We start from the raw sequence: 113,042 nt of genomic DNA, 5'->3' as shown, positions 1-113,042 counted from the left end.
TATAATGCAGCTACCTTGGGGCACTGATCTGCTGCGTGAGATCGCAAGCTACCGCAGCGAGGGCCTGACCCAGATCTTCCAGCTCTTTAGCGAGCTGGGCGAGGCTGAGGGTTACATTCTCGTTGTGACATTCATTTATGTAGCGATGAACAGGCAACTTGGTTTCAGGCTCGCGGTGCTCGTGCTTCTGACCTTCTGTCTCAACCATCTCCTGAAAACTGCGATCATGAACCCAAGGCCCTTTGTTGCGGAAGGGGAGTGGATGACCATGTGGGCCGCGTCCGCTGAACGGGCCCGACATCTGGTGAGCGAATATTCCACACCTTCGGGGCATGCGATGTGTGCCGCAGCCTTCTATGGTTTCCTGTTCACTCAAGTGCGAACTCTTTGGGCCAAAGTGGCATCGCTTTTTGTGGTGCTGTTGATTGGCCTCTCCCGACCTTATCTGGGCGTTCACTATGTGGAGGACATTCTGCTCGGCTGGCTGTTTGGCGGCATGCTCGCCTTTATATGCGCGTGCTACGCAGTGCAGATCGGGCAGGTATGGGGGCGGCAGAGGTCCAAAGCACAGGTCGGTTTGCTTGTTTTCGCCAGCTTGCTGGTGTGGATAGTAGGTGGTGACAGTTTAAACCAGCCGCCAACGCCTGTGATTGGTATTTTGGGGTTCCTGACTGCTATTGTGCTGGTTGAACCCATAGAACGCCGTTATGTGGGTTTTGAGGCCCATAGCGGTGTGGCGTTTCAGCGGGTGCTACGCCATCTGATGACCTTGGCCTGCGTTGTGCTGACACTCGCACTCCTTGGCTGGTTGTCCGACCTCCTGTTTGACCGTGCTTCGCTTCTTGGGCATCTGGCCAAGTTTGGCCGATATGCAGCTGCGGGGGCTGCAGGTCTCCTGCTCGCGCCCCTCATTTTTGTGAAGCTTGGCCTTGCACAGGGTAAAGCGATATCGGTGGATCACAGCTAAGCCATGAATTTTCCACAATGTGCGCTCGGGCGGCCTTCTGGTCGCCCTTTTTCTTTTCTAGCGTCCGAACATGACAGGTGGGCACACACGCGCGCCGTGGGGACAATCGGAGGTTTGAGGTGAGACTAGAGAAATGGCAGCAACAAATACCGGGAAATGCGATGAAAACCTTGGGGCAAACGCTCTCGGCGCTTGCGGTTGAAACCAAGGCACTCGGGTTTGATATGGCGTCAGACCCGTCGGTTGGCTCCCTTCTGCGGGCGCTCACAGGAAGCAAACCCGGCGGTACATGCCTCGAGCTTGGCACCGGCACGGGGCTGTCCACCGCGTGGATGCTGGCTGGCCTTTCACCCGAGGGGCGGCTCGTGAGTGTAGACAAGGAGCGCAAGTTCCAGGAAGTTGCCAAGCGGCATCTGGGCGGTGATCCAAGGCTCACCCTGTGCTGTGAGGATGCAGAGGACTTCATCAAGGCGCTTGGCCCCAAACAGTTTGACCTGATATTCGCGGATACATGGGCAGGCAAGTTTAAGCTGCTTGATGAAACGCTGGCGCTTCTAACCCCCGGTGGTATGTATGTGGTTGACGACCTGTTGCCACAGCCAAATTGGCCGTCGGGGCATCAGTCAACGGTGGATGCTTTTGTGGCTGACATGGCGCGGCGGGAGGCTATCCGCGTTGTCAGCCTCGATTGGGCAACGGGTGTGATGATTGCAACGCGAATGAGTTGAGGTGTTTTGGGCATGGACGTGAAGCGGTTGGATGAGCGTGAGATATATGCAAACCCGTTCATGAAAGTGGTTGAGCGGCGCTATGAACACTGCGGCAAAGACTACCGCTACTATGTCAAAGAGGAACCAGATTTCGCCATCTGTGGCGCCATCACTGAAGACGGCGATATTCTTATGGTACGGCAGTTCAGGCCGGGGCCGGACCGATACGTCTATGACATGCCCGGTGGCATGATAGACGAGGGCCACACCCCGCTTGAAACAGTTCGCAAAGAGTTGATGGAGGAAACTGGCTATGCAGGGGACTTCACTGAACTCACCACCACCTATGTAACCGCCTACTCAACCGCAAGAAAACATATCTATCTGGCGAAAAACTGCCGCAAGGTTCAGCCCCCGGAAGAAGACCCAAATATGGTGGCCGAGCCGGTTCTACTCTCGGGTGCCGAGTTCGCGAAGCTCCTTGCTTCGGGTGAGCTTGTTGACCTTGATTGCGCGCTCCTTCTTGGTGAGTATCTGAGAGCACAGTCTGGCTGATCACTATTTTTTTTCCCGCATATCTCTAGCAAGGCCATCTTTCGTACGGCATTATCCTTGTCGGGGAATGCGTACAGATATCAATTGCCGGGCCGCACACGACGGTGCCCGGCCTGAACGTACGAGGATATGCCATGATGAAATTATATGTTTTTGGTTGGGTGCCGGACTTCGCTGTGGGGTTGGTGCGTGACCTGAGGGTGCGCTGGGCGCTTGAAGAGGCTGGCCAGCCGTATGAGGAACAGGTGATCAGCCACGAAGAAAAGCTCACAGACACCTATAAGGCCATTCAGCCCTTCGGGCAGGTACCCGCGATTGAGGACGGTGATCTCACGCTTTTCGAATCCGGCGCGATCCTCCTGCATATTGCGGGCAAATCGGACGCACTTCTTCCGGGTGATGCGAACCGCAAAGCCCGCGCCACCGCCTGGATGATATCAGCGCTCAACTCCATGGAAGGGGTTATTCAAGGGCTGGTCGAGATCGATATTTTCAACGCCGGGGCCGATTGGGCAAAAGAACGCCGCCCCGCAGTGATTGAAAGACTTGAAGGTCGCTTGAGCGATCTCTCAAAAGCGCTGGGTGATAAATCCTATCTGGACGGGGAGACTTTCACGGTCGGTGACCTGATGATGGTAACCGTACTCCGCATTCTGCGGCACACGGATCTCTTGGCGAAATACCCCAACCTCAACGCCTACAAGGAACGCTGCGAAGCCCGGCCCGCATTCCAGAAAGCGCTTGCGGCTCAATTGGCGACATTTGAGCGTGAAGGTGAGCTGAAGGCTTCCGCATAACCAGCGGAAAAACGGGATAGAGGAGGGGAGCGATCATGCTCCCCTTTTTGTTTTGGGTAGGGTCCAAACTCGCATTAGAAGACTTGGAAGAGGTACGGTCATTTTTACGCCATGATCGCGCTCAAGGGTGCGCGCTTGAAAGTGCCAGCGGCCCGCACCAAGTAGAACCTTGCGCGAGACCGCTCTGTCCGCCATAACGGGCAGATGAGAACTGGCAACTGAGTATTCAGAACACAAGGAATGCAGTACCCATGCTACGGACCGTGAAACACCTATCAGTCGCGATAACTTTTGCTATTGGAGCGCTTCTGCCCACCAGGGCCCTGATGGCGCAGGACTATGAGGTTGAGCGCGCGGTGCCACAGTCGAATGCGCAGGTACAGCTTTCCTATGCGCCTCTTGTCTCTCGTGCGGCTCCGGCAGTGGTGAACATCTATACCAAAAAAGTGGTACGTTCGCGCCGGTCTGCTCTTTTTGATGATCCGCTGTTTCAGCGCTTTTTTGGTGACCAGTTCAGCTTTGGTATGCCGGAAGAACGGGTGCGGGGGTCACTTGGGTCCGGCGTGATTGTGCGTCCGAACGGTGTGATCGTAACTAACCACCACGTGATTGAAGGTGCTGATGAAATTCAGGTCGTGTTGGCGGACCGCCGTGAATTTGAAGCCACCATCGTGCTTGACGACCCGCGTACTGACCTCGCTATCCTCCGCATCGATGTAGGGGATGAGCAGCTTGCGAGCCTAGCTATCGCTGACTCCGACAATGTGCTGGTGGGTGATATTGTGCTTGCCATCGGTAACCCGTTTGGTATCGGGCAAACCGTTACCGGGGGCATTGTGTCGGCAACAGCGCGCACCCAGCAGGGTATCTCCGACTTTGGTTTTTTTATCCAGACAGATGCTGCGGTAAATCCGGGCAACTCAGGTGGTGCGCTTGTGGGCATGGGCGGCGATCTTCTTGGTATCAATACGGCGATCTACAGCCGCACGGGTGCCTCCAACGGCATTGGTTTTGCGGTGCCCGCGAATATGGTCAAGTCCGTGTTGCGGGCTGCCCTTAATGAAGGCCAGCTTGTGCGACCGTGGCTTGGTGTGAACGGCCAGTCGGTGACAGGTGACCTTGCCTCAAGCCTTGGGCTTGACCGTGCAGGCGGTGTGCTGATTGACAGCGTCTTTGCCGGTAGCCCGGCTTCGCTCGCGGAAATACGCCCAGGCGATGTGATTATGGCGGTTGGTGGCAGAGAGGTGATCGACGAGCCGGGCCTGAACTTCCGCATAGCAACGATGGAGCCGGGTGAAGAAGTAACACTCGCGGTTCTAAGTGACGGTTTCATTCAGGAGCGCACGGTCACGCTTGCCCTGCCACCGGAAGAGCCCAAGCGCAATATCACCGTGCTTGATGGTCGCCATCCGTTCCAGGGTGTGAAGGTCGCAAACCTGTCACCGCGCTTCAATGACGAGTTGCAGGTCGATCCATTCCTCAAGGGCGTTATCGTGCTTGAGGTTGACCGCCGGACACCTGCGGGCCGGTATCAGTTCCTGAGCCCCGGCGATATCCTTCTGGGCATTAATGGTAACCGTATCGACTATGTGGCGGATATTGATGCAGCACTTGAAGAAGATGCAGAGCGCTACATCTACCAGATCCGCCGCCGGGGTCAGCAGCAGGAATGCATGATCATCCCGAACCGGTCGTTCCGGTGCCGCCAGTAAGCGGCTCAGGAGAAAGGCGCGGCTCGTGAGCAATCTGTTTGAAACAGCGGGGCTTGAGGAAGAGGCCCCGCGCCCTCTCGCTGATCGCCTGCGCCCCAAATCTCTCGATGAAGTGGTGGGGCAGGACCATTTGCTTGGTCCCGGTGGTGCCCTTGGGCGCATGGCTCAGCTTGGGCGTATCACGTCATTGATCCTCTGGGGGCCACCGGGCACCGGCAAAACCACTATCGCCCGCTTGCTTGCGGGGCATGGTGAGCTGGCGTTTGAACAGATATCAGCCATTTTTTCAGGTGTCGCAGACCTCAAGAAGGTTTTTGAGGCCGCAAAAGCCCGCCGCATGAGCGGGCGAGGCACGCTCCTGTTTGTTGATGAAATCCACCGGTTCAACCGTTCCCAGCAGGATGGTTTTCTGCCTTATGTGGAAAATGGCACGATCATTTTGATCGGTGCCACGACAGAAAACCCGTCGTTTGAGATCAACAGCGCGCTTCTGTCGCGAATGCAGGTGCTGGTGTTGAACCGGCATGACGATGCCGCGCTTGAGGAGCTGATGGCGCGCGCGGAGGCTGAAATTGGTAAAGCCTTACCGCTCGCGGATGATGCCCGCACAGCCCTCAAAGCGATGGCCGACGGTGATGGGCGGTTCCTTCTCAACTGTGTTGAAACCCTTTATGACCTTGCAGGTGATGAAACGCTGGATGCCGCAGCGCTTGCGCAACTTCTGCAGAAGAGGTCACCTTCTTATGACAAAGACAGGGATGGCCACTATAACCTGATTTCAGCGCTTCATAAGTCGCTGAGAGGGTCGGACGCCGATGCCGCCTTATACTGGACCGCGCGCATGCTGACAGCGGGCGAAGACCCCATGTATGTGATCCGCCGCCTTGTAAGGTTCGCGAGCGAAGATATCGGTATGGCGGACCCTGAGGCCATTCATCAGGCTTTGGCGGCGAAAGACACATACGAGTTTCTCGGCAGCCCGGAAGGGGAGTTGCAAATCGCGCAGGCGGTTATCTATCTCGCTACAGCGCCCAAGTCGAACGCCGCCTATGTGGCCGAGAAGGCCGCAAAACGCAGCGCCAAGGCCACCGGTAGCCTGATGCCGCCCGCCCATATCCTCAACGCTCCCACCAAGATGATGAAAGAATTCGGGTACGGGGACGGCTATGCCTATGACCACGATGTGGAAGGTGGTGTTTCAGGGCAGAATTATTTTCCGGACGAGCTCGACCGGCAAGGTTTCTATAAGCCAGTCGCGCGCGGGTTCGAGCGCGATATACAAAAGCGGCTCGACTATTTCGCCCGTATACGGCGCGAGTATGCTGAGAAATCCGCAGCCCGGAAGGCTGAATAGCTATTCCTGCGGATAGAGGGGCTTCACGGGGAATGCTTTCTCAGAAAAAGCGATCATCCATGGCTGGACATCGGCTTCAAAGATGCCACTTTTGATCGCCGGGTCGGACGCAATTATCTCCCGAGCCTCTTCAATCGAAGAAACACGAAACACAGCCAAGCCGCCGTTTGTTTCAACCAGGCGGCCACCAGCGATCAGCTTCCCCGCATCTCTCAGGTCGCGGATGTAAAGCCCGTGAGGGCGCAAGCCTTGTTCATCCATTGGCTTACCTTCTTGCCATGCGGGGCCGGGGCGATATATGGCCGCATATACGGTGTTCGCATTTTCTTGGGTGGTTGATGTCGTTGGTGTCATGGCTGCTGTCCCATCACTAGATGAAGCACTTACGCCAACCATGGTGACCGAGAGAAGAAATGCCGCTGCCATCAGTGTCTTCATTGGAATTACCTCATTGTTTTATCGCGCGCTGTCTCCGCGCTTGATTTCGAATTGTACATACCATACGGTATGGTATGTTTCAATAAATAAGCGGATGGATGGTTTGACGGCACGGGGTTCGAGATGGGCGAAAGAGGATTGGCTTCAGTTTGGGGCTGATATGCTCAGGAAATATGGCCCGCCCGCGATGACGGTGGAGGGCCTATGTGCGTCAGCAAAGCGCACCAAGGGCTCATTCTATCATCATTTTGGTACCATTGACGGTTTTTTGCTGGCGCTTGCGGAGGCCTGGCGGAAAACACAAACCGATGACATCGCCGAAAGCGTTGCGGCCGACACCACACCGGAAGCGCGCCTCGCAACACTTGTGCGCTTGACCAACGTTATCGACCATGACCTTGAGGCCGGGGTTCGTGCCCTTGGTGTGAGCCACGCCGCTATTCTCGACGTGGTACGCGCGGCTGACGAGAGGCGTGAAACGTTTCTCGCATCCCTTCTAGATGATGCTTATGAGCTTGGACCAGAAGATGCCGTGAGCCTTGCACGCCTCTATCACGCGCTGCATGTTGTGGCGCAGGCCAGGGCACCCGGCGCAATCGGTGATTTTTCTGCGGGGCCTGCCGCATTGTTGCGCCGTTTGGCAGCAGACCTTAAAGCCGCACGAACCTAAGCCACATACCCTTTGCTTGACCTGCACCGCCGAACCGCGAGAATGAGGGCTGATCTACGCGGGGCGCTTCATGCAGGGGTTTACACAATTCATTGGGATAGATTGGACCGGGGCCAAAGGTGCGAGCCACAACGGCTTGGCTGTGGCGAGTTGCATGCTTGGGGACGGTGCACCCGTGCGGGTTAAGCCACTTTCGGGGAAACGACGCTGGAGCCGCCTTGAGCTCGCGTCATGGCTCGCGGGCGGCATTGGGCGGCGTGCTGGCGAACGGGTGCTGGTGGGTATCGATTCGTCCTTTGGGATGCCATTTATGGATGAGGGTGCTTATCTGCCGGTGCATGGCGGCAGCACAGCGTGCGGCGATGATGTGGCGGACCTGTGGCGCGCTGTAGCAAACTACGCGCCGCAGGTGGCAGACTTTTATGCCGGTGCCTTTGTTGAACAGTATGCAGATCACTACTTGCGCGGTGCTGTTCGTGGGCCTCTCTACAGGCGGCGTATGCGGGTGGCGGAAAATCTTGCGGCGGCAACAGGGGCAGGCCCTTGCGAAAGCGTGTTTCACCTTGTTGGCCCTAGTCAGGTTGGGCTGTCGGGCCTTTCCACCATGGCGATGTTGCACCATATCAAGGACCATTCCCATATTGCGATCTGGCCATTTGACGACTGTACCACAGCGCCGATTGTGATCGTTGAAATATATGCAGCGCTTTTTGCGGCGATGGGTGGCCATCGCGGCAAAATTCGTGATGCTGCCGCGCTGAAATCCATACTTCTCAACTTGCAGACGTCGCGCATGCCGCGCCTTGGGCTCGACTTTGATGATCATATCGCGGATGCCTGTGTTACCGCCGCTGCACTTCGCCTAATCGGGCTTGAGCGCAAATACTGGAATCCGCTGTCGCTCTCGGCTAAGGTGCGCCGCACTGAAGGCTGGATCTTTGGCGTTGAGCAATAAAGGACTATTGAAGCGATGCAGATGGTGCTGGCAATTGCAATAGGCGGAGCGGTGGGAGCACTGAGCCGTCATTTTGTGGCGGGCTATATTTTCCGCGCGCTGGGTTCGGGTTTTCCCTATGGCACTTTTGTGGTCAATGTGGCAGGAAGCCTGTTCATGGGGTTCCTGATCACGGCATTTGCCCTCAAGTTCGAGACCAGTCAGGAGCTTCGCGGGTTTTTAACCGTTGGTCTGCTCGGCAGCTTCACCACTTTCTCCACCTATTCGCTTGAAACGGCTTTGCTGATTGAGCGGGGAGATTGGACGGGAGCTGCCACATATGCCTTCGGCTCCATGCTGCTTGGATTGGCAGCGCTTTTTATAGGCATTTGGCTTGGACGGGTGATGATATGAGTGGTGTAAAAACAGTTCCTGTTCACAACGATGATGCCGGTATTCGCATCGACCGCTGGTTCAAGCGGCATTATCCGGGCCTGAGCTTTGGCCGTGTTCAAAAGATGATGCGCAAGGGCGAGGTGCGCCTTGATGGCAAGCGGGTGAAGGGCGACGAACGGCTCGAGCCGGGGCAGATGATCCGTGTGCCGCCGGTTGATGATGATGCCACCCAGGATGCTGCGCCTAAAAAAGAAGCCAAGCGCCACATGAGCGATGCGGAGGTTCGGGAAGTACAGTCCTGGGTGCTGTACCGTGACGACGACGTGATCGCGATCAATAAACCGGCGGGCCTGCCAACACAGGGCGGCACCGGCCAAAGCCGGCACCTTGATGGCATGCTTGATGCGCTGCGGTTTGGCAGCCACCACAGGCCCAGGCTTGTGCACCGACTTGACAAGGATACCTCGGGTGTATTGCTGCTGGGCCGCACGCCAAACGCAGCGGCTGCACTCGCCAACGCCTTCAAAACCAAAGAAACCGATAAACGCTACTGGGCGCTGGTCATTGGCTGCCCGAAACAGCGTGATGGCCGCATCATCCTCAAAATGAGCAAAGCGCCCATCAAGGGGAATGAGCGCATGGTTGTGGCGTCAGACGGCCAGCACTCACTCACAGATTATGCGGTGGTTGATAACGCTGGCGCTGAGGCCGCGTGGTTTGCGCTTAAGCCACACACGGGGCGGACGCACCAACTGCGCCTGCACTGTGCGGAGATGGGCCACCCGATCGTCGGGGACGGTAAATATGGCGGTGCTGATGCTTTTCTCTCGGGCTCAATCTCAAAGAAGCTGCATCTGCATAGCCAATCGGTAAGCTTTCCGCATCCGTCCGGTGGGCGTATGACCGTATCGGCACCGATGGCACCGCATATGGCGGCGAGTTTCGAGATGCTCGGTTTCGATATATCTGATTACGAAGACCCGCTGGCTCATGACGAGTAGGGTTGGAAACAATTTCGTTGGCGAACAGATCGCTTCAACCCTACAAAAGGTTTTGGACTCTATATGTTGATCTCAGGCTCGCTCCCCGACGGGGTTATGGTTGATACAAGAAAAACCTTCACGGATGAGCGTGGTTGGCTTTTTGAATACTTCCGGCAGGAACAGCTTCCCAGCGTCATAAATCAGGTCACGGTTTTCCATTGTGATTCCAATACGCTCCGCGGAATGCGTGTGCATATTGTGCGGCATGAATATGTGGTGGTGGTTCAGGGTAGTTTAAGGCTTGGATTATACGACCTTCGCGAGGGCTCGCCAAGTTTTCGGGCGTGCGGCACAGTTGAGCTAGAGGCTAAAGTTCCCAAGGTGGTCTGCTTGCCAGCGGGGGTTGCGCACGGCATGTGTTTCAACTCGGACGGTGTTTATCTGAATGCCTTCTCTCCATATTGGTCAGGCGAAGACGAAATGGAGATCCGATATAATGATCCTTCTCTGACGGTTGATTGGGGTATGTCTAACCCTGTCGTCTGCGCCAAAGACCTTGCCGGCTACTCGGTTGAGGAGGCAATCGCCGAATATAATAAACGGGTGAAGGCGCTCTCATAGGCCCATCCTGACTTTCAAGGAGCTATTGATGCCTTTGTTTTCTGTGGTTATCCCCACCTATAACCACTGTGATACCATTGTCTGGGCGCTCAAGAGTGTACAGCAGCAGACTGTGCAAGACTTCGAGGTGATTGTCTCAGGCGACGGCGTACCCGACCGCACACGGGACATTATGGCGGAATTTTGCGCAAAGGATAGCCGGATCAGGTTTCTTGATAATCCAAAGGGGGAGCATAAGGGAGAGCTTAATCGCCACAAGGCGGTTATGGCCGCTACGGGGCGCTATATTGCATACCTTGGGGACGATGACCTCTGGCATGAAAGTCACCTTGAGGTGTTGGCAGAGGGACTTAAACAGAGCGATTTTTGCCACACGCTACACGGATGTGTGTATCCGGATGGTGAACTGGAGATATTCCCAGGGGATATAGCCGACCCTTTTTGCCGTGAAGTTTTGTTAGAGAAGCGTTTTAATTTCTTTGGCCCAAGCTGTACTGGGCACTCCAGAAGCGCCTATGGCAGGCTGCCTCAAGGATGGTCGGTTGCTCCAGCAGACAGCTGGGCGGATCTGCATATGTGGAGACAGTGGCTGAAAACGTCGGACCTCTGTCTCATGACTATCCCGAAATTGACAACTATTCACCTGGATTCGCCCGGACGGGGGAAAATGTCGATAGAGCAGAGAGCTGCTGAATCTGGGGTTTGGCTGGAACGAATTCGCGGGGCGAATGGTATGAATGAGATTGAAGACAAAGCCTTGCGTAGGGTTGTGCTCAAACAGGGGTGTTATGAGTTCATGGCTCATAGTCTTGCCCGAGAGAAGCGGGAACTGTTGGAGGAAGCCACTAGGCTAAGAAAAAAGCTCACAGACAATGCGGGCGTAATCGTTCAATGAATAGTCACACAAAGCTCATCATATTTGACTGCGACGGTACGCTGGTGGATAGCCAGCATATGATCGTTGGTGCCATGCATGAAACCTTCAAAGTTGCGGGGCTTGCGCCGGTTGATGACCTTGCCGTCCGCCGGATTGTGGGGCTGAGCCTTGTTGAAGCGATAGCTGTTTTGCTGCCTGATATGCCTGAGCATGAACATGCGCGGTTGGCGGAAGTGTATAAAAAAGCCTTCTACCGCTTGCGGGTGGAGGAAGCCGCAGGGCCAGACCCCTTATACCCTGGCACAAAGGCGGTGCTTGAGCAATTGAATGCGGAAGGCTACTTGCTTGGCGTAGCGACAGGTAACAGTGTACGCGGCCTCAACCGTGTGCTTGAAGAGCATAGCCTTGGGCACCTCTTCGTGACCCTGCAAACCGCAGACAGCCATCCGTCAAAACCGCATCCTTCCATGATCCACACGGCGCTAGCTGAGGCCGGAAGCAGCCCACAAGCTGCCATGATGATCGGCGATACAACATTTGATATGATGATGGCGAAGAATGCTGGTGCGCATGGTTTGGGTGTGGACTGGGGGTATCACCAGTCTCATGAACTGAAATCCTCTGGCGCGACCGAGGTTGTTTCAAGTTTTCTGGACATACCAGCTTATGTGAAATCAGTACTTGGGGCGGCAGCCTGAAGCTTGAGAGGCAGTAGGGATCACTTATGGTGAAGAAGAATAACGAGAACGAGCTTGATGCGGAAGCACGCCGCCCGCGTGTCGGCTTTTTATGGGCCGCTGGCGTACTCTGCGTTATGGCGGTGCTGACGTACCTGAGCGAAAATGTGATCGTGGGCCCTCGGGGCGAGGGCGCACTTGGCTACGCCATTGTGCTTGGCATAGAAATCCTGATCGCCATGTGCTTGCTGCTCTGTTACCGGGTGCCAAGGCTTGGTAACCGTTTGCTGGGTTTTGACATGATGCTCAAGAAGCCCTCGAAGGGTGAAAAATCCAGCATGAGCTACACGGGAAGTTTCCATGTTGAAACGGGCGCAGCAGAAAAACGCATGAACACCCGGCGCAAAGAAGCGCGCTATTCCCGGCGCAAGCTCGCTGAAGTCACCCGCCAGATGCAGGCAGAGAAAACCGCACAAAAAAAATCAGAAGAAGACAAAAGCTAGGTTATGAGAAAATTCTATCAGTCTGTCGGGGTTGAGGCCGCTGACACAGGCCATGTTGTTACCCTTGATGGCCGTATGGTGAAAACACCAGCGAAGGCATCGCTTGTGTTGCCAACGCGCGCGCTCGCGGATGCAGTGGCGGCAGAATGGGACGCGCAGGAAGACAAAATCCTGCCCGATACCATGCCGCAAACAAGGCTGGCGAGCACTGCACTGGACCGTGTGGCGCCGCGCCACAGCGATGTTGTGGCCGAGGTTGCCGCTTTCGGTGGTACCGACCTTCTTTGCTATCGTGCGGATGAGCCGGAGGAGCTTATCCGGCGGCAAAACCGGGTGTGGAACCCTTATCTTGAATGGGTGAGAGTTGAACTTGGCGCACCCTTGCGCGTTACAAACGGTATCCTCCCCGTGGCGCAAGAGGACATAGCGCTTGAGCACTTGAAAGCGAGGGTCGCTGGCCATGATGCTTTTGAGCTCACGGCCCTGCATGGGCTGACGAATGCTCTTGGCTCTCTTGTGCTTGCGCTTGCCTACATGGAAGGCTTCAGCCTGCTTGAGGCCGTGTGGCAGGCCAGCATCCTTGATGCGACCCACCAGGAAGAACAATGGGGCCTCGATGACGAAGTGGCAGAAAAGCGCGCCTTTCAGCATGCAGACCTGACTGCGACGGCTGAGTTTATTTCGCACCTGCGAAATAAATAGCTGGAAAGCGGCGCATCAAGAAGATAAGAACGATTTGGCTATGGGTGAGGGCCAAGGTCTATACTACCAAACGGCCCGCAGTCAGAGGGAAGGGAAACGATGAAAGAAATCCTGGAACGCCTTGAAGTTAAGCGTCAAGAGGCGCGTATGGGCGGAGGGCAGGCCCGCATCGATGCACAGCACGCACGCGGCAAGCTAACGGCTCGTGAGCGGATCGATCTTCTGCTCGATGAAGACAGCTTCGAAGAATATGATACCTTTGTTGAGCACCGCTGTACCGATTTTGGTATGGGCGACAATAAATTCGCGGGCGACGGTGTTGTTACCGGCTCGGGCACCATAAATGGTCGCCTTGTCTATGTGTTTAGTCAGGATTTTACCGTTTTTGGCGGCTCCTTGTCTGAAACCCATGCACAGAAAATCATCAAGGTCATGGATATGGCCATGAAGGTTGGCGCGCCTGTTATTGGCCTCAATGACAGTGGCGGTGCCCGTATTCAGGAAGGCGTGGCGGCCCTTGGTGGTTATGCTGATGTGTTCCAGAAGAATGTGCTGGCCTCTGGCGTTGTGCCGCAAATCTCCATGATCATGGGGCCGTGTGCGGGCGGTGCCGTATATAGCCCGGCCATGACCGATTTTATCTTCATGGTGCAAGACAGCTCCTACATGTTTGTGACCGGCCCTGACGTTGTGAAAACCGTGACAAACGAAGTGGTGACGCAGGAAGAGCTTGGCGGTGCATCTACGCACACCACCAAGTCAGGCGTGGCAGACAAGGCGTTTGATAATGACGTTGAAGCTCTTGCCCAGCTCCGTCGTTTTTATGATTTTCTGCCGCTCAATAACCGGGAAAAACCACCGGTTCGCCCGAGTTATGACAAGCCAGAGCGCATCGAAATGTCGCTCGACAACGTCATTCCTTCAAACGCCAACAAACCTTATGACATGCATGAGGTGATTGAGAAGATGGTGGACGAGGGCGACTTTTTTGAGCTTCAGCCTCGTCACGCGGGCAATATCATCATCGGCATGGCCCGCATGGACGGCCAGACGGTGGGCATTGTCGCCAACCAGCCTATGGTTTTGGCGGGGTGTCTTGATATCGACAGTTCCAAGAAAGCGGCGCGGTTCGTGCGTTTCTGTGACTGTTTTAATATCCCGATCATCACACTCGTGGATGTGCCCGGCTTCCTGCCCGGTACCGCGCAGGAATATGGTGGTATCATCAAACACGGTGCAAAGCTTCTGTTCGCTTATGGCGAGGCGACCGTGCCCAAAATCACCATCATTACCCGGAAGGCTTACGGCGGTGCATATGACGTGATGGCATCCAAGCACTTGCGCGGTGACCTCAACTACGCATGGCCAACGGCTGAGATCGCCGTGATGGGGGCTAAAGGAGCCGTGGAAATCCTGTACCGCAAGGAAAAGGATGACCCGGAGAAGATTGCCGCCCGCACCAAAGACTATGAAGACCTGTTCGCAAACCCGTTTGTGGCGGCGCAGCGCGGCTTCATTGACGAGGTGATCATGCCGCATTCAACGCGTAAACGTGTGATCCGTGGCCTCAGGAAGCTTGCCAACAAGCACCTTGAGAACCCGTGGAAGAAACACGACAACATCCCGCTTTAAGGGGAAGCTTGATGGCCAGACCACTACCAAAAGACCTGGAAAACATGGCGGGTACAGCCAAAAAGGCTGAAGTTCGCTCTGTAGGCATTGCAGGGTTCCTGCTCGGTACCGCGTTTGGTTTTGGCATGGGAGCTGCGTTTTTCAGCTCCGCGGGCAGCACATTTTATTTTGCAATCGGCGCAGCGGTTGTGGGCATAGCCTGGTGGCTTGCCGCCCGCGCGCGCAAAAAGAAATCATAAGGTAAGGGAAGCGCTTCATGTTCAAGAAGATCCTGATTGCCAACAGGGGTGAGATCGCGTGCCGGGTCATCAAAACCGCACGCAAATTCGGCATCAAAACCGTGGCTGTGTACTCTGATGCAGACGCAGACGCCCTGCATGTGGAAATGGCGGATGAAGCTGTGCATATCGGCCCACCAGCGGCGGCGGAGAGCTATCTGCTTGCGGATAAAATTCTGAAAGCCGCCAAGGACACAGGCGCCGAGGCTATTCACCCAGGGTATGGGTTCCTCTCAGAACGGGCGAGCTTTGTGGAAGCTGTGCAGAAGGCGGGTCTCGCTTTCATCGGGCCAGATCCCAAGGCTATCGACGCCATGGGCGACAAGATTACCTCCAAAAAACTGGCGGCTGAAGCGGGTGTGTCCACCGTGCCGGGCTATATGGGCATTATCAAGGATGCGGACGAGGCGGTCAAAATCTCTGCCGAGATCGGCTATCCCGTTATGCTCAAGGCGTCTGCAGGCGGTGGAGGTAAGGGCATGCGCATTGCCTATAATGACAAGGAAGCCCATGAAGGGTTCCTATCCGCCCAGAATGAAGCGCGCTCAAGCTTTGCGGACGACCGTGTTTTTATTGAGAAATTTGTTGAAGAACCGCGCCATATTGAAATTCAGGTGCTGGGTGACAAGCACGGCAACGTGATTTACCTGGGTGAGCGGGAATGCTCTATCCAGCGTCGTCACCAGAAAGTGGTGGAAGAGGCACCAAGCCCCTTCCTTGACGAAGCCACCCGTAAGGCGATGGGTGAGCAGGCCGTCGCACTCTCCAAGGCGGTGGATTACTGCTCCGCCGGGACGGTTGAGTTTATCGTCGACAAGCACAAGAACTTCTATTTCCTTGAGATGAACACCCGGCTGCAGGTGGAACACCCTGTTACCGAGCAGATCACCGGCATTGACCTTGTGGAGCAGATGCTGCGTGTGGCGGCGGGCGAGAAGCTCAGCATTACGCAAGACGATGTGACGCTCACCGGCTGGTCGATGGAAACACGCGTTTATGCGGAAGACCCGCTCCGTGGTTTCTTGCCGTCTATCGGGCGTCTCACAAAGTATTTGCCACCGGAAGAAGGCGAACACGTGCGGGTGGACACCGGCGTTTATGAAGGCGCCGAGATTTCCATGTTCTATGATCCGATGATCGCCAAGCTCGTGACCACAGGCAAAACGCGGGATGAGGCCATCGCGGCGCAGCGCCGGGCGTTGGATGAATATTATATCCGTGGCATTGCACACAATATACCGTTCCTCGCGGCTCTGATGGCGCATCCGCGCTTTCAGAAAGGCGACATGACCACGGGCTTTATTGCTGAAGAATACCCCGACGGCTTTGAAGGGGGAGCGCTGAGCGATGAGGTGCGTGAGGCGATGATTGTGGCGGCAAGCTTCATCAACGCGGTGGAAGTGTCCCGCGCGACACAGATCGATGGCCAGATATCCGAGCCACGCGGCCCACAAGAGCGGCCGTGGGTGGTCACAATCGGCGGGGAAGACGTGGTAACGGGCGTGATGCTTGTTGAAGACCACGCTGAAATTGTCATCGGTAAAAAACATATCCCCGTGATGACGGATTGGCACCCGGGGCAGCCTGTGTTCCATGCCCGCATTGGCGAAAAAGACTTCGCCATGGAGATTGACCGCAGACCGCTTGGGCTGATGCTCACCTGCGACGGTGTTACGATGGATATCCGGGTGCAGACGGAACGTGCAGCCAAGCTGCATGCCCTGATGCCAGAGAAAGAAGCCCCGGATACGTCCAAACTGCTCCTGTGTCCAATGCCGGGGCTTGTTGTCTCCATCGCTGTTGAAGCGGGGGATGAGGTGAAAGCAGGGCAGGCGCTTGCGGTTGTGGAAGCCATGAAGATGGAAAACATTCTCCGGGCCGAGAAAGACGGGGTGGTGAAATCTGTTGAGGCCGCAGCGGGTGATAGCCTGGCTGTTGATGCCATCATCCTTGAGTTCGAATGAGCTTAGCGGACGAATGCGGCCAAGCGGTTGAACCGCTCCTTCGCGCGCTGGTGGGGTATGATACCACCAGCCGCAATTCAAATATGGCGCTTATACGCCATATAGAGACCTACCTTGCATCACACGGTATCGCCTCGCATCTTGTCGCGAACGACGATGGCTCAAAAGCCAATCTTTTTGCCACCATCGGCCCCAATGTAGAAGGCGGCGTTGTGCTGTCTGGTCACACGGATGTGGTGCCGGTGGATGATCAGGACTGGTCAAGCGACCCCTTCACCCTAACCGAGGAGGAGGGCCGCCTTGTTGGGCGTGGCACGGCAGACATGAAAGGCTTCATTGCCGTATGCCTCGCTTATGTACCGCTGTTCCTTGAAGCCAAGCTCACGCGGCCTATCCATTTTGCCTTCACCTATGACGAGGAGGTCGGCTGTCTTGGCATCCAGCACATGCTGCCGTATCTGGCTGAGCACTGCGCGGCACCAAGGCTCGTGGTGGTGGGGGAGCCTACCTCAATGCAGGTGGCGGCTGCCCACAAGGGCCAGCATGTGTGCCGTACCCGTATCACGGGGCGAGAGGCCCATTCCAGCCGGCCCGAGGACGGCGTGAACGCCGTGATGGCGGCGGCAGATCTGATCACGCTGATCAGCAGTTTTGCTGCTCGAGAGCGGGAAAAGGGCGTGCAGGATGAAGCGTTCGATCCACCCTACACATCTTTCAATGTGGGGCCGATCCGTGGTGGTAGTATGTTCAATATTATCCCCAAAGCATGCGAGTTTGATTGGGAGTTTCGACCCGTTCCTGGCACGGACGCGCAAGAAATTCTGAATGAATATCAACGCTTTATTGATGATGTTGTTACGCCGCGCATGAAAGCGGCTGGCGGTGCGGAATGTGGTGTTGTCAACGAGGTCTGGGCCTATCTGCCGCCCTTGAAGGCTGACCCTGGCTCTGACGCGGAGACGCTTGCCATGCTGCTGGCTGGTAAAAATGAGACCACTGTTGTGGCATTCGGCACGGAAGGTGGGCATTTCCAGAGCATTGATTTTCCCGCTGTTGTCTGCGGGCCGGGGGATATCGCGCAGGCCCATAAGCCGGACGAGTTTATCACGATGGCAGAGCTGGCGGCGTGCGGCAAGTTTATGGAACGCCTCGCCCGTGCGCTCAGCGCGTGAGGATTTAGAACAAAAGTTCTTCCCTTTTAGACAGACCGTGCTGCCCTTGCGCTGAGACGGCTTGCCCATAAGCGTCATACCCGCGTAAAAATATGGGTATCTAAAGGACATGCGCATGGTGAAGCGCCGCAAAGGAACCGGGATATGACGCGCTTTTTATGGAGCCTGATGGCCTTTTTTGCTGTCGCGATTGCGCTATACGCCTTTTATATCCTTTATGATCCGTCCTTCCTGCGTGAAAACGACGTGATGGCACATCATCTGGATGCAAGGCCATGGGCTGTGTATGGCCATATTGGCCTTGGTGCGCTGGCGCTTGCCATTGGGCCTTTTCAGTTCTTAACCCAGGTCAGAACACGAGCGCCGGAACTACACCGCACGATGGGACGCACCTACGTGGTCGCCTGCCTGCTTGCCGGGCTGTGCGGAATTGTGCTTGCCCTACGCACGGCCATGGGGCCGGTGGCGCTTATGGGGTTCGCGTCCCTTGGCATTCTCTGGCTCGTGACCACATCCTTCGCATTCACGAAAGCAAGGGCGCGCGATTTCACAGCCCACCGTGTATGGATGGTGCGCAGTTATGCGCTAACCTACGCGGCTGTGGCCCTGCGCATCTATATCCCTGTGGGGTTGATCGCGGGCTTCGACTTTTCGGTGGTTTACCCGCTTGTGGCGTGGGCATGCTGGGTGCCCAACCTGATATTTGCGGAAATTTTCCTCCGCAACGTGCGCACACCCGTGGTAGCCCAAGCGGCTTAAAGTGGGCTGCTCTAGCCTTTGTCATATCCTTGCAAAACAGATAGCCTAAGCCTTTCGTAAGCTTGCGGGGGCGAGTGGCGCTTTGGAGTATCATCTATGAACGAGGATAAGGCCGAGAGAATAGCTGTGCGGGCCCGTATCCATGGGCGGGTGCAGGGTGTCTGGTATCGTGGCTGGACCGAGAAGGAAGCCGTGCGGCTTGGCCTTCATGGCTGGGTGCGTAATCGGTCTGACGGCACGGTTGAGGCTTTGTTCGCGGGCGAGAGTGAAGCTGTGGACACCATGCTTGGCTTATGCCTCGCGGGGCCGATCGCGGCGCAGGTCATCAAGGTCGAATCAGAAGCGGCGAAAGGCATAACCCCTCGCCGCTTTGAAGTAAAACCTACAGTTTAGAGGCCGCGGCTAGATCTGGAAAACCGGGTGGCTTTCTTCAATCGGGTTTGATGTATCCTGCATACCGCTCTCGGTCGGCAACGCTTCGTACGGCATTTTGGCGCTTGAGCCTTCAGGCGCTTCTTTTACCTCGAGATGCATGGGGCGCGGTGCGATGCCAAAAATCTCTTCGAACGCTTCACGGATGGCAATATCAAGGTCATCCATCGTGACCGGTAGCCCAAGGTCTTCTAGGCTGGTGACACCATGCTCGGATATACCGCAAGGTACGATACCGTCAAAATGCGTGAGATCAGGCGCGAGGTTGATGGCGATGCCGTGATAGGTAACCCACTGGCGCACCCGCACGCCAATGGCGGCAACCTTGTCCTCACGGCCACCACCACGTTCAACCCACACACCAACGCGGCCCTTGCGGCGCTCTGCCGTGACGCCAAATGAAGCCATCGCGCGTACGATCACTTCTTCAAGGCTGTAGACAAACTGGCGCACGTCCTTGCCGCGCTTTTTGAGGTCCAGAAGGAAGTAGACCACACGCTGGCCGGGCCCGTGATAGGTATATTGGCCGCCACGGCCCGCGTCATAGACCGGAAAGCGGTCCGGGTCCACCAGGTCTTTTTCGTCGGCGCTGGTGCCCGCAGTATAAAGGGGAGGGTGTTCAAGCAACCAAACCATCTCTGCCGCTTCGCCAGCGCGAATGGCGCGCACGCGGTTTTCCATTTCTTCAATGGCGTCAGGATATTCGATCAGGGTGTCGCTGATTCGCCACTCAAGGGGCATTTGGTCGCTCATAACTTACCTCACCAATTCGAGACTTCGCGCTTACATACCCCTTTGCGGGCCTCAGTCCAAGCCTTTCTAAGCTGAACGCCTTGATGTGACCGCGCCTTTTGGTTAAGGAAATAATAAGGATGAAGTGCCAAAGTGCCCTTACGTCAAATAGTTGGCTGGGGCGTAGATGCTTAGGCACAGGCCATTGGCCCATATGAGGACACCATGAATTTTCAGGCTGTTAACCGTGTAACTGTTGAGATCACCGTGGTTCTTGGCCGCACGCATATGCCTGTGCGCCAGCTTCTCAAGATGGGCCGTGGTGCGGTGATTGACCTGGACGCCAAGCACGAAGACGAATGTTGGGTCTATGCCAACAATGAACTTATCGCCCGGGGCGAGATCATGATCGTTGGCGAGAAAATTGGTGTTTCCATCACCCGCATGATGAGCCAGTTGCAAGTTTAAGCTTGGCCAGCCGCCCGGATTTCCTGTCTTTTTCAGATAGTTTCAAAAACATGTCATTTTCCGCTTGCGGGGGGTGATCTTCCTTGATAGTAAAGCGCCCGACCTCGCGGCCGTGGCGGAATTGGTAGACGCGCAGCGTTGAGGTCGCTGTGGGGTAACACCCGTGGAAGTTCGAGTCTTCTCGGCCGCACCATAAAAACCCGTAGGGAAAATCCCTGCGGGTTTTTTCTTTGGCTGATCTTGGAAAGCTTTACCGGTTTTCCCCCGCTTTTCATGCAAGTTCGTCTAAAAAATTGATTTTTTGATCAGGATACTGGAAACAGACAGTGCTTTCTTTTATCAAATGAAAGCAGGCTATTTGTATGTTGCGATGCAAATGCCAACGCTGTGATGGGCCAATAAAGGGGATGCGAGATGACAGAAACCGGGCAAGACCCGCGTCAGACCGAAGACGATCTCGCACCCGAATCTCAGGATGTTATTGAACGCCCTGAGGTCGAGGAAGAAGAGACCGAGGTCCACCACGACCGCGAATTTATCCAGCAAGTGCATACCGCTGTGCGCGAGGAAGATGCCGAGCGCGCCTATGACCTTGTGGCGGATTTGCACGCGGCTGACGTTGCTGACCTCTTGCAGGTACTGCCCTCCGCCCAACGTGTGGGTTTTATCGGCCTTCTCGGTGAGCGGCTTGACCCCGACGTCCTGATCGAGGTTGAGGGTGCCGCGCAGGACGATCTTTATGAGCATATGCCCAATGAGCTGATCGCCGATGCGGTGACCGAGCTTGAGGCAGATGACGCGGTTTACGTTCTTGAGGAGCTGGACGAAGAAGACCGGGAAGAGGTTCTTCGCGCCCTTGCGGCTGACGACCGGGTGGCGATTGAGGAAAGCCTGAGCTTCCCTGAAGAATCGGCTGGGCGATTGATGAGCCGGGACTTTGTGTCCCTGCCGGAGTTCTGGACCGTGGGCCAGACCATCGATTTCCTCCGCTCGGAGGACGAAGATATCCCGGCGGACTTCTACGACATTTTTGTGGTGGACCCGAGCCACCATGCTGTGGGCACCGTGCCCTTGTCACGGGTCATGCGCAGCCAGCGCCATGTCACTATTGGCTCGATTATGGATTCCGACCCCCATGTGGTGAAGGTCACGGCCGACCAGGAAGAGGTGGCCTACCAGTTCTCCAAATACCACCTGATTTCGGCGGCGGTAGTGGACGACAGCCAGCGCCTCGTGGGTGTGGTTACCGTTGACGATATCGTTGAAGTTATCGGCGACGAGGCACAAGAGGATATTCTCGCACTCGCCGGTGTGGGTGAAGAATCAGGCGTGAACGAAAACTTCATGGAAGTAACCAAAAGCCGGTTCTTCTGGTTGTTCGTAAACCTTGGCACCGCCGTGCTGGCCTCTGTTGTTATTGGGCTCTTTGATGCAACGATTGAGCAGATGGTGGCGCTCGCTATTTTGATGCCGATTGTGGCATCAATGGGTGGTAATGCGGGCACACAAACCATGACAGTGGCGGTGCGCGCGATCGCGACCAAAGAATTGAGCCGCACTAATGCGCTACGCGTTGTTAACCGAGAGATGATGGCGGCCCTCGTGAACGGCATTCTGCTGGCTATTGTGTCCGGTGCGCTGGCGTGGGCGTGGTTCGGTGATCTGATGCTGGGCGGTATTTTTGCCTTCGCCATGGTGTTTAACATGTTTGTTGCTGGCCTTAGTGGTGTGCTTGTTCCCATGACCCTCAATAAAGCGGGGGTTGACCCGGCCATTGCTTCCAGTGTTTTTGTAACGACTATTACTGATGTTGTTGGATTTTTTGCCTTCCTAGGGATCGCGGCCATAGTATTGCTGTAACTGGTGAAATTTATGGATAACGGCCTGATACTCTTGGTGGATGACGAGCCGGTGGTCTTGCAGATGCAAGCGGCAGCCGTCCGCCAATTTGGCTTTGAAACATTGATCGCAGAAACGGCGGAAGAGGGGCTTTCGCTGACACGGAAGTATCGTCCCTCCCTTGTGATCAGTGATGTTCAGATGCCCGGCGAGGGCGGCTTTGATTTTATTGACGGGCTAGAGCGGCAAGGCCTCAAAAACATGCCGACCATCTTCCTCACGGGGTATGACGACATTGAAATCATCCGGGGCGGGTTGCGCGCGGGCGGTGACGACTTTGTCATCAAGGGCGGCTCGGTTGAGAAGCTTCGGAAGCGCATCGCTTTCTGGATGGCGAGTGGCTTTCAGGAACTGCCGAGCGACCTGCGCCGTCGTGCGCTGATTGCAGCCAACGCGCTAAAGGGCGATAATTTTAGTGAGGTGGAAAACCATCTGGTATTCAACCAGGCCCTGGTTGACCGTGTGGCGGCAACCGTTACGCACGAGATGGCCGGTGTGCCAACAGACTATGGTGTCCGGCTTGTTGAGCGGGTCTGTGTGATGGGGCGTATCTCCAAGCTTATCATCGACGCCGCTGAGGGATTTGGCGACTTTGTGCGCTTCCCGGACTATTTTATTGCGGTCACGCAGCTTGTTCGGCCCGGCTGGGCGCGTGATTTCTGGCCGCTCCTCAAACGCTTTGAGGATTGGTCCTGCGATACCCGGTTTGTGCTGGCGGGTGTGGAGCCGCTTCAACCCATCAAGGACTATGAATGGTTTGTTGAAGGCCTTCAGTAGGCCATCTAGTCAATATCAATGGCCATATTATCCAAAAGCCTGACGCTGCCGATACGTGCAACCGCGATCACCCGGGCGGGGCGATCCAGCCGCTCCAGAACGTCAAGGCTGTCCGGGTCCACCACCGAAACATAGTCAACGGCTTTAAACCCGGCTGCGAGAAGCCGGTTGGATGCATCTTCTTCCGCCTGCCTGAGCGCAGTGCCTGAGCTGACTGCCGCGATCAGGCCTTTCAGTATCACATTGAACAGGCCCGCGACCTGACGCTCCTCAGCATTCAGATAAGCATTGCGGGACGAAGCGGCCAGGCCATCTTCCTCGCGGATCAGCGTGCCGCCCATAATCTCCACCGGGATATTGAGGTCAGCCACAAACCGGCGGATCACTGCGAGCTGCTGGAAATCCTTCTCGCCAAAAATCGCTACGTCTGGCAGGCATTGCAGTAGAAGCTTGCTAACTACTGTGGCAACACCGTCGAAATGACCGGGCCTGAGAGCGCCTTCAAACCGGTCGGAAATGCCGCCAACGCTTACCTTGGTGGCAAAGCCGGTTGGGTACATCTCGGAAGCGTTTGGCGCATACACAAGGCTTGCTGGTGTTGTTGCGAGTTTCTTGCGGTCTTCTTCCTCCGTCCGGGGGTAGGTGTCGAAATCTTCTCCTTCGCCAAACTGGGTCGGGTTCACGAAGATGGAGACCACCACACGGTCTACCTTCGTGGCGATCGCATCAACAAGGGACAGGTGCCCATGGTGAAGAGCTCCCATCGTGGGCACAAGCCCAACCCGCAAGCCTTCTGCTTTCCATGCAAAAACCTGTTCGCGCAGGGCATCAACGCTGCGAACCACCGGCACTGTGCCGCTCATGGTTATCCCCCGTAGTTTGAGTGTGCTGCCAGTTGGGCGCTATCGAGCCCGTCAAGGTCGTTGTAATTTATGATGGACAGGATGTCGCTCACATAATCGGCGCCACGCTCGGAATAGTCGACAAGCGCTGGCGCGAGTGCAGCCCCCGTGACCACGAGATTATGCTCCCTAAGCTCTGCACGCCGAAGCCGTAATTCCCGATAGCTGGGGTGACGATTGAGGTTGGTCATATAGCTGAGAACGCTATCAAGAAGATATTCGAAGCTTTTGATTTTATGGGTTTTTCCCTCGTCACGCTCAAGCGGTGTCAGGCCTTCAGCGTCGCCCCAGACCCACTCACCAAAAAGGGCGTTACCAGCCTGCGCGAAGCGGCTCGTGCCCCAGCCTGATTCCATCGCGGCCTGCGCAAGCGCGAGCGACGGCGGGATGATATCAACCCGGAAGATCAGGAGGTCCATATCCTGCAGCGAGAAATTGCGGTGGCGCCGCACCCGGTATTGTCTTGCTTTGCCTTGCAGCCATTTGCGCTCACTGGCCCTGAGCGGCACACCGTTCAGCATCTTTTCCTTGAGCTTGAGGAGCACACCGCGGTCCGCAACAATCAACTCATTGGCGCGCAGGATGATGGGCAACATGGCTGAGGTGAACAAGCGCTTCTTCTCGCGTGCGTTCATCACCTCAGGCAAATTGTCCGGCAGCCGGGTCAGGAAGATGCGGGGCACAGCTTCAACTGCGTGCATTTCCTTTTGCAGAAGCCGGGCGAGGCGTGGCGTCATGGGGGCTTTTTTACGGGGCGGCAACTGGTGCGCCAGATAGTTCGCCTCATCCCCCACAAGGGCATGCGGGCGGGAGAGCTCAAGCAAATGACGAGCTAACATGATTGGCCCCGCAAAGAGCACAAACATCAAAGCCAGCATCACCAAGGTTTTTCGTACACGCAAGCGCACGACGAGCATTTCTCCCGTTGTTTATATTCTATATACCTAGCTAATAAATCTAGTTGCAAACGGCAAGATCGTCTAATGCTATGACGTTGGGGTGGCAAGTCTTGCTACTAGGTAATGTGTTTTGGAGGATACTCTGTGCCGGATAGTGTGGCAAATCCTGATAAAGTGCCGGTTGGGCGGCCTTATCTTATTGTGCTTGGGAACGAAAAAGGCGGCTCTGGCAAGTCGACCACGGCAATGCATATTGTTGTGTCGCTGTTGCGGGAAGGTCGCACTGTGGGGACCATTGATCTCGATGCCAGGCAGAAAAGCCTGACTCGGTATATCGAGAACCGGCGGGCCCATTCATTGAACAAAAAGCTCGATCTGCCGATGCCGATAGAGCTTGTAGTCCCCAAATCTACACTCCGGACCTCAGATGAAGCCGAAGCAGATGAGAAACAGCGCTTTGAAGAAGCCTATCTGCAGCTTATGGACAAGGTGGATGTTGTGGTGGTGGACTGCCCCGGTAGTGACACATTCCTCTCCCGCCTCGCCCATACGGCGGCGGATACGCTCGTAACACCTGTGAACGATAGTTTTGTGGACCTTGACCTGCTCGCGCGGGTCAATCCCTCAAGCCACAAGGTGGAAGGCCCAAGCCTTTATGCCGAGATGGTCTGGAAAGCGCGCCAGCGCCGCGCCATGGCTGATGGTGGCTCGATCGACTGGGTAGTGCTCAGAAACCGGGTCGGTGCTTTGCACGCCAAAAATAAGGAACGGGTTGAGCGCGTGCTTAATGAGCTTACCAAGCGTATTGGCATCCGCCATATTTCTGGCCTTGGCGAGCGGGTGATTTACCGCGAACTGTTCCTGCGTGGCCTCACGCTCATGGACCTCAAGGAAGCAGGGGGAATTGACGGCAAAGGCATGTCCCTCAGCCATGTGGCGGCACGGCAGGAAGTGCGTAAGATGATGGATGCCCTCAACCTGCCGTTCCGGCAAGCAGAGAAGGTTGCCTGATATGTTGGGGTGGCTGATCCTTGGGGTGATCATGGCGGGCATTCTGCTCATGCTGCTGAACTGGTGGGCGCGGGCAGATGTCAAGTCGGCCAAAAGCCTGCTTTTCTGGTCAATCGTGGCGCTGTGCGGTGTTTTTGGCCTGCTCCTATTCGCAACCGGCAAGGGTTTTGCGGCTATCGTGCCCGCAGGCTTCGCGGCCTGGCGCATGTTTGGTGCCCCGCGTATGGGGCGTGGCAGCGGTAGTGGCAGCACTGGTGCATCCTCTGCACGCCAACCCAGCATGAGCCGATCAGAAGCGCTTGATGTGCTGGGGCTTGAGGACGGTGCGACCGATGATGAGGTGAACGCGGCCTATCGGGCCATGATGGCGAAATACCACCCGGACAAGGGCGGTAATGACTGGATGGCCAGCAAGCTGAATGAAGCCCGCAAGACCCTTCTGGGCAAATAGGTGTTTTAGGCATTGATTTCCGCCAATCACGCATTGACGACCCGCGCATGGCCTGACACTCTAAGCTTATAAGATTTTATCTATTTTTTTCAGAGAGTTTGAGATGACTGCTCACGTTTTTCATTCAACGGTACTTCGGGAATATGATGTTCGCGGCATTGTGGGGGAAACCTTGCATGCGGCGGATGCTTTTGCGCTTGGTAAAGCTTTTGGAACCCACGTGCGCCGTGCGGGTGGCACCCGTGTGTGTGTTGGATATGACGGGCGCGTGTCCTCGCCGGAGCTGTCCTCTCGGTTGATGGAAGGCCTCAAAAGCACCGGGCTTGAGGTGCTGAACGTGGGCCTTGGCGCCACGCCGATGTTGTACTACGGCGTTTTTGAGCTGGATACGGATGGCGGCATCATGGTCACCGGCTCCCATAACCCGCCAAACTATAATGGTTTCAAGATGATGCTGGGCAAAAAGCCCTGTTTTGGTGCAGCCATTCAGGCGCTCGGTGAAACCGCAAACGCGGGTGATTTTGAAGTGGGCGAGGGCAGCATCACAGATGTTGATATCTTTGACCGCTATGTGAAGCGCCTGCTGCGTGATTATGAAGGCGCGTCCTTCAAAGTGGCGTGGGACCCAGCGAATGGTGCAGCCGGCCCCGCGATTGAAGAACTGGTGAAACACCTGCCCGGCGAGCATATCGTGATCAACGCGGAGGTGGACGGCACCTTCCCGAACCACCACGCAGACCCAACGGTTGAAGAAAATCTTGAGCAGCTCAAGGAAGTGGTGGCCCAGCACGGCTGTGATATCGGCCTTTCGTTCGACGGCGACGGTGACCGCATCGGCGCGATTGACGGGCAGGGCCGCGTGGTGTGGGGTGACCAGATGCTGGCCATCATGGCGGGTGACCTGCTGAAAGAGCTGCCTGGCGCCCCCATCATTGCGGACGTGAAAGCAAGCCAGGCGCTGTTTGACCGGGTGACCGAGCTTGGCGGCAAGGCCATTATGTGGAAGACCGGCCACTCGCTCATCAAGGATAAAATGGTGGAGCTCGAAGCACCGCTTGCGGGTGAGATGTCTGGCCACATTTTCTACAAACATAAGTTTTATGGTCATGACGATGCCATCTATGCGGGCCTTCGTTTCATGAATGCCATCGCGAAGCAGGGTGGTGATCTGGCCGCCCTCAAGGACGGTTTGCCTCAAGCGATCAATACGCCTGAGTTGCGGTTTGATTGTGATGAAGTGCGCAAGTTTGAGGTGGTGCGCGAGGTGAAAGCCCGGCTTGAAGCGGCGGGTGCTGAAATGTCCACCGTTGATGGTGTGCGGGTGCAAACCGCAGACGGCTGGTGGCTCCTCAGGGCATCAAACACACAGGCGGTGCTGGTGGCGCGCTGTGAGGCCTCTACGGACGAAGGGCTTGAGCGCCTGAAGGCTGAACTTGTTGGCGCCCTTGCGCTTTCCGGTGTTGAAGCGCCTGATAGTCTTTAGTTTAAACGCCTGAGATAAGAAAATCTCATACCTTCACTGCATGTTTACTCTTTTAGAAGAGGCTATATGTACTACATTATGGAGGTATGGATTTTTCCGGAGGATCGATGCCTGACAAACGACAAGATGGCGATGAGAGCGGTACAGGCACTGGCCTGCTGACCCGGTCTGAAACCAAGACTAAAAAGCCGTCCATGTATAAAGTCTTGCTCCTCAATGACGACTACACGCCGATGGAATTTGTGGTGCATATCTTGCAGCGCTTTTTCCGGATGAATATGGAGCAGGCGACAGAAGTGATGCTGCATGTGCACCAGCGCGGTGTGGGCATATGCGGGGTGTTTACCTATGAAGTGGCCGAAACAAAGGTCAATCAGGTGATGTCCTTCGCGCGCCAACATGAACATCCCTTGCAGTGCACGCTTGAAAAAGAGTGATTGAGACAGGCCCCTGCCGCCGAACGCGGCAAAAGCGCCTGATAAAGGATAGAACAGAGTGCCTAGATTTTCTCCCCATCTTGAAGAGACCCTGCACAGGGCGCTGAAGGAAGCAAACGAGCGTAGCCATGAGTATGCCACGCTTGAGCATTTGCTGCTTTCGCTCCTTGATGATCCTGACGCTATCGCGGTGCTGAAAGCCTGCGATGTGGACGTGGATCTTTTGCACTCTCAGGTGGTTGAATATCTCGACGACGATATGGAAAACCTGAAGGTTGAGACAGACGGCCTTGAGGCTACGCCAACTGCGGGTTTCCAGCGTGTGGTTCAGCGTGCGCTTCTCCATGTGCAGTCGTCCGGTCGCGAAGAAATGACCGGTGCAAACCTGCTTGTGGCCTTGTTCTCGGAGCGGGAAAGCCACGCTGTGTTCTTCCTCCAGAGCCAGGATATGACCCGGCTTGATGCGGTGAGCTATATCTCACACGGCATCGCCAAGGTACCTGAGTTGAAGGATGACCGCCGGGTGCGGGGTGCTGACGATGAAGAAGAAGCCGTGCGGGCCGACCAGCCAGCGGGTGGCGGCGAAAGCAAAAAAGCCGACACCGCCCTTGCAGCTTACTGTGTGGACCTTAACGAGAAAGCCAAGGCAGGCAAGATCGACCCCTTGATTGGCCGAGCCGCTGAGCTTGAACGTACCGTGCAAATCCTTTGCCGCCGGTCCAAAAACAACCCGCTTCTGGTGGGTGACCCGGGTGTTGGTAAAACCGCCATTGCAGAAGGCCTTGCGCGCCGCATTATCGAGCGGGACGTGCCGGAGGTGCTGAATAACGCTGTGATCTATGCGCTTGATATGGGCGCATTGCTCGCGGGCACGCGCTACCGGGGTGACTTTGAAGAGCGGCTTAAAGCCGTGGTGAAAGAACTGGAAGGCCGCGAAGGTGCCATCCTTTTCATCGATGAAATCCATACCGTGATTGGCGCGGGCGCTACGTCTGGCGGGGCGATGGATGCCTCGAACCTCCTCAAGCCAGCGCTAGCGAGCGGGTCGATCCGTTGCATGGGCTCCACCACCTATAAAGAGTTCCGCAGCCATTTCGAGAAAGACCGTGCGCTACTTCGCCGCTTCCAGAAGATCGACGTGAACGAACCGTCTGTGGATGATGCAATCAAGATTTTGCGCGGGCTCAAGCCTTATTTTGAAGAGCACCACAGCGTGCGCTACACCGCAGAAGCAATCAAAACGGCTGTTGAGCTGTCTGACCGCTATATCTCGGACCGCAAGCTGCCAGACAAGGCGATTGACGTGATTGACGAAACCGGCGCCGCGCAAATGCTGTTGCCGCCGTCAAAACGCAAAAAAACAATCGGTGTGAAGGACGTGGAAGCCGTGGTGGCGAAAATCGCACGCATCCCGCCCAAAACCGTTACCCGGGATGAAAGCCGCGTGATGTTCACGCTTGAGGATGACCTCAAACGTGTCGTCTTTGGCCAGAACGCGGCCATCGATGCGCTCACGGCGTCTATCAAACTGTCTCGCGCGGGCCTGCGTGAGCCTAATAAACCCATTGGCTCTTACCTCTTCAGCGGCCCCACGGGCGTGGGTAAAACCGAAGTGGCACGCCAGCTCGCGCACCTTTTGGGTGTTGAGTTGCACCGCTTTGACATGTCTGAATATATGGAACGGCATTCCGTCTCCCGCCTTATTGGGGCGCCTCCCGGCTATGTGGGCTTTGACCAAGGCGGGCTGCTGACCGACGCGGTTGACCAGCATCCGCACTGTGTATTGCTGCTTGATGAGGTTGAGAAGGCGCACCCTGACCTCTTTAACGTGCTGTTGCAGGTTATGGATAACGGTACGCTCACGGACCACAACGGCAAGAAGGTGGACTTCCGCAACGTGATCCTGATCATGACCACAAACGCGGGCGCGGCAGAGCTTAGTAAAACTGCCATCGGTTTCGGGCGTGAAACAAATGACGGCGCGTCGGAAGAAGCGGTGAAACGCATGTTCAGCCCTGAATTCCGCAATCGGCTGGATGCTATCATCGCGTTTGACTTCCTGCCGCCTGAGGTGGTTTCCCGCGTGGTTGAGAAGTTCGTGCTACAGCTTGAACTCCAGCTTGCGGACCGCAACGTTGAAATTGCGCTCACGGAAGAGGCAAAAGCCTGGCTCGCAGAAAAAGGCTATGACCAGCACTATGGCGCACGGCCGCTTGCGCGCGTTATTCAGGAAAACATCAAAACCCCGCTGGCGGACGAATTGCTGTTTGGCAAGCTCAACAAAGGTGGCGAGGTTGTGGTGAAGCTGAAAGACGGCAAGCTTGATTTTGAAGTCACGCCGCACGCACCCAAAGCCAAGCCGGAAAAAAAGGTGAAAGCCAAGAAGAAGGCTGAACCGAACGCAAGTGTGCCTGCCACCCGCAAGGAAAACAAACCGCCGGTGCCGGTTAAATAAACCGGCAGGCCAATAGGGCAGGCAGTGACCAGAGTTTTTATTGAAACCGAGAGACTTAAGCTGCGCGATTGGTGTGAGGCCGACCGCGCAGTTTTCGCGACGATGAACGCAGACCCTGAGGTGATGCGCTATTTCCCGGCCACACAAAGTTTGGCGGAAAGCAACGCATCGATCGACCGCTGTATGGCGCGTATCACAAACGACGGGTTTGGTTTTTTCGCGACTGAACTCAAGGCTACCTCTGAGTTTATCGGTTTTATCGGCATCCAGAAGGCGCCGGACTATCTGCCTGTAGCTCCCGCGATTGAGATTGGCTGGCGCTTGAGCCCGAAGGTTTGGGGGCAGGGGTTGGCGCCAGAGGGGGCGAAAGCATGCCTTACATTCGCGTTTGAGATGCTGGGTGCTGATGAAGTGATTTCCATCACTACCCACACCAACACGCCTTCCCGCCGGGTGATGGAAAAGATTGGTATGAGCCGTGATGAAGCCGGTGACTTTGACCACCCCATGATCGCTGAAGGCAGCCCGGTTCGCGCCCATGTGCTTTACCGCATATCGCGTTAAGCATCCTTCTTGAACGGGGTGTGATCGCCTAGGATATCCACATGGGCGTCTACTTCCCGGCGTTCATGCTCCAGATAGCGGGCGACCGCATCGCGGAAGCCTTCATTCTCGATCCAGTGTGCGCTGTAGGTTTTTTGTGGCTCATAGCCGCGGGCGAGCTTGTGTTCGCCTTGCGCGCCTGCTTCAACATGCGCCATGTTGTGCGCAATGGCATAGTCGATCGCCTGATAGTAACAGGCTTCAAAATGCAGGCTGTCAAAACTTTCAAGGCAGCCCCAATAGCGGCCATATAGTGTGTCGGCTCCGATGAAATTGAGGGTCCCGGCCACCGCCTCGCCTTGATGCTCGCACATCAGAAGCAGGATACGGTCTGCCATCAACTCCCCAACGCGGGTGAAAAACGTGCGGTTCAGGTAGGGGCTGCCCCATTTCCGGCGGCCGGTATCCATATAAAACTCAAAAAAGCTGTCCCAGTCCTGTTCCCTAATCTCTGCACCGGTCAGCAGGCGGAAATTGATGCCTTGCTCCTCCACCCGGCGGCGTTCCTTGCGGATTTGCTTGCGTTTGCGGGACGACAGGGCACTGAGGAAATCCTCAAACGAGCTATAACCCCGGTTATGCCAGTGGAACTGCTGGTCGGTACGAATGAGATAGCCCGCGTCGCGCGCCGCACCCGTCTGCGCTTCCGGCAGGAAGGTGAGATGCAGGCTTGAGGTGCCAAGCTCGCTGGTTATCTTTTTCGCGGTGCTCAGAAGGGCGCGTTCAAGCGCTGACCTATCTTCCCCGGCTCGTACCAGCAGGCGCGACCCCGTAACCGGCGTGAAAGGTACGGCAGATTGCAGTTTGGGATAATAGCGCCCACCCGCTCGCTCATAGGCATCGGCCCAGCCATGGTCGAACACATATTCGCCGTATGAATGGCCTTTGAGGAACAGCGGCATAATGGCCGCGAGCGTGCCGCAGTCTTTCCTGATGATCAGGTGATAAGGTCGCCAGCCGGTATCGGCTGTGGTGCAGCCGGTTTCCTCAAGAGCAAGGAAAAACGCGTGGCTCAGGAAAGGGTTATCGCTGCCCGCGCAGGCATCCCAGTCAGACGCCGGGATTTGGCTGATGGAACCCGCGATTTCTGCCTTCAGGTTTGCCCCGTCCGGCATCATGCTCCCCTTCAGCTCTTTTTACCCACAATGGCGGGTTTTTCAAAGATAACCGCATCGGCGTGCTGGCGGGCGATCTCTTCCATCATGTCGTCACGCACGGTCCAGGTCAGCAGCGGGTTACCCTTTTTGCGCCATGCGGTGCAGAAGCTGTTGGGCAGCAGGTTCACGTCACAGGCAATGAAGTCCGGCTTGCATTTATGCACCCAGTATTGGAGCGCGAGCCGCGCTTTCATGCTGAGGAGAAATTCACGCCCGATCACAAGCCCGCGCGGGTATTTGGGCATATAGGTTTTGAACCATGTCACAATGCGGGGGTCAAACGACATGACCGCCACGTTTTTGCCGTAGCCTTCAAACGCGTGGCGCACGCCCGCGCATACCTTCTGCAGGTCTTTGCGCTTGTCGTATTTGATCTCAACAAACAGGGGGGTTTTTTGCTGCACAACGTCCAGCACATCCGGCAGGCTGGGCATGGGCAACCCGGTTTTGCCCACGGTAAACTCATCCCTCAACTGGCGGAAACCCCATGTGGAAACATGACCTTTGCCGTTTGTCATGCGCTCAAGCGTATCGTCATGAAACACCACGATGATATCATCCACCGTGGCGCGCACATCGATCTCGACCGCGTATCCGGCGTCAACGGCAAGTTCCACCGCCTTGAGCGTGTTTTCTTCCGCCTCGGTCCCGGCCTCAAAAAGGCCGCGGTGGGCGACATCAAACTCAGTAAGCCAAGGAAAGTTTCTTTTGCCGTTTGCCATAGTGTTTAGCCAATCTCTACAAGAGCATCGATTTCAACAGGAACATTGAGGGGCAGTGCGTTGGTGCCAACGGCGGAGCGGCTATGCTTGCCTGCGTCGCCAAAGACATCAACCATCAGATCGCTTGCGGCGTTGATCACCTGCGGTTGGCCCGCAAAACCGTCAACACAGTTCACGAAACCGCCAAGCTTGACGATACGCTTCACCTTGTTGAGGTCACCGCCACAGGCAGCTTTCACTTGCGCGATGATATTGAGCGCACAGAGGCGGGCGGCCTTGCAGGCATCTTCCACCGACACATCCGCGCCCACCTTGCCTTCAAAGGCGACCTTGCCGTCTTTCACAGGCACCTGGCCAGATATGCTCACAAGATTGCCGCTGATAACAAAAGGCACATAATTCGCCACGGGCACCGCAGGGGTGGGGATTTCGATACCAAGATCCGCAAGGCGTTGATCGACACTCATGAGCACGCTCCAAGACTGCAAAAAATATAAGAAAACTAAGCCCTTATAGCAAAGCGTTTGGCATAAAAAAAGGGCCTTGAAAGGCCCTTTGATTTTGATGTGGCCCAGTTAGGCGGAGCGCAGATGCCCGCCCTTGCGGCGATCCTTGTCCTGATACATGGCCTGGTCTGCGGCTTCGATCAGCTCGCCCGGGTCGGTTGCTGCGTTGAAGGGATGGACCCCGATAGAGCAGCGCACCGGAATGCGGGTGCCGCCATAGTGCACACGACCCTGGTTGATGTGATGCTGTAGCGCGCGGATGCGTTCATCGCCACCTTCCGCGTCACAGCGGGTGAGGATCACGGCAAACTCGTCACCTGCAATACGGGCAACCACATCGCTTGGGCGGATATGGCGTTTGAGCGTTTTGGCAACATAGCGGAGGACCGCGTCGCCCGCCATATGGCCGTGCACGTCGTTGATATCCTTGAAACCGTCGAGGTCAAGAAACCCGAGCACGCCGGTTTCATTGTGCCGAGCGGCAGACGCGAGTGTTTGCCCAAGCGCCAGGCGAAGGCCACGCCGGTTGGGGATGCCTGTCAGTTCATCGGTGACAGAAAGCTGCTCCAGATACGCGATGCGCTCTTGCTGCTCAGACATGCGCTGTTCGGCTGCTGCCGCAAAGCTCAACACCTCGGTAATCAGTTGCCAGCCTGTGCTGTCAAACTTCATTTCCGCATTGGCGGCGGTGCGCATCAGCTTGCTGGCAAGCTTGCTCACATAGGGGTTGATCTCAGCCTTGTCTTTCAGCTTGCTCTTTTGCTCAATCATACTCATCTCCAACACGAGGTTGTTGTTTGATGAAGACGTAGCAAATGCCGTGCCATGGCGTGATTATTTCAAGCTATTGAAAATAAATGATTTATTTTGGTTTGGTTGTATCTTTTGGGGCAGTTTTTGCCGCGTCAATCGACCGCCCCTTCATAATTGCCGAGCTGCCGAAGCGGCCCTTGAGCGCATCCATGGCTTTTTCCGCAACGCGTTTTTTTGTGCGGGCAGGCTCGATCAGGTCCGGTTGGTCCGCTTCCGAAAGCGGACGGAAATGGCTGACCCCGATACCAATCAAGCGGTAAGGCGTGCCGTCCGCCAGCGGCTTCAGGAGCTGTTGTCCCACCTCAAAGATATTGGTGGCGAGCTGGGTGGGTGCATCCAGCGTGCGGGAGCGGGTGATGATGCGGTGCATGCTGGTCTTGAGCTTGAGCGTGATGGTAAGCCCTGCCAAACCCTTACGCTTGAGGTCGGTGGAGACATTGTCCGAGAGCCGCCAGAGCTTCTCCTCAAGGCTCTCAAAGGTCACGAGGTCACGGTCCAGCGTGCGTTCGCTTGAAACGCTTTTTACCGCCTGGCTCACATTCACCTTGCGGCTGTCAATGCCGCGCGCGAGCCTATAGAGCCTGAGGCCGGTCTCGCCGTATCGCCGCACCAAGGTGCCTTCTTCCATCTCCTGCAGTTGCGAGATTTCCGAAAGGCCGTCTTTCGCGAGATTTTTGGCGGTTTTGGCACCAATACCGTAGATGCGGGTGATCGGAAGGCCCGCAAGGATGCGCATCTTGTCAGCCTCCCCAATCACCGTGAAACCACGTGGTTTATCCATGTCTGACGCAAGTTTTGCGAGGAATTTATTGGGCGCGAGGCCGATGGAAACGGTGATGCCAACCTCGCGTTCAATCGTGCTCGCGAGCCGCGCGAGCTGCGCCGCTGGCGGCGCGTGATGCAGCCGCTCAGTGCCGGAAAGGTCCATGAACGCCTCGTCGATCGACAGCGGCTCAACAAGCGGTGTGAGGTCAAACATCATCGCGCGCACCTGCTGGCCCACCTCGCGGTAAAGCGCCATGTTGGGCGGACGGATCACCGCATCCGGGCACAGCTTTCTGGCCTTATACATAGGCATGGCAGAGCGCACGCCGCTCATGCGGGCAATATAACAGCAGGTGGAAACCACGCTGCGGCCGCTCGCACCGCCAATGATCAGCGGTTTGGCGGCAAGCGTGGGGTCGTCGCGTTTCTCAATGCTGGCGTAAAAGGCGTCACAGTCCAGATGCGCGATATTGAGGGAAAGCAGCTCTGCATGAGAGATGATGCGCGGTTTGTTGCACTGCGGGCAGGGGCCTTTGGCGCGGTAGATATGAAAGCAGGACCGGCACAGAACGGGTGCGTGCTCTTCATCTCCGCCACGCTCAGGCTGCGCGTTCATGGCTCTAGCCCTCCAGGCGCGTGATGAGATGGCGCTCAAGCGTGGGCCAGTCATCAATGCGTACATGGGCGTCGTCTGCTTTCTCCAGCATGGGCGCGAGGCGTGGGTCGGCGATGAAATGCACACGGTAAACTTCGGGCGCGTGCGCGGCGACAGAGGCATGCTGCGGCGGCAGGTCATCTACAAACACCGTCGGCCCATCGGTGGCACCCGCCAGCATGGCGGCTACAGGGCCTTTTTCACCCCGGTTGGCAATCACCGGCACATCAAGGCCGTGGGCACGCAGGTTTGCCATGCGTGCGTCACGGCAGCGCTCCGGCACATTGGTGAGCACGGCGATGTCATAATGCGCTTTCAAACTTTCAATCGCTTCCCGTGCGCCATCAACAAGCGGCACATCATGGGTGCAGTCATCAAAAAAGCTGGCGAGAAGGTCTTTCACCACGGTGCCTTCCGCACGGGCATCTGTGCTCAGGTCATAGATATTGCCGCCAAGCTGGAAGCTGGTGAGCCTGAGCTCAAAGCCGCGCGTGGGCAGGTAAGCTTCCAGATGCTCAACAAAGCGCAGCAACACCTCATCCGCATCCAGGAGGAGGAGCGGCCGTGCCGGGTTTATCTGTGCGCTAAAGGTTGCCGGGTCCACGGTGCTACCATTCCTGTCCTTCACCACCGCCAAGCGCACGCCATGCCTTCACGATGGTTTCGGGTTTTTCTTCTGCGTAGGTTGAGAATGCCATCAGGTCTGGCTCATGGCCCATCAAAAATTCGAGAAGTGAGGCGAGAAAGTCCTGTTCCCCGATCCGGGCACGGATATCATCCACGCCCGTGCCAGAGAGCGCGATAAACCTGTCCCTCAGGTCATCTTCAGAAAAGATAAAAGCCGCCGCCCGAAGCGCAACAGCCTGTGCATGATCTGTGGTCATAGAAATTCTCTCGCTGATGATTTTGTATTTAGTTAACTTTCCCATGCCATGGTTGGGCTGAGCAAGACATGAAATGGCTTTTTTGTCACAATGATCGCAGCGCCACCGAAAATTCTATTTAAATACCTTGTCGGGCTTGTCTTTTGATTGAAAGCACGCCTATTATTTGGCGCTAAGGGTAGAACAATTGCTCCGGGAATAAGGAGCTAGGGGAACCGTATGGGTAAGAAGATCCTGATCGTCGAAGACAACGAGTTGAATATGAAGTTGTTTTGCGACCTTTTGGAAGCTCATGATTATGAGACGATCCAAACGCGTGATGGCATGGCAGCGCTTGACCTTGCACGCGAACATAATCCGGATCTCATTCTGATGGATATTCAGCTTCCGGAGGTCTCCGGGCTTGAAGTCACCAAATGGCTGAAGGAAGACGAAGACCTGCGCAAAATTCCTGTTGTTGCGGTCACCGCCTTTGCCATGAAAGGCGACGAAGAGAAAATCAGGGAAGGCGGCTGCGAGGCCTATATCGCAAAACCGATTTCTGTTGGTCATTTCCTTGAGACAGTAAAACAGTTCGTAGGATAGCGCGATGACAGCACGAGTGCTGGTGGTCGATGACGTTCCGCCGAACGTCAAACTGCTCGAAGCCAAGCTCACGAGTGAGTATTTCGACGTTTTGACCGCCTTCAGCGGGCCGGAAGCGCTGGATGTTATCAGCCGCGAACACCCTGATATTATCCTCTTGGACGTGATGATGCCTGGCATGGACGGCTTTGAGGTCTGTCGCCGCATCAAGGCAGACAGCGCCACCGCCCACATCCCTGTGGTGATGGTCACGGCGCTTGACCAGCCGTCTGACCGTGTGGCCGGGCTTGAGGCCGGGGCCGATGATTTCCTGACCAAACCGGTGCAAGACCTCGCGCTTTTCGCGCGCGTGCGCTCGCTCGTCCGCCTCAAGGTGATGATGGATGAGCTGAGGAACCGCGAAACCACGGGCGCGACCCTCGGCTGGGAAAGCGACGATGAAGTCGGTTTCGACACCGAAGTGCCGACAGACGGCGCCATTTTGATTGTGGACGAGCAGGAACGGGTGATGGAACGTATCGCCCGCGCGCTTGACGGTGTGGGTGACTTGACCTTCATGAACGGCGGGGAGGATGCCGCCGACCGCGCGCGTGAGAAAAACTTTGATCTTATCATCGTCTCGCTCACCATGCGCAACACCGATGGCCTTCGGGTCTGTTCCAAGCTCAGGTCGTTTGAGGAAACCCGCCATGTGCCTATCCTTGTGATGGTGGATGACGGCAACACCAAACTGCTGGTACGCGCGCTTGAGATGGGCGTAAACGACTATGTGGTGCGCCCGGTGGACCGGATGGAGTTCCTCGCGCGGGTGAAAACCCAACTCAAACGCAAGCGCTATGCAGACAAGCTGTGGGAAAACTTCCACCTTTCCATGCAGCTTGCCACCACAGACGCCGTAACCGGGCTTTATAACAGGCACTATCTCACCAGCCACCTTGAGACCCGCCTGCAGGTGGCGCAAAGCTCCGGCAAGCCGCTTTCCGTGCTGATGATGGATATCGACCACTTCAAGAAGGTGAACGACACCTACGGCCACGCGGTGGGTGATCTGGTTCTGAAAGAATTTGCCAACCGTATCGCCAAAAACATCCGCGGGGTGGATTTGGCCGCGCGGTACGGCGGTGAAGAATTTGTGGTGATGATGCCCGAAACCCCAACCGACTGGGCCTTCATGATCGGGGACCGGTTGCGCCAAGAAGTGGCGGAAAACCCTTTTGATGTAGGCGCGCCGGACGGCCCGATCCAGATATCGGTGTCTATCGGGGTGGCCACAAGCGGCCAGATGCACAACCCGGCTGCGCTTCTTGATGCGGCAGACAAGGCGCTTTATGCCGCCAAGTCCGGTGGCCGCAACCGTGTGATTATCGCGGGGCAGGAGAGCGCCTAGGCGCTCGCCCTATGCCCTGCCGTCTGTGTTCCGAGTATTTCCAGCAATCAATTCATGTGGGGGAACACAATGAGCGACTATGACATGGACGGGCACCCGCGCGGCAACCCGGCGGACGATAAAGACCGCACCATCGCGATCGTTATTTATATCCTGTATCTGCTGGGCTTTGGCGGCGCGCTGACGGCTGTTGTGGGCGTGGCGCTCGCGCACTCCAAAACCACGCACGATCCGCTCTGGCGCAGCCATTTTGACTATCAGATCCGCACCTTCTGGCTCGGCTTTGCCACTTTGGTTGTGGGCGGCATTCTCGCGCTTGTGCTTATCGGCTATATCATCCTTGCGTGGTGGGCGCTCTGGACCGTGATCCGCGTGGTGAAGGGCCTGATGCTCGCCATCAACAGCGAACCGGTCGATGACCCGCAGACCCTGTGGTGGTGAGCTTGGGTTAGCGCGAAGGTAAGAGTTTCAAGCGATGTCGTCGTCCCGTGCCCTGCCGCAGGCAGGTAACGACACGGGACCCAGAAAACAAAAGTGTCTTCGCCTTTGGCGAAGGCTTTACGTCATCTCTGGACTCCGGATCGTTTCCGGCGCGTTTGCGCCGGGTCCGGGGTGACACTCAAGTGGATTTACCATTCCAAAATAAAAAACGCCGCAGCCCGTGAAGGCGCGGCGTTTTTCTGTACTCGTCGGGAACCTAGATTATTTAATCTTGGCTTCCTTGAATTCTACGTGCTTACGAACAACCGGGTCGTACTTGCGCAGGACCATTTTCTCGGTCATCGTGCGCGGATTCTTCTTGGTCACGTAGAAGTAGCCGGTATCCGCGGTGCTAACCAGCTTGATTTTGATGCTGGACGGCTTAGCCATCTTATTCACTCCAAGAAAACAGTGTTGCCGGCTGCCTCATGCAACCGCTCAGTGGGCGCAAAATACTGATCACCCCCCATAAGTCAAGCGCTCTTTGGTGATTCAGATAATATTTTTCTGCCTCTTGGGAAAACTATCAGGAAATGCTAACGCTCGGGTAACCATTTCTGTGCCAAAACATATGTATTCAAGTTATTAAGGGCAGACGATGTCGACACTAGATAACAACCTTGTTGAAGAATTACGCACCGAGGCGATTGATACGGTTGAAGACCGGCTTCATAACCTGAATGAGGCTGTGACCGAGTTTCAGGCGGGCCGTGTGCAGGGTGAACATGCGCTGGCGACCATTCGCCTTGAGGCGCATTCGCTCAAGACCGTGGCGGCAAGCTTTGAGATGAAGGCGCTGAAGGTGATGTGCCACCGCTTTGAAGATTATTTCTTCAATATGTCGGAGCTGACACCCGAATCATGTCGTGATATCCATTTTTATGCGGACCGCATGGCCGAATGCCTTGATGCTTTCATCAACGGGCGGGATATCGATATCTCGCAGATGATGCGCAAGCTCCCGAACAAGGGCGGCTTCAATGTGGGCGACGTAACTGTCACCGACATTGAGGTGATGCTGGTGATGGAGCCGGGCACCGCCACCAAGATTGTGACCCGTGAGCTGCTGGAATGCGGCTACCGCATGATCAATGTGGCGTCTACCATGGATGCCATTCAACTGATTCCCTCCATGCGGCCGGATGCGGTGATTGTCTCCCGCGTGATGCCGGAGCTTTCAGGCATTGACCTTGCGTGCGCCCTTAAGGCCATGCCCACCACGCGGGATATCCCGGTGGCGCTGATTGCCACCAGCCAGAAAGAAAAGTTCAAAGACCTGCCGGAAAGCGTGCCTGTGCTTAGGAAAGGCGCCAATTTCGCCGATGACGTGGCGGATGTTTTTGTTGAGCTGGGTATTCTCTAGCGGCTGCTCACTACGCCGGAAACTCTTCCCGCCTTGCGTTGCTTTCGTGCAACGCAGCGCACCCGCTAATGCCTATAATTAAAGTAAAATTGCATTTAATTTAAAAATGCGCCAAGCTCAGCGGGTTGTGGGGCGGTATTTGATAGAGGGAAGTGTAATGAAACCGCAAATTACTTTGATCGCCGGTTTGGCAATGACGGCTGTATCTTTTGGTGCAGTGTCTGCCGCTGACGAATCTGAAGCGAGCGCATGTTTGGCGCCCATGTCTGCCTATAGCGCAGGCATGCCAACGGTTGAGGGTGCTGAGGGCCTGACACCGGAAAAGCGTATCGTTGAAACGACAATGGCCTTTAAAGAGGTGATGGATGCTGCGGAGCGTTCACACACCTGTTTCCAGGGCGCGATTGACGACGGTGCAACAGGTGATGAGCTCGCTGCTCTTCAGGCTGGTGTGGTTGAAACCAATCGTATTTTCGCAAATGTTCAAAGCCAGTTCAGCGATGCGCTGGATATGATGTCTGGTGACGTGCTTTCCGATGTGGCTCCGGCTGCTGGTGAAGGGGCGGAAGCTGACCTTGAGGCTGAAGCAACAACAGTGGCTGGCATGGAACTTCTGTTCGACAGCTACATGGCGCTTGAGCGTTCGCAGGAAATCAGCAAACGCCTGTCGCGTACAGCTGCAAAATAAGCTGAAAAACTGGGGCGCGGTTGCGCCACAGATGTGAGGCGAAATAAACGCCCCAGTGCCAGAGATGGTGTTGGGGCGTTTTTATTAATGAGAATCAAAGGTTTGGGCTGAAAAATGCCCGTGAAACCACCGCCACACTCGCGCCACAGAAACCGTCACACTTTTGCCTACAGATGTGTGGCATTTTACCCGTCTGTGTTGCTTGTGCCGTCCTCATGGGCGGTGAGGGCAAGCGGCTCTTCCGCCACTTCCTCTTCGATATCCGGCACCGGCTGGTGGGCGTCGTTGGGCTTAAATTTGAGCACAACGGTGGGCAGGATGCTGAGCTCAAGCTCAATATCGGTGAAGTGAAATTTGTTGAATTTCAAGTTCTTACGGGTGCTGCTGGCCCTGAAAAGTGAACTGAGGATGGTGTTCACCAGCTTTTTCTCGCGGGTTTCAAATAGTAGCGCGCGCTCTTCATCGTCGCTGATCAGCTCCCTGAGCCTCAGGTGCGGCACCACTTTGGGGGAAAGGCCAAGGCCAACTTCAATTTCCGTCACGTCATAGCCCGCGCGCTCTATATAAGGCAGGGCCTCATTGAAGCGTTGTGCGGTTTTGCTAAGTGTATCAGAACTAAAGCCTTTTATGCCGTCAACGGTGGCTGAATAGGCATCGCTGGCGCTTGTGCTCCAGCTATGGTCCTTCTTGCGGCCAAGCAGGGCCTGGCGCATGTCTTCCATGATTTCCGGCAGCTTTTTTTTCATGCGTCACCCTGTCTCTCATTCAGTATGAACATAGGAAGGGTGACGCCAGCGCGCAAGCGCTTGCTAGCAAGCTAGCGAATGATTTCAACGGTTTCGCGGTTCTTGATGGTGTAAAGCATCGCCGGGCGGTGTGCGCCAGCCGCGAACTTCTTACCGGTTTCCTTGATCAGGTCCAGCGAGAGAATCCATTTGCGGAAGTTGCGTTTATCAAGCTCTTTGCCCGTTGCCTGCTCGTAGACAATCTGCAACTGCGACAGGGTGAACTCCTCCGCCATGAACTGCAGGCCAATGGTGGAATATTCCATCTTTGCTGCCAAGCGCTTACGGGCCACATCGATGATTTCCGTATGGTCAAACGCGAGCTCAGGCAGGTCAGAGATCGGGAACCACGCCACCTCAGCGGCGTCTGTCCCGGCTTCTGGCGCCAGATGTTCAGACGGTGTGAGCGTATAATAGGCCACGCTGATCACGCGTTCGCGCGGGTCGCGGTCTACCTTGCCGAAGGTGTATAGCTGCTCCAGATACACGTCCTTGAGGCCAGCTTCTTCTTCAAGCTCACGTTTCGCGCAGGCGTCCACGCTTTCGTCCAGCTTTACAAAACCGCCGGGCAGGGCCCACGAACCTTTGTATGGCTCACCGCCGCGTTTAATCAGCAATAGCTGGAGGGCATTTTCCCGAACCGAGAAAATAACAATATCTGTGGTGACCGCCGGGTGCGGATATTGATATGTGTAATTCATATCTATTTCGTGTTTTTCTTACGCTTATTGGGTTTATCAGGCTCTCATCTTCAAGCTTGCGACCCCCGTGCAAGTTTGACTGCGAAACTACTATCAGACTTTCTGGATCATTGTCCAATTTTGTTTGTCTAGTTTTCAAATAATAGGGAAAGTCTGGCCTTTTTTGTTTACCGAGGCGGGTTTTTGTCCCGGATTTATTTAAAATTTTATCAATTTTCCCGTTTTGTCTTGACGAGAAGTGCCGGCGCTTTGAAATAAAGATGCCAGGATGACGGGCCCAAATGTAAATGTCGAAAAGACAAAGCAGCGTCTGTTGGCACTCATTTCAAAAGAAACCCGTTTCCGACCTTGACCCCGGGGCAAATTTGGGTTGGTATCTGCCAGAACGTTTATCCTATAATTAACGTGTATCGTAGATTTGATGAGGGGAAGGGTAATATGCCGCTCGCACAACTAGAAAATATTATGAACCTTTTTCGGGGCAATGAGCTCGACGCTGAAGGCAAGAAACAGTTGGTACGCGAGGCGCTTTTGATGGCGCTGTCACGCGCGACCAACGCAGACACCAACATTTCCGGGATCGAGATTGCCACTGTTCAGGGCATCATCAAGGACCGTACGGGTGACGAAGTGAGCGAGAAAGACATTCGTGTCGCTGCTCTTTCCGACCTATATAAAGAAGCGACGCTTGAGCGTTACCTCTCCAAGGTAAGTTCGAAGATCGGTGCTGAAGACAGCAAGATGATCGTTGGCGCGCTCGCGGAAGTGATCAAGGTTGATGGCAAGATCAGCCCGTTTGAAGTTGAGTTTTTCAACAGCGTTGCATCGTCGCTTGGCATGTCGCACGCTGATTGCGCCGGGCTTGTTGACTAGGCTGGCTTAAAGTTTATCCCTATATGGGGAAAGAAAAAGGCGGGGAATTCCCCGCCTTTTTTATGCTGATATCCGACCTACTCCAGCGGTTCATCCGCCGAATAGATCACATAAATCTTCATGTAACCTTTTGAATCCCAAACACCTTTCCAGTCGCGCCCGATAGTGACAGCGTCGCCTGGGCCGATCTCGGTCACGGTGCCGTCGGCGGAGGTGAGGGTTACGCCGCCCTCAACAAAATACATGAACTCATCCACGCCGTAATGCTCAATGGTCATGCGTACAGGGCCTGAGCGGTACATGCCGCTATCGAATTTCTTGTCGACAGAGAGGAAGTTTTCAATGTCTTGTGTTTGGTAGGAGCCAATCTCGCTCTCATGGTCCTGTATCACTGGCTTGAAATCGGTGAAAAACTGCCCGGCGATCTGATCTTTCGAGATTTTTTTCGGATGGTTGTGGTCATTCTTGTCAGCAAAAGTCGCTGAACTGAGCAGAAAACTGATCACATAAATAAGGCCTAGATACCGCATTTGGCTGGCGCTCCCTGTTTGTATTCGCAGGGCTTCAACTGAAGCCTCGCTCCCCATTGCGCTCATCATATCAAGAAATTTGGATAAATGTGATCACAAAATGAAGAGCATCCTAGTCCGTGGCGGCAATAACATCCTTGGCGATGATGAGTTGTTGGATCTGGCTGGTACCCTCATAGATGCGGAAGAGGCGCGCATCGCGGTAAAGCTGCTCAATACCATAGTCTGCAATATAGCCCGCACCGCCATATATCTGCACCGCCCGGTCAACAACCCGGCCCACCATCTCTGAGGCAAAAAGCTTTGTGCAGGAGGCCTTGCGCTTGGTGTCTTCGCCTGCGTCCCGCGCTTTTGCCGCGTCGCGGATCATGCATTCCGCCGCGTAAATTTCCATCTGACTGTCGGCAATCATGGCTTGAATAAGCTGGAAATCTGATATCGCGCTCCCGAACTGTTTGCGCTCTTTTGCGTAGCGCACGGTGTCGCGCAGGACGCGCTTTGCAAGCCCGGTGCACACGGCGGAGATATGCAGCCTGCCTTTGTCCAGCACCTTCATCGCGGTGCGGAAGCCCATGTTTTCCCGCCCGCCGATGATGTTGGCGGCAGGCACGCGGCAGTCTTCAAAAATTACATCTGCAACCGGGGCACCCTGTTGGCCCATCTTTTTCTCAGGCTTGCCGACACGAAGGCCCGGTGTGCCCGCCTCAACGAGGAAAGCAGATACCCCGCGCGCGTCCTTGCTTTCCATAGCCGTACGGGCCATCACGGTAAAAAGTCCGGCATAGGGCGCGTTGGTGATGAAACGCTTGGTGCCGTTCAGGATATAGTCCTTGCCGTCTCGCTGCGCCGTTGTGCGCAGTGAGCCCGCGTCAGACCCTGCCTCGGGCTCTGTCAGGCAGAAGGAGCCGATAAGCTCGCCCGACGCGAGCTTTGGCAGATATGTCGCCTTCTGTTCCGCTGTTCCGTCCAGCACAATAGCTTGCGAACCAATACCCACGTTGGTGCCGAAGATTGAGCGAAAGGCAGGCGCTGCCTCGCCAATCACCATTGCCACTTCCACCTCTTCCTGCATGTTAAGGCCGAGCCCGCCAAACTCTTCCGGGATGGAGAGGGAGAACAAGCCAAGATCGCGGATTTCCGAGACAATATCGTCAGGGATTTTGTCACCGTCTGCCACTTCCCGTTCTGCCGGGATCAGCCGTTCATGCACAAAACGCTCAAGCGTGGTGCAAAGCTGATGGAGAGTGTCCTGATCAAGCGCCATTATTTGGTCCTTCCCCTAGTCCGCTTTAGGCTTTGGTCTATAGTTAATACGTGTGATTAAAAAGGCAATGTCAGCTTGCAGAGTTATCGCTCGGGAAACCGGTAGCGAGAGGGTTGAAATTGCCGCTGGCATTTTAGAGCGAGCTATTTATTTTAGCGCTTAAATATATCGGCAAAGGGAGTGGGACATGCAGGCAGCCTTTATTTGTGATGGGATCAGGACACCGGTTGGTCGTTACGGTGGCGGGCTGTCTGGCGTGCGAACGGATGACCTTGCGGCGCACCCCATAAAGGCATTGATGGAGCGAAACGCCGGGGTCGATTGGGCTGCAGTGGATGACCTTTTTTATGGCTGCGCGAACCAGGCGGGTGAAGATAACCGCAATGTAGGCCGCATGGCCGCGTTGCTTGCCGGGCTGCCGGTTGATGTGCCTGCTGTTACCGTTAACCGCCTGTGTGGATCGGGGCTCGAGGCGCTTGCGCAAGCGGGCAGGGCTGTCATGGCGGGTGAGGCTGAGTTCACAATTGCGGGCGGGGTTGAAAGCATGTCACGCGCGCCCTTCGTGATGCCCAAGGCCACGGGCGCTTTCTCGCGCCAAGCTGAGATATATGACACCACCATCGGTTGGCGCTTCGTCAATAACGCGCTTAACGCTGCTTATGGTACCGATTCGATGCCAGAGACGGCTGAAAATCTGGCGGCCGATATGAAAATCAGCCGGGATGATCAGGATGCTTTTGCCTTCCGCTCTCAGGCACGGGCGGAAGCCGCGCAAAAGGCTGGGCGTTTTGACCGAGAGATAGCCCCCGTTCGTATACCTCAGCGTAAAGGTGATGATCTGGTCATTGAGCACGATGAGCATCCTCGCCACGGCACAACGATGGAGGCTCTCGCGAAGCTGCGGGCCCCGTTCCGGGACGGGGGCACGGTAACGGCGGGCAACGCTTCCGGCACCAATGATGGCGCGGCCGCGCTGATAGTGGCAAATGAAGCTGCGGCAAAACGGCATAGCTTGACCCCCATGGCGCGCATTGTGGGGGCGGTGTGCGCAGGGGTACCACCACGCACCATGGGCTATGGCCCGGTGCCTGCGACCCAGAAGCTCCTGCAGCGGCTTGGCCTGACGCTTGACCAGATGGACGTGATTGAGCTGAATGAGGCATTTGCCGCACAGTCCCTGGCGTGCCTGAGGGGGCTTGGGCTCGCAGACGATGCCGCCCACGTGAACCCAAACGGCGGCGCAATAGCGCTTGGGCACCCGCTCGGCATGTCTGGCGCGCGTATCGCGCTTTCGCTTGCCCATGAGCTCAAGGCAAGTGGTGGACGGTACGGCCTCGCCACCATGTGCATTGGTGTGGGGCAGGGCATCGCCATGGTGATCGAGCGCGTTTAAGCGGCAAAAATAATGTGATTTCTGGCTTTGGCGTTTTGCCGCCCTACCTTCCCTTTCGAGAAGACCTTGGGCGCATGGGATGCTGGCGCCTTTATAGGACGAGGGGAAATTATGAGCACAGTATCAACGGAAATTCAGGGCGATATTGCTGTCGTCACGGTCAACAACCCACCGGTAAATGCCTTGTCGCACAGCGTGCGTGCGGGCCTTTCGGACGCCATGAAGATACTTTCGGCGAATGATGCGGTGAAAGCCGTGGTGATCGCGTGTGAGGGGCGTACCTTTATCGCTGGGGCCGATATCCGGGAATTTGGCAAACCGATGCAAGAGCCACACCTGCCGGACGTGGTGAACGAGATTGAGGCGATGGAGAAACCCGTTGTTGCGGCCATTCACGGCACAGCGCTTGGGGGTGGTCTTGAGGTTGCGCTTTCCTGCCATTACCGCGTGGCGCTTACCTCGGCCAAGATCGGCCTGCCTGAGGTGAAGCTGGGTATCCTGCCGGGTGCCGGTGGTACACAGCGCCTGCCGCGCATCGCAGGCCCCGCGAATGCGCTTGATGCCATCATCAGCGGTCGTCATGTAAGTGCAAAAGAAGCTAAAAGCTGGGGCGTGCTGGACGAGTTGGTTGAGGATGATCTTTTGGCTGCCGCGATCGCGTGCGCTAAAGAGGCTACCAGTAAGGGGCCCCGGCGCACGGGCGAGATCGAGATTGACGGTAGCGCCTTTGGCGACGAGTTTTTCGCGGGCTTCCGCAAGTCAATTGCGCGGCAAACCCGGGGATATTTTGCGCCTGAGCGCTGCGTGCAGTGTGTGGAAGCAGCGGTGAAGTTGCCGCTTGCGGAAGGCCTGAAGCGTGAGCGTGAGCTGTTTTATGAATGTGCACAAAACCCGCAATCCCGCGCACTTCAGCATATGTTTTTTGCTGAGCGGCAGGTGAGCCGTATCCCGGGCATCGATAAAGACACGCCGCGCCGTGCGATCAAGAAGGTTGGCATCATCGGGGCGGGCACCATGGGCGGCGGCATTGCGATGAACTTTGCCAATGTGGGCATTCCTGTCACCCTCCTTGAGGTGCAGCAGGAAGCGCTGGACCGTGGCCTTGGTGTTGTGCGCAAAAACTATGAACGCTCTGCCGCCAAGGGCAAGCTGACGGCTGAGCAGGTAGAAGGCTTGATGAGCCAGTTTACCGGTACGCTGTCCTACGATGACCTGAGCGATTGCGATCTGATTATTGAAGCCGTGTTCGAGACCATGGAGATCAAGAAAAAGGTCTTCACGGAGCTTGACCGGGTGGCAAAAGATGGGGCCATCCTTGCCTCCAACACCTCTTATCTGGACGTGAACGAGATTGCGGCCTGCACCAAGCGGCCAGAGGATGTGCTCGGGCTTCACTTCTTCTCCCCCGCCAATGTGATGCGGCTTCTGGAGATTGTGCGTGCAGATAAAACCGCGCCTGATGTGCTTGCAACCTGTGTTGACCTTGCCAAGGCCATCCGCAAGGTTGGTGTGGTTGCGGGTGTGTGCCACGGCTTTATCGGTAACCGCATGCTATCGCCTTACGGGCGGGAAGCGTCGCTCGCGGTTATTGAAGGAGCAAAACCTGAGGAGGTGGACGCCGCTCTCTTCAACTTCGGCATGCCAATGGGGCCGATGACCATGTCCGACATGGCAGGTGTTGATATCGGGTATCTGAACCGACAGGGCATGGGCCGAGAAAATTATGAGACCAAGGCTTACGACTGGGTGGACCGTCTTGTTGAACAGGGCCGTAAGGGCCTGAAGGTAGGCAAGGGCATCTATACCTACGCGGAAGGTGACCGCACGCCCCAGCCAGATCCGGCGGTGATGGCTATTGTCGAGGAAGAGAGCGCCAAGCTTGGTATCGAGCGGAAATCCATCCCGGCGGAAGATATTGTTGAGCGCTGCATGATGGCGCTGATCAATGAAGGCGCCAAGATTTTGGGTGAGGGCAAGGCATACCGCGCGAGCGATATCGACGTGGTTTACGTGAACGGGTACGGCTACCCGCCTTACCGTGGTGGGCCGATGCATTATGCGGACAGCATAGGGCTTGAGAAGGTCTACGCGAAGATTTGTGCGTTTGCGGAAACCTTTGGCCCACGCTGGTGGCAGCCCGCGCCGCTTCTTAAAGAGCTGGCGGAAGCCGGGAAAAGTTTTGCAGATTATGACCGTGAAAACGCGGGGTAAGGAATAAAATGAGCAATTATGTAAACGACCTTTTTGGCCTTGAGGGGCAGGTAGCACTTGTGGCGGGAGCCAGCTCGGGCATTGGTGCCGAGTTTGCGCGGGCACTGGCAAGCGCGGGCGCCGATGTTGTGCTTGGCGCACGCCGGGCTGACCGCATTGAAGCGCTCGCAGAAGATATCGCCAAGGCTACTGGGCGTAAAATACTCGCTGTTTCTCTTGATGTGACAGACAGGGCTAGCGTTGAAGCGGCTTTTGAGAAAGCCAAGGCGGAACTGGGTGTGCCTACAATCGTGTGCAACAACGCAGGCATCGCGCGCCCCAACTGGGCGCTGGAGGACAGCGAAGAGGACTGGGATGCCACGATGAATACCAACCTCAAGGGCATGTGGCGCGTGGGGCAGATAGCCGCCAAAGCCATGCTTGAGAACGGCAAGGGCGGCTCCATCATCAACACGGCCTCGATCCTCGGTTTGGGGGTTGGCCCGCAGCAACTGACCTATGCGACAAGTAAGGCGGGTGTGGTGCAAATGACCCGTGCGATGGCGATTGAGTGGCAACGCTGGGGTATTCGCGTGAACGCGATCTGCCCTGGCTATTTCAAGACCGAAATCAACGATGCGTTCCTTGATAGCGATCTTGGACAGCGCATGCTGGCGCAAAGCCCAGCGAAGCGCGCGGGCAAACTGGCGGAGCTTGTGCCTGCCATGCTGATGCTTGCAAGCCCTGCATCAAGCTTCACCACAGGGGTGGCGTTACCGGTTGACGGGGCGCATTCCGTCAGGCTCGCGTAAGCTCGGGACTGAAATGTGAGAAAAAAACGGGGGCGAAGGCCCCCGTTTTCATGTCAGTTAATGTTTTAAGACCTAGAAGTCTGCGCGGAACGCAACACCAATAACCCGTGGCTCATTCACGAAGCCAGTGAGGTTGTTGAAGTCGATCACGCCTTTAACGTTCTTCTCATCCGTCAGGTTGCGGCCAAACACGGCAGCTTCATAACGGCCATCTGCCCAGCGGTACCCCATGCGAAGGCCCAGCTCGAACGTGCCAGTGGTCTGGAACTCTTCTGCTGCATAAAGAAGCAGGTTGGTATCACCCTGATACGCCCAGTCAGCGAACGCGAAGAATTCGCTGTCATCGCCCATTGGTGCGGTGTAGTCAGCAGTGAAGTTGAACGTCCAGTCAGGCGCTTGTGGCAGCGGGTTGCCGTGAACGATAGCACGGCCTTTCGCATCAAGCGGATCTGTTGGTGTACACATGCCGGTTCCGCAAACTGGAACACGAACGCCTTTCGCGAAAATTTCGGTGTGAGCGTAGGACGCGCCTGCCGTCACGGTGAAGTTTTCGGTTACGAGGAATTCGAGGTCAGTTTCAAAACCATAGCCTTCAACGCGGCTGAGGTTCAGGAGGCGTACGTTGTTGTTGCCACCACCAACAGCGGTAACCTGAAGGTCATCCATGTTGTAGTAGAAAGCAGCACCGTTCCAGCGCATACGGCCTTCAACGAGGTCAGCCTTGAAACCAGCTTCATAGGAGATGATGGTTTCTTCTTTTGCCGTGGTTGGTACGCCGAAGAAAGCAACGTCACGGCCCTGAATGGTTGGCGCGCGGAAGCCAGTGGCAACACGAGCATAAACAGACAGGTCGTCGTTGATGATGTGGTTGAGCGCGATGTCCCAGCTCAGGTTGTCACCGTTCAGCTCAACAGTTGGGAGAGCGGAACCGAATGCGCCTGAGTAAGCATCAGCGGTTTTTTCATCGTCAGTGTAGCGCATGCCCACGGTCAGCGTGGTTGCCTCGTTCAGGTCATAGCTTGCCTGACCAAAGATCGCCCAGGTCTGGTTCTGGTGACGGACGGTGGAGTCAGGCACGAAGAACGGACGTGTGCGGATAGTGAAGTCGCTATCGAAGTAGAAGAAACCAAGCTGATAGAACAGCGCGTCGCTTGCCTGGCCAGAAATACGAAGTTCTTCGGTGAACTGGTCAAGATTGTCGATGCAGTCTTCTGTTGTGCTTGGGAACGGAACAACGCCCGGGCCACCCGTGTTGCCGCCGTCGATGTCACCAATGCCGCAGCCTTTGGTGGTTTCATAGGCGCTGACCGACGTGAGCGTCATGTCGTCACCGAAGTCCCACACGAGCTTCGCGGAAGCACCCCAGCTGTCATAGCTTTGAGTGTTGTTGTGTGTATCGTCGTGGTAAACGGTGTCGCGATCAAAATTCCCGTTCAGCTCATGTGAGCCCGCGTCGAAGATGTTGGCGCGGAAGATTTCAGACGTACCGTCAAGCGAGCGGTAGTGGAAGTTCAGGAGCGCATCGAAGGTGTCGGTTGGCTCAATAAGAACCTGAGCGCGCATCGCGGCTTCAACAAAGCCGCCCATCACGTCGTCTTCACCGCTGAAGCCGTTGTCGATCCAGTCATTGCGGCGGGTGTAGAGGCCGGATACACGAGCGGAAACCTTGTCGCTCAGGCCGGTGCCGTATGCCGCTTCAACAGATGCAGTGCCGAGGCTGCCGTAGCTTGCGCTCACATAGCCTTCAGGCTCCTGGCTTGGCTTACGGGTGTCGAACTTCACGATACCAGCGGGGGTGTTGCGGCCAAAGAGCGTGCCTTGTGGACCACGAAGAACCTCAACGCGCTCAATATCGAAGAGCGGGAAGCTTTTCAGGATCACGTTTTCAAGCACAACGTCATCAACCACGATAGATACGGGCTGTGAAGCTGCGAGATCGAAGTCTGTGTTGCCGAGACCGCGAATGTAGAAGCGCGGTGCAACACGACCGTTGGACGATTCTGCGTTCAGGCCGGGTACGCGGCTTGAAAGAAGGCGAATGTCTTCGCCACCGGCAGCAAAGTCTTTAATCTTGTCGCCAGCGAGCGCTGATACGGAGATCGGAACGTCCTGCAGGCTTTGTTCACGCTTCTGGGCCGTCACGACAATCTCTTCCAGCATAAAGTCGCTGTCTGCGCTTTGCGCATATGCACCGGCTGACAGTGCAAGCATAGAGCAGCCAGCAACAAGGCGCGCGCTATTGTTAAACCAAGTTTTTTTCATGGTATGTTTCCTCATTCGAAGTACGCAGCTTCTTATAGTCATATTGATGGGAATCACCCGGGCCGGCAGATCTGAGGGCTGGCGGTCCATGTTTTATTGGGGGCGCCCGGGACTTTAGTTTGCACAGCTACCAAAGTTTTGCGACGCAATTCCGCTCTATTTTGAAACAGATAGGCACGGGGGACACACAAGTGTTGCACTTTGGCAACCGACATTTCCCGCGTATTTTATCTGGCCTTCCGAAAGCGCTGCGTTTCCTCTCATTGTTTTCACGAATGTTTTTAGGTGGATTTCGGGCAAAAAAAGAGATGGTTTTGGAAACCATCACTCACAACTCTCTCGAAACCTGACCCATCTTAAGCAGGGCTATTTATCACCGTACATTAGTGGACTATCGAGTCAAGATAATCGATTGCATGATAAAGTGCTTTGGCACATCTACAGGCTTGATTGTGGCTTTCATGCAGCGCTAGGGTGCAGCCATGAAATTTGAACACACATTGCAAAAAGGGACGCTCATCAAGCGCTATAAGCGTTTTTTGGCGGACGTTGAGTTGCCATCCGGCGAAGTTGTTGTGGCGCACTGTGCCAACTCCGGCTCAATGCTGGGCTGCAAAGCGCCGGGTAGCACGGTATGGCTCTCACCCAACACAAACCCCAAGGCCAAGTTGAACTGGCGCTGGGAGATGCTGGATGTGAATGGGGCGCTTGTGGGCATCAATACAAGCAGGCCAAACGCGATTGTTGAAGAAGCGATCCTGAACGGCGATATTGCTGAGCTTTCAGGCTATCGGTCCCTGCGCCGCGAGGTAAAATATGGCACGGCGAGCCGGATCGACATACTGCTCGAAGACCCGCAAAACACAGATGCAGCTCAGAAGTGTTATGTCGAGGTCAAGAATGTCACCCTGCGGGTAGAGGATGAAGCCCAGTTCCCTGATAGTGTGACGACGCGGGGCGCCAAACACCTGCGGGAGTTGATGGATATGGTGGCCGAAGGGCACCGTGCGGTGATGGTATATCTGGTCCAGCGTGGGGACTGTGAGGTATTCGCGCCCGCCGCACATATTGACAAGGTTTACGCAGAGACGTTAGGGGAAGCGGCAAAAGCTGGCGTGGAACTGCTGTGTTACACTTGTGACTTGAGCGAAGAGGCGATCAATGTTGCCGGAACGCTTCCCATTCGGCTTTGAGCCTCGTACAGTGCGAGTAATGATACTGCCGAGATGGCGGATAAGGATTGAACGATGAACTATGTTGACGCGGTAGATGTTCCGGAAGCCCGCACAGGTGCAATAAAAATTCATGGGCCGGAGGCCTTTGATGGCATGCGGGCTGCGGGTAGGCTGGCTGCTGAAGTACTGGATTATATCACGCCGCATGTGAAAGCCGGGATAACGACCGAGGAGTTGGACCGACTGTGCCACGAATTTATCGTTGACCATGGGGCCGTGCCTGCGCCGCTGAACTACCGAGGCTTCCCAAAATCAATCTGTACCTCCATCAACCATGTTATCTGCCACGGCATTCCGGGGCCTAAGAAACTTAAGGATGGTGACGCCCTTAATATCGATGTGACGGTTATTCTTGATGGCTGGTACGGCGATACAAGCCGCATGTTTTTTGTGGGTAAGCAGAAACTGCTGGCGGAACGGCTCTGTCAGGTCACTTTTGAGGCTATGTGGAAGGGTATTGAAGCGGTAAAGCCGGGCGCACGCCTTGGTGATATCGGCCATGCCATTCAGCAACATGTGGAAGCGCACCGCTATTCAGTTGTGCGGGACTTTTGTGGCCACGGTATCGGGCGTGTGTTCCATGATGAGCCAAGCGTGATGCATTTTGGCCGCCCAGGTACCGGGCCAGAGCTACGCCCTGGCATGTTTTTTACCATTGAACCGATGGTGAACGCGGGCAAGCCGGGGTCAAAAATCCTGGCGGACGGCTGGACAGCTGTCACGCGGGACAAGACCCTTTCGATGCAGTTTGAGCACACTTTGGCAGTAACGGAAGACGGCTATGAGGTCTTCACCAAGTCGCCAAAGGGTTGGTTCTGCCCGCCCTATGACACCGCTGGATAAGCCGGAGGCTGGATGGGGGATCAAGCCAAGGTACAAAGTCATGTGAACGGGCACAGGGCACGCCTTCGGGAACGATTCCTGAAAGGCGGCGCAGATGCGCTCGCAGACTACGAACTGCTGGAACTGATCCTGTTTCTCGCGATCCCGCGGCGGGACGTGAAACCGCTCGCGAAAGACCTGATCGAACGCTACGGCAGTTACGCAGGCGTGCTTAGCGCTGACGTTGAAAGCTTACGCGCGGCCCCCGGGCTTGGGGACACGGCGGTGGCGGCTATCAAATCCGTACAGGCGTCTGCACTCAGGCTCGCGCGTGCGGGCGCCAGCACCCGGCCCGTGATGTCCAACTGGTCGGCCGTGACGGATTATCTGCAAGGTGCCATGGCCCATATCCCGCGGGAACAGTTCAGGGTGCTATTTCTTGACCGGAAGAACGCCCTTCTGAAAGACGAGGTGTTAAGCGACGGCACTATTGATGAAGCGGCCGTCTATCCGCGAGAAGTTGTAAGGCGTGCGCTTGAACTTGATGCCACGGCACTTATACTTGTACACAACCACCCGTCTGGTGACCCGACACCCAGCAGGGCAGACGTGGTGATGACAAAAAATATCATTGATACCTGCGAACGGATCGGCATTCGTGTGCATGACCATATAATCGTAGGGAAAACAGGCCAATCCAGCTTTAAAGAGCTTGGCTTAATGTAGATTTAAAAACTCCGCGATACTGTAACGCGGGTATGGGACGGAACATACGGGGCAGGGCACCAGGCCTCGCCGTCTAACGATTGAGAGATACATGTATTGGGAACAAGTAAATTCAACCCGTGAAGCCCTTGAGGACCTGCCTATTTCTGCGAAGGTTGTGCTGATGTCTGCGGACGGCAAAGCCCTTGTGATGCGCAAAGATAGCGGCCTTTTTGACCTGCCGGGCGGCAAGGTGGAATCAGGCGAAGACCTTTTTGAGGCGCTTAAGCGCGAGGTGAAGGAAGAAACCGGCCTTAAGGTCAAGAAGGTTGAATTTATCTCCAGCTGGGTAAAGCACCACCCGACGCTTGGTGACCGGTTGATGCTGGTTTTCAGTGGCCGCCTGAAAAAAAAGGCGAGCGACATAAATATTTCACTATCCAGCGAGCATAACTGGGCAGAATTTAAGGGTGCAAAGGGCACCTTTAAGTTTAAGGATATTCCACCTGGTTATGCCAATGCGTTGCATATCTGTTTCGCCCGCTTTGGCAAGCTATAGCGAATGAAGGTCTATCTTGTACGAGATCGAACGTAAATTCCTGGTCGATAAGGCGCGGCTGAAGCTACCGAGAAAATTCAAATCTATCGAACAGGGATACCTGATGCGTGCGGAAGGGCGTTCCTTGCGTGTACGTAAGGTAGAAGGCAGCTATATCCTCACGCTCAAGATCGGTAAAGGCGCGCGGCGGGTAGAAATTGAACGCCCGCTCAGCAAGGCTGAAGGGTCGGCACTCCTCATGCAGTCGCTGGACCCTCTCATCATCAAGAAGCGGTATGCGGTTAAGCATGGCGGCCATGTGTGGGACGTTGATGTCTTCAAGGGCGAGAACAAGGGACTTGTGCTGGCCGAGGTGGAGCTCGACGATGAGGATGAGGCTTTTGAGAGGCCTGACTGGGTAACCCGCGAGGTGACGGGGGACCGTTTGTTCCAGAACTCAACCCTTGCGACGCACCCCATCTCCATGTGGCGGGATGCGTTTGAGGAGTTCTGTCAGCCTGTGGTTGCTGAGTGATCTAATCCGCGTAACGCGCTGCAATTGCTTCAAGGCGTTTGTCTATATCCGCGCGACTATACCAGCGTCCTGCCGCCATCACCCCTGCCTGTTTGGTGAGGTTGAGGGCATCTTCGCGGGGGTCTGCGTCCAGGAGGATAAGGTCGGCCCGTGCGCCTGGTTTGATGGTGCCAAAGCTGTCCTTGTCGCTGAAGTATCTGCCCGGTGCTGCGGTGCCAATTTCGAGGATTTGCGCTGGTGTGAGGCCAGCATCAATCATCACCTCAATCTCCCGCCAGATAGAAAAGCCGGGCACCGAGAAGGTCTGCGGTGCATCGCTGCCCATGGCGAGGTTTACACCAGCGTCCCCAAATGCTTTGAGGAGGCGCTGCCGGTTCTTGGTGACGAGCGCGCTCGGGCGTGCGGCTATCGCGGTTTGACGCCAGCGTTCAAGCGCCGCTTTGGGGATATAGGCGTTCTCTGGCCGGTCGGTAAGTTTTTGAACTTCTGTGTCGGTTAGAGCGTCGCCATTTCCTGTGCCACTATAAAATGTGTTGAAAAGCGCCTGGGTGGGCACAACCCATGTGCCGCTTTCTTTTGTGATGGTCACGGCTCGCGCCAGATCTTCCGCCGTCAACTCGCGTGTATCACCGCCAAGCCATCCGATATATCCATCCATATGGTCCACGGATATCTGACCCGCTTTCAGGGCTCGCTCAATGCCAACATCTGCGGGCACATGTCCGCCAAAGGGGTAGCCAAGGTCGTTTGCGGTAGTCGCAATCGCATCATATTCCGCTTGTGTGAGGCCGGGGTGGATTTTCTGCAGGTCCCAGCCCGCTGCCGCATACCGTTTGGTTTTCTCGACACCTTCCTCAACCGAGTTTACCGAATTGCCGTTCAGGCTTGGTGCCGCCAAGTACAAGGTTGGGCCTGCGATCTCGCCGCTACTGATACGGTCCCGCATAGCAAACTGCCCCGGGTCCCCCAGCATGCCGCGTACCGTGGTGACACCGCCCGCGAGATAGAGAAACAGGGTTTCTTCCGTCTGTTCTTTATCCCAACTGGCAGGGGGGAGGTGGCCGTGCATTTCAGTGAGACCGGGGATGAGGAATTTGCCCGTGCCGTCAATAATCGTCAGGTCTTCAGTGAAGGGGCGCGGGGCAGCATCGCTGGTGACAGCAATAATGCGGTCACCTTCCACATGCACAGCCATACGGTCGATGGCTTTGCCGCTGACTTCGTCAATAATCGTCACATTCGTGAAGACGGTGGTGGCGCTACAATGAAGCGTGATCAGAAAGCTGAGGCCGAGTGCAATAAGTGCGCGCATGAAAAAATCTCCCTCCCATAAGTTGTGATTATGCTCGCGGGCGGGAAAGAGGCTGTCAAGGGAACTTGCGATGAGCCGAGCTTTCTGCTAGCAGAGCGGCAGTTTTTAGATATTTCTTTCTGTGTGAGGAGCGCGCCCCATGATCCCTCGTTATGCCCGCAAACAAATGACCGACATTTGGGAGGCAGAAAACCGCTTCCGTATCTGGTTCGAGATTGAAGCTCATGCGTGTGACGCAAACGCAAAACTTGGCCGTATACCGGAAGCCGCCGCGAAAGCCGTGTGGGAGCGGGGCCAGTGGGAAATCGACCGCATTGACGAGATCGAGCGTGAAGTGAAGCATGATGTGATCGCTTTCCTCACCAATCTGGCTGAGCATGTGGGTGACGAAGCGCGCTTTGTGCACCAGGGCATGACCTCGAGCGATGTGCTTGATACGTGTTTGTCTGTTCAGTTGATGCAAGCGGCGGATATCATCATTGATGACCTTGAAAAGCTGCTGGTGGTCCTGAAACGCCGCGCGGAAGAGCATAAATACACCGTTTGTATTGGTCGCAGCCATGGCATTCACGCAGAACCTGTAACCTTTGGCCTCAAGATGGCGCAGGCATATGCTGAGTTTGACCGCTGCCTTGAGCGCATGAAAATAGCCCGCAAGGAAGTAGCGACCTGCGCGATCTCTGGTGCTGTTGGCACATTCGCCAATATCGATCCTTATGTGGAAGAGCATGTGGCCGAGAAAATGGGCCTTGAGATTGAACCTGTATCAACGCAGGTGATCCCACGCGACCGCCACGCCATGTATTTTGCGGTACTTGGTGTGATTGCGAGCTGTATTGAGCGGCTTTCTGTTGAGGTTCGTCACCTTCAGCGTACGGAAGTTTTGGAAGCGCAGGAATATTTCTCCAAAGGCCAAAAAGGCTCTAGCGCCATGCCGCACAAGAAAAACCCCATCCTCACAGAAAACCTTACCGGGCAGGCGCGCTATATCCGCGCTATGGCGATCCCGGCGATGGAAAACGTGGCCCTGTGGCATGAGCGGGATATCTCCCACTCAAGTGTCGAGCGCTATATCGGCCCTGATGCGACCATCGCGCTAGATTTCAGCCTCGCGCGCCTCACCAATGTGATGGATCAGCTTCTGGTGTACCCAGACAACATGCTGGATAACATGAACAAGATGGGCGGCCTTCCGAACAGCCAGCGTGTGCTTCTTGAGCTGACGCAAGCGGGCGTGAGCCGCGAGGATGCTTACCGCCTCGTGCAAGCCAATGCGATGAAAGTTTGGGAAAGCCGGGGTGAGTTGCAGCTTCTTGACCTTCTGAAGGCCGACGAAACTGTGACGAGCAAGGTGTCTGAAGCAGAGCTTGAGGAGCTGTTCAACATGGATTACCACACCAAACATGTGGACACGATTTTCAAGCGTGTGTTTGGCGAATAGCCCACCTCTATATCGAGCGTATGAAAAAGGGCGGCCAAATTGGGCGCCCTTTTTACATTTCGGGTCAGGAGCTCTATTTAAGGGCGTTACGGAGAAACGCGCGCACGGATGTGATGTACAGCTCTTCATTATCGCCCATGGTGGCATGCCCTGCGTTTGGCACGATCAGCGTTTGTGCGCCTTCAACCATGCCAGCATATTTTTTGCAGCTTTTTGGGGCAGCCTCATCAAATTCGCCACAGATCATCTGGGTCGGTACATTGATGTTCGGAAGCCTTTCACTGACATCATAGTCCTTCAGTGTGCCGGGCGCGAAAAACTCAGATGGCCCCCACATATATTCATACATTGCCTTGTTGCCCTTGGGGCCGTCGGTGCGGTAGCGGCTTTGGCGACATCCCTCCGTGCGGCACATATGACGTTTGTAGAACTCCGCTTCTGCGGCGCGGTATTCTTTGGTGTTGGTGGTGCCGTTTGCTTCATGGTGGCGAATGGTGGCAGCCACATCCTTCGGTAGCTGGTCAATCCATATCTGGTTATCTGCAAGCCATTGGTGTGTGGAAATCAGCGGGCTTGAGAGGATTGCGGCCCTCAAGCCTTCAGGGCGCCTGACGGCATATTCTGCAGCCAGCGTGCCACCCCAACTGTGGCCTGCGATAATCACTTCCTGCAGCCCGAGCTTGGCGCGGATCTGGTCGATCTCTCCGACAAAATGCTCGACTGTCCAGCCGTCACGACCCTCAGGCCGGTCTGAGTTGCCGGTGCCAAGCTGGTCATACAGGATCACCGGGTATTCATCCGCGAGTGCCACGTAAGGCATGTTGGAGCGGTGCGTACCGCCGGGGCCACCATGCATCATGATAATGGCAGGTTTTTTGCCCAAGTGTTCGCTGCCGTTCAGCCGGTACCAGATGCGCCCGCCGTCAACCTCAATATAACCCGCGATCTCAGGGTCCTGATGCGCGAACGAGGGGTTCGTGAAAGCCAGGAGGGCAAATAGTCCGGTGACAAGCAGGCGCCGCATGGGGTTTCCTCTAGCTGAGTTGGGCGGCGTGGTGCCGCAAATGGTCTTCAATGAAGGTGGAGATGAAGAAATAGCTGTGGTCATAGCCCGCATGTTTGCGGAGCGTGAGCTTCTGCCCTGCCTTTTGGCATGCGGCTTCAAATAGCTCTGGCTTCAGTTGGCCTTCAAGGAAGTTATCCGCAAGGCCTTGATCAATCAGGATTTCCGTATCTACGGCGCCAAATTTTTCCATGAGGGCACAGGCATCATAGTCAGCCCATGCTGTGCGATCAGCGCCAATATAGCCTGTGAGCGCCTTCTCGCCCCATGGGCAGTTCATCGGTGAGACAATGGGCGCAAAGGCTGAGACAGATTTATAGCGGCCCCGGTTTTTGAGGAAAATTGTGAGCGCGCCGTGCCCGCCCATGGAATGGCCGGTGATGCCTTGGGCTGCCATATCTGCCGGGAATTTGTCAGCAACAAGCGCGGGTAGTTCTTCCGTTATGTAGCTATACATCCGGAAGTTCTTTGCCCATGGCGCCACCGTGGCATCCACATAAAACCCAGCGCCTTTGCCGAAATCATACCCATCATCATCCGGCACTTCATCGCCGCGCGGGCTGGTGTCAGGGCAGATGACCATAAGCCCGAGCTCGTTCGTGGCGCGCTGGAAACCGGCTTTTACCGTTGCATTGTCTTCCGTGCAGGTGAGGCCGGAGAGGTACCATAACACCGGCACCCGGCCCTCACGCGATTGCCGGGGCGAGAAGACGGAGAACCGCATCTCGCACCCAAGCGTCTCCGAGGTGTGTTTATAGTATCCCTGTACACCGCCAAAACAGGCAGTCTCTGATATAACCTCAAATGTCATCAGTACATCACCACTGAGCGGATGGACTTGCCTTCGTGCATCAGGTGGAAAGCGTCGTTGATCTTATCAAGCGGCATGGTGTGGGTGATCAGGTCGTCAATATTGATTTTGCCGTCCATGTACCAATCCACGATTTTGGGCACATCGGTGCGACCGCGCGCGCCACCAAAGGCGGTGCCGCGCCATACGCGCCCGGTAACCAACTGGAAGGGGCGGGTGGAGATTTCCTGCCCTGCGCCAGCCACACCAATGATGATGCTTTCACCCCAACCTTTATGGCAGCATTCAAGCGCCTGCCGCATCGTGTTCACGTTGCCGATGCACTCAAAGCTATAGTCTGCGCCGCCGTTTGTGAGGTCCATAATGGCCTGCATCACGTCGCATTCTTTGGGGTTGATGAAGTCTGTCATACCAAACTGGCGGCCCATGGCTTCACGGTCGTTATTGATATCAACACCGATGATTTTATTGGCGCCAACCATGCGCGCGCCCTGAATTACGTTGAGGCCAATGCCACCAAGGCCAAACACGACCACGTTTGAACCGGGTTCTACCTTCGCGTCAAACGCCACAGCGCCAACGCCGGTCGTGACACCACAGCCGATGTAACAGATTTTGTCGAACGGGGCGTCCTTCCGCACTTTTGCGAGCGCGATCTCAGGCAGCACAGTGTGGTTCGAGAAAGTGGAACAGCCCATATAGTGCAGGATCGGTTTGCCGTCGATCGAGAAACGGCTGGTGCCGTCCGGCATCACGCCCTTGCCCTGTGTTTCCCTGATGGCTTGGCAAAGGTTGGTTTTGGGGTGCAGGCAATAGTCACACTCTCGGCACTCAGGCGTATAAAGGGGGATCACGTGGTCACCCGGCTTCAGGCTTTTCACGCCTTCGCCAACCTCCAGCACGACGCCCGCGCCTTCGTGGCCCAAAATGGCAGGGAAGGCGCCTTCCGGGTCATCGCCCGAGAGCGTGAATGCATCCGTGTGGCACACACCGGTTGCCTTGATCTCCACGAGAACTTCGCCCGCTTTGGGGCCTTCAAGGTCAACTTCCTCGATGGAAAGTGGTTTCCCCGCGCCCCATGCTACTGCAGCCCGTGTTTTCATGATGGTCCCCTCTATAACTGATGTTTTTCTGTGATCCGATGACCAGATCTGAGTGTACTAAAACCGATTGACCGATTAGAGTGCAACCCTTCTTGAATTCTGGTTTAAAGAATTATGTCAAAGCCTTCAAGAAAACCGCAATAAGACGGGAGAATTTATGCCTGACGACGTTAAAGCTGGCCTGCTTGTTATCGGCGACGAGATACTGTCTGGCCGCACCGAGGACAAGAATATCTCCTACCTTGCCACATGGCTGAATGAGGCAGGTATCCAGCTCGCGGAAGTACGTGTTGTGCCGGACATTGAAGGTGAGATCGCAGATGCGGTGAATGCGCTCAGAGCCCGGTACGATTATGTGTTCACAACGGGCGGTATTGGCCCAACCCATGATGACATAACGGTCGATAGTATTGCGGCTGCCTTTGGCGTTCCTGTGGTGACCCATAAGGAAGCCTATGCCCGGATGGAAGCCTATTATGGCGCAGAGAATTTCACGCCAGCCCGGCAGCGCATGGCGCGTGTGCCCGCAGGGGGCGAGTTGGTAGACAACCCGGTCTCCATAGCGCCCGGCATTCGCATTGAGAATGTCTTCATTCTTGCGGGTGTGCCCAAGATTATGCAGGCGATGCTTGAGGATTTGCGTCCGCTCCTTAAGGGCGGGCGAAAGGTCTGGACGCAGGCGCTCACCATCCATGTGGCGGAAAGCAAAATCGCTGATGGCCTTGGTGCGCTGCAGGCGGCACACGGCGGTGTAAGCATCGGCAGTTATCCGTTTTATCATGCGGGTGTTGGCGCGCAGGTGGTGATCAGAAGCCCCGATCAGGCGGCGGTCAGCACAGCGATGGACGCGCTTCGTACCTTCTGCCGTGAGAACGCCTTTGCAACTGAAGGTCCGACAGAAATCGAATAACGACCTATGCGAGGCTAGGGTGATGGCCTTGACGTGGTGTACCGTCTCAGTGACCGGTCGAATATTTTCCGATTGCGGTCTAATTTAACCAGTGCCTTTTCATATTCGGCCAGATGATGGTTTTCAGCTATCCAGGTTTCCAGCCGTCTCACTGCATCAGCAATTTTTTGCTTGCTGTCGTTCGCGGGAAATAGTTCGAACCCAGCGGGGTGTGCGGCGACGACACTTTGGTTCCGCTTCTTCCAGATAGTGTTTTGATGCTTGGTGAGCAGATCCAGATACTGTGAAGGCATTGATTTCTTCGTGTAACTTGAATGCTTCAGGAAGCGCATCGCCATCTGACCCCGGCTTTCCATATTTTTAAACATGAGCGGCAGCGGAACATCGCATATGAGCATGGCTTTGGATTGTTTGTGAATAGCAACGCCCGGGTAGAGGGGGGCGAGATTGGGCAGAAAGCTGTTGGGGTAGGTTTCCCATTGGTAATAGGTGGATGCCACATCGAAATACTGTTCAAAACTATCAATGTTCTGAAAATTGGTCTGCGCGAGTGGAAGGATTTCCAATTTCGGTTTTGTGGTCACTACCGTGTCGTTTGATGCGTCGAGATAGTAGCTGCCAACTTGAATAGCATTCTGAAAATAGGGGCCATGGGTAAGTTCGCCCCAGATTTTACGGAATAGACCACCTTCATGTATGAAGGTCCGGAGTTCGGTAAAGTGTCCTTGGCCTGCGTTTGGGTTCTTGAGGCTGGTGTGAAGGCTGTTCCAGACCATATCGCGAATGCGCTCGCAAAAGCCGTAAGGATACATCTTGATATCAATCAACCCGGCGAGATGATCGGCCTGTGGCTCGCTATGGGCTTTTGCCTTTAGTGTTTCGAAATGTTCGTCAATCCTCGCACGTATTTTGGCTATTCCCGCCATGATGTTTTCGATGTTCGGCGTCAGAAACCTGTCAGATAGCATCTGTTGTTGCTTATTTGGGCCGATGCAATCAAACGCGTGAGCTTGCGGGAATCTTATTGTCATAGGGCGGGTGGTAGGTCCTGATGTTGACGAAACCGATATCTGGCAACCATAGAATATAAGCATCCCAGACGCTGACATCTATCTCTTGTTTAAGAATGCACAACAAATGTCTGCGTCGGAGCAGAAGGGCGTTGTCCTCGTGGATTTATTTGGTTTATAAGGCCATCTGTTCCTGCCGCATGATCATGTGCCCGCATGGTGGAATTGGTAGACACACAAGACTTAAAATCTTGAGACCGTATGGTCGTACCGGTTCGAGTCCGGTTGCGGGTACCACTTACCAAATCGCTACAGCACGTCTTTCAGCGCCTGTTTCACGAGGCGTACATATGTTTGTGTACCTGCAAGGTAAAGCACATCGGGCTGATGGGTGCGAATGTACTGCTTAACCGTTTCATGCATGCGTTCAGGGGCGTTGAATGCCAGTTCGCACAGGAAGGCGGGGGTGTTTTTCGCCTTGGCGTAGTTCAGGTATCCGCGTGTGCCGCTAAGGGCTATCTCCCTGCAATGCAGCCCCTGCCTGTTCCACAGGTCGAGCAACTGGTCCCGATCTTTATCGTCTGGTAGGGAGGCGAGTACATGGGTGTTACGGCCTTTGAATTGTGCAGCGTATAGCCGTTCATCAGCTGATGAGGCGCTGATGATCGCTTCAATGAGAACACGGCATCCTGATAGTTTAGTCCACAGGAAGGAGGGGGATTTTGGCTCGATACCACTGCCTGAGAGTTTTGAGCCGTGTCGTGCGAGGTATTCGCTTGCGGCGGTTCTTGCGAGCTGGTCATTTTTTATGAGCCATAGTGGCAAGCGAGTATCGACCTTCTCCGGCAATAGCTGCGCAACCGGGCAATGGATGACGGATGGATAGGTGTTCGCGATGCCCGGCGGGCAAACCAATAGATCAGAGTTCTTGCTGACCGAGAGCTTGTCGGCTGCGATGTCGTCCAGCGTCGGCCCGAGGTTGGTGGCATGCTCCAGAAAAATACTGGTGACCACACTCACGGTGCTTTCAATCTGGCCAACTTCATCGAACTTTGCACCGCGGCCGGTTTCAAGCACATAATGGTCGACATCTTCCCTGGCGAACCAGGCCAGCGCGATCAGCATGAAAACACCGGACGGGGAGAGATACCCATCAGCACCGGTAGTGCGTAGTATGCCCGCAAGTTCGGGGCGAAGCTCGTTATAGAGCGATATAAAAACGTTTTCCGTTATCGGCACACCGTTTATTTGCATACGGTCGAGGTGAGTGAACTCTTCCGGCGAGACAAGGAGCCCGACTTTGTCGCTCGGCAAAGCGCGATGCAGATACGCCGCAATAAGCCTGCTTGTGGTGCCTTTGCCTTTGCTGCCTGTAATACGGATGGTGCGGTCACGCGCGGGTAGATATGTGAGGGCATCTGCCAGAGCAATCAAATGGTGCGGGTTTCGAAATTCGCGGTCATACCGTCCCACATGCTGGCTCTTCACCCGCATATATGACGCGAAAATCTCGTCAAGCACCTCATCCATCGATTGCAAATCAGCCATGATATCCACGCACCAAATGTTGTTCGCGCGCATATTCCGTATCTGCTCTCTTTAAATCAAGGGCGCAGTGTATATTCAGACGTTCAGGCGTCCATGCTCCCTATAATCAGCATTACCTTGAGGACCTCTGAACGGTTAAAACGCAGTTCCTTTGCAGGGTTGAACTGTTGCGCAACCAATGTGTCGCCGTCCCACTTCTCAAACTGTTTGATCAGGCCTTTATGGCCAGCCATCTCAATAAGCACAAAACGGCCCTTCCTTGGCGCTTTGTGCGGGTGGATATAAACAAGGTCGCCCGCCTGATACTTTGGCACCATGCTGTCGCCGGTTACATAAACCGCGAAGGCGTCGTCTATACCGTCAAGCGCGGTTGGCCTTGATGTCCAGTCGATCGCCCCTTCTTCCATCACGATGTTGCCGTCATTTCCGCCCTGGGCCCTGCCCAATATGGGGAGGTCTTTCCGCCCGCGTGAAAACCAGTTCTTGTGGTGATGGCTGAAGGAAATTGTTGGTAAGGCTGGGCTTTTGGGTTGTGCCTTGACGCTGCCACTCACAGGCTGGCTGTTGATGTTGTGTGAAGCGAGCTGCCGCTGCCGCCGGACGGGCTTTAGATGGTTGCGCATATTTGTTCTCCTTTTGTTCTATTATGCAGATTTAGCGATGCCGATAAAGCGCAAAAGTTGTAAAGATGTGTTTTTCTGGGAAACAGGCCCATCGACTTAGATATCCTTCATATTGCTCATCCTAACGGACACTGTTACGGTTCAGCGTGGGGTAGCCGGGGGCGGCAACTGTATGGAAAATAGAAACAGTTTGAAGTTGGATAGATTGGCGCCGCTTTTTGGTGCCTTGGCTCCTGTGGTGTTGGAGCTTAACGGTGACGGGGAGATTGTCGCTACAAGAGGCAATGTAGAGCGACACTTGGGTGCGGATGCAGGTGCGGTTTGTGGTCAGGCATTTTCTCGATATCTCCACCCTAAAGATGGGCCCATCTGGAAACTGGCGCTGCACAAGTTGAAGTCTGCACCTCATGTCGGGCCATTGCCGCTTAGGGTGGTGAAAGATGACGGTGCCACCGGTTCGATCGAGCTGCACTGTGTCAAAGATCAGCAAGCCGGCTCGATCTACATGTCCATCGCCCCATTTCATGGCCAGCTCTCGTTCGGCGAGAACAGACGGCCTGGCTCAAGCGCGCCGCGGCAGTTTTCCAAGGAAGATTTTGGCGAGTTGGCAAAAAGGCTTTCCGCTTATGCCGAGGGTGTCGGGGGCAATGTGGTGGATGCCTTGTTGAAGCTTGCGGGGCTGGATAGCAAAAATTCAGAGCACGCGGCTGAGGCCAGCCTCTGGGCCTTACATCGTTTGCTGAGCGACGCGGCCTCAGATAGCGCTGCTGCGGCGCTATCTGACGTAAAACGAAAAGCGCACGCCGAGGATCACGGGCATGGGGAAGATAAAAAGGTAGCAGAAGAAGCCGCAAACAAGGGTTTTACAAGTGCGGTGCGGGGAGCCTTCATCCAAGGCCGGAACGAAGCAAACTATGTGACAGTTGCCGGTGCGGACGGGATTTCCGAAGCGGATGCTGTGAAAGCTGCTGTGTATGCCATGAAGCGGGCCGCAAGTTCAAAACAAGTCACGACAATGCAGGCGCTGACCGGCGGATATGAAAAACGGCTGGAGCGTGTGAAGGAGCAATTGAGAGCTTTTAAGCTGATTGTACTTCAGGAAAAATTTGATGTGGCACTTCAGCCTATCGTGAATATCCATGACGGAAGCCTACATCATTTTGAAGCTTTGGCGCGGTTTGATGGCCAGTATTTTGCTGGCTCGCCATTTGAGTTTATGTGTTTCGCGGAAGACGTGGGCGTCATTCACGAATTTGATCTTGCGATGACCCTGAAGGTGGTGTCGCTGATCAAGCGCATGCGTAGGATAGGGTACAATATCGCTGTCGCGGTGAATATTTCCGGACACTCCATCCAGTCGCAAGGGTTCTTACGGCATTTCTTTCGTGTGCTGGAGGACTGTAGCGATATCCGTGACCAATTGATGTTTGAGCTTACCGAATCTAGCCAGATTGATGATCTCGAGACCACGAACCGTATCCTCAGGCGTATCCGGGATTTTGGCCACAAGGTGAGCCTGGACGATTTTGGTGCGGGCGCGGCAGGGCTTCAGTACTTGAGGGTGTTGAAGGTTGATTGTGTTAAAATCGATGGTGTTTACATCCGCAAAGGCCTTGAGGATGCTGAAAACCGCTCTTTCCTCCGCTCCATAGCGGAACTCTGCAACGGCCTTGGTATCGAGACCGTAGGGGAGTGCGTTGAGAATGAAACACAGCGCCGGTTCCTTGAGGAGATAGGCGTGAAATATGCACAAGGGTGGCTCTACGGTAAACCTGCGCCTGTGGATGAGGTTCTGCATTTTTTTGACAGAACCTAAAGTCTCTTTCTAGCCGTGTTTTCCTGAACGGTTGTTCCCTGCGTTGCTAACTTCCTTATTTGGCACAGCTTTTGCTTTTTCTCTTGTGAGCCAGCAGGTTATTGCGCCGATGGCTGTGTGATCAGATGAATGAGAAAGAGCGCTAAGTTTATGCTTTTCAAAGAGAAAAGACTTCAGGGTACCAACGCTGCGAAGGAAGAGATTTGCCTTCCTGTGATCAGGTTTACCCGGTTGCGCTTGGCAGCTGCGGCACTATTTGCCTTCTCAGTACCGGGTGAGATGATGGAGGTATGCCATGACGCTTAATGGAATCCTAACCACATCCCTGAGCGGTCTGTTCACCAACCAGTCCGCCATCCGCGTAACGTCAAACAACATCGCCAACGTGAATACTGAAGGCTACTCGCGGTTGCGGGTGTCAACTGAGGCGAATGTGCTTCAGGGGGCGTCCGCTGGCGTCAATATCTCTGAGATCGAGCGGGTGGTTGACCGCTTCCTCGAGAGTGCACTGCGCACGGCGGGTTCAAATACCGCAGAATTTTCAGTTCAACGCGAGTTTCATGACCGCTTGCAAGGTGTGCTGGGCGACCCGGCGTCTAACAGCTCACTCTCAGCTCGTATGGATCAGGTCTTCCAGGCGATGGCTGATTTGGCTTTGAACCCTGCGGATGTTCTCCGGCGGCAGCAAATGCTGTCCGAGGTGGAAAGCTTCACGAGCCAGATCAATCTGTTTCATGAGCAAATTCAGACACTGAGGGCCGACGCGAGCCAGCAGATATCAGAGACAGTGACCGAGATTAACACTGAGCTTCAACGGATTGCCGAGCTTAACCCACTTCTCGTGCGTCAGCGCGCGCTGGGCGAGGAAACAGGCGGCCTTGAAGGGCAGTTGGCGCAGGCGCTTGGCAACTTGTCAGAGTTGATTGATATCAAGGTGGATCGCGCGCCTTCCGGTGGAGTGACGGTCACGACCCAGTCGGGCTACCCGCTTTACGATTCATCCCTGTTGCAGCTTGAGTATGACGCGCCGGGTATTGTTGATCCGGGGACTGACTTCCCGCCTATTAACATTTTCCGGGTTGATGCAGAGACGCTTGAGCAGAAATCCTCAAGCCGTGATCTGGCTTCTCATATTCGGTCAGGCAAGCTTGCTGGGCTTATAGAAATGCGGGACAAGCAACTCGTTGATTTGTCACTCTCGCTTGGTGAGATGTCAGGCAGGTTGATGGATGAATTTAATGCGATCCACAACCAGTTTACGGCTGTGCCACCACCCAATGAGCTGACAGGCAAGCAGACTTTCGTTGATGGTGCACAGCAAACCGGCTTTTCCGGTATCGTGACCTTTGCTGTTGTTGATGCGGACAACGAACTTGTGCAGTCCGTTACAGTTGATTTCGATTCCGCGCCCCCTGCAGACTTTGATGCTTTGGTTAGCCAGGTGAATACCGCGCTTGGCGGGGCAGGGACGCTGGCACTTACCAATGGGGTGATGAGCTTTACGGCAACAAACGCGGCTCACGGTGTTGCGATTGCCGATGATGCGTCAGCACCGAGCGATCGTGGCGGTCGTGGCTTTAGCCACTTCTTTGGCATGAATGACTTGATGTCTGCCGGTGCAAGTGGTGTTTACGATACCGGTCTTGATGGGTCGGAAGATCACAATATGGGGTCGACCGAAAGCACAACCTACCGGGTGGTGAATGCGTCGGGTGCCGAGATTGCCACGGTTTCAATTCCGGTGGGGTCGACCACAAGCTATAGCGATATCATCACAGCGATGAATAGCGGCGCCACCGGGCTTGGCAACTATTTCAACTTTACATTGGGTTCAAATGGCGAGCTAACCTATTCGGAAACAGCGAACTATACCGACCTCAAGCTCGAGGTTGTGTCAGATACGACCGACATCAATGGCACGGGTATCAGCTTCACCGAGGCTTTCGGTATTGGAGACCAGCACAAGGCCAATGCAGCGAGTGATGTGAAGATTGATGCCGCAATTAAGGCTGACCCCAACCTCCTCGCGCTCGCGGTATTTGATACCACAGGGGCGATCGGTGATGTTGTCCTGACAGACGGTGACCAGCGCGGTGCTCTTGCGTTCCAGAAGCTGGAGACAAGCCTCGTGAGTTTCTCCGCCGCAGGTGAGTTGAAGGCCAGCAATGTGACCCTCAGCCAATATGTGGCGCGTTTCCTCGGGAACGCGGGCCTTCAAGCGCAGCGAGCCCAGAACCTGGAAGAAGACAATATCGCCTTGCAGCAGGAAGTGGCGCAGCGCAATGCGGATGTGTCCGGTGTGAATATGGACGAAGAATTAGCCAATCTGGTGGTCTACCAGAACGCCTATAGTGCGGCGGCTCGTGTGCTTTCAAGCGTGCAGGAGCTGTACGACAACCTTCTGGCGGTGGTGTAAGGAGAAGATAGATGGTTCGAGTTTCTTCTTTTGGGCAGCAGCAGCTTCTGATCAGAAGTATCATGAACAACCAGCAAAAGCTGTTTGATGGCCAACGCCAGATCGCGACCGGTAAAAAGACAGATGAATATCGTGGTCTTGCAGGTGAAACCGGTACAGTTCTTGGCGCGCGGTCCTTCAAATCACGGGTTGATACTTACCAGCAAACTATCGCGACCATCCGGGGCAAGCTGGATGCCAATGATGTGCAGCTTGAGGGTATCCTCGGCGCCATGGACAAAATGAAAGAAACTATCCAGACCACGCTCGCGAACGGGCAGGCGGAAGGTTTCTCCGAAATGCTTGGGCAGACGTTCAAGTTTGTCGTGAACTCGCTGAACACCAACTTTGACGGCACCTATCTGTTCTCTGGCGCGAAAACGGGCTCACAGCCTGTTAATGTGGCTGATCTGCCAGCACTTGCCGGGCTCGGTTCTGTAGCCGAGGCGTTTGACAACGGCAATGTGGCGTTTGAAGCCCGCATTGCAGATGGTGTTGACCTTGAGTTTGGTTTGCTCGCCGATGATGTCGCGGGCGGCATCTTTCAGGAGATGCTGGACCTCTATGATTTTGATGTGAATACGGAAGAATTTCAGGGCGAGCTATCGCAAGCGCAGTTTACCTTCCTTCAGGGGCAGCTTGCGTCCCTTGATACAGCGATCGATAATCTGCGCCAGATTCACGTGTCAAATGGCCTCGCCTATGAACGCCTTGAGGTGGTTGATGACCAGCACGCGGACACGGCCGTTTTCCTTGAAACGTTCATCTCTGACCTTGAGGACGTTGATATCGCGGAGGCGGTGACCCGGCTCAATAACGATCAGGTTGCGCTTGAGGCATCGTACCGCGCTATCGGGTCCTTGTCGCAGCTGTCGCTCCTCAATTTCCTGTAACATTGGCCCCGAACATCGTTGCAATTCCTGCTCCTCAATATAGATTGGGCGTCCCTGACGTTTGAGGAGGCATGATGCCGGTTTCTGCTGAAGAATTTCGCAATGGAATGCGCCGCCTTGGTGGTGCGGTGAATATTGTCACTGCGGCAGACGGTGACGTTTGGGCAGGCTTGACCGCAACAGCGGTGACGTCCCTGTCCGCAGAACCGCCGCGCCTGTTGGCATGCATCAACCGGCAAGGGGTAACCTATGACATCGTCTCCAAAGGCCGGACTCTGGGGGTAAATGTGCTTGGGCGCCAGCATCAGGCACTTGCCATGCGGTTTGCAGGCCTCAATGGCGAGCCGGAGACCGAGCGGTTCAATGATGGTGAATGGCTCACAAGCGTGAGCGGTGCGCCACTTCTTGAAAGTGCGCTTGTGAGCTTCGACTGTTCTGTCGAGAGCATATTGGATGCCGGGAGCCACGCCATTGTCATCGGTAATATCGAGACGATCCGCTCAAGCGATACAGAGCTTACTGACCCGCTCTGTTACATTGACGGCAATTGGGCGACACTCACTCCCATCCCGTAAAATTAGGCCATTTACCGGCTTTTTACCCAAATAGGCGATAATTCACTTTCGAGTCGGCAAAAAAAATGCGACTCTCGAATCGCTATATATTGACTCTGCGAATCATTGTGATTCGATATATAGTGTTTTGCGCGGGTTTTTACATAGTGCAGGATTAAGTGTTGGCTCTAAGGTGTTGATTCTTAGTTAAGATTCTATATTCTTATTTCTGCTAGGGGTTTTGGGTCGGGTTTATTCTGGCCCCGCGGGTACAACAACTTGTACCAGAATTAGCCGGGAGACGGTTGTTGGTCAGTAAGGAACTGCAAGAGCTGTTGCTGTTGGCGAGGAATAAATCCTCGGAGGGACGCGCGCGCCTTGTTGAGAATATTACGGACCTGTTTTTGTCGGACGATGGTCGTCTGAGCGAGCATGAACGTGCGTTGATGTCTGACATCCTTGGCAAGCTCGTGAGCCAGGTTGAGGCAGACATCAGGAAAGAGCTTTCCAGTTCACTGTCGCTGTCTGGCGTTGAATTGCCTGAGATCGCAAAGATGCTTGCCAATGACGATATCGAGATTGCCCGGCCACTCTTGGAACGGAGCGCCCTTTTGAAAGACCCAGACCTTATTGAAATTATTCGCATGCGGACGGATGAGCACCGCATGGCCATTGCTATGCGTGATGATGTCTCCGAGCAGGTGAGCAACGCGCTTGTTGAATATGGCAGCGAAGATGTGATTGAAACGCTCCTCAACAATCATGATACGCAAATATCCAAGCGTGCGATGGAATATCTTGTAGCAGAATCTCGCCGTGTAGACCGTTTTCAGGAGCCGCTCCTGCAGCGGTCAGACCTGCCGGGGGATCTGGCTTACCGCATGTATTGGTGGGTGTCGGCGGCGCTTCGCAAACGTATTTTGTCAGATTATGAAGTTGACCCGCTCCTGTTTGAGCAGGCTGTCAGGCGGGCGGCCAGCACAGTCTTGGTTGACCAGGGCGATGAGCAGAGTGCTTACGTGCGGGCTCAAAAGCTTGTGCGCCGGATGGTGGAAAATGGCGAGCTGACAATCCAGTTTTTGGTGAATTCACTGCGGCAACAGCGGGTAGCTGTTTTTGTCGCGGGTCTCGCGGAGTTGGGCGGCGTGAACTTTCGCACCGCGTGGCGCATTTTTACCGATAAGGGCGGCGAAAGCTTTGCCATCCTCGCGAAAGCTGTGGGGATCGACCGCAACCAGTTTACCAGCATTTATCTGCTTGTTGTTCAGGCACGCGAGGGTGGGGCGGCTAAGTCTCCCGGCGTACTGAAAGATATCTTGGCGCTTTTTGATGCCACATCTGAAGCCAATGCAAAGGGAGCACTTCAGGTTTGGCAACGAGACAACGCCTATCAAGAGGCTATTGAAGAATTAGAGAAGGTGGGGTGATGCCGGGCCTATAGGGGGCAATAGGGGCACGCTCGGGAGGAAACCTGAATGAAACTGGAAAATCAGCTGGAAGACCAGAAGGTTGTAGACCTTGCTGGCCGTCGTGGGGGCGGCGACAATGCTGAAGGGGCCTTTGGCGCATCCATCAGCCGTGCTGAACCGCGCTTCACACCGGCCAACGAGCAAGTGCTGGGCCTCGTGGCTCGTATCCTTGTTGACGAATCTCTGCCGTTTTATGTGTGCTCGCTTGACGGCACAGTAATGCATGTGAATGACCATTACCGCACGCTCGATAAAGCGCTTGGCGATATTACGCTTGCGCCCGGTGAAGCGGCGCTTGCGGGCCGGTTCATGGTTCCATCTCTTAAGCCAGTTATCGACGATGTGCTCGCGAGCGACACCACGGTGCGCGCGGAAGAAATCGTCCGCATAGGTGGGCATGAGCGCATCTTCCTTGGCCGTCACACCCCGGTACGGAACGAGCGGGGGGACGTGGTCGCGGTTGCAGGGACATATGAGGACGTGACGGCGCAGGTGCGTGGTATCGAAGAAGCGAACCGCACGCAGGCGCGTTTCCAGGATTTCGCCCGCGCGAGCTCGGACTGGTTTTTTGAATGTGATGCCGACCTACGTATTCGGTCCCTGTCAGACCGGTTTACCGCAATTGTTGGCCAGCCAGCATCGCTTTTCATTGGGTCACGTTTTGAGCAGTTTGGCCGGTTTGAGCCTAACCTTGAAGGCAAGCTCGACGGTGCGCAGGCGATCCGTTCACGCAAACCGTTTCGTGAGCAGCTTTTTGTGATCTCTGAGCCAAGCGGCGAGGAACTCAAGTTTCACCTGTCGGCCGTGCCGGTGTTTGACCGTCAAAGCGGTGATTTCCGTGGATATCGCGGGGTAGGGATGGATGTTACAGGCCGCTACAAGCAGGCCGCTGAGGCAGACCATATCCGCCACAACCTTGAAACGCTCCTGAAGGAGCTGACCCGCAAGAACATGGCGCTTGATGAAGCAACCGTACAGGCCACGAGCGCGCTTCGGGCGAAGAACGAATTTTTGGCGGCTATGAGCCACGAGTTACGCACGCCGCTCAATGCTATCATTGGGTTTGCGGAAGCTTTTGAGCATGAAACCTTCGGCTCGCTCGACAAGTCCTATATGTCCTACGCCACCGATATCCGTAAATCAGGTCAGCATCTTCTCGGGCTTATCAACGATATTCTTGATGTTGCCGTTATCGAAAGCGGCGGTCTTTCACTCTCCATCGACGAGCTGCCGGTTGAGCAGATCATGAGAAAAGCGGTGCAGATGAACAAGGATGCTGCCGCGAAGAAGAAGCTGGATATCTCAGGACTTGATGTAACGACGGATGCGCTGGTGCAGGTGGATGACCGCCGGACCACACAGATATTCGTGAACCTGCTTTCCAACGCCGTGAAGTTCACGCCGGAAGGCGGGAAAATCGGCGCTGAAGTTTCGGTTAATACGTCTGCGGACAAGGTGTCCATCACCGTTTGGGATACCGGCATTGGTATCTCTGAAGAGCATGCAGAACATGTGTTTGAGAAATTCCATCAGGTAACCGAGCATATCTATTCCCGCAGCCAGGAAGGCACAGGGCTGGGCCTTCATATCAGCCGTGAACTTGCACGCAAGATGGGCGGTGATATCGCACTGCAAAGCGTGGTGGGTGAGGGCAGCCGGTTTACGGTGACATTGCCGCTCGCGGATGGCACGGAAAAAGAGACAGATTTTATCTAGAATATATAACCCGGAAAAATTCGGGACGGGAGTTGGGGCGCCAGCGCATAAGTGCGGCGCCCCAATTTTATTTGGCTTTAGTTGCCTTTGATAAAGTCGCGAATATCTTTCACCAGCTTCTCAAGCGACGGCTCGTGCACATACATCATATGGCCGCTTTCATAGTAGGTGAACGTTACCCGGTCAGTATCGATACCATTGGCATTAAACGTGTTTTCAGATGCGAAAAACGGGGTGGCTAGATCATAGTAGCCACTGGCCAGCATGGCGCGGAAATCCTTATTCTCCCTCATCGCTTCACCTACGTGGGGTGCCACGTTCGGGTAGCCTTCGCTGTAACCACGTTTGCGAGGCTCTGACCAATGCCGTCCCGGCACGCCGGAAAGCACCTCATACTTGCGTTCGATATCCACACCCAGCTCGGTCTGCAGGTAGTGGTTGATGCCTGCGGTGTAGGCGGCGTCAATACCATACCCAGATGGGTCACCATCAAAGGTGTCGCCGGTGCCCTCATAGTCACGGCCTTTATAGCGGCTGTCCAGACGGCCTGTTACAAAGCCCTCGTCGCGCAGTAGTTCTTTCATGAAGCGCATGTTGTTGACACGCAGGTTTGCGTTTTTCACATACTGGAGCTTCAGGCCTGTGTAGGCGGCGACTTTTTCGGCTGTGGTGTTGAAATCAGCGTCAGAAAGACGGTTTCCCTGCACCAGTGCGCTTGCATACTCACCCAGCGTGAAAGCACGAACCTCATCAAGGAAGCTCTCAAGTGTTTTGCCGTCCTTATTAACCTTGCCGTGATACCAGGCTGTTGCGGCCATGGTGGGTAGGTAGGAGATATAAGGCGTGTCGTTGCCGGGCTGGTAGCGTGCTGTCTGGAAATCGAGGATCGATGAGATAAAGACCACACCGTTCACGGCGATATCCGCCCAGCTGCCTTGAAGTTGATCCAGAAGTGCGGCGGCACGTGTTGTGCCATAACTTTCACCTGACAGATATTTAGGGCTGTTCCAGCGCTTGTTTTTCACCAGCCACAGCCGGATAAATTCGGCGATAGATTTGGCGTCATTCTCAATGCCCCAGAAGTCTTTGCCTTCACCCTTGCCAATGGCGCGGCTATAGCCGGTGCCAACCGGGTCGATGAACACCATGTCGGCGACATCAAGGATTGAAAGCTCGTTATCTACGAGGCGGAAGGGAGCTGCGCCGTCATCCTCTGCGTCAGATGGCACCGCCACACGCATGGGGCCATAAACGCCGAGATGCAGCCAGAGGCTGGCAGAGCCGGGGCCGCCGTTGAAGATGAAGAAAACCGGGCGTTCCGCGTTGTTTTTCACATCAGTCCGCAAGTAAGTGACAGAAAAGATTGCGGCTGTTTCTTCGCCTTTGTCATTCTTGAGGTGGGTTTCGCCAGCGATAGCCTTGTAGCGGAGTTTGGTGCCGCCAAAAGTGCCAGACTTCTCAACCTCATAGGTCTTTACCGGTTCAACCGGCGCAGATTTATTTTTGTCATCGTCAGCCCAGATAGGCGACGCGATGAAGCTGACCAGCGTCAGGCTGGCCAGAATTTTATGGAGTTTATTCAATTTCAGTTCCCCCTGAATTGTGAACCGCCCCTCGCTAGCGCGTTTGAGGCCTTAGAGTCCGCATAAAAGCGACAGGGTGTGCGCGCTAGTAGGCGAACTGTTCGGTGAAAATACGTTCCGCCAACGTATGTTCCTGATCGAACATGATGGTGAGCGAAACATCACGCGCTTCCTCAACCACAACATGGCGAACGTCTCTGACCTCATGCATGTCTGCAACCGCCGAAACCGGGCGTTTTTGCGGTTGATTGATGGTGAAGGCAATGCACACATGGTGGGGCACAAGCGCGCCGCGCCAACGCCGTGGTCGGAAAGCGGACAGAGGTGTGAGGGCGAGGAGGTCAGCGCCGAGCGGAATGATGGGGCCATGCGCCGACAGGTTATAGGCCGTGCTGCCTGCAGGTGTTGCGACAAGCACGCCGTCACCCACCAGTTCCGGCATGCGAACCTTACCATCGATGGAGATACGGATTTTGGCCGCCTGCCTCGTCTCCCGCAACAGGGAGACTTCATTCACCGCAAGATATTCAACCACTTCGCCATCACAGCGAGTGGCCCGCATGCGCAAGGGATGCAGCTTGTAGCTTTCAGCTTTCTCGAGCCGTTCAACAAGATCATGCTCGTTAAACTCGTTCATCAGGAAGCCAACGGTGCCCTTGTTCATGCCAAAAATCGGGATATCGCGGCCCATATATGCGTGCAGCGTTTGCAGCATAAAACCATCACCCCCAAGGGCGATGATAATATCTGCATCCTTGGTGCTTACGGCTTTATACCGGTTCCGTAACATTTGCGCCGCTTGGGCTGCCTCACCAAACTCACTGGCGATAATGGCGATTTTCATAAGCTTCCGTCCCTTTGTAGGAAGGCAGTATAGGGAAATTTGATTTTAGCGCGAGTGGATTTTATCCGCCTGTGTGGCTCATATGGCGTCCGACTTTGCCGACCATCTGGTCATCCTTCATCGCAAAGTCATGCCCTTTGGGTTTAATGCCGATGGCTTTATCAAGCGCGGCATTGAGGTTTATTTGCGGATTATCAGACCGGAGGGCCGCACGAAGGTCAACATGGTCGTCCTGACCAAGGCACATATAAATGCGGCCTGTACAGGTTACCCGTACGCGATTGCAGCCATCGCAGAAATTGCCGGTGAGCGGTGTGATCAGCCCCAAGCGGGATGTGCTTCCTTCAATGTTGAAGTAGCGGGCAGGGCCACCTGTGCGGTGGCCGCTCGGGCTAAGGTTATGTTTTTTCAGGAGTTTTGGAAGCACGTCTGTAAGCGGAAGATACTGGTCTTCCCGTGCGTCCGCCACGTCACCAAGCGGCATCGTTTCAATCAAGGTGAGGTCAAGGCCCTGGCTCATGCACCAGTCAAGAAGCTCAGGCAGCTCATGCTCGTTCTGGCCTTTCAGGGCGACGGTATTGATTTTTACCTGCAACCCCGCGGCTTTCGCAGCTTCAATACCCGCCAGCACATCTGCCAAACGGTTGCGGCGCGTGATCTCGCTAAACAGTTCAGCGTCCAGCGTATCAAGGGATACGTTGATGCGTTTGACGCCCGCACGGGCAAGGTCAGCCGCCATATGAGGCAACTGCGTGCCGTTGGTGGTGAGCGTTACCTCGTCAAGGTTGCCGCGCTTAACCTCAGTGCCGAGCGCCTCAATGAGCCACAAAATGCCTTTGCGAACAAGAGGTTCGCCGCCCGTTAGCCTAATACGCCGCACCCCGCGTTCCATAAAGGCACGGGAAAGGCCCAGCATTTCCTCAAGCGTCAAGACATCCGGCTTTGGCAAAAACACCATGTTTTCTGCCATACAGTATCGGCACCGAAGGTCGCACCGGTCTGTCACCGAAAGGCGCAGATAGGTGATGCTGCGCCCAAATGGGTCCTTGAGCGGCCGTGTCGCCGGGATATTTTGCTTGCTATCAGGCATGCCCACAATGTTGGATGAAGCGCTCTCGCCGTCAAGTCATTAGAATGTGAACGGGTAAATACTATGTATTATCAGGCAAAAAATGGCTTAAATCAGCCTTTGTCGTCAAGGAGGGAGCCCAGCGTTTCATCAATACGCTTGAAGGCTTTGGCATTTGCCTTGAAGGAATGCTCTTCCGCCTTGAGGTCCACCATCTGTTGCAGAAGGTCAGAATATCCCGGCCCCTGTGTAGAGGGAGGTGTGGCGCGAAGTGTGGCGGGTTTTGTACCAAAAGCAGGGTCAAATGTGGTCGAATCTGTGGCGGATTCGGCATCAGGTGTGGCGCTTTCAAGTTCCCTTGAGAAAGTCGCCGCCTCGCTTGAAGATTTCAGAATTTCACGTGCGATATCGGTTGCCCGCTTTTCAGCTTGCAGCATTCCCTGGCTCGCAATGTTCAGTGCCTTGATCACGTCAAGTCGTCTCCAAATCCGTGGGCATCATACATGGGATTTTGATAAATGCCTCTTAAGAAATATATACAATTGTATCTTTCTCTCCTGTGGTGAGGGGAAGCACGCGGTTTAGGGGAGTGACAATGAATATTGATGTTGTGATTGATGTGGTGTGCCCATGGTGTTTTGTGGGCAAACGTCAGTTGGATGAGGCGCTTAAAATGCGCCCCGGCAAGGTCACGGGCGTTCGCTACCGGCCGTATCAACTCTCCCCCGAAACGCCAGTGGAAGGCGTGGACCGGAACGCCTATTACACCAAGAAGTTTGGCAATAGCCCACAGTTTCAGGCGGCACGCCAGCACCTCCGAGATATGGGCGCTAGCCTTGGTATCAAGTTCGACTTTGAAAGCGAATGCCGTATCGCGAATACGCTGGACGCCCACCGGCTGCTGCGATGGGCGCTAGGCGCGGGCGCGCAAGACGCGGTGGCTGAAGGGCTGATGCGCCGCTACTTCGAGGAAAGCAAGTTCATCGGTGACCACGCACTGCTGCGTGAAGTGGCGGAAGAAGCGGGTATGGACGGCGTCCTAGTCGCTGACCTTCTGAGCAGTGACGCAGATGTTGATACTGTTCAGCAGGATATAGACGGTGCTCGCCGCATGGGTGTGCAGGGCGTGCCGCTCTTTATTTTTGACGGGAAATCAGCGCTCTCGGGTGCACAAGGGGCTGACGCTATCGCTGCCGCCATCGACAAAGTTTCAGCTTCCTGAAAAGGGAGGAGCACCCCCCGGGGAAGGGGATGCTCCTGGCTCGGTACAATGAAGGTACTCAATACTCGGCCCTGGGTGGGGGGCCGTTTGGAACCAGGGGTTTAGGGGGTCCCCTGGGGAGGTCCGGGCGCACTCTTGGGAGGAAACACGCCCGAATTCCGGGTTCTATGGGGTTCGCTTAGCTGCGAATTAGAAGCTCGCGATCAGGCCGGTTTTGGCCGTCCACTGCTTCATGCCGTCCCCATAGGTGGTGTAGTCAAGGCCTGTACGCAGGCTGAGGCCGTTTGAAAGCGCGCGCTCATAGCCTGCACCAAAACGCCAGCCGTCTTCTGTTGTTTTGCCAACATCTGCTGCGTCACCAAAATCAAGACGGGTACGCACGTAGCCTGCTTTACCGTAGAAGAGGTTCGCGCCGTCTGGCCCGAATGCCTGACCAAGAATAAGGGATGCACCATATTCATAGTCCGTATTGCGTTGGCCAAGCTGCTTGTAGCCTGTGTCACCAAATGTGCCTTCAAGGCCGAATACGGTGTTGGTGTCTGACTGCATGCGGTAGCCAAGCACACCACCATAATAGATGCTGCGGTCACGCTTTCCGTCGATGGCCAGTTTGGTCCAATCCACGCCGGCTTCAATACCGCCGTAGATGCCTTCAAATTTTTTCGCTTCCTGAGCAGACGCGATGCCCGAAATAAGGGTCGCAGCTGCTGCACCTGCGATAAGGGTTGATGAGAATTTCATAACAGTCTCCGTTTTTCTATCCAATGCTGCCAGCCTTGTTCACTTCGGTTGGCTTCGATGATTGGAATTTCGCGCCGGACTGCGGCCCGGAAATGGATAAGAAACGGCGGAATTAAGAAAAATTATGTCTTTTTATGGCGCCCCGATGAACGGCTGTTCAGAAAGCATGGGGTATGAGAAGAAGAAAAGGCGCCGAAATGGCGCCTTTCCTCAGTTTTTCAATTAGTGCCCTAAAACCAGAAGGTTACACCGTTTCCAGAGGGCCAGCTTTTTTCTTTGCCGCCATGCTCAGCACTGCCCAGCCCGCAAGGGCCGACAATATACTGGCGGCCAGCACCCCAATACGGACATTCGCGTTCATGGCCGGGTCTGTGTAGGCGAGGCTACCGATAAAGAGGCTCATGGTAAAACCAATGCCAGCCAGATGACCGGCGCCCCACACATGGTTGAATGTCAGGCTGCCCGGTAGCTTTGCTTTGAAGAGATATACCGCAGCGAGTGCACCAAGGACCACACCGAGGGGTTTGCCGAGCGCAAGCCCGCCAAGAATGCCAAGGCTGATCGGCTGCATGACGGTATCAAAACTCAGCCCCATCAGGGAAACACCCGCATTCGCAAAGGCAAACAGCGGCAGGATCATGAGGGACACCGGCGCGTGCAGGTTATGCTCCAGCTCCTCAAGCGGCGAATGGCCTTCCTTGTCCCGGGTCGCAGGAATGGCGAGGCCCACGGCAACACCGGCAAGGGTTGCATGCACACCGGACTTGAGCACACATATCCAGATAAGCGCACCGATAAACAGGTAAGCAGACGTGTTGCGCACACCAAACCGGTTAAGTACAAACAGGCCGATACAGCCCAGAAGCGCCAGCACAAGCGATAGGACGGAGAGGTCCGCAGTGTAGAAGGCCGCGATGATCACAACAGCACCCAGGTCATCAAGGATCGCCAGTGTCAGCAGGAAAAGCTTCAGCTCAGGCGGTACCCTGCTGCCCAGCAGCGCCAGAATGCCAATGGCAAAAGCAATGTCGGTGGCTGTAGGTATCGCCCAGCCTACGATAGACTGCGCATCGCCATTGTTCGCGAGCCAGAAGAAAAGGGCGGGCAACACCATGCCGCCGACTGCCGCGAGGCCGGGCAGGGCGAGGCTGCGCATGTCGGAAAGTTCACCGGATGTGACCTCACGTTTGATCTCAAGCCCAACCACCATGAAGAAGATGGCCATCAGGCCCTCGTTGATCCACAACAGCAGGGGTTTTGAAAGGCCGTAGCTTCCAACCGCGATCGTCCCTTCTGTCTCGAGAAGGGCATTATAGTAGGGTGCGAGGGCGGTATTATCCATCAGGATGGCAAGGGCAGCCGCCGCGATCAATAGCAAGCCACCAATCGCGTCGGGCGAAAGTTTTAATTTCATCGATGTCTCCATAATCAGCGTCGGATATGGGGACAAAAGGCCCGCTTACAATAGAAAATCGGCCGAATTCGACCGATTGTGGCCTGCACGATTATGTGGTGGCAACGGCCGCCAGCTTGCGGGTAATGGCGGCAACCGTCTTCAACCGGGCACTGATTTTGTCCATCCGCGCGTAATAGACCAGCTTGTGGTCAGGCCTGAGTTTTGCTGTTGCCCCGGTTGAGGAGATGAAGTCCACAAGCCCGCCCGGGTTTGCAAACTTGTCCCCCCGGAAGGAGAGGGTGACGCCCTTGGCGCCCGCCTCAAGCTTTTCAATGCCCGCGCGTTTGGCGTGGCCCTTGATGATCATAATGGCGGCAAGCTGTTTCACCTCGCTCGGCAGGTCGCCAAAACGGTCTATAAGTTCCGCACAGAAGGCGTCCACATCCTCGCGGGTTTCAAGGTCCGCGAGGCGGCGATATAGAGCCATGCGCTGCGTGAGGTCAGGCACATACCCTTCCGGTATCATCACCGTGGCACCAAGGTTGATGGTGGGGGACCACTGGGTGTCTTCATAGTCTTCATCACTGCCGCCTGCGCGGGCTTCGGCCACGGCTTCCTCCAGCATCTTCTGGTAAAGCTCAACGCCCACTTCCTTAACATGGCCGGATTGTTCGTCGCCAAGCAGGTTGCCAGCCCCGCGAATGTCCATGTCATGGCTCGCGATCGTGAAACCAGCCCCAAGGGTATCCAGTGCCTGCAACACTTGCAGGCGTTTGTCTGCGTTATCGGTCAACAGGCGATTTGCGGGTGTGGTCAGATAAGCATAAGCCCGTGTTTTGGAGCGACCAACCCTGCCGCGAAGCTGATAAAGCTGCGCAAGGCCAAACATATCCGCCCGGTGCACAACCATTGTGTTGGCGGTGGGGATATCAATGCCGCTTTCAATGATGGTGGTGGACAAGAGCACATCATACCGGCCTTCATAAAAGGCGGTCATGACATCCTCAATCGTTTTGGGAGACATCTGTCCATGGCCGATGATGAATTTCACCTCAGGCACATGGTCCTTGAGGAAGGTGGCAGCTTCTTCAAGGTCAGCGATACGAGGCACGACATAGAAGCTCTGCCCGCCGCGATAGTGCTCACGCAGCAGCGCCTCGCGCACCACAACAGGGTCAAAGGGCAGCACGAACGTGCGCACGGCCAGGCGGTCCACCGGCGGTGTTGCAATGATCGAGAGGTCCCTGATGCCTGACATGGCCATCTGCAAGGTGCGGGGTATCGGTGTGGCTGTCAGGGTCAGCACATGCACGTTGGCTTTAAGCTCTTTGAGCTTTTCTTTGTGCGCCACGCCAAAGTGCTGTTCCTCATCCACGATCAGCAGGCCCAGTTCCTTGAACTCAATGCCCTTAGCGAGAAGCGCGTGGGTGCCGATCACGATATCCAGCGTGCCTTTGCGCATTTCTTCCTTGGTGGCTTTTGCTTCTTTCGCGCTCACAAGCCGGGAAAGCTGCGCGATGCGCACGGGCAAGCCTTTGAAACGTTCGGTAAAGTTCAGGAAATGCTGGCGCGCGAGCAGGGTGGTGGGCGCGACAATTGCCACCTGATGCCCCGCCATCACCGCAAGGAAAGCTGCGCGAAGCGCCACTTCGGTTTTGCCGAAACCTACGTCACCACACACAAGGCGGTCCATAGGGCGGCCCGATGACAGATCGCCCGCCACATCGGCGATTGCACGGAGCTGGTCGTCCGTTTCCTGAAACGGGAAGCGGGCGGCAAATTCGTCATACATGCCTTCAGGCGTTGTGATGCGCTGGCCCTCGCGCATCTCCCGCTGGGCGGCAAGCTTGATAAGCTGGCCCGCCATTTCACGGATGCGCGCCTTGGCTTTGGCTTTGCGTGCCTGCCATGCGACACCACCAAGTTTGTCAAGCGCGCCGCCTGCATCCTCACCGCCGAAGCGTGAAAGCACCTCGATATTCTCAACCGGCACAAAAAGCTTGTCGCCGCCAAGGTAGGTGAGCAAAAGGCAGTCGTGCGCGGCGCCGGAAACAGTAACGGTCTCAAGCCCCTCAAAGCGGCCAATGCCGTGGCTTGCATGCACCACCAGATCACCGGGGGTGAGGGCGCTTGCTTCCTTGAGGAAATTGTCCGCGCGCTTGCTGCGCCGTGCTTTGCGGACAAGCCTGTCGCCCAGCACGTCCTGCTCGGAAATAATGGCGAGGTCTTTGGTCTCGAACCCGCGCTCGAGCGCCAGAACGGTGACAGCGATGCCGGTTTTATTCTCGCGCCTGATCTCTTCCCAGCTGTCAGCAAGGCCAACAGGCATGAGGCCATGGTCCTCAAGTACGCCCTTGAGGCGGTCAGCGGCGCCTTTTGAGTAGCTTGCGAACACCACCCGTTTGCCGTCCACACGCAGCGCTTTCACATGGTCGCGCACAGCGTCATAGACATTGATATCCTTGGTGTTGCGCTCGGGCCCAAAGTCGCGGCCCTGCCGGGCACCGAAGCTCACCACATCAAGGGCGGGCGGCTCTTCAAACGGTGTCATGCGGCGAACGTTATGGTCGCTCAGGTAATTTTCCCATTCCGCGTCCCTCACATAAAGGAGCTTGCTGGGCACAGGCTTGTAGGGTGGCGTGGTGATGGATTTGTTGGTGCGGGCGATATCCCACGCTTCCTTGCGTGCCTCATAATAGTCGGCAATGGCCTTGAAGCGCTCGGTCGCTGCCTCGTCTGATTGGTGATCAAGCGTGAAGACCGGCTCATCCAGATAGTCAAACAGTGTTGCCATCTCGTCATGAAAGAACGGCAGCCAGTGCTCGGCGCCCTGATAGCGACGCCCTTCGCTAATGGCTTCATAGAGAAGGTCATCCCCCTTGGCGGGGCCAAAGGTGTTCACATAGTTGCGGCGGAAGGTTTCAACACCTTTTTTGCCGAGGGAAAACTCGCTTGCGGGTTTCAGGGAAAGCCGTGGTGCCTTGCCGATGGTGCGCTGGTCAAGAGGATCAAAGCGGCGGATGGTGTCGAGCTCATCACCAAAAAAATCAAGCCGAAGCGGCGTTTCTTCGCCTGTGGGGAAAATATCCAGTAGGCCGCCACGCACGGCAAATTCGCCCGGCTCCATCACCTGGCCAGACCGTGTGTAACCATTAGACGCCAGAAAATCTGTGAGCGCCGCCATATCGACCGTATCACCCGGTTCGGCATCGAAGGTTGCGTCCTTGACCGCATCAGGGGCAGGCACACGTTGCAACACGGCGTTGACCGTGGTGAGCACAAGAAGCGGGGCCTTGAGGCGCGTGTTGCTGAGCCGCGCGAGGGCTGCCATGCGTTTCGAGACAATATCGCTTTGAGGGCTGACCCGGTCATACGGCAGGCAGTCCCACGCCGGGATGGTTATGACCTCAAGGCTTGGCGCAAAAAAGCGTGCAGCGGACGCAAGGGCGGAAAGCCTGCCGTCATCGCTCGCGACGTGCAGAACAGCACGCTTGCCGTCACCATAGGCGCGAGCGGCAAGGTCGGTAAGCAGCATGGCATCATAACCGCCCGGCACACCCGAGGCGGTAAGCGGTATTTCCGCGCTGACAAGCTCTTTGAGCAGCATCCTGTGTCTCGCCCCTAGCGTGCTTTCAGCGTCATGAAGTCAAGTTTCTTGAGGCGGTCCATCATCGGCCCTTTGAAAGCATCCGGTTCTTCTGCGCCGCCTGTGACCCATTTCAGGATTTCATGATCCTGCTCTTCAAACAGGCGTTCGAACCAGGCGCAGTCTTCCTCATCAAAACTGTCACCGTTTGCTTCAATGAAGTTGCCGAAAATCAGATCCAGCTCCTTGATACCGCGATGCCAGGCACGAAACTTGAGCCGCCGCCTGCGGTTTTCAAGGTCGATCTCTCCGTGCGGATTATAGGTGTTTTTGCTCATCATGATGGTCTCGGCTGTCAACTTTATGCTTGCCCAATTGCTGGGCGGCACACCATAAGCTAAGGTCCGATTTCATTAAAGGGAAACTTCTGGCTTTTTGAAAGGGATGCGGCCACATGCGGCCTGAGGCGCTTTTTGACTATTTTGCCGACATTGAACGTTTGCCGGGCATTGGTAAACGCAACCGTCAGGCTATTGAAAAGCTTGCTGGTACCCGCACGCGCGACCTTCTTTTTCACCTGCCCACGGGGCTTATTGACCGACGCTATAGCCCCAAGGTGGCGGACGCGGTGGCGGGCTCTGTCGCCACACTGCGAGTTGAGGTGGTTGAGCACCGCCCGTCCCATAACCGGCGCGCGCCCTACAGAGTGATATGCCGGGATGAAACTGCCGACCTGACCCTGGTGTTTTTTAATGCGCGTGCGGATTATCTGCGCAAGCAACTGCCGGAGGGTGAGACCCGCCTCATCAGCGGCAAGGTTGAGCATTATCAGGACAATGTGCAGATCACCCACCCTGATTATATGGTCGCACCAGCGAATGAAGCCGACCTGCCAGCGGTGGAGACCATCTACCCGCTTACGGCAGGCCTGTCCGGTAAAGTTTTGAGGAAAGCCATCATCGCGGGGCTTGAGAGCGTACCGCCGCTACCTGAATGGCATGACGCGGCGCTTATGAACCGTGAGGGTTGGCCGACCATGCTGCAAGCACTGGAGACACTGCATAAGCCCGATGGCCCCGGCGCCATTGCCCCCAGTAGCAAGGCCCGGCGCCGGTTGGCGGCAGATGAACTGCTCGCGAGCCAGCTTGCGCTCGCCATCGTACGTGACCGTACCCGAAAAAAACGTGGGCGTGCCCTGAAAGGCAGCGGGCATATTCAGGAACGCATTTTAGGGGCGCTACCCTATAGCCTGACCGGTGACCAGAAAACCGCGCTCAGTGAGGTTATCGCGGACCTTGAAAGCGAACGCGCCATGCTGCGCCTGATGCAAGGGGATGTGGGCAGTGGCAAAACCGTGGTGGCGCTTCTCGCCATGGCGGCAGCGGTGGAAGCTGGTGTGCAGTGTGCGCTACTGGCACCAACGGAGATTTTGGCCAACCAGCATCTTGAGACAATCACACCGCTCGCGGAAGCCGCAGGCCTCCGTGTTGCCTTGCTCACCGGCCGTTCAAAAGGCAAGGCACGCCAGGCCGTACTTGAACCGCTTGCGGCTGGTGAGATTGATATCCTTATCGGCACGCATGCCCTCATTCAGGGGGATGTTGAGTTTAAAGACCTCGGTTTTGCCATCATTGACGAGCAGCACCGTTTTGGCGTGCAACAACGCTTGGCGCTCGCAGGCAAGGCGATTGCAGGTGTCGATGTGCTGGGCATGACAGCAACGCCGATCCCGCGCACGCTAACGCTTACGGCGTATGGCGACCTTGATGTCTCCCGCATTATGGAGAAACCACCGGGCCGCTTGCCGGTGGATACCCGCGTCGTGGCGCTCGACCGTATCGCTGATGTAGCATCCGGCATTCAGCGCGCGGTGCAGGCTGGCGCGCGGGCTTACTGGGTGTGCCCGCTGGTGGAAGAAAGCGAGCAGCTTGACATCGCTGCCGCGGAAGAACGGTTTGCCAGCCTGAAGGGCATGTTTGGCCCGCAAGTGGGGCTCGTGCACGGCAAAATGAAGGGTGCGGAGAAAGACGCGGTGATGGCCCAGTTCCAGAAGGGCGAGATCAGCGTGCTGGTATCCACCACAGTGATTGAGGTGGGGGTGAATGTACCTGAGGCCACAATCATGGTGATAGAGCATGCGGAGCGCTTTGGTCTCGCGCAGCTTCACCAGTTGCGCGGTCGGGTCGGGCGTGGCAGCGGCAAATCAAGTTGTATCCTCCTGCGTACCAATGAGATCGGTGAGGTCGCTCGTGCGCGGCTCAAGATCATGCGCGAAAGTGAAGACGGCTTCCTTATTGCGGAGGAAGACCTGCGCCTGCGCGGTGGCGGTGAGATTTTGGGCACTAAACAAAGCGGTTTGCCTGAGTTCAAGCTGGTTGATTTTGCTGAACACGCAGACCTCATTGAGCTTGCACGGGACGATGCCCGGCTTATCATCAATAAAGACCCGGAGCTTAAAGGCGAGCGGGGACAGGCGCTTCGGCACCTGCTGTATCTTTTTGAGCGCGATGAAGGCGTGCGCCTGATGCAATCAGGCTAGCGCGGCTGGAGGGACATATGGCGAAAAGCAACACAACACGGCGGGCGGTCGTAGCGGGGATCGCAGCAACAGGTGCGGCATCTACCATGCCGGGCGGTATGGTGGCCGCTCAGTCCAAAAAAGAGACAAGCCACAGCCCGAAACGAGCGTGGGACGCAATCGTTGTGGGTGCTGGTGTCTTTGGGGCCTGGACGGCTACACAGCTTCAACGCGCGGGTAAAAAGGTGCTGTTGGTGGACGGCCGAGGCCCCGCAAGCGTGCGTGCGTCGTCAGGCGGTGAAACGCGCCTGATCCGCTCCGACTATGGTGCCGACGCCATATACACCAAGATGTCAACGGCATCGCTTGCCGAATGGAAAAAGCTTTCAGACGATGCTGGGCTGCCGCTTTTTAACCAGACGGGTATCCTGTTTTTCTTCCATGAAATGGTTGATTACGCCCGCGCGTCGATCGACACACACAAACGCCTGAAGTTGCCGCTTGAGGTGCTGGACGCGGCCGCACTCAGGAAAGGTTTTCCGCAGTTTGATTTCAGCGGCATTGAGTTCGGCCTCTATGAGGTTGGCTTTGGGGTTTTGATGGCGCGGCGGTCTGTTATCCGGCTCGTGGAACGGTTTGTCCATGCCGGTGGCACATACCGGCATGCGGAAGCCAGCGCTCCGCTTGAGGATGGCCACAGCCTGATGATTGATGGCAGGCGTGAAAGCGCGGACAGCATTATCTATGCCTGCGGGCCTTGGATGGAACGTCTGTTCCCGGAGCTGTTGGCGCCGCGCCTTTTCATCACCCGGCAGGAGCTTGCATTTGTGGCACCGCCTGCGGGCAATTCAAGTTTCGCGCATGGGTCATTGCCTGCATGGGCGGATTATAATGGCGGTGACCTGTTTTATGGTGTGCCGGATATTGAAGGCCGGGGCTTTAAAATTGCCAATGACCAACATGGGCCAGCCATCGACCCCGACACGGAAGAACGTCATGCAAGCGAAGCAACATACAAAAAGCTGCGCGAGTATCTGGAGATGCGCTTCCCGGGCCTCAAGGGCGCGCCTTTTGTGGGGGAACGGGTATGCCAATATACCAACAGCTCAAACGGTGATTTCCTGATCGATCGGCACCCGGGTTTCTCGAACATCATTCTGGTGGGTGCGGGTTCCGGGCACGGCTTTAAACACGGGCCCGAGGTTGGGCGGTTTGCTGCCGCGCTTGCGCTTGACGCGGCTGCCGTGGCCGAGCCGCGTTTCAGCCTCAACACAAAGGCAACGGTGCAGAACCGCACGGTGCTTTAAGTTCTACCGGTTGACTATCCGGCAACCACGCTATTTTACCTTTAAAAGCAATGGTTAAAGGGTATCCATATGTCGTGGGATAAAGAGCTGGAAGAAAAAGCCAGGCGGGAAGCGCTGGCCGAGAAGATGGGCGGCACCGAGAAAGTGGCGCGCCAGCATGGCCGTGGCAAACTGGATGTTCGTCAGCGTATCACCAGAATGGCAGACCCCGGCTCATTTCGTGAGATTGGCAAGCTTGCAGGTAAGGGCACCTATGGCCCGGATGGGGAGCTGGAAGATTTCACCTCGGCAAATTTCCTCTTTGGTAAAGCCGAGGTAAACTGCCGCGCCGTTGTTTTAACGGGTGACGACTTTACCGTGCGGGGTGGTGCAGCAGATGCAGCCATCTGGCGCAAGGCCGTGCAGGCGGAGCAGATGGCGCATGAATATAAACTGCCGCTCATTCGCCTGATCGACGGCACTGGCGGCGGCGGTAGCGTTAAAATGCTGGAGGACATGGGCCTCACCTACGTGCCTTACCTGCCGGGGTGGGAGCATGTGGTCAAAAACCTTGAAACCGTGCCTGTTGTTGCACTGGCGCTGGGGTCTGTCGCGGGGCTGGGGGCCGCGCGGGTGGTGGCCTCGCACTATAGCGTGATGGTGCGGGGCATGTCGCATATCTTCACCGCTGGGCCTGCCGTTGTGGCTGCCATTGGCGAAAACCTTGATAAAGAAGCGCTTGGCGGCGCAGATATCCATGGCCGCAACGGCACTGTGGATGATGTGGTGAACACAGAGGATGAAGCGGTTGAGGCCGCGAAACGTTTCCTCTCCTACCTGCCGAATGCTGCGGGTGTGACAGCCCCGCGCGGGGATACATCTGACGGCACCGAACGCCGCGATGAGGCGCTGAAGGACGCTGTACCGGAAGACCGGCGCGCCGCTTATTCCATGCGCAAGATTCTGGACCGGGTAATGGACCGGGGCAGCGTGATGGAAATTGGCCGCATGTGGGGGCGCAGCTCGATAACCGCGCTCGCGCGCCTGCACGGCTGGCCGGTGGCTGTGATTGCATCAGACCCATCGTTCATGGGCGGCTCATGGTCGGCAGATGGTGCGCGCAAGGTGGAACGTTTTGTGAAGCTCGCAAACACCTTCTCGCTGCCGGTGGTGCATTTTGTTGATAACCCCGGCTTCATGATCGGGCTTGAGGCCGAGAAGGCCGCCACTATCCGGTTTGGCGTTGATGCGCTCAACGGCATCTACCGGTCAACCGTGCCGTGGGCCAGCGTGATTGTGCGCAAGGCGTACGGTGTTGGTGGTGCCGCGATGAGCGATCACACCCGCTTTCAGTACCGCTTTGCGTGGCCATCGGGGGATTGGGGCAGCCTGCCGCTCGAGGGCGGTATTGAGGTTGCCTATAAAGCGGAGCTTGAAAAGGCGGATGACCCGCAGGCGGCGCTCAATGAGATCAAGGCACGACTTGATAAGGTGCGTAGCCCGTTCCGCACCGCCGAAGCCTTTATGGTTGAAGATGTCATCGACCCCCGCGACACACGCCCGCTCTTGTGTGAGTTCGCAGACCTCGCGCAAGGTAAGATGGCGGTGGAGCGTTGATGTGGACCCTGAAACAAGTTCAGGGTGACAGGAGAGTAGGCTGACTAGTTTGGGTAAGTATGGCAGTCATGCTGAACTTGTTTCAGCATCCATCAGGCAGTTATTGACGGATACAGGTCTTCCCAATCCGGGTTGTGTTCTTCGATCAGGTTGATCTTCCACTGTCGGTGCCAGCGTTTTAACTGCTTCTCGCGTTCGATGGCGAACTTAATATCATCGAATGACTCGAAGTGAACCAGCGTCTGCACACCATACTTCCTGGTGAAGCCGTCTGCTTGATCTTCTCTGTGTTCCCAGGTGCGTTTGACCAAGTCTGAGGTAACGCCGATATACAGCGTGCCATGCTTCTTTGATGCAAGAATGTATGTGTAACCCTGCTTGTCCATGCCTGATTTAAGCAGTCATTGGACCCTGAAACAAGTTCAGGGTGACGGTCGAGTGCACTGACCGACCCAATAACACCATTGTCATGCTGAACTTGTTTCAGCATCCATAGCAGTCTTCGCGCGTGGCAAGGTGATGGTTGAGGGTTGAGGCGTGGCCGTGCAGGGACCCGTTAGGGCATGTTAAGCTCCCTAGTTGAATTTAACACTGGTCATGAACATCTCCAGCGTCTTCACGATGGTGTCGCGGTTTTTGGCGGCTTTGATCCATGCGGGCAGGTTGGTGAAATAACTGCGCATGCCTTTGTCCTCAGTTTTCCATTCGCGCAAGCCCGCATCCACATAGCCCCGCAGCACTTCGGCATGTTCGGCGTTGAAGGCAAACAGGGTGCCGTCGCGTAAGGACTTTTGCAGGTAAAGCTCGCACCCGAACGCCGGGTCACGAACTTCATTGGCTGCATAGGCAGGTTTCCAGATGGGCGTGAAGGTATTCTCTCGCCCGCATCCATCGCAAGCTATCTCAAGCGTACGGGGCAGGTGGGCGCTGTTCTGGCGTGTGTCTGGTGCAGGCAGGTCATTACCACAGCCCGTGCAGCCAAAGCGCTCCGGCGTGCCGTCCTCGCGCTCGAGCACCGGGTTCACGCGGCCATGCCAATGTTTCACTCCGGCGCTTGAATAATGCCCGCCCAGCAAGGCTACCGCCCGTTGCGGGGCCTCTGGCTCATGGATATTGGTGTGGCACCCGGTGCAGGTGAGGCGATGCTCGCGAATGATGGCGAGCGCGCTGCATTTGGGGCATTTGACCAGATATTCCTCCATGAAGCTTGAAAGCTGCATGGTGTCAGCCTTATCGCTGTGTCGCTTCTGGTCTTTCATATGGGCCCCAATCAGCTGAGTTGTTTTTCATACACCCGGTAGGTTTTGTAAATCTCGCAGCCGATTTCCTCGAGGATGGAGATCATGCCGTCGTTGTCTTCCAGAATCCACCCTAACTCCCCGAACGTAGCGCCACGGTCGACCACGTTTTTCTGGCTTACCTGGATCATCCACATTGCCATGGCGGCGCCCAAGGGGCCTTTCTGGAATTTTTTGCGCACACCCATCAAAGGCACCCGGCAGCGGTCCTCGCGGCCATTCATCATGCGCCACGCAACCTTAGCCCAGCCGAAGGGAAGCAGTTTGCCATCTAGATCACGGATTTTATGGTTCACATCGGGGATCGTGAGCATGAAGGCCACAGGCTCACCCTCATATTCGCAGATCATGGTGCGGTAGGGCTTCACAACGGGCTTGAGCGCTTTTGCGCCATGCTCCACCTCATGCGGGGTGAAGGGCACATAGCCCCAGTTTTCAGACCATGCTTCGTTATAGATATCAAGCACGGTTGCCACTTCTTCATGGAAGCGCTTCATGTCGATCTCGCGCATGGTCACTTTTTTGTTTTTCTCGGCCATCTTGACGATGCGCGCCGCCCGCTCTGGTGCGGGCTGCAGGAGATCAAGCCGGAAGGCATGCATGTCCTTGGCTTTATCCAGCCCATGGGCTTTCAGCCAGCCGTCATATTCCGGCCTGCCGTGGGGCATCATGAAAACGGGCGGATATTCAAACCCTTTGATCAGGGTGCCGACTTCCTCTGCGGTTGAAAAAGACCATGGCCCCTGCATGCGTTTCATGCCGCGTTCCTTGAGCCAGGCTTCCGCTGTTTTTAAAAGCGTGTCGGCAACCTCAGCGTCCTGCGCTTCAAAAAAACCAAAATGACCCAGATTCGGGCCCCATTTTTCCTGCGCGAGCTTGTCTATCTGCGCAGAGATACGCCCAACAGGTTTGCCGTTCTTCTCAGCCACCCAAAGCGCAACGTCTGCGTGCTCATAATAGGGGTTTTTATCGGGGCGCAACGCATCCATGCGCTCCATCATCAACGGCTGAATCCAGTTGGGGTCGCCCTCATACACCTGCCGGGTGGCGTTCACGAAATCTTTCAGGCCCGACGTATCGGTTATCTGTTTGATGGTAACTTCGCTCACGCTGGTGTCCTCTCCGGATAAATTCTTTGGGTTCTGACTTAAGCCAGCCTTCGGCCTAAAGCAAGCGGGTGCCGTTTGGTACTGGCTTTGACGGAGTGATAAGCACGGTGCGGCCTTCTTCCTCCATCGTGGCGAGGGTTAGCACCTCAGATTTTACGCCCGCGACCCTCAGGGGCGGGAAGTTGGTCACCGCCAGCACCTGCATGCCGGGCAAATCTTCAAGGCTGTGTTCCTCCGTGATCTGGGCGGAGGTGGTTTTTACCCCAAACACATCGCCGAAGTCGATCTCCAGCACATAAGCGGGTTTGCGGGCCTTCGCGTTTGCTTTGGCACTCAGGATCGTGCCAACGCGGATATCCACTTTAAGGAAGTCAGAAAATTCGATCAGGTCTGTCATGGTTTCTTCTTTTTGAGCTTACCGAGCTTGCCAAGGGCCTCAGCGTCCTCATGCGTGAGCCCAAAGCGAATGAGAATGATCACAGCGAGTGCGAGCCCCACTATGGCGGCCAGAATGCCGTATGGTGCTGGCCACAGACTGCTGGGTGATATGAGCGCAAGCATCAGCCCGCTTGTGATCAAGGACGTGATGAGGGGGCGTGCCATGTGGCTATCATAGGGCCAGAGGCGGAAAAGCAGTTGTCCCTCAATAAGCGCGAGTAGCGCGGTTGTGTTGAGGCCAGCTGCGGCGGCAATCGCGGCCCCCGTCACACCGTGGAGGGGGATAAGCCATATACCAAGCCCCAGAAGCACCGCGAGGCCAGCCAGCCCGTTGAGCGGCGGCAAGAGGCGGTGGCCGAGCATCTCAATGATAGCGGAAGACGGTCCGGTTGCGGCCTCAAGCACACGCCCGAGGCAGAGGATGGCGATGGCCGCGGCTGCGGCCTGAAACTCGGGGTCCATCGTGGCGAGCACGTCGTGTCGCGCCAGCACAAGGGCTGCTCCGAAGGGCAGGGCCAAGCATAATGATAGCCGGGTCGCGAAGGCATACATGTCATGCAGTGCCTTGTGGTCGCCGTGCCCGTCCTTCTCTGCGGCCAGTGGGGCCATGACATATTCAAATGTCATCCGCACGGCCTGAAGGGCGCTGGCGATCTTGCGGGCGACAGCATAATAACCGCCAGCCGCAGCACCTGCGGCGCCCGGCAGCATAAAATTGAGGAACATGACAGGAAACTCGCTGAAGAGCTTCTTGATGATATTGGCGGGCATGACCGAGAAGCCGTAACCGCGCATCTCTCGTGCAATGGGGCCGCTTAACGGGGCCTTGAACACGGCGTTGATATCATAGTGTTTTGCCACCAACCGCAGGGCCAGCAGCGCGGCGAGAATAACACTTAGAAGGTGCGCAAGGAAAAGCCCGTAAGTGAGATAACCAGCCAGCCCAAGCGCCATGGCCGCGACCAGTCTGAGGCCTTGCTCATAAAATATACGGACACGGATCTCGGGCCCGAAGGTCCGTCGTGCGCGGATGGCGGCGGTTGCTACCTCCACCATGGTCCAGAAGGGTAACACCCATGCATAAAGGCGAATGACGGTGGTCAGTTGGTCCGCATCCGCGTCTGCTGCGTTAATGAAGTTTGAAACAAGAGGCGCAGTCAGGCAGATCAGGAGGGCAATACCGGTTGAGATCAGGAAACTGAGCTTGATCGCATATCCTGCCACCAAGTTGGCGTCATCACCCTGCGCTTTGGGCACAAACCGCTGCAAGGCGGTTGTCATCGCGGCATCAGATATCGCGGTCGAGACTTTCACGTAACTCCAAAGCACAGCAAAAAGCCCGAAAGTGGCGGCACCGTACACCCATGTGAAGGCAATTACAGATACGGCCTCAATGAGAGCACCGAGCCGGCCGAGAAAGGCAAAGCCTGCACCGCCCGCGACCCGCGCCCGGTGATTTTCAGCGGTCGGTTTATCAGGCTCCGTATCCGTGGGGGTGCTCACTCAGCCGCCTTTTTCTTGCTGAGTTTGGGGTGGCCTTCCTCAGTGTAGAAAACCACGCTATAGCCGAGGAACAGGAACAGGAGGAAAGGCGCCCACGCGGCCAGAAACGGCGGCGCAACGCCAAATTCACCCATGGCGCGCATAAAGTTGTCGGCCACAAAGAAGCTGAAACCAAGCGCCATGCCAAAAACGATGCGGATAGCCAGGTTGCCTGCGCGGGTTACCCCAAAGGCTGCCACAGCGGCGAGGAGGGGCATCAGGAGTGTGGAAGCAGGCCCGGCGATCTTGTGAAGGAAGCTTGCCATCAGGCGTTCGGTGGGCAGGCCGTCTTTTTCAAGCTCATGCATTGAGCGCCAGAGCGCAGGGAACGATACATGGTCCGGCTTTACCGTAAGCGCGAGGAAGCGTTCAGGACGGGTGGGAATTTTCCACTCCTGTGTGTCCTGGATGGTGAGCTCATGGCTTTTGGTGTCGAAACGCCGCACTTCATGGAGGGTCCATTTGCCGTCCTGATACCATGCGAAATCCGCGCGGGACATGGAGGTGAGGCGACCAACCTCATCGCGCTCAAACAGCGATACCTTATCAAGCACCACTCGGCTTCTGATACGGCTAACCGCTTCAACAAGCACCACGGTGTTGTTTTCCTTGAGCCATACACGCCCTGCAATGCCAGTGTTCTCTGGCAGGTCAACCGCGTAATCATGCGCCTCCCAATATTCGAGCTCGGCGTTGGCGTCCACCACCACGGTTTCGTTAAATACGAAGTGGGCGCCCGCAATGATGAAGCTGGCGATGCCGAGCGGCAGCAGGATGCGGTGGGCGGAAAGCCCGCTCGCCTTCATAATCACTACCTCGCTATGCTGGTTCAGTGTGGCAAGGGTGAGAAGGGATGCAAGCAACGCAGCAAATGGCGTGAACTGGCTGATGAGCTGTGGTGCGCGCATGCCGACAAAGGACACGAGAGAAACCCAGGTCGCGCCATCAGCTGACATAATCTCATCGGATACTGCCATCAAAACAAGGAGTTGCAGAATGGCGGTGAGACCAATCAGGATGCCGAAAAAACGACCAAGATGCATGCGTACCATGTAACGTGCGAGGGTTCGGGACGGTACCATCAGCCGCCGGACTGTGCGAAAAATATTCATTAGTCGCTAACCCCCATCAAGCGTTTGGACAGGCGTTTCATTGGCCCGCTGACAACGGCCCAGGTTCGGTCAATCCATGCGAGAGGCTCGCCCCCAACCTTATAGGCTGCGATACGGAAGAAGAATAAACTGAGCGCGGTGAAGAGCCCAAAAAGAAGCCATGTGGTGGCATAGGGCGAAGCACCGTTGGTGATGGCAGTTTCCATCGCCTCCATAAATTCATTGTATAGAATGAGGAGCGAAAGCCCGATGACGATGCCGGTGCCGCGCGCTGTTCGTTTGTTGGTCAACCCCATGGGGATGGCCAAAAACGGCAGAATCAGGAAGGTCACGCTATGCATGACACGCCAATGGAAGTTGGCGTTCATCGCGTTTGCTTCTTTCACGCTCAGGGCAGGGTTGTAGCGTTCTCGATTTAGTTCGGGCAGGGTAAGCTCCAGTTCCTCACCACCCCGGTCACGGAATGTTTCTTTTGCCGGTAGTTTGACGGTCAGGTCCTGTTGGTCAAAACTCAAGACACGGGGTTTGTTTTGCCCCTCGTTCAGGTCAACCAACACACCGTTATAGAGGCGCAGCAGAATGGTTTGATCATCCTCGGTTGCGAAGAAGCCACCTCGTTCCGCTGTGACCGATATGGTGTTTTTCTCATCCCGCCGTTCGAGAAAGATGCCAACAAGCTCAGCGCCCTGTTGTCGGCTTTCTTCTATCATCAACGTTATGTTGTCGCCGAGATCAACAAACTCGCCAACACGGATGCTGGCACCAAGGGCACCACTCCTGAGGTCAAAAACAAGGTTTCTGTATGCGTATCGCCCGTAGGGTTGAATCCAGCCGACGAGGACAGTGTTGATCAGCATCATCACGAGGGAGAGCATCAGAACGGGCCGCATAAGCCTCGGCAAGCCAATGCCAGACGACACAATGGCATCATATTCGCTCGATAATGAGATTTTCCTGAAGGCCAGCAGGGTGCCAAGCAGCAAGCCCACAGGCAGGGCAAGGCCCAGATAGTGGGGGATCTGGTTCGCGAGCATCTGGAACACAACTTCCACCGGCCCACCCTGATTGACCACAAAATCAAACAATTTGAGCATGCGCTCAAGGATCAGCAGCAATGCTGCGATGCCGAGCGTGGTCAGGAGAGGCCCCATGATCTGGCGAAGGACATACCGGTCAATACGATTTAACATGCTTTGGCGCTACACCTGTTAGAGGCTTGTTTCAAGACACTTTTTATTACCATTCATTCGCCTAACGTGGCAAAAGCAAGTTGACTTATACTCAATTTCGTCACGGTGGGACATATTTTCGCCACCATCGGACGCCATCTGCTGTGCTGAGGCAAGGGCGTTAAGGTTGCAGGCTTAAGGTCACAAGCCAGGAGAAATTTATGCGCGCTAAAAAGTTTTGGGTTCTGGGTGCTGCGTTTGCGCTGGCGACAAGCCATGTTGTTGTAGCTGACAGTGATACCGATGAGGTCGAGCTGGACCATGATATGGCAGTCTGTGCGAAAGGCGCTGCAGGCCCCGCGCTCCTTCTAACCATCGAAGACCTGAAGGATGAAGAAGGGAATATCCGCGCACAGATATATGGCAGCAACCCGGAAGATTTTCTGGAAAAGGGCAAGAAGCTCGTACGCATTGATGTGCCGACCGAGGGCGAGGGCCAACAGATATGCGTGCCGTTGCCGTCCGTGGGCAGATACTCGCTCGTGGTGCTGCATGATAGAAACGCAAATGGTAAAGCTGACTTTTTCAGCGAAGGTTTTGGCTTTTCCAATAACCCGAAACTGTCACTCGCACCGCCTGCCGCGGAAGAAGTTATGTTCGACGCGAAGCCCGGCATCACTGGAATGACGATTTCGCTTACCTATATATTTGGTGGCGATGAAGAGCAGACCAAAAAACGACGTCAGCTAAGGCGGCGTTAACGGGTTTGTTACAGATTTGCTAAAATATGCGTTTAGGGTTATAACCCGGCGCAACTGCCGCATCAGTGGCGTATGGAATTAGAATCCGTCGAGGCATTGATGCGCCTCGACTGTTTTTTGTATGGAGCATCCGTTCTCGTGAACGTAGATCGGGAAAATATAACAGCTGGCGCCATGGTGCCATTGGTGGCGATTATCTCGAACCCCAAAAGCACAACCAATGCCGCACGCATTGATGCTGTGCGCAAGGTGGTCGATGAAAGCCCCAATGTGGTTCACTATGAGCTTGACGGTATTGACTCGATCGCTGACGCCCTGCAGCTGTTTGCACGTGCCAACCCCGCGCTCCTTGTTGTGAACGGCGGGGACGGTACAATTGGTGCTGTGCTCGCGGACCTGTTGCACAGAAATCCTTTCAGTGTAACGCCTCCGATCGCTTATCTGCCGGGCGGCAAAACCAACATGACCGCCGCTGACCTCGGCTTTAAGGGGCGCCCCGAGAAGGTTCTCAAGAAGCTGATTAGCTTGACGAACGCAGGTATGTTGCCGGAGCGCCTTACGCGCAAGCATTTGATCGAGATGGATCTTGGCGACGGTAAGCCGCTCCGTGTTGGTACCTTCTTTGGCACTGCTGGTGTGGTGAAGGGAATTGAGTGGTGCCGTGAAAACGCCTATAATGCTGGTCTGCCAAATGGGCTGGCACATGTGGTGGCGATTGGTACGCTTATTCTTTCCGCCTTCGGTATTGGCAAAGATAAAACCCTTATGGTTTCTGACCCGATGACAATTACCGTACCGGGTAGTGGGCGCATGGTAGGGCAGTTTGCCGCCGTGATGACAACGACCCTTGACCGCCTGTTGTTGCGTATGAAACCATATGGCAAAGAAGGCAACGGTGGTTTGCGTTTCTCTGCTGTGGAGTCCGGTGGTGGTAAGGTTTTCCGTGCTATTCGTGGCCTTCTGACCGGTGCTTATGGCAAAAAGACTATCGACGGTGTTCATACACGCCGCGCCAATGAAATTCGTGTTGAGGGTAGCGACCCTGTAACACTTGATGGCGAAATATATTATCCTGTGCCCGGGAAGCCGATCACGCTAAAGGGCGATCGAACATTGACTTTTGTGTCGTTAAGGTAGGGCAAAATGGCCGCTGATCCGAATAAAGAGATACAAGATTTTATCCTTCAGGAATGGCGCCGCACAGTACCTGAAGAAGTGACCGTTGCGGCCAAAGAAATTGCCGCACAGTTCAATGGTGCGGTTTCGGGCGTGCTGTTTTACGGCTCATGCCTGCGGACAGGCGAAATCGAGGAAAAGATTCTCGATTTTTACGTGATTGTGGATAGCTACAGCAAAGCTTATTCCAAGCGCTGGTTGGCTGTTGCGAACCAGATTCTGCCGCCGAACGTTTTCTACCATGAAACACAAGTGAACGGGATAACCGTACGCTCAAAATACGCGGTGCTGTCGCGGCCAGATTTGGCATTTCGGGTGCGGCCAGAATGCTTGAACGTTTCCGTTTGGGCACGTTTCTGCCAGCCTTGCCTGTTGTTGCTGCCAAAAAATGATGAGACCAAGCTTTCTATCGCATCTGATATTGGCCAGGCAGTTAAAACCATGCTGGGCAACTATCTGGACCTGGTGCCAGGTGCGAAAGAATCCCGCGACTTGTGGGTTGGTGCGTTTGAGCAGACCTATTCCGCTGAATTGCGGTCTGAGCGCAAGGGAAAAGGGCTGGAAATATACCTTCTGGATCAGGACCGCTACGACGCTCTCACGGCACTCGTAGAAGAAGTTCTGGAAGTGATCCCCGATCCGATGCCCCCTCTGAAACAACCACCAAGAACAGAGCGGCTTGTGCCTCGGCTACGCTGGTGGGCAAGGCGCTGGAATGGTAAAGCGGTGAGCTTCCTGCGGCTTGTGAAGGCGTCTGTTACCTTTGATGGTGGCATTGACTATCTGGCATGGAAAATCAAACGACATTCCGGCGTGGAGGTGGAGATCACCGACCGCATGCGCCGGAGGCCAGTGCTTTCAGGTATCAGGATGTTCTGGGGCCTCAAGCGCAAAGGCGCTTTCAAATAAGCAAAAGAAAAGGCGCCTGATGGCGCCTTTGTTATTCGTAGATCGGCGGACGCTCTAGGGTTTTAGCTCCAGCCCGATCTTCTCCGCTGTGCGGCTGAAACGAGCGATAATCTCGTCAATCTGCTCCGTGGTGTGCTGGGCACAAACGCTTACCCGCATCAAGAACATGCCGGACGGCGTTGCAGGCGGTGCAGCCATGTTTGCGTATACACCTTCCAGCAACAAGGTCTCCCAGAAGCGGGTGCCCACCATTGGGTCCGGCAGGTGCACGGCGATAATAGGGCTTTGTGCCTCAGGGGTTGCAAGGTCGAAGCCTGCTTTCTTGAGGCCTGCGTGAAGCCTGCGGGCGTTTTCCCACAAATGCGCGCGCCGGTTGCCGCTGCGTTTAATTGCCTCGATAGACTTTGTGGCAGAGGCTACCACGCTTGGCGGCAGGCTTGCGGTGAAGATGTAGGGGCGACTAACAAAACGAAGCACATCGAACTTCGGGTGGTTGGAAACGGCAAAACCGCCAACTGTGCCAACTGACTTCGAGAAAGTGCCGACATAAAAGTCTACTAGATGCTCAACGCCGAGCGCTTCCGCAACACCGCGACCGTTTTCACCGCAGAAACCCATGGAGTGGGCTTCGTCAACGAGGGTCATGCAGCCATATTTCTTTGCGACCTCAAGAAGTTCTTTAAGCGGGGCCGCGTCACCAAGCATGGAATAAATGCCTTCAACCACCACAAGTTTGCCTGCGTCTGCTGGCAAACGCTTGAGCCGCCTCTCCATATTGTCCACATCATTATGCTTGAAGCGCACGATGGTGGCATTGCCCATTGAGCAGCCGTCATAGATGGAGGCGTGGCTGTCTGCGTCGATGATGACAAAATCGTCCTTACCGCCGAGTGCGGAGATCATGCCCAGGTTGGCCTGATAGCCGGTTGAGAACACCATGCAGTGTTCCATGCCGTAGAAATCTGCGATCGTTGCCTCAAGTGCCTTATGGCCGCCGTAGGTGCCGTTCAGTACACGCGACCCTGTGGTGCCGGTACCAAAATCATCAATCGCGTTTTTTGCGGCTTCAACGGCTTCCTCGTTGAAGGTCATCCCCATGTAGTTATTGGTGCCGGCAAGGATGGTCCTGCGGCCACCGATAACGGCTTCGGTTTCGGAAATGATCTCTTCCATCACCACTTTGAAAGGATCTGCGTCCTTGAAGGGCAGGGATGCGCGCAGCGCGACGATTTGGTCAAATTTATCAAGAAGATCCACGGTCTCTTAGCCCTCGTTCATGATTTTTTCAACAGCGTCAGCAACTTGTTGAATGGTCTCCAGATCGGGCAAGAGGTTAAGGGGCAGAACGATGTCAAACTCATCCTCAATATCCGCAACAAGGTCCATGACCGTCAGGGAATCAAGCTCCAGATCGCTTGCGAAGGTCACGTCAGGCGCAAGTTCAATCCCCTTTTTGTTAAGAGGAGAAATCAATTCGTAAATCTTTTCAATGATTTGCGGGTTAGCCATCGTAATTGCCTATCTGCGATATGAATTGTAAGGAAACTGCATACCCGTCTTATATCGGGGTGGAAGCAATCATAAAAGCCCGTTTTTTCGATACCATCCGATGGTGTCACCTAAACCTGCTTTAAGGTCAAAATGTGGCGCCCAGTCGTCAAGCTGCGGACGGCGGGACGCTCTCACCGTCCAGTCCTTGTGGCATAGGTATCGCGCGGACGAGAGAGTGAGCATGGCCGGTTTGCGGATAATATTGGCTATAATGCCGTTGACTGCGCCAATGACACCAAGCACGGGGAAAGGTATGGGCAGAATGAACGGAGCTTTCTTTTCGCTCCCACCAACGGCCTGAGCCACGTCCCTCAGGGTGTAGCCTCCAGGTTTGCGGTCATCGATCTCCGCGATCGCTTTTTCATTGCCACCTTTCGCGAAAGCCACAAGCGCTGAAGCCATATCCGCGCCGTGAATCATCGCGAACCGGTTGTTTTTGCCACCGGGCGCAGGCAATAACCCAAAATTCAGGGCTTTCAAAAGCTTGAGTATCTCTTTGTCGCCGGGGCCATATATGGCTGGCGGGCGTACGATGGTCCAGCTGAACGGCCAATCACGCGCTGTCAGTAGCAGTTCCGACGCTGCCTTGCTGGCACCATAGTGGCTGAGCTGTGGCTCACGGGCGGCGAGGGAGGAAACATGGACGACGCGGTCCACGCCTGCATTCGCTGCTGCGTGCAGGATTTTCTTGGTGCCGCCGACATTGACGTCAAAGAAGGTATCTCGGTTGAGCGCCTTGGTCAGTGCCGCCATATGAACAACAACATTCGCATTGGCGCACAGGGCGGCAAGCGCGTCCTCGTTTGTAAGATCGCCGGGCACCCATGTAACACCGTCACGATCGTCTTGTTCGCGCCGTGTAAGTGCTTTAACACTGTAACCGGCGTCAACAAAAGCACGAATTGTGTGATCACCAAGGAAACCCGTTGCGCCGGTTAGGGCAACAACGGGTTTGGCAGGCTGTGTGCCAGATTTATCGGTCATGCGATATATCGCCTAGCTTGCAAGCGCCTGAAGATTGCCAGAAAGATACTGATTACGGGCTTTCACGCGGCTCAGCTTGCCAGACGACGTACGAGGCAGAGAGCGAGGCGGCACCAGTTCGATCATGCAATTGATGCCGGTTGCTTTCTGGATGTGACGCTTCAGTTCCTCAATGAACTTCATGCGTTCTGCCTGTTCGGAATAACGGCACTGAGCCAGGATCATTGGTACTTCTTCCGCATTTTCACCGGGCACAGAAATGGCTGCGACATCGCCGGTTTTAACGCCAGGAAGCTGCTCTGCCGCCCATTCAATGTCTTGCGGCCAGTGGTTGCGGCCGTTGACAATGATCATGTCTTTGGCGCGGCCCACAATATAGATGTCGCCGTCTTTCATGTAGCCCATGTCACCGGTGTCGAGCCAGCCCTCTGGGCTGAGCACCGCACGGGTGGTTTCGGGGTCGTTGAAATACTCGCGCATAACGGATGTACCGCGCAGGAACACCTTGCCGACTTGACGGTCCGGCAGGACGCTATCGTCCTCATCGCGGATTTCGATGTCATATTCAGGCAGCGGGCGGCCACAGTTGACCACTTCCCTGATGCGCGGGTCGTCCTTGCCGTTCACCAAAACATGTTTATCGCCTGTGAGCGCAGCTTCTTCAATAAGGTCAACCTCAAGCCCAACGCCAACGCGGCCAAAACTCACACCAAGGGTGCATTCCGCAAGGCCATAGCTTGGCAGGAAAGCTTCCCACTTGTAGCCAATGCTTTCAAAGGTTTCAGCAAAGTTTCTGAGTACTTCCGGGCGGATCATCTCCGCACCGCATCCGGCAACGCGGATGCTTGAAAGATCAAGGTCTTCAAGTGCGCTTGAGCGCAAGGCAGCGCGGCGCGCGCAAATATCAAAGCCAAAGGTGGGGCTATACGTAATGGTGCCCTTGTTGCGGCTGATAACCCGTAGCCAGCTGAGCGGGCGACGAGCAAATTCTTCTGTCGGGATAAAATCAACCGACACTTGGCATGTGAGCGTCGTCAGCAGTGTGCCAACAAGCCCCATGTCATGGTAAAATGGCAGCCAGGACACACAGCGGTCGTCTTCATCCAACTTCACGCCATGATATCCCATGCCGTGGGTGTTGGAGAGCAGGGAGCGATGCGTTACCGCGACACCGTGCGGGAACCGTGTGCTGCCTGAGCTATATTGTAGGTAGGCAAGGTCATCTGGCTTGGGGAGACGCAGCCCGCCGTCACCCTTGATCGCCATATAATCGTCGTAGGAGCCCTTAAAGCGCAGGTTCATGTCGGCCGTTGCTTCCGCGATGATTTCATTCATGAACTCGGGGGCCATCAAGCCGTTGGCATCACAGCTTTGCATTTGCATCTGGAGCTGTGAGACATAACCGTCCTTACCGCCAAAGCTGGTGGGAAGGGGCAGGGGAACGGGAAGCACGCTTGCATATTGGCAGCCAACAAAGAAGCTGACGAAATTTGCGCTGGTTTCAGCAATAAGGGCGATGCGGTCACCCGCCTCAAAGCCCATGGCCACAAGTTTGCGGCCAATTACTTCAGCACGGTCGCGTACTTCTGCCCATGTCAATGCGTCAAGAAGGTCGCCGCGGGCATTATAGAAATTAGCCCCACGCAAACCTTTGGCTGCATATTCAATCGCATCTACAAGCGTATCAAAATCCGAATAGCGCCTTTCGAGCGTCGGATCCTGCGTAGGTGTCTCTACCTTCATAACGTTGGCTTCAACCATAATTGCCCCGGCACTACTTTAGCCGGACCCTACAAAAACAACAATAGCAAGCCTTGGTACGGCCGAGGCTATCACTAAACTCTATACTCACACATCAAACCGCAACAAACGCCAGGCCAGAAAACTCTTGCTTTCGACCGGCTTTACCCTGTTCACTCTCGAACGGTCGTGTGCCTGGATATTAGGGCTGAATTACCTTCTGAATGCGCCCCGCGCAAGTTAATTCTGGCCTATTGTACATGCGGCAGAGCTAAGTAGGTGAGGATTACGGCTAAAAAATGACAGCGCCAGACAAGGAATTTACTTCAAATCAGATCAAGGCATTACGGGCAGAAACGCCCGGTGCAACAAACAGGCTGCACTTTGACAACTGCGGTGCGTCGCTGATGCCGCTGCCTGTCTTGAAGGTGCTTCGCGACCATATTGATCTCGAGGCAAAAGTGGGTGGTTATGTGGCCCATGAGCAACAGTTTGCTGCGCATGAGAGGGTTTACGGCTCGCTCGCGGCGCTACTTGGGGGCGAGGCCAGCAATTATGCGCTTACGAGCAGCGCTGTGGATGCCTGGAATAAAGCCTTCTATAGTGTGGCGCTGAAACCAGGCGATAATATCGTCACTGCCTTCAATGAATATTGCAGCAACTATGTTGCCTTCCTTCAGCAAGCGCGGCGACACGGTGCAGAGGTTCGTGTCGCCAAGGCCGGGGACGATGGGGCGCTTGATCTCACGCATCTTGAGAGCCTCATAGACCAGAACACGAGATTGATCGCCATTGCCCATGTGCCGTCATCTAGCGGGCAGGTTAATCCTGTTGTCGAAGTCGGGAGCATTGCCAAGAAACATAACGTTTTATATCTGCTTGATGCTTGCCAGGCGGTTGGGCAGATGCGTGTCAATGTGGATGAAATTGGCTGTGATATGCTAACGGGCACGTCCCGGAAATTCATGCGCGGCCCTCGGGGAGTTGGCTTTCTCTATATCTCAGACGCGGCGCGCAAGGCGATTGAGCCTGCCATGCTCAGCAATCAGGCGGCGGCATGGGTCCGTGCCGACCGTTATGAGCTCAGGAATGACGCGCGCATATTTGAGGGTTGGGAGCGTAACGTCGCGGATCAACTCGCTTTTGGCGCGGCACTTGATTATCTGTTGGCGTTAGGACCCAAAAAGGTTTTCGCCCGAACACAGTCATTAGCCGCAACCCTGAGGGCTGCGCTTTATGAAACAGCAGGTGTTTCGGGTACGTGCCCAGAAAATGCGAAGGCCGCAATTGTCACCTTCAACAAAGCTGGCATGACGGCACCTGACGTTAAAGCAGCGCTTGAACAGCAGGGCATAGGCGTGCAGGTGGCGAGCGTTATGCACACGCGGTTGGACCTTGAGGCGCGTGGTATCGAGAGCACGGTGAGAGTTTCACCTCATTATTATAATACAGAGGATGAGATTGAGCGTTTTGTGGCTGCTGTGAGGGCGCTGTGAGCGAGCCTTCTGACGATAAGGTGGGCAAGAAGCGCACTGGCGGCCCCAAGAAGGTCACTGCAGGTTATCTGGAGCGCGCGGCTCTTCATTACCTCGGACGTTTCAGCACCACTGAGGAAAATCTGCGAAAAGTGCTGGAGCGCAAGGTGCGTCGCCGGAATGAAGGGCATGCGGCCCCTACAGATGAACAGACCACGTGGATCAATGAGGTTGTCGAAAAATGTGTCAAATATGGCTATGTGGATGACGAGGTTTACGCGCGTCAGCGCTCGGAAAGTTTGTTGCGCAAGGGCAAGCCGCCGCGTCAGATTCTGCAGGACCTAAGGTTTAAAGGTGTTGATGAGGGTACCGCCACTGCTGCCGTCGACGATTTGGAAGATGACGATGTGGGCGCGGATGCCACCCGTCGCGCCGCTGCGGCGTATGTCAGGCGGCGGCGTTTTGGGCCGTTCAGGCGGCCTTTGGCGGACCCAAGCGAGAAACGCGAGAAGGAAATTGCCGCAATGATGCGGGTGGGGTTTCCTTATGGCATTGTCGTCGAGACGTTGGACGGTACAGAAGAAGACCTGCTGGAGCTGCTGCCTTGAGTGGTAATGGATACGGCGGACAGGATCGCTTCAATCGACGTTGAGAGTGCGTGTTTCTCAAAAAAAGGATCGATCTTCATCAATGCGGCGGCACGGCTGTATCGAGGGTCTTCGTTTTGCACCATCTGCCTGTATGCCCTCTCGATGACTCTCGTGGCTTCGCTCGGTTTTCCTGCCGCTAGCAGAATGTATGACAGTGCGTAGGGGGAGACACCATCGGGTTTCGCGAAGATGATTTCATCCGCAACAGTACGGTATACGCTCTCAGGTGAGGAGTTTGTGTCTGCGGTCCTGAATATATCCGCCACGTTGGTCATCCCGCGCGTATCAAAATAAACCTGCCATTGACCATAGGCGCCAACATGATCACCCGCCATATAATGTATAAGGGCGGTGCGAACACCTGTTCGACCGTCAATAAGCTTGAGTTTCTGATACAGGGACAGGGCCTCATTGAACTGTTGAGCAAAATAGAGGGTGGTCATTTTCTCCCATTCAGCACCAGAAGGTTCGAGAGAAAGCGCAATAGCTCGGTCATGCGCCTCGAGCGCTTTCTCATACTCACCGCTTTTCGCGAGTGCGACGGCGATGCTGCGCCAGGTCCAATGGTCATCCGGGTCCGCGTCCAGCGCTTTTTGATAATACTCAATCGCCCGCGCGTCATCGTGGTCGCGCTCTGAAAACAGTCGTGCCTTTGCGCGCCATATAAATTTGCTGTCGGTACCAAGTTCGGCTGCGCGTTGAATATGCTGTTCTGCGAGTACCAGCGTGTCTATGCCGTCCAGCCCCCAGCTTGCGCCGGGCAATGCAGCGTAAAACTCCGCGAGTAGCGCGTGAGCGTCACCATTTAACGGGTCTTCTTCCAGCACCTGTTTTACAATACGGTAAGCGATACGATTGCGATCGTCTCTATGGAAGCCCCAGAAATAACGGGCTCTATCAAGCAATATCGGCGCGCTGAAAGCCCCTTTGGATGGCACCGTAACGGCCTTTTTGCCCGCCATCAGGTCAGCAACACTGTTGCGCACCATGGCAGAGACGTTGAGGATTCCTGGGGCGGCGATTTCGCTGCTCTCTCTGATCCCGTGGCTGTCGTTCCGTGAAAGACTGAGGTGTAGCGCATTGCCGGTGTCTGTGTTTACAGCGCCTGACACCTCTAAAAAGTCGGGCACTGCGGTTTCAGTATCTGAGCTAATGGTAACGTCGCCGTAGCGAGAGAGCTCCATCATCAGGAGGTCTTTGATAACCTGGGCATAACCTTGATCGACTGGAGCAGGTGTTACGAGCGGGCGAAGAACAATCTTGTGACCTAGAGTTTGCGGCTCAGATGTTGCAGCCTCGGGACGGCCAAACAGAATTGAGGCTGTGATGAATATAGCTAGGGCGGCGGCAACGGAGGAAAATTGCACCGTTAGCCTGGGAAGCGACCATAGGGTAGCAACGGCTTGGCCAGTGTGATTGGGTGCAGGCTCTTCCTGTGCCGCCTCAAGCAGGCAGTATCCGCGTTTCCGAACCGTTGAGAGGTATTGGGGGTTGGCTGCGTCATCATCAAGCGCTTGCCTGAGGCTTGCGACCACGACCGAAATTGCGTGGTCTGTAAGCGCAGTTTTTGACCAAACCTGTTGCAGAAGTTCATCCCGGCTTATGACACGACCACGGTGCTCATATAAATACTGAAGCATTTTAGCCGCGCGAGGCTCCAGCTTACGCATGTGCCTGCCGTCCGTGATTATATTATGGTCCGGTTTAAGTATCCATGGCCCGATTCTGATTTGCCCGTTCTTCGCCATCGTTTCAGCCTCCCTGCTGTCGAGGATAGAGTAAATCCTCCGAGGGGATATTCGCAATAAACCTTAGTTATAATTCGGCATGAACCTAGGACGTATTTTCTCATATCCTTACGTTTTCCTTACTTGTTCGTCAGGCTTTCGCTGCTGGTTCTGACTAGGGTCGCCTCAAGCCAGAAAAGAAATGGCGTGGGGAGATGATGAATGACACTGGGGAAAATCTGTTTCGGTCTTGTGCTCGGGCTGTCTGTGTCAGCCTGCGGGGGAGGGGGGAGTGCGCCCGTCGCTCCCCCAAACCCTTCAACGCCAACCCCGCCGCCTGCGCCAAGCAATAACACCCCGGAGTTTCGCGAAAACCCGGGGCTGGCAGAGATTGGTGCACTTGCGGCATATGATGAAGGCCTGACCGGGAGTGGCGTAACCGTCGCCTTGATGGATTCGAGTGTTGACGTTGAACATCCGGACCTTGACGCCAACATTCACCCTGAGAGTAAAGATTTTGGTGGCAATGACGGTCAGCTTTTTGATGACACTCAGTATGATATCTCTGAAAACCCAAACATTATAACCCCTACCATTCATGGCACGATGACAGCGGGTATCATTGCGGCCGAACGAAATAACCAAGGTACACACGGGGTAGCACCTGAGGCACAGATATTAGTCTTAAGGATGGACCTGCCTGAGCTCGCGAGTTGGGGCGGCAAAGACATCAATCTCGCGGCAGTACCTGACGCGATCGACCATGCAATCGCGAATGATGCGCGCATCCTGATGGTGGAATGGGCGTTCTGGGACGAAAATTCCAACCAATATGCTGGTGTGGACAATCAGATCGCTGAGGAATTTTATGTGCCCGACGAGTATATTGCGTCGGTTCGGGAGGCCTTTCAGAAAGCTATCGACGCAGGTATGCTGATTGTGATCCCGGCGGGCAACGAGTTCGGCAGTGCCCCTACAGCTTTTATCTCGCAGCTTGGCCTCAAGGAAGGTAATGAGAACGCTGTACTGATTGTTGGGTCTGTAGATCGTGATCAGACTATTTACGACCGTTCCAACAAAGCCGGTTATGCACAAGACTATTTTGTTGTCGCCCCCAGTGGTGTGACGACCACGCTGCCAACGCGTGGGTTCAGAGAAGGTCGCAACCCGTGGGGCAGTACGTCAGACGGTACCTCGTTCGCGGGGCCTCATGTGGCGGGCGCTGCGGCACTTCTAATGCAGGCTTTTCCTGACCTGACAGCGAAAGAGATCGGGGAAATCCTTCTCGCGAGTGCCACCGACCTTGGGGCCGCGGGTGGTGACGAGGTGTATGGCCAGGGGCTGATCAATCTTGAAAGAGCATTGGCGCCTATGGGGGCAACAGCGAGCCGCACACGAAACGGCAATGAGATTTCACTTGATACGGGGCTGCTCTCTTTATCACCGGTCTTCGGCGATGCCATCTCTGCGATGCCAACTTTTGGTTCGGTTTTGATGCTTGACGGCTATCGTCGCGCTTATCGGCAAAACCTTCATGCCCGTGTGCAGTATGAAAATTCCCGAACGTTGATTGAGCACCGTCTGGATACCTTCACCTCAGGAGGAAGCTCTGCCGTCTCGCTTGATGGTGTTGGATATATGAACTTTTCATTCACGGCACCCACAAGGCGATATGAAGAAACCGAAGAAGCATTGCCCTATGCTGCCCGCACCGACAGTGGCAGGGCTCGCAACGTGGCGTTCAGTTTTTCACGAGATATAGCGGACGGGCTTGATGTGCGGTTTTCAACTGCAACGGGAGGTGCTGGTCTCTTTACCTCCTTTGGTATGGATAACCCTCAATCCCGCCTTAGTGATACCGGTGTGCGGTCCGATGCTTATGCACGCCTGTTTGACGGTGCGTTTGGCATGGCAGTCAACCGGCAAGACGCTGGCGGATGGAATTATTCTTTCGCTGTCTCCCGCTTTGACATTGAACCGAACCAGACTGTTACGGGACTGGATTTTAACTTAGACCAAACTGAAGCCTATGCCGTTACGGCTGGTGCGGCCTGGCGTGCAAAAAGTTACGCGCTTGGCATGGACGCGGGCGTGCTGAGGGAAAGGGGCTCATTCCTCGGGGCTGTAGGGCAGGGCGCGCTTAATTTTGGCGATGATGCGACGACTGTTTATGCCGCGCTATATGGACGTTACCAGCTTGCAGGAGGCTGGCAACTGGTTGGTCGCTATTCCTACGGTGTGTCCTCTGTTTCGGTGCCGACAGGTGGTTTCGTTGAAGGGGTTTCCAATATCCACACCGATGCATTTGCCTTGGAACTCAGCACGCGAAACATTGCAGCGCAAGGCGATAGGCTTGGTTTTTCACTGTCGCAGCCGCTGCGTGCTCGCGCGGGTGAGCTGATTGCCTATTTGCCAACAGCTCAAGCTGCAGGGACGCGTGAGTTGATCTTTGAACGCGTGACGGGCGCGCTCGCGCCCTCAAAGCGTCAGCTTGATGCCGAAATTAGCTATGAAATGCAGAAACACAAATCCGGCCTGTCCTGGCAGGCCAATATATTGCTGCAGCAAAACCCGGGTCATCGTGCCGGGCAAGCCGCTGCACTTCTCTTGAGGGCGAACCTGCCATTCTAGATGGCCTCCTGATTTCTCGCTCTCCTGGCGTTGGCATCAGTCCTTTAGGGGGCTGATGCCAAATTGCGCCAAAGCCTCAGGTGTGTCGAGGTCTATCAATATGCCTGGGTCGTCAACCGGTACCTCGCAAACCAGATGTTCGTTCTCATGAATGATATGTTTGCCGCCCGTGTCCCCTGAAATATTACCAAGCGCAGGGAACATATCACGGTGCCAAAGCACCGGGTGTCCACGTTTGCCGTTATAGGTCGGGATGAAGATGCGAGCTTCGCTGATGCGTTTTGCAGCCGCCTTGAGCGCGCTGTATGTCTCAACCCTTACAAACGGCATGTCCGCCAGGCATATGAACGTAAAGGCAGCGTTGTCTGCCAGTTGACTAAGGCCCAGCTTTAAGCTTCCCGCCATGCCGTCAGTGTAGGTGTCGTTATGCACGTGCTTTACGCTGTAGCCGCTGAGAGCGTCATTTACCGCTAGATTGTCATGCCCAGTGACAACAATCACATCGCCCTTATTCGCGGCTAACACCATAGAGACTGTTGTTGTAACCACTGGTTTGCCGTTCAGCTTGGAGAGAAGCTTGTTGGCGCCACCGGCCCGGCTGGACCTGCCAGCCGCAAGCACGATGGTTGAAGCTTTAAGGGTAGCCTCTGAGCGGGGCGCACGAGGTTCTCCGCGCTGAGGCGCTTCTTTCAACAACCCTCCTATACCCATCTTGCGTATTTTTTGCGCGTCAATAGGTAGTCCCGCGGAGAAACGCTCCAACACCCAATCAAGGCCGTTTAGGGCTGGGGACCGGGCGCAACCCGGTAGGCCAAGCACGGTTTTGCCCTCAATCTTGCCGATCATTAGGAGGTTGCCAGGGTCAACCGGCATGCCCAACTGTATTACCTCGCCGCCAGCCGCTTTCAGGGCTGCCGGAAGAACATCCCGCCTATCACTGATCGCCGCTAAGCCGAGAAGGAGGATCAGTTTTTGTGGCCCTGCCATCAGGTCTCTTATGTGTTTGGTAACATCCTCAAGGGTGTGAGCACACTGCTTATATTCTGTGATGCTACCAAGCACGTTAGCGAGGCGCGCTTCGGTCAGCCGCCTTGTTTTGTCGGGCAAGGCACCTCCGGTAGTAAGTAGTGCCGCAGTGAAAGCTTCAAACGGCGCTACAGACAACTCAGCGTCTGCCGAAATGGCGGCCTCCAGCTGCACCGGCTTGACGGCATAAGGTATTATTTTTGCTGTTGCGAGCAACTGACCTTTTTTAACACTGGAGTATGCAGGGAGCGTAGCGATGGTGATGGCTTCATCCTGCGCGTTCAACAAGTCGATGCCGTCAGCTACCTGAAGAAGTCCGGTGCTGGCTGCGTGCAAATTGCAGCGTCCCTTCGTGGCAAGCCCAACTTCTACATGCGGCCCACAACAATGGGATGCCACGGTGTGCGCGGCCTCATCTTCTCCAACATCCCCATCTTCCAGAACATAGGCATGGAGGCTGGTAACTTCCGCAGCCATCATGTGGCTTGCAATTTCCGGGGTAAGCTTTGTGCCCTTCGGGATGCGCTGATCGCCCACACGCACACTGTGGGCCAATCGCCAACCAATGGCGTCCATCGGGTTAACTTCTTCAAACCGCACGAATATCGGCTCCCTTTGAGCGGTATACCGCTATGATTTCTGCAAGAATGGAGGTAGCAATTTCTGCAGGGGTTTTTGCGCCGATATCAAGGCCTACAGGGCCGCTGATCCTACTCCGCGCTTGCTCGCTAATGCCAAGAGCCTGAAGCCGTTCAAGCCGGGCGGCGTGGGTTTTCTTGCTGCCCAAGCAGCCGATATAAAAGGTTTCTGCATTGATGGCAGGAACTAGGGCTGCGTCGTCCAATTTAGGATCGTGGGTCAGGGTCACAACTGCAGTCAGCGCGTCCGGCGGGGTAACCTTGAAATGCTCGTCTGGCCAATTGTTTACGACGGTAGCCCCCTTGAATGTCCGGTTGTCGGTGAAGGCCTCGCGCGGGTCGATAACCGTTACGTCAAAACCGCACACCGATGCCATGGGAGTGAGGGCTTGAGCGATATGGACGGCACCAATGATATCAAGCCGCAAGCTAGGCACCACGGGAAGCGTGATGGCTTGATCATTTACTTCAAGAGCAGGCGCTGTTGCAGCGCCATAACTGGCCTTCACTGGAGACTTTGAGAGAATCAGCGAGCCTGTTTCACGGTTCTGGAGTGCTTTTAGGCTAGCCTCGCAAGCCGAGATGTCGCGATCCGTCAAGGCGAAGATCGATACGTTGAT

The 113,042-nt window shown here is 55.5% G+C and carries 108 protein-coding genes, 2 tRNA genes and 1 pseudogene (1 of these 111 only partly in view); 65 read left to right on the top strand and 46 right to left on the bottom strand.

Translation table 11 applies throughout. The features are described from left to right. Positions 1-4: 4 nt before the first annotated feature. The 6 genes from ACN0XZ_RS09725 to ACN0XZ_RS09700 all read left to right on the top strand — a co-directional run bounded on the left by ACN0XZ_RS09725 (position 5) and on the right by ACN0XZ_RS09700 (position 6,095). Complete coding sequence (locus ACN0XZ_RS09725) at positions 5-967, top strand: phosphatase PAP2 family protein (RefSeq protein WP_417457539.1); 963 nt, start codon at positions 5-7, stop codon at positions 965-967. A gap of 119 nt (positions 968-1,086) precedes the next feature. After that, positions 1,087-1,695 (top strand): O-methyltransferase, encoded by a 609-nt coding sequence (locus tag ACN0XZ_RS09720; RefSeq protein WP_417457538.1) that lies wholly within the window; start codon positions 1,087-1,089, stop codon positions 1,693-1,695. Positions 1,696-1,707: 12 nt separating this feature from the next. Further along, positions 1,708-2,232, top strand: a complete 525-nt coding sequence (locus ACN0XZ_RS09715) for an NUDIX hydrolase (RefSeq protein ID WP_417457537.1) — start codon at positions 1,708-1,710, stop codon at positions 2,230-2,232. A gap of 134 nt (positions 2,233-2,366) precedes the next feature. After that, positions 2,367-3,029, top strand: a complete 663-nt coding sequence (locus tag ACN0XZ_RS09710; RefSeq protein ID WP_417457536.1) for a glutathione S-transferase family protein — start codon at positions 2,367-2,369, stop codon at positions 3,027-3,029. A gap of 251 nt (positions 3,030-3,280) precedes the next feature. Then, positions 3,281-4,741: a Do family serine endopeptidase gene (locus ACN0XZ_RS09705; RefSeq protein ID WP_417457535.1), complete on the top strand. Its 1,461-nt coding sequence runs from the start codon at positions 3,281-3,283 to the stop codon at positions 4,739-4,741. Positions 4,742-4,766: 25 nt separating this feature from the next. Next, a complete protein-coding gene (locus ACN0XZ_RS09700; RefSeq protein WP_417457534.1) occupies positions 4,767-6,095 on the top strand; it encodes a replication-associated recombination protein A in 1,329 nt (442 codons plus the stop codon). Here ACN0XZ_RS09700 and ACN0XZ_RS09695 read toward each other — a convergent pair whose 3' ends face one another. Then, entirely contained in the window at positions 6,096-6,521 is a 426-nt protein-coding gene (locus ACN0XZ_RS09695) for a YciI family protein (protein WP_417457533.1), read from the bottom strand. 172 nt (positions 6,522-6,693) lie between these two features. Here ACN0XZ_RS09695 and ACN0XZ_RS09690 point away from each other — a divergent pair, with 172 nt between their 5' ends. The 15 genes from ACN0XZ_RS09690 (at position 6,694) to ACN0XZ_RS09620 (ending at position 19,094) form a co-directional block, all read left to right on the top strand. After that, positions 6,694-7,203 carry a TetR/AcrR family transcriptional regulator gene (locus tag ACN0XZ_RS09690; RefSeq protein WP_417457532.1) on the top strand — a complete coding sequence of 170 codons (510 nt, stop codon included), beginning with the start codon at positions 6,694-6,696 and terminating at the stop codon, positions 7,201-7,203. 70 nt (positions 7,204-7,273) lie between these two features. Beyond that, positions 7,274-8,158: a hypothetical protein gene (locus ACN0XZ_RS09685; RefSeq protein ID WP_417457531.1), complete on the top strand. Its 885-nt coding sequence runs from the start codon at positions 7,274-7,276 to the stop codon at positions 8,156-8,158. Between the two features lie 15 nt (positions 8,159-8,173). Next, positions 8,174-8,551: a fluoride efflux transporter CrcB gene (crcB, locus tag ACN0XZ_RS09680; protein WP_417457530.1), complete on the top strand. Its 378-nt coding sequence runs from the start codon at positions 8,174-8,176 to the stop codon at positions 8,549-8,551. Continuing rightward, positions 8,548-9,534, top strand: coding sequence for an RluA family pseudouridine synthase (locus tag ACN0XZ_RS09675; RefSeq protein ID WP_417457529.1), 987 nt, complete (start codon positions 8,548-8,550; stop codon positions 9,532-9,534). The genes crcB and ACN0XZ_RS09675 overlap by 4 nt, the downstream gene beginning before the upstream one ends. Before the next feature lie 96 nt (positions 9,535-9,630). Next, complete coding sequence (locus ACN0XZ_RS09670) at positions 9,631-10,137, top strand: dTDP-4-dehydrorhamnose 3,5-epimerase family protein (RefSeq protein ID WP_417457528.1); 507 nt, start codon at positions 9,631-9,633, stop codon at positions 10,135-10,137. Positions 10,138-10,165: 28 nt separating this feature from the next. Next, positions 10,166-11,032, top strand: coding sequence for a glycosyltransferase family 2 protein (locus ACN0XZ_RS09665; RefSeq protein ID WP_417457527.1), 867 nt, complete (start codon positions 10,166-10,168; stop codon positions 11,030-11,032). Further along, positions 11,029-11,712: an HAD-IA family hydrolase gene (locus ACN0XZ_RS09660; protein WP_417457526.1), complete on the top strand. Its 684-nt coding sequence runs from the start codon at positions 11,029-11,031 to the stop codon at positions 11,710-11,712. Before ACN0XZ_RS09665 ends, ACN0XZ_RS09660 begins: the two co-directional genes overlap by 4 nt. 26 nt (positions 11,713-11,738) lie before the next feature. After that, positions 11,739-12,194, top strand: a complete 456-nt coding sequence (locus ACN0XZ_RS09655; RefSeq protein WP_417457525.1) for a hypothetical protein — start codon at positions 11,739-11,741, stop codon at positions 12,192-12,194. A 3-nt stretch (positions 12,195-12,197) separates the two neighbouring features. Next, a complete protein-coding gene (locus ACN0XZ_RS09650) occupies positions 12,198-12,896 on the top strand; it encodes an ATP12 family chaperone protein (RefSeq protein ID WP_417457524.1) in 699 nt (232 codons plus the stop codon). A 99-nt stretch (positions 12,897-12,995) separates the two neighbouring features. Continuing rightward, on the top strand, positions 12,996-14,528 hold the full coding sequence (locus tag ACN0XZ_RS09645; protein WP_417457523.1) for an acyl-CoA carboxylase subunit beta: 1,533 nt from the start codon (positions 12,996-12,998) through the stop codon (positions 14,526-14,528). 11 nt (positions 14,529-14,539) lie between these two features. Then, the gene (locus tag ACN0XZ_RS09640) at positions 14,540-14,767 is read left to right on the top strand and encodes a hypothetical protein (protein WP_417457522.1); all 228 of its coding nucleotides are present in this window, start codon (positions 14,540-14,542) and stop codon (positions 14,765-14,767) included. A 17-nt stretch (positions 14,768-14,784) separates the two neighbouring features. Then, positions 14,785-16,770 (top strand): acetyl-CoA carboxylase biotin carboxylase subunit, encoded by a 1,986-nt coding sequence (locus ACN0XZ_RS09635; RefSeq protein WP_417457521.1) that lies wholly within the window; start codon positions 14,785-14,787, stop codon positions 16,768-16,770. Then, positions 16,767-17,942 carry an acetylornithine deacetylase gene (argE, locus tag ACN0XZ_RS09630; protein ID WP_417457520.1) on the top strand — a complete coding sequence of 392 codons (1,176 nt, stop codon included), beginning with the start codon at positions 16,767-16,769 and terminating at the stop codon, positions 17,940-17,942. The genes ACN0XZ_RS09635 and argE overlap by 4 nt, the downstream gene beginning before the upstream one ends. A 144-nt stretch (positions 17,943-18,086) precedes the next feature. Continuing rightward, positions 18,087-18,701 (top strand): DUF2306 domain-containing protein, encoded by a 615-nt coding sequence (locus ACN0XZ_RS09625; protein WP_417457519.1) that lies wholly within the window; start codon positions 18,087-18,089, stop codon positions 18,699-18,701. Positions 18,702-18,797: 96 nt separating this feature from the next. Next, a complete protein-coding gene (locus ACN0XZ_RS09620; protein WP_417457518.1) occupies positions 18,798-19,094 on the top strand; it encodes an acylphosphatase in 297 nt (98 codons plus the stop codon). A gap of 147 nt (positions 19,095-19,241) precedes the next feature. Here the strand turns inward: ACN0XZ_RS09620 and lipB are convergent. Beyond that, a pseudogene (lipB, locus tag ACN0XZ_RS09615) lies at positions 19,242-19,874 on the bottom strand (lipoyl(octanoyl) transferase LipB); the annotation flags it as partial. A gap of 216 nt (positions 19,875-20,090) precedes the next feature. Between lipB and ACN0XZ_RS09610 the strand changes: the two are divergent. The 4 genes from ACN0XZ_RS09610 to ACN0XZ_RS09595 all read left to right on the top strand — a co-directional run bounded on the left by ACN0XZ_RS09610 (position 20,091) and on the right by ACN0XZ_RS09595 (position 23,009). Next, positions 20,091-20,333, top strand: coding sequence for a FliM/FliN family flagellar motor switch protein (locus tag ACN0XZ_RS09610; RefSeq protein ID WP_417457517.1), 243 nt, complete (start codon positions 20,091-20,093; stop codon positions 20,331-20,333). Between the two features lie 106 nt (positions 20,334-20,439). Further along, positions 20,440-20,526: transfer RNA gene (locus ACN0XZ_RS09605), tRNA-Leu, on the top strand. Positions 20,527-20,747: 221 nt separating this feature from the next. Next, positions 20,748-22,193: a magnesium transporter gene (mgtE, locus tag ACN0XZ_RS09600; protein ID WP_417457516.1), complete on the top strand. Its 1,446-nt coding sequence runs from the start codon at positions 20,748-20,750 to the stop codon at positions 22,191-22,193. A gap of 12 nt (positions 22,194-22,205) precedes the next feature. Beyond that, positions 22,206-23,009 (top strand): response regulator, encoded by an 804-nt coding sequence (locus tag ACN0XZ_RS09595; protein WP_417457515.1) that lies wholly within the window; start codon positions 22,206-22,208, stop codon positions 23,007-23,009. Between the two features lie 5 nt (positions 23,010-23,014). Here the strand turns inward: ACN0XZ_RS09595 and panC are convergent, their stop codons facing one another. Both panC and ACN0XZ_RS09585 read right to left on the bottom strand, forming a co-directional pair. Further along, positions 23,015-23,872 (bottom strand): pantoate--beta-alanine ligase, encoded by an 858-nt coding sequence (panC, locus tag ACN0XZ_RS09590; RefSeq protein WP_417457514.1) that lies wholly within the window; start codon positions 23,870-23,872, stop codon positions 23,015-23,017. A gap of 2 nt (positions 23,873-23,874) precedes the next feature. Then, complete coding sequence (locus ACN0XZ_RS09585) at positions 23,875-24,750, bottom strand: glucosaminidase domain-containing protein (RefSeq protein ID WP_417457513.1); 876 nt, start codon at positions 24,748-24,750, stop codon at positions 23,875-23,877. 204 nt (positions 24,751-24,954) lie between these two features. Here ACN0XZ_RS09585 and ACN0XZ_RS09580 point away from each other — a divergent pair, with 204 nt between their 5' ends. The 6 genes from ACN0XZ_RS09580 to ACN0XZ_RS09555 all read left to right on the top strand — a co-directional run bounded on the left by ACN0XZ_RS09580 (position 24,955) and on the right by ACN0XZ_RS09555 (position 31,211). Beyond that, positions 24,955-25,821 carry a division plane positioning ATPase MipZ gene (locus tag ACN0XZ_RS09580; RefSeq protein WP_417457512.1) on the top strand — a complete coding sequence of 289 codons (867 nt, stop codon included), beginning with the start codon at positions 24,955-24,957 and terminating at the stop codon, positions 25,819-25,821. A 1-nt stretch (position 25,822) separates the two neighbouring features. Then, positions 25,823-26,272 carry a J domain-containing protein gene (locus ACN0XZ_RS09575; protein WP_417457584.1) on the top strand — a complete coding sequence of 150 codons (450 nt, stop codon included), beginning with the start codon at positions 25,823-25,825 and terminating at the stop codon, positions 26,270-26,272. 103 nt (positions 26,273-26,375) lie between these two features. Continuing rightward, a complete protein-coding gene (gene pgmG / locus ACN0XZ_RS09570) occupies positions 26,376-27,755 on the top strand; it encodes a phosphoglucomutase/phosphomannomutase PgmG (protein ID WP_417457511.1) in 1,380 nt (459 codons plus the stop codon). Positions 27,756-27,862: 107 nt separating this feature from the next. Continuing rightward, positions 27,863-28,192 carry an ATP-dependent Clp protease adapter ClpS gene (gene clpS, locus ACN0XZ_RS09565; protein WP_417457510.1) on the top strand — a complete coding sequence of 110 codons (330 nt, stop codon included), beginning with the start codon at positions 27,863-27,865 and terminating at the stop codon, positions 28,190-28,192. 58 nt (positions 28,193-28,250) lie between these two features. Beyond that, positions 28,251-30,647: an ATP-dependent Clp protease ATP-binding subunit ClpA gene (gene clpA, locus ACN0XZ_RS09560; protein ID WP_417457509.1), complete on the top strand. Its 2,397-nt coding sequence runs from the start codon at positions 28,251-28,253 to the stop codon at positions 30,645-30,647. A gap of 24 nt (positions 30,648-30,671) precedes the next feature. After that, positions 30,672-31,211, top strand: a complete 540-nt coding sequence (locus ACN0XZ_RS09555; protein WP_417457508.1) for a GNAT family N-acetyltransferase — start codon at positions 30,672-30,674, stop codon at positions 31,209-31,211. Here ACN0XZ_RS09555 and ACN0XZ_RS09550 read toward each other — a convergent pair. The 7 genes from ACN0XZ_RS09550 to ACN0XZ_RS09520 form a co-directional block, all read right to left on the bottom strand. Beyond that, positions 31,208-32,365: a GNAT family N-acetyltransferase gene (locus tag ACN0XZ_RS09550; RefSeq protein WP_417457507.1), complete on the bottom strand. Its 1,158-nt coding sequence runs from the start codon at positions 32,363-32,365 to the stop codon at positions 31,208-31,210. The two genes, ACN0XZ_RS09555 and ACN0XZ_RS09550, sit on opposite strands and share 4 nt — an antisense overlap. A gap of 11 nt (positions 32,366-32,376) precedes the next feature. Further along, positions 32,377-33,129: a glycerophosphodiester phosphodiesterase family protein gene (locus ACN0XZ_RS09545; RefSeq protein WP_417457506.1), complete on the bottom strand. Its 753-nt coding sequence runs from the start codon at positions 33,127-33,129 to the stop codon at positions 32,377-32,379. Between the two features lie 5 nt (positions 33,130-33,134). After that, a complete protein-coding gene (locus ACN0XZ_RS09540) occupies positions 33,135-33,596 on the bottom strand; it encodes a RidA family protein (protein WP_417457505.1) in 462 nt (153 codons plus the stop codon). A gap of 108 nt (positions 33,597-33,704) precedes the next feature. Further along, positions 33,705-34,406, bottom strand: coding sequence for a GGDEF domain-containing protein (locus ACN0XZ_RS09535; protein WP_417457504.1), 702 nt, complete (start codon positions 34,404-34,406; stop codon positions 33,705-33,707). Positions 34,407-34,497: 91 nt separating this feature from the next. Further along, on the bottom strand, positions 34,498-35,829 hold the full coding sequence (locus tag ACN0XZ_RS09530) for a DNA polymerase IV (protein WP_417457503.1): 1,332 nt from the start codon (positions 35,827-35,829) through the stop codon (positions 34,498-34,500). A gap of 4 nt (positions 35,830-35,833) precedes the next feature. Next, positions 35,834-36,472 (bottom strand): hypothetical protein, encoded by a 639-nt coding sequence (locus tag ACN0XZ_RS09525; protein ID WP_417457502.1) that lies wholly within the window; start codon positions 36,470-36,472, stop codon positions 35,834-35,836. A 4-nt stretch (positions 36,473-36,476) separates the two neighbouring features. Continuing rightward, positions 36,477-36,752, bottom strand: coding sequence for a DUF3572 domain-containing protein (locus ACN0XZ_RS09520; RefSeq protein WP_417457501.1), 276 nt, complete (start codon positions 36,750-36,752; stop codon positions 36,477-36,479). A gap of 219 nt (positions 36,753-36,971) precedes the next feature. On the opposite strand from ACN0XZ_RS09520, the gene ACN0XZ_RS09515 reads away from it, so the two are divergent. The 3 genes from ACN0XZ_RS09515 to ACN0XZ_RS09505 all read left to right on the top strand — a co-directional run bounded on the left by ACN0XZ_RS09515 (position 36,972) and on the right by ACN0XZ_RS09505 (position 39,165). Next, entirely contained in the window at positions 36,972-37,337 is a 366-nt protein-coding gene (locus ACN0XZ_RS09515; RefSeq protein WP_020401241.1) for a response regulator, read from the top strand. A 4-nt stretch (positions 37,338-37,341) separates the two neighbouring features. Further along, complete coding sequence (locus ACN0XZ_RS09510; protein ID WP_417457500.1) at positions 37,342-38,724, top strand: PleD family two-component system response regulator; 1,383 nt, start codon at positions 37,342-37,344, stop codon at positions 38,722-38,724. A 69-nt stretch (positions 38,725-38,793) separates the two neighbouring features. Further along, a complete protein-coding gene (locus ACN0XZ_RS09505) occupies positions 38,794-39,165 on the top strand; it encodes a DUF4870 family protein (protein ID WP_417457499.1) in 372 nt (123 codons plus the stop codon). 261 nt (positions 39,166-39,426) lie between these two features. Here the strand turns inward: ACN0XZ_RS09505 and rpmG are convergent, their stop codons facing one another. Further along, positions 39,427-39,594 carry a 50S ribosomal protein L33 gene (gene rpmG, locus ACN0XZ_RS09500; RefSeq protein WP_020401238.1) on the bottom strand — a complete coding sequence of 56 codons (168 nt, stop codon included), beginning with the start codon at positions 39,592-39,594 and terminating at the stop codon, positions 39,427-39,429. A 208-nt stretch (positions 39,595-39,802) separates the two neighbouring features. Here rpmG and ACN0XZ_RS09495 point away from each other — a divergent pair, with 208 nt between their 5' ends. Beyond that, on the top strand, positions 39,803-40,567 hold the full coding sequence (locus ACN0XZ_RS09495) for an Hpt domain-containing protein (RefSeq protein WP_417457498.1): 765 nt from the start codon (positions 39,803-39,805) through the stop codon (positions 40,565-40,567). Positions 40,568-40,724: 157 nt separating this feature from the next. Next, entirely contained in the window at positions 40,725-41,255 is a 531-nt protein-coding gene (locus ACN0XZ_RS09490) for a hypothetical protein (RefSeq protein ID WP_417457497.1), read from the top strand. Positions 41,256-41,440: 185 nt separating this feature from the next. On the opposite strand, the gene ACN0XZ_RS09485 is transcribed toward ACN0XZ_RS09490, so the two are convergent. After that, positions 41,441-42,001: a hypothetical protein gene (locus ACN0XZ_RS09485; protein WP_417457496.1), complete on the bottom strand. Its 561-nt coding sequence runs from the start codon at positions 41,999-42,001 to the stop codon at positions 41,441-41,443. Between the two features lie 71 nt (positions 42,002-42,072). Continuing rightward, entirely contained in the window at positions 42,073-42,741 is a 669-nt protein-coding gene (locus ACN0XZ_RS09480; protein ID WP_417457495.1) for an NUDIX hydrolase, read from the bottom strand. A gap of 465 nt (positions 42,742-43,206) precedes the next feature. Here ACN0XZ_RS09480 and ACN0XZ_RS09475 point away from each other — a divergent pair, with 465 nt between their 5' ends. Further along, on the top strand, positions 43,207-43,614 hold the full coding sequence (locus ACN0XZ_RS09475; protein WP_417457494.1) for a TerB family tellurite resistance protein: 408 nt from the start codon (positions 43,207-43,209) through the stop codon (positions 43,612-43,614). A gap of 77 nt (positions 43,615-43,691) precedes the next feature. Here ACN0XZ_RS09475 and ACN0XZ_RS09470 read toward each other — a convergent pair whose 3' ends face one another. Then, positions 43,692-44,144, bottom strand: a complete 453-nt coding sequence (locus tag ACN0XZ_RS09470) for a cupin domain-containing protein (protein WP_417457493.1) — start codon at positions 44,142-44,144, stop codon at positions 43,692-43,694. 112 nt (positions 44,145-44,256) lie between these two features. Continuing rightward, complete coding sequence (locus ACN0XZ_RS09465; protein ID WP_417457492.1) at positions 44,257-45,408, bottom strand: acyl-CoA dehydrogenase family protein; 1,152 nt, start codon at positions 45,406-45,408, stop codon at positions 44,257-44,259. Between the two features lie 187 nt (positions 45,409-45,595). On the opposite strand from ACN0XZ_RS09465, the gene pcaF reads away from it, so the two are divergent. From pcaF to ACN0XZ_RS09450, 3 genes are all read left to right on the top strand, one after another. Next, the gene (pcaF, locus tag ACN0XZ_RS09460) at positions 45,596-46,801 is read left to right on the top strand and encodes a 3-oxoadipyl-CoA thiolase (RefSeq protein WP_417457491.1); all 1,206 of its coding nucleotides are present in this window, start codon (positions 45,596-45,598) and stop codon (positions 46,799-46,801) included. Positions 46,802-46,912: 111 nt separating this feature from the next. After that, complete coding sequence (locus ACN0XZ_RS09455; protein ID WP_417457490.1) at positions 46,913-49,012, top strand: 3-hydroxyacyl-CoA dehydrogenase NAD-binding domain-containing protein; 2,100 nt, start codon at positions 46,913-46,915, stop codon at positions 49,010-49,012. Between the two features lie 8 nt (positions 49,013-49,020). Beyond that, on the top strand, positions 49,021-49,803 hold the full coding sequence (locus ACN0XZ_RS09450; RefSeq protein ID WP_417457489.1) for an SDR family NAD(P)-dependent oxidoreductase: 783 nt from the start codon (positions 49,021-49,023) through the stop codon (positions 49,801-49,803). 72 nt (positions 49,804-49,875) lie between these two features. Here ACN0XZ_RS09450 and ACN0XZ_RS09445 read toward each other — a convergent pair whose 3' ends face one another. Continuing rightward, a complete protein-coding gene (locus ACN0XZ_RS09445) occupies positions 49,876-52,065 on the bottom strand; it encodes a TonB-dependent receptor (RefSeq protein WP_417457488.1) in 2,190 nt (729 codons plus the stop codon). 482 nt (positions 52,066-52,547) lie between these two features. Here ACN0XZ_RS09445 and sfsA point away from each other — a divergent pair, with 482 nt between their 5' ends. The 5 genes from sfsA (at position 52,548) to ACN0XZ_RS09420 (ending at position 55,900) form a co-directional block, all read left to right on the top strand. Next, a complete protein-coding gene (gene sfsA, locus ACN0XZ_RS09440; protein WP_417457487.1) occupies positions 52,548-53,258 on the top strand; it encodes a DNA/RNA nuclease SfsA in 711 nt (236 codons plus the stop codon). Between the two features lie 54 nt (positions 53,259-53,312). Continuing rightward, the gene (gene map, locus ACN0XZ_RS09435; RefSeq protein ID WP_417457486.1) at positions 53,313-54,143 is read left to right on the top strand and encodes a type I methionyl aminopeptidase; all 831 of its coding nucleotides are present in this window, start codon (positions 53,313-53,315) and stop codon (positions 54,141-54,143) included. A gap of 12 nt (positions 54,144-54,155) precedes the next feature. Next, positions 54,156-54,848: a RadC family protein gene (gene radC / locus ACN0XZ_RS09430; protein ID WP_417457485.1), complete on the top strand. Its 693-nt coding sequence runs from the start codon at positions 54,156-54,158 to the stop codon at positions 54,846-54,848. Between the two features lie 91 nt (positions 54,849-54,939). Then, a complete protein-coding gene (locus tag ACN0XZ_RS09425; RefSeq protein ID WP_417457484.1) occupies positions 54,940-55,386 on the top strand; it encodes an NUDIX domain-containing protein in 447 nt (148 codons plus the stop codon). Positions 55,387-55,402: 16 nt separating this feature from the next. Continuing rightward, a complete protein-coding gene (locus ACN0XZ_RS09420; protein ID WP_417457483.1) occupies positions 55,403-55,900 on the top strand; it encodes a CYTH domain-containing protein in 498 nt (165 codons plus the stop codon). Position 55,901: 1 nt separating this feature from the next. On the opposite strand, the gene ACN0XZ_RS09415 is transcribed toward ACN0XZ_RS09420, so the two are convergent. Then, positions 55,902-57,212: an amidohydrolase family protein gene (locus ACN0XZ_RS09415; protein WP_417457482.1), complete on the bottom strand. Its 1,311-nt coding sequence runs from the start codon at positions 57,210-57,212 to the stop codon at positions 55,902-55,904. A gap of 139 nt (positions 57,213-57,351) precedes the next feature. On the opposite strand from ACN0XZ_RS09415, the gene purB reads away from it, so the two are divergent. After that, on the top strand, positions 57,352-58,653 hold the full coding sequence (gene purB, locus ACN0XZ_RS09410) for an adenylosuccinate lyase (RefSeq protein ID WP_417457481.1): 1,302 nt from the start codon (positions 57,352-57,354) through the stop codon (positions 58,651-58,653). A 73-nt stretch (positions 58,654-58,726) separates the two neighbouring features. On the opposite strand, the gene ACN0XZ_RS09405 is transcribed toward purB, so the two are convergent. From ACN0XZ_RS09405 to ACN0XZ_RS09395, 3 genes are read right to left on the bottom strand one after another with little or no spacing between them, the layout of a single operon-like run. Then, the gene (locus ACN0XZ_RS09405; protein WP_417457480.1) at positions 58,727-59,677 is read right to left on the bottom strand and encodes a proline iminopeptidase-family hydrolase; all 951 of its coding nucleotides are present in this window, start codon (positions 59,675-59,677) and stop codon (positions 58,727-58,729) included. Positions 59,678-59,687: 10 nt separating this feature from the next. Continuing rightward, positions 59,688-60,527: an S-formylglutathione hydrolase gene (gene fghA, locus ACN0XZ_RS09400; RefSeq protein ID WP_417457479.1), complete on the bottom strand. Its 840-nt coding sequence runs from the start codon at positions 60,525-60,527 to the stop codon at positions 59,688-59,690. After that, positions 60,527-61,630 (bottom strand): S-(hydroxymethyl)glutathione dehydrogenase/class III alcohol dehydrogenase, encoded by a 1,104-nt coding sequence (locus ACN0XZ_RS09395; protein ID WP_417457478.1) that lies wholly within the window; start codon positions 61,628-61,630, stop codon positions 60,527-60,529. Before ACN0XZ_RS09395 ends, fghA begins: the two co-directional genes overlap by 1 nt. 157 nt (positions 61,631-61,787) lie before the next feature. Here ACN0XZ_RS09395 and ACN0XZ_RS09390 point away from each other — a divergent pair, with 157 nt between their 5' ends. After that, positions 61,788-62,540, top strand: coding sequence for a competence/damage-inducible protein A (locus ACN0XZ_RS09390; protein ID WP_417457477.1), 753 nt, complete (start codon positions 61,788-61,790; stop codon positions 62,538-62,540). 14 nt (positions 62,541-62,554) lie between these two features. Here ACN0XZ_RS09390 and ACN0XZ_RS09385 read toward each other — a convergent pair whose 3' ends face one another. Then, on the bottom strand, positions 62,555-63,571 hold the full coding sequence (locus ACN0XZ_RS09385; protein WP_417457476.1) for a hypothetical protein: 1,017 nt from the start codon (positions 63,569-63,571) through the stop codon (positions 62,555-62,557). Positions 63,572-63,760: 189 nt separating this feature from the next. Here ACN0XZ_RS09385 and ACN0XZ_RS09380 point away from each other — a divergent pair. Beyond that, positions 63,761-63,847 (top strand) — tRNA-Leu (locus ACN0XZ_RS09380). Between the two features lie 12 nt (positions 63,848-63,859). On the opposite strand, the gene ACN0XZ_RS09375 is transcribed toward ACN0XZ_RS09380, so the two are convergent. Together ACN0XZ_RS09375 and ACN0XZ_RS09370 are read right to left on the bottom strand one after the other, a co-directional pair. Further along, on the bottom strand, positions 63,860-65,098 hold the full coding sequence (locus tag ACN0XZ_RS09375) for a hypothetical protein (protein ID WP_417457475.1): 1,239 nt from the start codon (positions 65,096-65,098) through the stop codon (positions 63,860-63,862). A gap of 83 nt (positions 65,099-65,181) precedes the next feature. Beyond that, positions 65,182-65,721: a S24 family peptidase gene (locus ACN0XZ_RS09370; RefSeq protein ID WP_417457474.1), complete on the bottom strand. Its 540-nt coding sequence runs from the start codon at positions 65,719-65,721 to the stop codon at positions 65,182-65,184. Positions 65,722-65,893: 172 nt separating this feature from the next. Between ACN0XZ_RS09370 and ACN0XZ_RS09365 the strand changes: the two genes are divergently transcribed. From ACN0XZ_RS09365 to ACN0XZ_RS09335, 7 genes are all read left to right on the top strand, one after another. Then, a complete protein-coding gene (locus ACN0XZ_RS09365) occupies positions 65,894-67,537 on the top strand; it encodes an EAL domain-containing protein (RefSeq protein ID WP_417457473.1) in 1,644 nt (547 codons plus the stop codon). Between the two features lie 150 nt (positions 67,538-67,687). Then, the gene (locus tag ACN0XZ_RS09360) at positions 67,688-67,843 is read left to right on the top strand and encodes a hypothetical protein (RefSeq protein ID WP_417457472.1); all 156 of its coding nucleotides are present in this window, start codon (positions 67,688-67,690) and stop codon (positions 67,841-67,843) included. Next, positions 67,833-69,953: a flagellar hook-associated protein FlgK gene (flgK, locus tag ACN0XZ_RS09355; RefSeq protein ID WP_417457471.1), complete on the top strand. Its 2,121-nt coding sequence runs from the start codon at positions 67,833-67,835 to the stop codon at positions 69,951-69,953. The genes ACN0XZ_RS09360 and flgK overlap by 11 nt, the downstream gene beginning before the upstream one ends. Before the next feature lie 11 nt (positions 69,954-69,964). Then, a complete protein-coding gene (locus tag ACN0XZ_RS09350; RefSeq protein WP_417457470.1) occupies positions 69,965-70,885 on the top strand; it encodes a flagellin in 921 nt (306 codons plus the stop codon). A gap of 74 nt (positions 70,886-70,959) precedes the next feature. Further along, complete coding sequence (locus ACN0XZ_RS09345) at positions 70,960-71,460, top strand: flavin reductase family protein (RefSeq protein ID WP_417457469.1); 501 nt, start codon at positions 70,960-70,962, stop codon at positions 71,458-71,460. Between the two features lie 287 nt (positions 71,461-71,747). Then, positions 71,748-72,866 (top strand): DUF2336 domain-containing protein, encoded by a 1,119-nt coding sequence (locus ACN0XZ_RS09340; RefSeq protein ID WP_417457468.1) that lies wholly within the window; start codon positions 71,748-71,750, stop codon positions 72,864-72,866. Positions 72,867-72,914: 48 nt separating this feature from the next. Beyond that, positions 72,915-74,624 (top strand): ATP-binding protein, encoded by a 1,710-nt coding sequence (locus ACN0XZ_RS09335; RefSeq protein ID WP_417457467.1) that lies wholly within the window; start codon positions 72,915-72,917, stop codon positions 74,622-74,624. Between the two features lie 77 nt (positions 74,625-74,701). Here ACN0XZ_RS09335 and ACN0XZ_RS09330 read toward each other — a convergent pair whose 3' ends face one another. The 4 genes from ACN0XZ_RS09330 to ACN0XZ_RS09315 all read right to left on the bottom strand — a co-directional run bounded on the left by ACN0XZ_RS09330 (position 74,702) and on the right by ACN0XZ_RS09315 (position 78,590). Next, a complete protein-coding gene (locus tag ACN0XZ_RS09330) occupies positions 74,702-76,189 on the bottom strand; it encodes a S10 family peptidase (RefSeq protein WP_417457583.1) in 1,488 nt (495 codons plus the stop codon). A gap of 103 nt (positions 76,190-76,292) precedes the next feature. Further along, complete coding sequence (locus tag ACN0XZ_RS09325) at positions 76,293-77,051, bottom strand: NAD kinase (protein ID WP_417457466.1); 759 nt, start codon at positions 77,049-77,051, stop codon at positions 76,293-76,295. Positions 77,052-77,112: 61 nt separating this feature from the next. Beyond that, positions 77,113-78,141, bottom strand: a complete 1,029-nt coding sequence (gene moaA / locus ACN0XZ_RS09320) for a GTP 3',8-cyclase MoaA (RefSeq protein WP_417457465.1) — start codon at positions 78,139-78,141, stop codon at positions 77,113-77,115. 92 nt (positions 78,142-78,233) lie between these two features. Then, positions 78,234-78,590, bottom strand: a complete 357-nt coding sequence (locus ACN0XZ_RS09315; RefSeq protein ID WP_417457464.1) for a hypothetical protein — start codon at positions 78,588-78,590, stop codon at positions 78,234-78,236. Positions 78,591-78,715: 125 nt separating this feature from the next. Here ACN0XZ_RS09315 and ACN0XZ_RS09310 point away from each other — a divergent pair, with 125 nt between their 5' ends. After that, on the top strand, positions 78,716-79,342 hold the full coding sequence (locus ACN0XZ_RS09310; RefSeq protein ID WP_417457463.1) for a DsbA family oxidoreductase: 627 nt from the start codon (positions 78,716-78,718) through the stop codon (positions 79,340-79,342). A gap of 189 nt (positions 79,343-79,531) precedes the next feature. Here the strand turns inward: ACN0XZ_RS09310 and ACN0XZ_RS09305 are convergent, their stop codons facing one another. From ACN0XZ_RS09305 to ACN0XZ_RS09290, 4 genes are all read right to left on the bottom strand, one after another. Next, the gene (locus tag ACN0XZ_RS09305) at positions 79,532-80,083 is read right to left on the bottom strand and encodes an outer membrane protein (RefSeq protein ID WP_417457462.1); all 552 of its coding nucleotides are present in this window, start codon (positions 80,081-80,083) and stop codon (positions 79,532-79,534) included. Between the two features lie 244 nt (positions 80,084-80,327). Beyond that, the gene (nhaA, locus tag ACN0XZ_RS09300) at positions 80,328-81,497 is read right to left on the bottom strand and encodes a Na+/H+ antiporter NhaA (RefSeq protein ID WP_417457461.1); all 1,170 of its coding nucleotides are present in this window, start codon (positions 81,495-81,497) and stop codon (positions 80,328-80,330) included. Between the two features lie 91 nt (positions 81,498-81,588). Further along, positions 81,589-85,086: a transcription-repair coupling factor gene (mfd, locus tag ACN0XZ_RS09295; protein ID WP_417457460.1), complete on the bottom strand. Its 3,498-nt coding sequence runs from the start codon at positions 85,084-85,086 to the stop codon at positions 81,589-81,591. Between the two features lie 14 nt (positions 85,087-85,100). Continuing rightward, positions 85,101-85,406 (bottom strand): succinate dehydrogenase assembly factor 2, encoded by a 306-nt coding sequence (locus tag ACN0XZ_RS09290; RefSeq protein WP_417457459.1) that lies wholly within the window; start codon positions 85,404-85,406, stop codon positions 85,101-85,103. A 113-nt stretch (positions 85,407-85,519) separates the two neighbouring features. Between ACN0XZ_RS09290 and recG the strand changes: the two genes are divergently transcribed. From recG to ACN0XZ_RS09275, 3 genes are all read left to right on the top strand, one after another. Continuing rightward, positions 85,520-87,604, top strand: a complete 2,085-nt coding sequence (gene recG, locus ACN0XZ_RS09285; protein ID WP_417457458.1) for an ATP-dependent DNA helicase RecG — start codon at positions 85,520-85,522, stop codon at positions 87,602-87,604. 17 nt (positions 87,605-87,621) lie between these two features. Beyond that, positions 87,622-88,890 (top strand): FAD-dependent oxidoreductase, encoded by a 1,269-nt coding sequence (locus tag ACN0XZ_RS09280; protein ID WP_417457457.1) that lies wholly within the window; start codon positions 87,622-87,624, stop codon positions 88,888-88,890. Between the two features lie 69 nt (positions 88,891-88,959). Continuing rightward, positions 88,960-90,486 carry an acyl-CoA carboxylase subunit beta gene (locus tag ACN0XZ_RS09275; RefSeq protein WP_417457456.1) on the top strand — a complete coding sequence of 509 codons (1,527 nt, stop codon included), beginning with the start codon at positions 88,960-88,962 and terminating at the stop codon, positions 90,484-90,486. A 92-nt stretch (positions 90,487-90,578) separates the two neighbouring features. On the opposite strand, the gene ACN0XZ_RS09270 is transcribed toward ACN0XZ_RS09275, so the two are convergent. The 7 genes from ACN0XZ_RS09270 to lptF all read right to left on the bottom strand — a co-directional run bounded on the left by ACN0XZ_RS09270 (position 90,579) and on the right by lptF (position 97,175). Then, positions 90,579-90,872, bottom strand: coding sequence for a GIY-YIG nuclease family protein (locus tag ACN0XZ_RS09270; RefSeq protein WP_417457455.1), 294 nt, complete (start codon positions 90,870-90,872; stop codon positions 90,579-90,581). Positions 90,873-91,061: 189 nt separating this feature from the next. After that, positions 91,062-91,745 carry a hypothetical protein gene (locus tag ACN0XZ_RS09265; RefSeq protein ID WP_417457454.1) on the bottom strand — a complete coding sequence of 228 codons (684 nt, stop codon included), beginning with the start codon at positions 91,743-91,745 and terminating at the stop codon, positions 91,062-91,064. A gap of 11 nt (positions 91,746-91,756) precedes the next feature. Then, entirely contained in the window at positions 91,757-92,893 is a 1,137-nt protein-coding gene (locus tag ACN0XZ_RS09260) for an N-acetyltransferase (protein ID WP_417457453.1), read from the bottom strand. Positions 92,894-92,948: 55 nt separating this feature from the next. Beyond that, entirely contained in the window at positions 92,949-93,290 is a 342-nt protein-coding gene (locus tag ACN0XZ_RS09255) for a tRNA-binding protein (RefSeq protein ID WP_417457452.1), read from the bottom strand. Next, entirely contained in the window at positions 93,287-94,834 is a 1,548-nt protein-coding gene (locus tag ACN0XZ_RS09250) for a lipopolysaccharide biosynthesis protein (RefSeq protein ID WP_417457451.1), read from the bottom strand. The genes ACN0XZ_RS09255 and ACN0XZ_RS09250 overlap by 4 nt, the downstream gene beginning before the upstream one ends. Further along, positions 94,831-95,985 carry an LPS export ABC transporter permease LptG gene (gene lptG / locus ACN0XZ_RS09245; RefSeq protein WP_417457450.1) on the bottom strand — a complete coding sequence of 385 codons (1,155 nt, stop codon included), beginning with the start codon at positions 95,983-95,985 and terminating at the stop codon, positions 94,831-94,833. Before lptG ends, ACN0XZ_RS09250 begins: the two co-directional genes overlap by 4 nt. Further along, a complete protein-coding gene (gene lptF, locus ACN0XZ_RS09240) occupies positions 95,985-97,175 on the bottom strand; it encodes an LPS export ABC transporter permease LptF (RefSeq protein WP_417457449.1) in 1,191 nt (396 codons plus the stop codon). The genes lptG and lptF overlap by 1 nt, the downstream gene beginning before the upstream one ends. Positions 97,176-97,375: 200 nt before the next feature. On the opposite strand from lptF, the gene ACN0XZ_RS09235 reads away from it, so the two are divergent. The 3 genes from ACN0XZ_RS09235 to ACN0XZ_RS09225 all read left to right on the top strand — a co-directional run bounded on the left by ACN0XZ_RS09235 (position 97,376) and on the right by ACN0XZ_RS09225 (position 100,000). Next, a complete protein-coding gene (locus ACN0XZ_RS09235; RefSeq protein WP_417457448.1) occupies positions 97,376-97,915 on the top strand; it encodes a DUF2141 domain-containing protein in 540 nt (179 codons plus the stop codon). A gap of 138 nt (positions 97,916-98,053) precedes the next feature. Continuing rightward, the gene (locus ACN0XZ_RS09230; protein ID WP_417457447.1) at positions 98,054-99,052 is read left to right on the top strand and encodes a diacylglycerol/lipid kinase family protein; all 999 of its coding nucleotides are present in this window, start codon (positions 98,054-98,056) and stop codon (positions 99,050-99,052) included. Positions 99,053-99,058: 6 nt separating this feature from the next. After that, positions 99,059-100,000: a hypothetical protein gene (locus ACN0XZ_RS09225; RefSeq protein ID WP_417457446.1), complete on the top strand. Its 942-nt coding sequence runs from the start codon at positions 99,059-99,061 to the stop codon at positions 99,998-100,000. A gap of 54 nt (positions 100,001-100,054) precedes the next feature. Here ACN0XZ_RS09225 and spt read toward each other — a convergent pair whose 3' ends face one another. The 4 genes from spt to ACN0XZ_RS09205 all read right to left on the bottom strand — a co-directional run bounded on the left by spt (position 100,055) and on the right by ACN0XZ_RS09205 (position 104,296). Then, positions 100,055-101,257 (bottom strand): serine palmitoyltransferase, encoded by a 1,203-nt coding sequence (gene spt, locus ACN0XZ_RS09220; RefSeq protein ID WP_417457445.1) that lies wholly within the window; start codon positions 101,255-101,257, stop codon positions 100,055-100,057. Positions 101,258-101,263: 6 nt separating this feature from the next. Next, a complete protein-coding gene (locus ACN0XZ_RS09215; protein WP_417457444.1) occupies positions 101,264-101,509 on the bottom strand; it encodes an acyl carrier protein in 246 nt (81 codons plus the stop codon). Between the two features lie 69 nt (positions 101,510-101,578). Continuing rightward, positions 101,579-102,535: an NAD-dependent epimerase/dehydratase family protein gene (locus ACN0XZ_RS09210; RefSeq protein WP_417457443.1), complete on the bottom strand. Its 957-nt coding sequence runs from the start codon at positions 102,533-102,535 to the stop codon at positions 101,579-101,581. Positions 102,536-102,547: 12 nt separating this feature from the next. Continuing rightward, complete coding sequence (locus ACN0XZ_RS09205) at positions 102,548-104,296, bottom strand: fatty acyl-AMP ligase (RefSeq protein ID WP_417457442.1); 1,749 nt, start codon at positions 104,294-104,296, stop codon at positions 102,548-102,550. A 278-nt stretch (positions 104,297-104,574) separates the two neighbouring features. Between ACN0XZ_RS09205 and ACN0XZ_RS09200 the strand changes: the two genes are divergently transcribed. Both ACN0XZ_RS09200 and ACN0XZ_RS09195 read left to right on the top strand, forming a co-directional pair. Beyond that, positions 104,575-105,771, top strand: coding sequence for an aminotransferase class V-fold PLP-dependent enzyme (locus ACN0XZ_RS09200; RefSeq protein WP_417457441.1), 1,197 nt, complete (start codon positions 104,575-104,577; stop codon positions 105,769-105,771). Further along, positions 105,768-106,358, top strand: coding sequence for a regulatory protein RecX (locus ACN0XZ_RS09195; protein ID WP_417457440.1), 591 nt, complete (start codon positions 105,768-105,770; stop codon positions 106,356-106,358). The genes ACN0XZ_RS09200 and ACN0XZ_RS09195 overlap by 4 nt, the downstream gene beginning before the upstream one ends. Here ACN0XZ_RS09195 and ACN0XZ_RS09190 read toward each other — a convergent pair. Then, a complete protein-coding gene (locus ACN0XZ_RS09190) occupies positions 106,295-108,148 on the bottom strand; it encodes a winged helix-turn-helix domain-containing protein (protein ID WP_417457439.1) in 1,854 nt (617 codons plus the stop codon). The genes ACN0XZ_RS09195 and ACN0XZ_RS09190 overlap by 64 nt on opposite strands. Before the next feature lie 201 nt (positions 108,149-108,349). Between ACN0XZ_RS09190 and ACN0XZ_RS09185 the strand changes: the two genes are divergently transcribed. After that, the gene (locus ACN0XZ_RS09185) at positions 108,350-110,758 is read left to right on the top strand and encodes a S8 family peptidase (RefSeq protein WP_417457438.1); all 2,409 of its coding nucleotides are present in this window, start codon (positions 108,350-108,352) and stop codon (positions 110,756-110,758) included. Positions 110,759-110,794: 36 nt separating this feature from the next. Here ACN0XZ_RS09185 and ACN0XZ_RS09180 read toward each other — a convergent pair whose 3' ends face one another. Both ACN0XZ_RS09180 and ACN0XZ_RS09175 read right to left on the bottom strand, forming a co-directional pair. Then, entirely contained in the window at positions 110,795-112,384 is a 1,590-nt protein-coding gene (locus ACN0XZ_RS09180; RefSeq protein ID WP_417457437.1) for an NTP transferase domain-containing protein, read from the bottom strand. Beyond that, on the bottom strand, positions 112,374-113,042 hold the 3' portion of the coding sequence (locus tag ACN0XZ_RS09175) for an XdhC family protein (RefSeq protein ID WP_417457436.1). It continues 282 nt past the right edge of the window; only the last 669 of its 951 coding nucleotides appear in the window; its start codon lies off the right edge, out of view; the stop codon is at positions 112,374-112,376. The genes ACN0XZ_RS09180 and ACN0XZ_RS09175 overlap by 11 nt, the downstream gene beginning before the upstream one ends.

The sequence above is a fragment of the Kordiimonas sp. genome, from assembly GCF_048264555.1.
Taxonomy (GTDB): Bacteria; Pseudomonadota; Alphaproteobacteria; order Sphingomonadales; family Kordiimonadaceae; genus Kordiimonas.
The sequence above is the reverse complement of the archived record's forward strand: the minus strand, read 5'-3'. Positions and strand labels throughout refer to the sequence as shown.

What these genes read in the sequence shown, in the direction of transcription:
- ACN0XZ_RS09725 (WP_417457539.1), top strand. Translation starts at nt 5, where the DNA reads ATGCAGCTACCTTGGGGCACTGATCTGCTGCGTGAGATCGCAAGCTAC.
- ACN0XZ_RS09715 (WP_417457537.1), top strand. Translation starts at nt 1,708, where the DNA reads ATGGACGTGAAGCGGTTGGATGAGCGTGAGATATATGCAAACCCGTTC.
- ACN0XZ_RS09710 (WP_417457536.1), top strand. Translation starts at nt 2,367, where the DNA reads ATGATGAAATTATATGTTTTTGGTTGGGTGCCGGACTTCGCTGTGGGG.
- ACN0XZ_RS09705 (WP_417457535.1), top strand. Translation starts at nt 3,281, where the DNA reads ATGCTACGGACCGTGAAACACCTATCAGTCGCGATAACTTTTGCTATT.
- ACN0XZ_RS09695 (WP_417457533.1), bottom strand. Translation starts at nt 6,521, where the DNA reads ATGGCAGCGGCATTTCTTCTCTCGGTCACCATGGTTGGCGTAAGTGCT.
- ACN0XZ_RS09690 (WP_417457532.1), top strand. Translation starts at nt 6,694, where the DNA reads ATGCTCAGGAAATATGGCCCGCCCGCGATGACGGTGGAGGGCCTATGT.
- ACN0XZ_RS09685 (WP_417457531.1), top strand. Translation starts at nt 7,274, where the DNA reads ATGCAGGGGTTTACACAATTCATTGGGATAGATTGGACCGGGGCCAAA.
- crcB (WP_417457530.1), top strand. Translation starts at nt 8,174, where the DNA reads ATGCAGATGGTGCTGGCAATTGCAATAGGCGGAGCGGTGGGAGCACTG.
- ACN0XZ_RS09675 (WP_417457529.1), top strand. Translation starts at nt 8,548, where the DNA reads ATGAGTGGTGTAAAAACAGTTCCTGTTCACAACGATGATGCCGGTATT.
- ACN0XZ_RS09670 (WP_417457528.1), top strand. Translation starts at nt 9,631, where the DNA reads ATGGTTGATACAAGAAAAACCTTCACGGATGAGCGTGGTTGGCTTTTT.
- ACN0XZ_RS09665 (WP_417457527.1), top strand. Translation starts at nt 10,166, where the DNA reads ATGCCTTTGTTTTCTGTGGTTATCCCCACCTATAACCACTGTGATACC.
- ACN0XZ_RS09660 (WP_417457526.1), top strand. Translation starts at nt 11,029, where the DNA reads ATGAATAGTCACACAAAGCTCATCATATTTGACTGCGACGGTACGCTG.
- ACN0XZ_RS09655 (WP_417457525.1), top strand. Translation starts at nt 11,739, where the DNA reads ATGGTGAAGAAGAATAACGAGAACGAGCTTGATGCGGAAGCACGCCGC.
- ACN0XZ_RS09650 (WP_417457524.1), top strand. Translation starts at nt 12,198, where the DNA reads ATGAGAAAATTCTATCAGTCTGTCGGGGTTGAGGCCGCTGACACAGGC.
- ACN0XZ_RS09645 (WP_417457523.1), top strand. Translation starts at nt 12,996, where the DNA reads ATGAAAGAAATCCTGGAACGCCTTGAAGTTAAGCGTCAAGAGGCGCGT.
- ACN0XZ_RS09640 (WP_417457522.1), top strand. Translation starts at nt 14,540, where the DNA reads ATGGCCAGACCACTACCAAAAGACCTGGAAAACATGGCGGGTACAGCC.
- ACN0XZ_RS09635 (WP_417457521.1), top strand. Translation starts at nt 14,785, where the DNA reads ATGTTCAAGAAGATCCTGATTGCCAACAGGGGTGAGATCGCGTGCCGG.
- argE (WP_417457520.1), top strand. Translation starts at nt 16,767, where the DNA reads ATGAGCTTAGCGGACGAATGCGGCCAAGCGGTTGAACCGCTCCTTCGC.
- ACN0XZ_RS09625 (WP_417457519.1), top strand. Translation starts at nt 18,087, where the DNA reads ATGACGCGCTTTTTATGGAGCCTGATGGCCTTTTTTGCTGTCGCGATT.
- ACN0XZ_RS09620 (WP_417457518.1), top strand. Translation starts at nt 18,798, where the DNA reads ATGAACGAGGATAAGGCCGAGAGAATAGCTGTGCGGGCCCGTATCCAT.
- ACN0XZ_RS09610 (WP_417457517.1), top strand. Translation starts at nt 20,091, where the DNA reads ATGAATTTTCAGGCTGTTAACCGTGTAACTGTTGAGATCACCGTGGTT.
- mgtE (WP_417457516.1), top strand. Translation starts at nt 20,748, where the DNA reads ATGACAGAAACCGGGCAAGACCCGCGTCAGACCGAAGACGATCTCGCA.
- ACN0XZ_RS09595 (WP_417457515.1), top strand. Translation starts at nt 22,206, where the DNA reads ATGGATAACGGCCTGATACTCTTGGTGGATGACGAGCCGGTGGTCTTG.
- panC (WP_417457514.1), bottom strand. Translation starts at nt 23,872, where the DNA reads ATGAGCGGCACAGTGCCGGTGGTTCGCAGCGTTGATGCCCTGCGCGAA.
- ACN0XZ_RS09585 (WP_417457513.1), bottom strand. Translation starts at nt 24,750, where the DNA reads ATGTTAGCTCGTCATTTGCTTGAGCTCTCCCGCCCGCATGCCCTTGTG.
- ACN0XZ_RS09575 (WP_417457584.1), top strand. Translation starts at nt 25,823, where the DNA reads ATGTTGGGGTGGCTGATCCTTGGGGTGATCATGGCGGGCATTCTGCTC.
- pgmG (WP_417457511.1), top strand. Translation starts at nt 26,376, where the DNA reads ATGACTGCTCACGTTTTTCATTCAACGGTACTTCGGGAATATGATGTT.
- clpS (WP_417457510.1), top strand. Translation starts at nt 27,863, where the DNA reads ATGCCTGACAAACGACAAGATGGCGATGAGAGCGGTACAGGCACTGGC.
- ACN0XZ_RS09550 (WP_417457507.1), bottom strand. Translation starts at nt 32,365, where the DNA reads ATGCCGGACGGGGCAAACCTGAAGGCAGAAATCGCGGGTTCCATCAGC.
- ACN0XZ_RS09545 (WP_417457506.1), bottom strand. Translation starts at nt 33,129, where the DNA reads ATGGCAAACGGCAAAAGAAACTTTCCTTGGCTTACTGAGTTTGATGTC.
- ACN0XZ_RS09540 (WP_417457505.1), bottom strand. Translation starts at nt 33,596, where the DNA reads ATGAGTGTCGATCAACGCCTTGCGGATCTTGGTATCGAAATCCCCACC.
- ACN0XZ_RS09535 (WP_417457504.1), bottom strand. Translation starts at nt 34,406, where the DNA reads ATGATTGAGCAAAAGAGCAAGCTGAAAGACAAGGCTGAGATCAACCCC.
- ACN0XZ_RS09530 (WP_417457503.1), bottom strand. Translation starts at nt 35,829, where the DNA reads ATGAACGCGCAGCCTGAGCGTGGCGGAGATGAAGAGCACGCACCCGTT.
- ACN0XZ_RS09520 (WP_417457501.1), bottom strand. Translation starts at nt 36,752, where the DNA reads ATGACCACAGATCATGCACAGGCTGTTGCGCTTCGGGCGGCGGCTTTT.
- ACN0XZ_RS09515 (WP_020401241.1), top strand. Translation starts at nt 36,972, where the DNA reads ATGGGTAAGAAGATCCTGATCGTCGAAGACAACGAGTTGAATATGAAG.
- ACN0XZ_RS09510 (WP_417457500.1), top strand. Translation starts at nt 37,342, where the DNA reads ATGACAGCACGAGTGCTGGTGGTCGATGACGTTCCGCCGAACGTCAAA.
- ACN0XZ_RS09505 (WP_417457499.1), top strand. Translation starts at nt 38,794, where the DNA reads ATGAGCGACTATGACATGGACGGGCACCCGCGCGGCAACCCGGCGGAC.
- rpmG (WP_020401238.1), bottom strand. Translation starts at nt 39,594, where the DNA reads ATGGCTAAGCCGTCCAGCATCAAAATCAAGCTGGTTAGCACCGCGGAT.
- ACN0XZ_RS09495 (WP_417457498.1), top strand. Translation starts at nt 39,803, where the DNA reads ATGTCGACACTAGATAACAACCTTGTTGAAGAATTACGCACCGAGGCG.
- ACN0XZ_RS09490 (WP_417457497.1), top strand. Translation starts at nt 40,725, where the DNA reads ATGAAACCGCAAATTACTTTGATCGCCGGTTTGGCAATGACGGCTGTA.
- ACN0XZ_RS09485 (WP_417457496.1), bottom strand. Translation starts at nt 42,001, where the DNA reads ATGAAAAAAAAGCTGCCGGAAATCATGGAAGACATGCGCCAGGCCCTG.
- ACN0XZ_RS09480 (WP_417457495.1), bottom strand. Translation starts at nt 42,741, where the DNA reads ATGAATTACACATATCAATATCCGCACCCGGCGGTCACCACAGATATT.
- ACN0XZ_RS09475 (WP_417457494.1), top strand. Translation starts at nt 43,207, where the DNA reads ATGAACCTTTTTCGGGGCAATGAGCTCGACGCTGAAGGCAAGAAACAG.
- ACN0XZ_RS09470 (WP_417457493.1), bottom strand. Translation starts at nt 44,144, where the DNA reads ATGCGGTATCTAGGCCTTATTTATGTGATCAGTTTTCTGCTCAGTTCA.
- ACN0XZ_RS09465 (WP_417457492.1), bottom strand. Translation starts at nt 45,408, where the DNA reads ATGGCGCTTGATCAGGACACTCTCCATCAGCTTTGCACCACGCTTGAG.
- pcaF (WP_417457491.1), top strand. Translation starts at nt 45,596, where the DNA reads ATGCAGGCAGCCTTTATTTGTGATGGGATCAGGACACCGGTTGGTCGT.
- ACN0XZ_RS09455 (WP_417457490.1), top strand. Translation starts at nt 46,913, where the DNA reads ATGAGCACAGTATCAACGGAAATTCAGGGCGATATTGCTGTCGTCACG.
- ACN0XZ_RS09450 (WP_417457489.1), top strand. Translation starts at nt 49,021, where the DNA reads ATGAGCAATTATGTAAACGACCTTTTTGGCCTTGAGGGGCAGGTAGCA.
- ACN0XZ_RS09445 (WP_417457488.1), bottom strand. Translation starts at nt 52,065, where the DNA reads ATGAAAAAAACTTGGTTTAACAATAGCGCGCGCCTTGTTGCTGGCTGC.
- sfsA (WP_417457487.1), top strand. Translation starts at nt 52,548, where the DNA reads ATGAAATTTGAACACACATTGCAAAAAGGGACGCTCATCAAGCGCTAT.
- map (WP_417457486.1), top strand. Translation starts at nt 53,313, where the DNA reads ATGAACTATGTTGACGCGGTAGATGTTCCGGAAGCCCGCACAGGTGCA.
- radC (WP_417457485.1), top strand. Translation starts at nt 54,156, where the DNA reads ATGGGGGATCAAGCCAAGGTACAAAGTCATGTGAACGGGCACAGGGCA.
- ACN0XZ_RS09425 (WP_417457484.1), top strand. Translation starts at nt 54,940, where the DNA reads ATGTATTGGGAACAAGTAAATTCAACCCGTGAAGCCCTTGAGGACCTG.
- ACN0XZ_RS09415 (WP_417457482.1), bottom strand. Translation starts at nt 57,212, where the DNA reads ATGCGCGCACTTATTGCACTCGGCCTCAGCTTTCTGATCACGCTTCAT.
- purB (WP_417457481.1), top strand. Translation starts at nt 57,352, where the DNA reads ATGATCCCTCGTTATGCCCGCAAACAAATGACCGACATTTGGGAGGCA.
- ACN0XZ_RS09405 (WP_417457480.1), bottom strand. Translation starts at nt 59,677, where the DNA reads ATGCGGCGCCTGCTTGTCACCGGACTATTTGCCCTCCTGGCTTTCACG.
- fghA (WP_417457479.1), bottom strand. Translation starts at nt 60,527, where the DNA reads ATGACATTTGAGGTTATATCAGAGACTGCCTGTTTTGGCGGTGTACAG.
- ACN0XZ_RS09395 (WP_417457478.1), bottom strand. Translation starts at nt 61,630, where the DNA reads ATGAAAACACGGGCTGCAGTAGCATGGGGCGCGGGGAAACCACTTTCC.
- ACN0XZ_RS09390 (WP_417457477.1), top strand. Translation starts at nt 61,788, where the DNA reads ATGCCTGACGACGTTAAAGCTGGCCTGCTTGTTATCGGCGACGAGATA.
- ACN0XZ_RS09385 (WP_417457476.1), bottom strand. Translation starts at nt 63,571, where the DNA reads ATGACAATAAGATTCCCGCAAGCTCACGCGTTTGATTGCATCGGCCCA.
- ACN0XZ_RS09375 (WP_417457475.1), bottom strand. Translation starts at nt 65,098, where the DNA reads ATGGCTGATTTGCAATCGATGGATGAGGTGCTTGACGAGATTTTCGCG.
- ACN0XZ_RS09370 (WP_417457474.1), bottom strand. Translation starts at nt 65,721, where the DNA reads ATGCGCAACCATCTAAAGCCCGTCCGGCGGCAGCGGCAGCTCGCTTCA.
- ACN0XZ_RS09365 (WP_417457473.1), top strand. Translation starts at nt 65,894, where the DNA reads ATGGAAAATAGAAACAGTTTGAAGTTGGATAGATTGGCGCCGCTTTTT.
- ACN0XZ_RS09360 (WP_417457472.1), top strand. Translation starts at nt 67,688, where the DNA reads ATGCTTTTCAAAGAGAAAAGACTTCAGGGTACCAACGCTGCGAAGGAA.
- flgK (WP_417457471.1), top strand. Translation starts at nt 67,833, where the DNA reads ATGACGCTTAATGGAATCCTAACCACATCCCTGAGCGGTCTGTTCACC.
- ACN0XZ_RS09350 (WP_417457470.1), top strand. Translation starts at nt 69,965, where the DNA reads ATGGTTCGAGTTTCTTCTTTTGGGCAGCAGCAGCTTCTGATCAGAAGT.
- ACN0XZ_RS09345 (WP_417457469.1), top strand. Translation starts at nt 70,960, where the DNA reads ATGCCGGTTTCTGCTGAAGAATTTCGCAATGGAATGCGCCGCCTTGGT.
- ACN0XZ_RS09335 (WP_417457467.1), top strand. Translation starts at nt 72,915, where the DNA reads ATGAAACTGGAAAATCAGCTGGAAGACCAGAAGGTTGTAGACCTTGCT.
- ACN0XZ_RS09325 (WP_417457466.1), bottom strand. Translation starts at nt 77,051, where the DNA reads ATGAAAATCGCCATTATCGCCAGTGAGTTTGGTGAGGCAGCCCAAGCG.
- moaA (WP_417457465.1), bottom strand. Translation starts at nt 78,141, where the DNA reads ATGCCTGATAGCAAGCAAAATATCCCGGCGACACGGCCGCTCAAGGAC.
- ACN0XZ_RS09310 (WP_417457463.1), top strand. Translation starts at nt 78,716, where the DNA reads ATGAATATTGATGTTGTGATTGATGTGGTGTGCCCATGGTGTTTTGTG.
- ACN0XZ_RS09305 (WP_417457462.1), bottom strand. Translation starts at nt 80,083, where the DNA reads ATGAAATTCTCATCAACCCTTATCGCAGGTGCAGCAGCTGCGACCCTT.
- nhaA (WP_417457461.1), bottom strand. Translation starts at nt 81,497, where the DNA reads ATGAAATTAAAACTTTCGCCCGACGCGATTGGTGGCTTGCTATTGATC.
- mfd (WP_417457460.1), bottom strand. Translation starts at nt 85,086, where the DNA reads ATGCTGCTCAAAGAGCTTGTCAGCGCGGAAATACCGCTTACCGCCTCG.
- ACN0XZ_RS09290 (WP_417457459.1), bottom strand. Translation starts at nt 85,406, where the DNA reads ATGATGAGCAAAAACACCTATAATCCGCACGGAGAGATCGACCTTGAA.
- recG (WP_417457458.1), top strand. Translation starts at nt 85,520, where the DNA reads ATGCGGCCTGAGGCGCTTTTTGACTATTTTGCCGACATTGAACGTTTG.
- ACN0XZ_RS09280 (WP_417457457.1), top strand. Translation starts at nt 87,622, where the DNA reads ATGGCGAAAAGCAACACAACACGGCGGGCGGTCGTAGCGGGGATCGCA.
- ACN0XZ_RS09275 (WP_417457456.1), top strand. Translation starts at nt 88,960, where the DNA reads ATGTCGTGGGATAAAGAGCTGGAAGAAAAAGCCAGGCGGGAAGCGCTG.
- ACN0XZ_RS09270 (WP_417457455.1), bottom strand. Translation starts at nt 90,872, where the DNA reads ATGGACAAGCAGGGTTACACATACATTCTTGCATCAAAGAAGCATGGC.
- ACN0XZ_RS09265 (WP_417457454.1), bottom strand. Translation starts at nt 91,745, where the DNA reads ATGAAAGACCAGAAGCGACACAGCGATAAGGCTGACACCATGCAGCTT.
- ACN0XZ_RS09255 (WP_417457452.1), bottom strand. Translation starts at nt 93,290, where the DNA reads ATGACAGACCTGATCGAATTTTCTGACTTCCTTAAAGTGGATATCCGC.
- lptG (WP_417457450.1), bottom strand. Translation starts at nt 95,985, where the DNA reads ATGAATATTTTTCGCACAGTCCGGCGGCTGATGGTACCGTCCCGAACC.
- lptF (WP_417457449.1), bottom strand. Translation starts at nt 97,175, where the DNA reads ATGTTAAATCGTATTGACCGGTATGTCCTTCGCCAGATCATGGGGCCT.
- ACN0XZ_RS09235 (WP_417457448.1), top strand. Translation starts at nt 97,376, where the DNA reads ATGCGCGCTAAAAAGTTTTGGGTTCTGGGTGCTGCGTTTGCGCTGGCG.
- ACN0XZ_RS09225 (WP_417457446.1), top strand. Translation starts at nt 99,059, where the DNA reads ATGGCCGCTGATCCGAATAAAGAGATACAAGATTTTATCCTTCAGGAA.
- ACN0XZ_RS09215 (WP_417457444.1), bottom strand. Translation starts at nt 101,509, where the DNA reads ATGGCTAACCCGCAAATCATTGAAAAGATTTACGAATTGATTTCTCCT.
- ACN0XZ_RS09210 (WP_417457443.1), bottom strand. Translation starts at nt 102,535, where the DNA reads ATGACCGATAAATCTGGCACACAGCCTGCCAAACCCGTTGTTGCCCTA.
- ACN0XZ_RS09205 (WP_417457442.1), bottom strand. Translation starts at nt 104,296, where the DNA reads ATGGTTGAAGCCAACGTTATGAAGGTAGAGACACCTACGCAGGATCCG.
- ACN0XZ_RS09200 (WP_417457441.1), top strand. Translation starts at nt 104,575, where the DNA reads ATGACAGCGCCAGACAAGGAATTTACTTCAAATCAGATCAAGGCATTA.
- ACN0XZ_RS09190 (WP_417457439.1), bottom strand. Translation starts at nt 108,148, where the DNA reads ATGGCGAAGAACGGGCAAATCAGAATCGGGCCATGGATACTTAAACCG.
- ACN0XZ_RS09185 (WP_417457438.1), top strand. Translation starts at nt 108,350, where the DNA reads ATGACACTGGGGAAAATCTGTTTCGGTCTTGTGCTCGGGCTGTCTGTG.